118 protein-coding genes (1 of these 118 only partly in view) are annotated in these 111,183 nt (G+C 56.2%); 76 read left to right on the forward strand and 42 right to left on the reverse strand.

Annotation, left to right across the window (positions count from 1 at the left end; all coding sequences use genetic code 11):
• Positions 1-375 precede the first annotated feature (375 nt).
• From OZ410_RS06955 to gldJ, 3 genes are all read right to left on the reverse strand, one after another.
• Entirely contained in the window at positions 376-879 is a 504-nt protein-coding gene (locus tag OZ410_RS06955; RefSeq protein ID WP_277707228.1) for a hypothetical protein, read from the reverse strand.
• 103 nt (positions 880-982) lie between these two features.
• A complete protein-coding gene (locus OZ410_RS06960) occupies positions 983-2,260 on the reverse strand; it encodes a UDP-N-acetylmuramoyl-tripeptide--D-alanyl-D-alanine ligase (protein WP_277707229.1) in 1,278 nt (425 codons plus the stop codon).
• Positions 2,261-2,321: 61 nt separating this feature from the next.
• A complete protein-coding gene (gldJ, locus tag OZ410_RS06965) occupies positions 2,322-3,992 on the reverse strand; it encodes a gliding motility lipoprotein GldJ (RefSeq protein ID WP_277707230.1) in 1,671 nt (556 codons plus the stop codon).
• A 376-nt stretch (positions 3,993-4,368) separates the two neighbouring features.
• Between gldJ and porV the strand changes: the two genes are divergently transcribed.
• From porV to OZ410_RS06995, 6 genes are all read left to right on the forward strand, one after another.
• The gene (gene porV, locus OZ410_RS06970) at positions 4,369-5,514 is read left to right on the forward strand and encodes a type IX secretion system outer membrane channel protein PorV (RefSeq protein ID WP_277707231.1); all 1,146 of its coding nucleotides are present in this window, start codon (positions 4,369-4,371) and stop codon (positions 5,512-5,514) included.
• Positions 5,515-5,588: 74 nt separating this feature from the next.
• Positions 5,589-6,074: a cytidine deaminase gene (locus OZ410_RS06975; protein ID WP_277707232.1), complete on the forward strand. Its 486-nt coding sequence runs from the start codon at positions 5,589-5,591 to the stop codon at positions 6,072-6,074.
• Positions 6,075-6,211: 137 nt separating this feature from the next.
• Positions 6,212-7,210, forward strand: coding sequence for a pyruvate dehydrogenase (acetyl-transferring) E1 component subunit alpha (gene pdhA / locus OZ410_RS06980; protein WP_277707233.1), 999 nt, complete (start codon positions 6,212-6,214; stop codon positions 7,208-7,210).
• Between the two features lie 11 nt (positions 7,211-7,221).
• The gene (locus OZ410_RS06985) at positions 7,222-8,844 is read left to right on the forward strand and encodes a pyruvate dehydrogenase complex dihydrolipoamide acetyltransferase (RefSeq protein ID WP_277707234.1); all 1,623 of its coding nucleotides are present in this window, start codon (positions 7,222-7,224) and stop codon (positions 8,842-8,844) included.
• The gene (locus OZ410_RS06990; RefSeq protein ID WP_277707235.1) at positions 8,844-9,827 is read left to right on the forward strand and encodes a M28 family peptidase; all 984 of its coding nucleotides are present in this window, start codon (positions 8,844-8,846) and stop codon (positions 9,825-9,827) included. Before OZ410_RS06985 ends, OZ410_RS06990 begins: the two co-directional genes overlap by 1 nt.
• A 2-nt stretch (positions 9,828-9,829) precedes the next feature.
• Complete coding sequence (locus OZ410_RS06995; protein ID WP_277707236.1) at positions 9,830-10,510, forward strand: SDR family NAD(P)-dependent oxidoreductase; 681 nt, start codon at positions 9,830-9,832, stop codon at positions 10,508-10,510.
• On the opposite strand, the gene OZ410_RS07000 is transcribed toward OZ410_RS06995, so the two are convergent.
• The gene (locus OZ410_RS07000) at positions 10,500-10,916 is read right to left on the reverse strand and encodes a hypothetical protein (RefSeq protein ID WP_277707237.1); all 417 of its coding nucleotides are present in this window, start codon (positions 10,914-10,916) and stop codon (positions 10,500-10,502) included. The two genes, OZ410_RS06995 and OZ410_RS07000, sit on opposite strands and share 11 nt — an antisense overlap.
• Positions 10,917-11,001: 85 nt before the next feature.
• Between OZ410_RS07000 and OZ410_RS07005 the strand changes: the two genes are divergently transcribed.
• Genes OZ410_RS07005 through OZ410_RS07015 form a run of 3 tightly spaced genes read left to right on the forward strand, consistent with a single transcriptional unit; the run spans position 11,002 to position 14,162 of the window.
• A complete protein-coding gene (locus OZ410_RS07005; protein WP_277707238.1) occupies positions 11,002-11,604 on the forward strand; it encodes a SprT family zinc-dependent metalloprotease in 603 nt (200 codons plus the stop codon).
• Position 11,605: 1 nt separating this feature from the next.
• Complete coding sequence (locus OZ410_RS07010; protein ID WP_277707239.1) at positions 11,606-12,694, forward strand: mannose-1-phosphate guanylyltransferase; 1,089 nt, start codon at positions 11,606-11,608, stop codon at positions 12,692-12,694.
• 1 nt (position 12,695) lies between these two features.
• Positions 12,696-14,162, forward strand: coding sequence for a DUF389 domain-containing protein (locus OZ410_RS07015; RefSeq protein ID WP_277707240.1), 1,467 nt, complete (start codon positions 12,696-12,698; stop codon positions 14,160-14,162).
• Here the strand turns inward: OZ410_RS07015 and OZ410_RS07020 are convergent.
• Positions 14,159-14,926, reverse strand: a complete 768-nt coding sequence (locus OZ410_RS07020; protein WP_277707241.1) for an ABC transporter ATP-binding protein — start codon at positions 14,924-14,926, stop codon at positions 14,159-14,161. The genes OZ410_RS07015 and OZ410_RS07020 overlap by 4 nt on opposite strands.
• On the reverse strand, positions 14,926-15,663 hold the full coding sequence (locus OZ410_RS07025; protein ID WP_277707242.1) for an MlaE family ABC transporter permease: 738 nt from the start codon (positions 15,661-15,663) through the stop codon (positions 14,926-14,928). Before OZ410_RS07025 ends, OZ410_RS07020 begins: the two co-directional genes overlap by 1 nt.
• A 113-nt stretch (positions 15,664-15,776) precedes the next feature.
• Here OZ410_RS07025 and pafA point away from each other — a divergent pair, with 113 nt between their 5' ends.
• Positions 15,777-17,456: an alkaline phosphatase PafA gene (pafA, locus tag OZ410_RS07030; RefSeq protein WP_277707243.1), complete on the forward strand. Its 1,680-nt coding sequence runs from the start codon at positions 15,777-15,779 to the stop codon at positions 17,454-17,456.
• Here the strand turns inward: pafA and OZ410_RS07035 are convergent.
• Genes OZ410_RS07035 through gcvP form a run of 3 tightly spaced genes read right to left on the reverse strand, consistent with a single transcriptional unit; the run spans position 17,448 to position 21,699 of the window.
• The gene (locus tag OZ410_RS07035) at positions 17,448-18,311 is read right to left on the reverse strand and encodes a glycosyltransferase family 2 protein (protein WP_277707244.1); all 864 of its coding nucleotides are present in this window, start codon (positions 18,309-18,311) and stop codon (positions 17,448-17,450) included. The genes pafA and OZ410_RS07035 overlap by 9 nt on opposite strands.
• Before the next feature lie 3 nt (positions 18,312-18,314).
• Entirely contained in the window at positions 18,315-18,845 is a 531-nt protein-coding gene (locus OZ410_RS07040) for a class I SAM-dependent methyltransferase (RefSeq protein WP_277707245.1), read from the reverse strand.
• 4 nt (positions 18,846-18,849) lie between these two features.
• Entirely contained in the window at positions 18,850-21,699 is a 2,850-nt protein-coding gene (gene gcvP, locus OZ410_RS07045) for an aminomethyl-transferring glycine dehydrogenase (protein WP_277707246.1), read from the reverse strand.
• A gap of 138 nt (positions 21,700-21,837) precedes the next feature.
• On the opposite strand from gcvP, the gene OZ410_RS07050 reads away from it, so the two are divergent.
• Positions 21,838-22,662, forward strand: coding sequence for a hypothetical protein (locus OZ410_RS07050; protein ID WP_277707247.1), 825 nt, complete (start codon positions 21,838-21,840; stop codon positions 22,660-22,662).
• Here the strand turns inward: OZ410_RS07050 and OZ410_RS07055 are convergent.
• Together OZ410_RS07055 and OZ410_RS07060 are read right to left on the reverse strand one after the other, a co-directional pair.
• Positions 22,659-22,895 (reverse strand): hypothetical protein, encoded by a 237-nt coding sequence (locus OZ410_RS07055; protein WP_277707248.1) that lies wholly within the window; start codon positions 22,893-22,895, stop codon positions 22,659-22,661. The two genes, OZ410_RS07050 and OZ410_RS07055, sit on opposite strands and share 4 nt — an antisense overlap.
• A 2-nt stretch (positions 22,896-22,897) precedes the next feature.
• Positions 22,898-23,455, reverse strand: a complete 558-nt coding sequence (locus OZ410_RS07060) for a sigma-70 family RNA polymerase sigma factor (protein WP_277707249.1) — start codon at positions 23,453-23,455, stop codon at positions 22,898-22,900.
• A 74-nt stretch (positions 23,456-23,529) separates the two neighbouring features.
• On the opposite strand from OZ410_RS07060, the gene OZ410_RS07065 reads away from it, so the two are divergent.
• Positions 23,530-23,889, forward strand: a complete 360-nt coding sequence (locus tag OZ410_RS07065) for a rhodanese-like domain-containing protein (protein ID WP_277707250.1) — start codon at positions 23,530-23,532, stop codon at positions 23,887-23,889.
• Between the two features lie 12 nt (positions 23,890-23,901).
• Here the strand turns inward: OZ410_RS07065 and OZ410_RS07070 are convergent, their stop codons facing one another.
• The 3 genes from OZ410_RS07070 to OZ410_RS07080 are packed head-to-tail and all read right to left on the reverse strand — an operon-like array spanning position 23,902 to position 27,620.
• Complete coding sequence (locus OZ410_RS07070) at positions 23,902-25,932, reverse strand: M3 family metallopeptidase (RefSeq protein WP_277707251.1); 2,031 nt, start codon at positions 25,930-25,932, stop codon at positions 23,902-23,904.
• 12 nt (positions 25,933-25,944) lie between these two features.
• Positions 25,945-26,445, reverse strand: a complete 501-nt coding sequence (purE, locus tag OZ410_RS07075) for a 5-(carboxyamino)imidazole ribonucleotide mutase (protein ID WP_277707252.1) — start codon at positions 26,443-26,445, stop codon at positions 25,945-25,947.
• Positions 26,442-27,620 carry a 5-(carboxyamino)imidazole ribonucleotide synthase gene (locus OZ410_RS07080; RefSeq protein ID WP_277708347.1) on the reverse strand — a complete coding sequence of 393 codons (1,179 nt, stop codon included), beginning with the start codon at positions 27,618-27,620 and terminating at the stop codon, positions 26,442-26,444. Before OZ410_RS07080 ends, purE begins: the two co-directional genes overlap by 4 nt.
• A 110-nt stretch (positions 27,621-27,730) precedes the next feature.
• Here OZ410_RS07080 and OZ410_RS07085 point away from each other — a divergent pair, with 110 nt between their 5' ends.
• From OZ410_RS07085 to OZ410_RS07095, 3 genes are read left to right on the forward strand one after another with little or no spacing between them, the layout of a single operon-like run.
• Positions 27,731-28,846: an adenylate kinase gene (locus OZ410_RS07085; protein ID WP_277708348.1), complete on the forward strand. Its 1,116-nt coding sequence runs from the start codon at positions 27,731-27,733 to the stop codon at positions 28,844-28,846.
• Positions 28,847-28,882: 36 nt separating this feature from the next.
• Positions 28,883-29,884 (forward strand): GTPase ObgE, encoded by a 1,002-nt coding sequence (gene obgE, locus OZ410_RS07090; RefSeq protein ID WP_277707253.1) that lies wholly within the window; start codon positions 28,883-28,885, stop codon positions 29,882-29,884.
• A gap of 47 nt (positions 29,885-29,931) precedes the next feature.
• Positions 29,932-30,462, forward strand: coding sequence for a DUF4136 domain-containing protein (locus OZ410_RS07095; RefSeq protein WP_277707254.1), 531 nt, complete (start codon positions 29,932-29,934; stop codon positions 30,460-30,462).
• Between the two features lie 73 nt (positions 30,463-30,535).
• Here OZ410_RS07095 and OZ410_RS07100 read toward each other — a convergent pair whose 3' ends face one another.
• Together OZ410_RS07100 and OZ410_RS07105 are read right to left on the reverse strand one after the other, a co-directional pair.
• On the reverse strand, positions 30,536-31,321 hold the full coding sequence (locus OZ410_RS07100) for an SDR family oxidoreductase (RefSeq protein ID WP_277707255.1): 786 nt from the start codon (positions 31,319-31,321) through the stop codon (positions 30,536-30,538).
• 11 nt (positions 31,322-31,332) lie between these two features.
• The gene (locus OZ410_RS07105) at positions 31,333-31,650 is read right to left on the reverse strand and encodes a cupin domain-containing protein (RefSeq protein WP_277707256.1); all 318 of its coding nucleotides are present in this window, start codon (positions 31,648-31,650) and stop codon (positions 31,333-31,335) included.
• Between the two features lie 110 nt (positions 31,651-31,760).
• Here OZ410_RS07105 and OZ410_RS07110 point away from each other — a divergent pair, with 110 nt between their 5' ends.
• Positions 31,761-33,116: a UDP-N-acetylmuramate--L-alanine ligase gene (locus OZ410_RS07110; RefSeq protein WP_277708349.1), complete on the forward strand. Its 1,356-nt coding sequence runs from the start codon at positions 31,761-31,763 to the stop codon at positions 33,114-33,116.
• A gap of 2 nt (positions 33,117-33,118) precedes the next feature.
• Here the strand turns inward: OZ410_RS07110 and OZ410_RS07115 are convergent, their stop codons facing one another.
• A complete protein-coding gene (locus tag OZ410_RS07115; protein ID WP_277707257.1) occupies positions 33,119-33,562 on the reverse strand; it encodes a DUF1569 domain-containing protein in 444 nt (147 codons plus the stop codon).
• An 82-nt stretch (positions 33,563-33,644) separates the two neighbouring features.
• Between OZ410_RS07115 and radC the strand changes: the two genes are divergently transcribed.
• The 6 genes from radC (at position 33,645) to OZ410_RS07145 (ending at position 39,219) form a co-directional block, all read left to right on the forward strand.
• The gene (radC, locus tag OZ410_RS07120; protein ID WP_277707258.1) at positions 33,645-34,343 is read left to right on the forward strand and encodes a RadC family protein; all 699 of its coding nucleotides are present in this window, start codon (positions 33,645-33,647) and stop codon (positions 34,341-34,343) included.
• Complete coding sequence (locus OZ410_RS07125) at positions 34,295-35,647, forward strand: polysaccharide deacetylase family protein (protein WP_479561835.1); 1,353 nt, start codon at positions 34,295-34,297, stop codon at positions 35,645-35,647. Before radC ends, OZ410_RS07125 begins: the two co-directional genes overlap by 49 nt.
• Positions 35,640-36,329, forward strand: a complete 690-nt coding sequence (locus OZ410_RS07130) for a YjjG family noncanonical pyrimidine nucleotidase (RefSeq protein WP_277707260.1) — start codon at positions 35,640-35,642, stop codon at positions 36,327-36,329. Before OZ410_RS07125 ends, OZ410_RS07130 begins: the two co-directional genes overlap by 8 nt.
• Positions 36,330-36,403: 74 nt before the next feature.
• Positions 36,404-36,949, forward strand: a complete 546-nt coding sequence (locus tag OZ410_RS07135; protein ID WP_277707261.1) for a hypothetical protein — start codon at positions 36,404-36,406, stop codon at positions 36,947-36,949.
• A gap of 14 nt (positions 36,950-36,963) precedes the next feature.
• Positions 36,964-38,400, forward strand: coding sequence for a DUF5723 family protein (locus OZ410_RS07140; protein WP_277707262.1), 1,437 nt, complete (start codon positions 36,964-36,966; stop codon positions 38,398-38,400).
• A gap of 12 nt (positions 38,401-38,412) precedes the next feature.
• Positions 38,413-39,219 (forward strand): hypothetical protein, encoded by an 807-nt coding sequence (locus tag OZ410_RS07145; RefSeq protein ID WP_277707263.1) that lies wholly within the window; start codon positions 38,413-38,415, stop codon positions 39,217-39,219.
• Here the strand turns inward: OZ410_RS07145 and OZ410_RS07150 are convergent.
• Positions 39,216-40,493: a replication-associated recombination protein A gene (locus tag OZ410_RS07150; RefSeq protein WP_277707264.1), complete on the reverse strand. Its 1,278-nt coding sequence runs from the start codon at positions 40,491-40,493 to the stop codon at positions 39,216-39,218. The genes OZ410_RS07145 and OZ410_RS07150 overlap by 4 nt on opposite strands.
• Positions 40,494-40,588: 95 nt before the next feature.
• Here OZ410_RS07150 and OZ410_RS07155 point away from each other — a divergent pair, with 95 nt between their 5' ends.
• Positions 40,589-41,329: a rhomboid family intramembrane serine protease gene (locus OZ410_RS07155; RefSeq protein ID WP_277707265.1), complete on the forward strand. Its 741-nt coding sequence runs from the start codon at positions 40,589-40,591 to the stop codon at positions 41,327-41,329.
• Here OZ410_RS07155 and rlmB read toward each other — a convergent pair.
• The 7 genes from rlmB to OZ410_RS07190 form a co-directional block, all read right to left on the reverse strand.
• Positions 41,323-42,060 carry a 23S rRNA (guanosine(2251)-2'-O)-methyltransferase RlmB gene (rlmB, locus tag OZ410_RS07160; RefSeq protein WP_277707266.1) on the reverse strand — a complete coding sequence of 246 codons (738 nt, stop codon included), beginning with the start codon at positions 42,058-42,060 and terminating at the stop codon, positions 41,323-41,325. The genes OZ410_RS07155 and rlmB overlap by 7 nt on opposite strands.
• 85 nt (positions 42,061-42,145) lie before the next feature.
• Positions 42,146-43,504: an aryl-sulfate sulfotransferase gene (locus OZ410_RS07165; protein ID WP_277707267.1), complete on the reverse strand. Its 1,359-nt coding sequence runs from the start codon at positions 43,502-43,504 to the stop codon at positions 42,146-42,148.
• A 52-nt stretch (positions 43,505-43,556) separates the two neighbouring features.
• Positions 43,557-44,300, reverse strand: a complete 744-nt coding sequence (locus OZ410_RS07170; protein ID WP_277707268.1) for a hypothetical protein — start codon at positions 44,298-44,300, stop codon at positions 43,557-43,559.
• Positions 44,301-44,329: 29 nt separating this feature from the next.
• Positions 44,330-47,731 (reverse strand): VCBS repeat-containing protein, encoded by a 3,402-nt coding sequence (locus OZ410_RS07175; RefSeq protein ID WP_277707269.1) that lies wholly within the window; start codon positions 47,729-47,731, stop codon positions 44,330-44,332.
• 137 nt (positions 47,732-47,868) lie between these two features.
• Complete coding sequence (locus tag OZ410_RS07180) at positions 47,869-48,813, reverse strand: hypothetical protein (protein ID WP_277707270.1); 945 nt, start codon at positions 48,811-48,813, stop codon at positions 47,869-47,871.
• Positions 48,814-48,830: 17 nt separating this feature from the next.
• Positions 48,831-50,636 carry a SusD/RagB family nutrient-binding outer membrane lipoprotein gene (locus OZ410_RS07185; protein ID WP_277707271.1) on the reverse strand — a complete coding sequence of 602 codons (1,806 nt, stop codon included), beginning with the start codon at positions 50,634-50,636 and terminating at the stop codon, positions 48,831-48,833.
• Positions 50,637-50,663: 27 nt separating this feature from the next.
• On the reverse strand, positions 50,664-53,900 hold the full coding sequence (locus tag OZ410_RS07190) for a SusC/RagA family TonB-linked outer membrane protein (RefSeq protein ID WP_277707272.1): 3,237 nt from the start codon (positions 53,898-53,900) through the stop codon (positions 50,664-50,666).
• 601 nt (positions 53,901-54,501) lie between these two features.
• On the opposite strand from OZ410_RS07190, the gene rpsL reads away from it, so the two are divergent.
• The 38 genes from rpsL to ctlX all read left to right on the forward strand — a co-directional run bounded on the left by rpsL (position 54,502) and on the right by ctlX (position 79,468).
• Complete coding sequence (gene rpsL / locus OZ410_RS07195; RefSeq protein ID WP_013305196.1) at positions 54,502-54,876, forward strand: 30S ribosomal protein S12; 375 nt, start codon at positions 54,502-54,504, stop codon at positions 54,874-54,876.
• Positions 54,877-54,889: 13 nt separating this feature from the next.
• Complete coding sequence (gene rpsG, locus OZ410_RS07200) at positions 54,890-55,366, forward strand: 30S ribosomal protein S7 (protein WP_277707273.1); 477 nt, start codon at positions 54,890-54,892, stop codon at positions 55,364-55,366.
• A gap of 5 nt (positions 55,367-55,371) precedes the next feature.
• Entirely contained in the window at positions 55,372-57,501 is a 2,130-nt protein-coding gene (fusA, locus tag OZ410_RS07205) for an elongation factor G (protein WP_277707274.1), read from the forward strand.
• Between the two features lie 10 nt (positions 57,502-57,511).
• A complete protein-coding gene (gene rpsJ / locus OZ410_RS07210; protein ID WP_013073266.1) occupies positions 57,512-57,817 on the forward strand; it encodes a 30S ribosomal protein S10 in 306 nt (101 codons plus the stop codon).
• A 321-nt stretch (positions 57,818-58,138) separates the two neighbouring features.
• The gene (gene rplC, locus OZ410_RS07215; RefSeq protein WP_277707275.1) at positions 58,139-58,756 is read left to right on the forward strand and encodes a 50S ribosomal protein L3; all 618 of its coding nucleotides are present in this window, start codon (positions 58,139-58,141) and stop codon (positions 58,754-58,756) included.
• Positions 58,756-59,385 carry a 50S ribosomal protein L4 gene (gene rplD / locus OZ410_RS07220; protein WP_277707276.1) on the forward strand — a complete coding sequence of 210 codons (630 nt, stop codon included), beginning with the start codon at positions 58,756-58,758 and terminating at the stop codon, positions 59,383-59,385. The genes rplC and rplD overlap by 1 nt, the downstream gene beginning before the upstream one ends.
• Before the next feature lie 6 nt (positions 59,386-59,391).
• Positions 59,392-59,682, forward strand: a complete 291-nt coding sequence (rplW, locus tag OZ410_RS07225) for a 50S ribosomal protein L23 (protein WP_277707277.1) — start codon at positions 59,392-59,394, stop codon at positions 59,680-59,682.
• 9 nt (positions 59,683-59,691) lie between these two features.
• Positions 59,692-60,516 carry a 50S ribosomal protein L2 gene (gene rplB, locus OZ410_RS07230; protein ID WP_277707278.1) on the forward strand — a complete coding sequence of 275 codons (825 nt, stop codon included), beginning with the start codon at positions 59,692-59,694 and terminating at the stop codon, positions 60,514-60,516.
• 11 nt (positions 60,517-60,527) lie between these two features.
• Positions 60,528-60,806 carry a 30S ribosomal protein S19 gene (rpsS, locus tag OZ410_RS07235; protein ID WP_008613595.1) on the forward strand — a complete coding sequence of 93 codons (279 nt, stop codon included), beginning with the start codon at positions 60,528-60,530 and terminating at the stop codon, positions 60,804-60,806.
• Between the two features lie 5 nt (positions 60,807-60,811).
• On the forward strand, positions 60,812-61,219 hold the full coding sequence (gene rplV / locus OZ410_RS07240; RefSeq protein ID WP_277707279.1) for a 50S ribosomal protein L22: 408 nt from the start codon (positions 60,812-60,814) through the stop codon (positions 61,217-61,219).
• Positions 61,220-61,228: 9 nt separating this feature from the next.
• Complete coding sequence (rpsC, locus tag OZ410_RS07245; protein WP_277707280.1) at positions 61,229-61,942, forward strand: 30S ribosomal protein S3; 714 nt, start codon at positions 61,229-61,231, stop codon at positions 61,940-61,942.
• Between the two features lie 20 nt (positions 61,943-61,962).
• Positions 61,963-62,388, forward strand: a complete 426-nt coding sequence (gene rplP, locus OZ410_RS07250; RefSeq protein WP_277707281.1) for a 50S ribosomal protein L16 — start codon at positions 61,963-61,965, stop codon at positions 62,386-62,388.
• Positions 62,389-62,397: 9 nt separating this feature from the next.
• A complete protein-coding gene (gene rpmC / locus OZ410_RS07255) occupies positions 62,398-62,589 on the forward strand; it encodes a 50S ribosomal protein L29 (RefSeq protein WP_277707282.1) in 192 nt (63 codons plus the stop codon).
• A gap of 13 nt (positions 62,590-62,602) precedes the next feature.
• Positions 62,603-62,860 carry a 30S ribosomal protein S17 gene (gene rpsQ, locus OZ410_RS07260; RefSeq protein WP_088341544.1) on the forward strand — a complete coding sequence of 86 codons (258 nt, stop codon included), beginning with the start codon at positions 62,603-62,605 and terminating at the stop codon, positions 62,858-62,860.
• Positions 62,861-62,862: 2 nt separating this feature from the next.
• On the forward strand, positions 62,863-63,231 hold the full coding sequence (gene rplN / locus OZ410_RS07265; RefSeq protein ID WP_277707283.1) for a 50S ribosomal protein L14: 369 nt from the start codon (positions 62,863-62,865) through the stop codon (positions 63,229-63,231).
• A 12-nt stretch (positions 63,232-63,243) separates the two neighbouring features.
• Entirely contained in the window at positions 63,244-63,555 is a 312-nt protein-coding gene (rplX, locus tag OZ410_RS07270; protein ID WP_277707284.1) for a 50S ribosomal protein L24, read from the forward strand.
• 2 nt (positions 63,556-63,557) lie between these two features.
• Positions 63,558-64,109: a 50S ribosomal protein L5 gene (rplE, locus tag OZ410_RS07275; protein WP_277707285.1), complete on the forward strand. Its 552-nt coding sequence runs from the start codon at positions 63,558-63,560 to the stop codon at positions 64,107-64,109.
• A 1-nt stretch (position 64,110) separates the two neighbouring features.
• Entirely contained in the window at positions 64,111-64,380 is a 270-nt protein-coding gene (gene rpsN / locus OZ410_RS07280) for a 30S ribosomal protein S14 (RefSeq protein ID WP_277707286.1), read from the forward strand.
• Between the two features lie 19 nt (positions 64,381-64,399).
• The gene (rpsH, locus tag OZ410_RS07285) at positions 64,400-64,798 is read left to right on the forward strand and encodes a 30S ribosomal protein S8 (protein ID WP_277707287.1); all 399 of its coding nucleotides are present in this window, start codon (positions 64,400-64,402) and stop codon (positions 64,796-64,798) included.
• A 21-nt stretch (positions 64,799-64,819) separates the two neighbouring features.
• Positions 64,820-65,362 (forward strand): 50S ribosomal protein L6, encoded by a 543-nt coding sequence (gene rplF / locus OZ410_RS07290; protein WP_277707288.1) that lies wholly within the window; start codon positions 64,820-64,822, stop codon positions 65,360-65,362.
• An 11-nt stretch (positions 65,363-65,373) separates the two neighbouring features.
• Entirely contained in the window at positions 65,374-65,727 is a 354-nt protein-coding gene (gene rplR, locus OZ410_RS07295; protein ID WP_277707289.1) for a 50S ribosomal protein L18, read from the forward strand.
• 8 nt (positions 65,728-65,735) lie between these two features.
• Entirely contained in the window at positions 65,736-66,260 is a 525-nt protein-coding gene (rpsE, locus tag OZ410_RS07300) for a 30S ribosomal protein S5 (protein ID WP_277707290.1), read from the forward strand.
• Positions 66,261-66,272: 12 nt separating this feature from the next.
• Positions 66,273-66,452, forward strand: a complete 180-nt coding sequence (gene rpmD / locus OZ410_RS07305) for a 50S ribosomal protein L30 (RefSeq protein WP_277707291.1) — start codon at positions 66,273-66,275, stop codon at positions 66,450-66,452.
• A 12-nt stretch (positions 66,453-66,464) separates the two neighbouring features.
• Positions 66,465-66,917, forward strand: a complete 453-nt coding sequence (gene rplO / locus OZ410_RS07310) for a 50S ribosomal protein L15 (RefSeq protein WP_277707292.1) — start codon at positions 66,465-66,467, stop codon at positions 66,915-66,917.
• A gap of 12 nt (positions 66,918-66,929) precedes the next feature.
• Entirely contained in the window at positions 66,930-68,270 is a 1,341-nt protein-coding gene (secY, locus tag OZ410_RS07315; RefSeq protein WP_277707293.1) for a preprotein translocase subunit SecY, read from the forward strand.
• A 1-nt stretch (position 68,271) separates the two neighbouring features.
• Complete coding sequence (infA, locus tag OZ410_RS07320; protein ID WP_277707294.1) at positions 68,272-68,487, forward strand: translation initiation factor IF-1; 216 nt, start codon at positions 68,272-68,274, stop codon at positions 68,485-68,487.
• A 13-nt stretch (positions 68,488-68,500) separates the two neighbouring features.
• Entirely contained in the window at positions 68,501-68,617 is a 117-nt protein-coding gene (gene ykgO, locus OZ410_RS07325; RefSeq protein ID WP_013621733.1) for a type B 50S ribosomal protein L36, read from the forward strand.
• Positions 68,618-68,622: 5 nt separating this feature from the next.
• Positions 68,623-68,997: a 30S ribosomal protein S13 gene (gene rpsM, locus OZ410_RS07330; protein WP_277707297.1), complete on the forward strand. Its 375-nt coding sequence runs from the start codon at positions 68,623-68,625 to the stop codon at positions 68,995-68,997.
• Between the two features lie 83 nt (positions 68,998-69,080).
• Positions 69,081-69,488 carry a 30S ribosomal protein S11 gene (gene rpsK, locus OZ410_RS07335; RefSeq protein WP_277707298.1) on the forward strand — a complete coding sequence of 136 codons (408 nt, stop codon included), beginning with the start codon at positions 69,081-69,083 and terminating at the stop codon, positions 69,486-69,488.
• Between the two features lie 94 nt (positions 69,489-69,582).
• Entirely contained in the window at positions 69,583-70,188 is a 606-nt protein-coding gene (gene rpsD, locus OZ410_RS07340) for a 30S ribosomal protein S4 (protein ID WP_277707299.1), read from the forward strand.
• Positions 70,189-70,208: 20 nt separating this feature from the next.
• Positions 70,209-71,201 (forward strand): DNA-directed RNA polymerase subunit alpha, encoded by a 993-nt coding sequence (locus OZ410_RS07345; protein WP_277707301.1) that lies wholly within the window; start codon positions 70,209-70,211, stop codon positions 71,199-71,201.
• Between the two features lie 44 nt (positions 71,202-71,245).
• Positions 71,246-71,773 (forward strand): 50S ribosomal protein L17, encoded by a 528-nt coding sequence (rplQ, locus tag OZ410_RS07350; RefSeq protein WP_277707302.1) that lies wholly within the window; start codon positions 71,246-71,248, stop codon positions 71,771-71,773.
• A gap of 101 nt (positions 71,774-71,874) precedes the next feature.
• The gene (carA, locus tag OZ410_RS07355; RefSeq protein ID WP_277707303.1) at positions 71,875-73,002 is read left to right on the forward strand and encodes a glutamine-hydrolyzing carbamoyl-phosphate synthase small subunit; all 1,128 of its coding nucleotides are present in this window, start codon (positions 71,875-71,877) and stop codon (positions 73,000-73,002) included.
• Positions 73,003-73,103: 101 nt separating this feature from the next.
• Complete coding sequence (gene eno, locus OZ410_RS07360) at positions 73,104-74,396, forward strand: phosphopyruvate hydratase (protein ID WP_277707304.1); 1,293 nt, start codon at positions 73,104-73,106, stop codon at positions 74,394-74,396.
• A 90-nt stretch (positions 74,397-74,486) separates the two neighbouring features.
• A complete protein-coding gene (locus OZ410_RS07365) occupies positions 74,487-76,034 on the forward strand; it encodes a glycogen synthase (protein ID WP_277707305.1) in 1,548 nt (515 codons plus the stop codon).
• Between the two features lie 115 nt (positions 76,035-76,149).
• Complete coding sequence (locus OZ410_RS07370; RefSeq protein WP_277707306.1) at positions 76,150-77,433, forward strand: citrate synthase; 1,284 nt, start codon at positions 76,150-76,152, stop codon at positions 77,431-77,433.
• A gap of 73 nt (positions 77,434-77,506) precedes the next feature.
• Entirely contained in the window at positions 77,507-78,430 is a 924-nt protein-coding gene (locus tag OZ410_RS07375) for a dimethylarginine dimethylaminohydrolase family protein (protein WP_277707307.1), read from the forward strand.
• 102 nt (positions 78,431-78,532) lie between these two features.
• Positions 78,533-79,468, forward strand: a complete 936-nt coding sequence (gene ctlX, locus OZ410_RS07380; protein WP_277707308.1) for a citrulline utilization hydrolase CtlX — start codon at positions 78,533-78,535, stop codon at positions 79,466-79,468.
• On the opposite strand, the gene OZ410_RS07385 is transcribed toward ctlX, so the two are convergent.
• Together OZ410_RS07385 and OZ410_RS07390 are read right to left on the reverse strand one after the other, a co-directional pair.
• Positions 79,465-80,916 (reverse strand): SDR family oxidoreductase, encoded by a 1,452-nt coding sequence (locus OZ410_RS07385; RefSeq protein WP_277707309.1) that lies wholly within the window; start codon positions 80,914-80,916, stop codon positions 79,465-79,467. The two genes, ctlX and OZ410_RS07385, sit on opposite strands and share 4 nt — an antisense overlap.
• 34 nt (positions 80,917-80,950) lie before the next feature.
• Entirely contained in the window at positions 80,951-81,382 is a 432-nt protein-coding gene (locus OZ410_RS07390) for a hypothetical protein (RefSeq protein WP_277707310.1), read from the reverse strand.
• Between the two features lie 120 nt (positions 81,383-81,502).
• Between OZ410_RS07390 and argS the strand changes: the two genes are divergently transcribed.
• Entirely contained in the window at positions 81,503-83,284 is a 1,782-nt protein-coding gene (gene argS / locus OZ410_RS07395; protein ID WP_277707311.1) for an arginine--tRNA ligase, read from the forward strand.
• 5 nt (positions 83,285-83,289) lie between these two features.
• Here the strand turns inward: argS and OZ410_RS07400 are convergent, their stop codons facing one another.
• From OZ410_RS07400 to OZ410_RS07425, 6 genes are all read right to left on the reverse strand, one after another.
• Entirely contained in the window at positions 83,290-84,066 is a 777-nt protein-coding gene (locus tag OZ410_RS07400; protein WP_277707312.1) for a DUF6090 family protein, read from the reverse strand.
• Positions 84,067-84,114: 48 nt separating this feature from the next.
• The gene (locus tag OZ410_RS07405) at positions 84,115-86,676 is read right to left on the reverse strand and encodes a TonB-dependent receptor (RefSeq protein WP_277707313.1); all 2,562 of its coding nucleotides are present in this window, start codon (positions 86,674-86,676) and stop codon (positions 84,115-84,117) included.
• Positions 86,657-87,574 carry a FecR family protein gene (locus OZ410_RS07410; RefSeq protein ID WP_277707314.1) on the reverse strand — a complete coding sequence of 306 codons (918 nt, stop codon included), beginning with the start codon at positions 87,572-87,574 and terminating at the stop codon, positions 86,657-86,659. Before OZ410_RS07410 ends, OZ410_RS07405 begins: the two co-directional genes overlap by 20 nt.
• A gap of 122 nt (positions 87,575-87,696) precedes the next feature.
• Positions 87,697-88,188, reverse strand: a complete 492-nt coding sequence (locus OZ410_RS07415; protein ID WP_277707315.1) for a hypothetical protein — start codon at positions 88,186-88,188, stop codon at positions 87,697-87,699.
• A gap of 348 nt (positions 88,189-88,536) precedes the next feature.
• Positions 88,537-90,204, reverse strand: a complete 1,668-nt coding sequence (locus OZ410_RS07420; protein ID WP_277707316.1) for a formate--tetrahydrofolate ligase — start codon at positions 90,202-90,204, stop codon at positions 88,537-88,539.
• A 58-nt stretch (positions 90,205-90,262) separates the two neighbouring features.
• The gene (locus tag OZ410_RS07425) at positions 90,263-90,760 is read right to left on the reverse strand and encodes an RNA polymerase sigma factor (RefSeq protein ID WP_277707317.1); all 498 of its coding nucleotides are present in this window, start codon (positions 90,758-90,760) and stop codon (positions 90,263-90,265) included.
• 122 nt (positions 90,761-90,882) lie between these two features.
• On the opposite strand from OZ410_RS07425, the gene OZ410_RS07430 reads away from it, so the two are divergent.
• Together OZ410_RS07430 and OZ410_RS07435 are read left to right on the forward strand one after the other, a co-directional pair.
• Complete coding sequence (locus OZ410_RS07430; protein ID WP_277707318.1) at positions 90,883-92,646, forward strand: hypothetical protein; 1,764 nt, start codon at positions 90,883-90,885, stop codon at positions 92,644-92,646.
• Positions 92,647-92,692: 46 nt separating this feature from the next.
• Positions 92,693-93,166, forward strand: coding sequence for a hypothetical protein (locus OZ410_RS07435; protein ID WP_277707319.1), 474 nt, complete (start codon positions 92,693-92,695; stop codon positions 93,164-93,166).
• 111 nt (positions 93,167-93,277) lie between these two features.
• Here the strand turns inward: OZ410_RS07435 and OZ410_RS07440 are convergent, their stop codons facing one another.
• On the reverse strand, positions 93,278-94,486 hold the full coding sequence (locus OZ410_RS07440; RefSeq protein ID WP_277707320.1) for an MFS transporter: 1,209 nt from the start codon (positions 94,484-94,486) through the stop codon (positions 93,278-93,280).
• A 77-nt stretch (positions 94,487-94,563) separates the two neighbouring features.
• Here OZ410_RS07440 and OZ410_RS07445 point away from each other — a divergent pair, with 77 nt between their 5' ends.
• The 3 genes from OZ410_RS07445 to folD all read left to right on the forward strand — a co-directional run bounded on the left by OZ410_RS07445 (position 94,564) and on the right by folD (position 97,545).
• The gene (locus OZ410_RS07445; RefSeq protein WP_277707321.1) at positions 94,564-95,205 is read left to right on the forward strand and encodes a flavin reductase family protein; all 642 of its coding nucleotides are present in this window, start codon (positions 94,564-94,566) and stop codon (positions 95,203-95,205) included.
• Between the two features lie 91 nt (positions 95,206-95,296).
• Complete coding sequence (gene ffh / locus OZ410_RS07450) at positions 95,297-96,628, forward strand: signal recognition particle protein (RefSeq protein ID WP_277707322.1); 1,332 nt, start codon at positions 95,297-95,299, stop codon at positions 96,626-96,628.
• Positions 96,629-96,660: 32 nt separating this feature from the next.
• The gene (gene folD / locus OZ410_RS07455) at positions 96,661-97,545 is read left to right on the forward strand and encodes a bifunctional methylenetetrahydrofolate dehydrogenase/methenyltetrahydrofolate cyclohydrolase FolD (RefSeq protein ID WP_277707323.1); all 885 of its coding nucleotides are present in this window, start codon (positions 96,661-96,663) and stop codon (positions 97,543-97,545) included.
• Here folD and OZ410_RS07460 read toward each other — a convergent pair.
• Complete coding sequence (locus OZ410_RS07460; protein WP_277707324.1) at positions 97,542-97,688, reverse strand: hypothetical protein; 147 nt, start codon at positions 97,686-97,688, stop codon at positions 97,542-97,544. The genes folD and OZ410_RS07460 overlap by 4 nt on opposite strands.
• Before the next feature lie 120 nt (positions 97,689-97,808).
• Between OZ410_RS07460 and OZ410_RS07465 the strand changes: the two genes are divergently transcribed.
• From OZ410_RS07465 to OZ410_RS07490, 6 genes are read left to right on the forward strand one after another with little or no spacing between them, the layout of a single operon-like run.
• Positions 97,809-99,539, forward strand: a complete 1,731-nt coding sequence (locus tag OZ410_RS07465; RefSeq protein ID WP_277707325.1) for an alpha/beta hydrolase-fold protein — start codon at positions 97,809-97,811, stop codon at positions 99,537-99,539.
• A gap of 10 nt (positions 99,540-99,549) precedes the next feature.
• Positions 99,550-100,179, forward strand: coding sequence for a DUF2306 domain-containing protein (locus OZ410_RS07470; protein ID WP_277707326.1), 630 nt, complete (start codon positions 99,550-99,552; stop codon positions 100,177-100,179).
• Positions 100,180-100,190: 11 nt separating this feature from the next.
• Positions 100,191-100,649, forward strand: coding sequence for a GNAT family N-acetyltransferase (locus OZ410_RS07475; RefSeq protein ID WP_277707327.1), 459 nt, complete (start codon positions 100,191-100,193; stop codon positions 100,647-100,649).
• Positions 100,650-100,674: 25 nt separating this feature from the next.
• Complete coding sequence (locus OZ410_RS07480; RefSeq protein WP_277707328.1) at positions 100,675-101,691, forward strand: DUF3500 domain-containing protein; 1,017 nt, start codon at positions 100,675-100,677, stop codon at positions 101,689-101,691.
• Positions 101,692-101,709: 18 nt separating this feature from the next.
• Entirely contained in the window at positions 101,710-102,681 is a 972-nt protein-coding gene (locus OZ410_RS07485; RefSeq protein ID WP_277707329.1) for an aldo/keto reductase, read from the forward strand.
• A gap of 10 nt (positions 102,682-102,691) precedes the next feature.
• Positions 102,692-102,883: a hypothetical protein gene (locus OZ410_RS07490; RefSeq protein WP_277707330.1), complete on the forward strand. Its 192-nt coding sequence runs from the start codon at positions 102,692-102,694 to the stop codon at positions 102,881-102,883.
• Positions 102,884-102,886: 3 nt separating this feature from the next.
• On the opposite strand, the gene OZ410_RS07495 is transcribed toward OZ410_RS07490, so the two are convergent.
• From OZ410_RS07495 to OZ410_RS07515, 5 genes are all read right to left on the reverse strand, one after another.
• Positions 102,887-103,309 carry a VOC family protein gene (locus OZ410_RS07495; protein ID WP_277707331.1) on the reverse strand — a complete coding sequence of 141 codons (423 nt, stop codon included), beginning with the start codon at positions 103,307-103,309 and terminating at the stop codon, positions 102,887-102,889.
• A 57-nt stretch (positions 103,310-103,366) separates the two neighbouring features.
• Positions 103,367-104,218 (reverse strand): alpha/beta fold hydrolase, encoded by an 852-nt coding sequence (locus OZ410_RS07500; protein ID WP_277707332.1) that lies wholly within the window; start codon positions 104,216-104,218, stop codon positions 103,367-103,369.
• A 77-nt stretch (positions 104,219-104,295) separates the two neighbouring features.
• Positions 104,296-105,813 carry an SMP-30/gluconolactonase/LRE family protein gene (locus OZ410_RS07505; RefSeq protein WP_277707333.1) on the reverse strand — a complete coding sequence of 506 codons (1,518 nt, stop codon included), beginning with the start codon at positions 105,811-105,813 and terminating at the stop codon, positions 104,296-104,298.
• 72 nt (positions 105,814-105,885) lie between these two features.
• Positions 105,886-106,431, reverse strand: a complete 546-nt coding sequence (locus OZ410_RS07510) for a hypothetical protein (RefSeq protein WP_277707334.1) — start codon at positions 106,429-106,431, stop codon at positions 105,886-105,888.
• A gap of 17 nt (positions 106,432-106,448) precedes the next feature.
• On the reverse strand, positions 106,449-107,975 hold the full coding sequence (locus tag OZ410_RS07515; RefSeq protein ID WP_277707335.1) for a helicase HerA-like domain-containing protein: 1,527 nt from the start codon (positions 107,973-107,975) through the stop codon (positions 106,449-106,451).
• A 113-nt stretch (positions 107,976-108,088) separates the two neighbouring features.
• Here OZ410_RS07515 and OZ410_RS07520 point away from each other — a divergent pair, with 113 nt between their 5' ends.
• Complete coding sequence (locus OZ410_RS07520) at positions 108,089-108,703, forward strand: 7-carboxy-7-deazaguanine synthase QueE (protein ID WP_277707336.1); 615 nt, start codon at positions 108,089-108,091, stop codon at positions 108,701-108,703.
• Here the strand turns inward: OZ410_RS07520 and OZ410_RS07525 are convergent.
• Together OZ410_RS07525 and OZ410_RS07530 are read right to left on the reverse strand one after the other, a co-directional pair.
• Entirely contained in the window at positions 108,700-109,509 is an 810-nt protein-coding gene (locus OZ410_RS07525; RefSeq protein WP_277707337.1) for a hypothetical protein, read from the reverse strand. The genes OZ410_RS07520 and OZ410_RS07525 overlap by 4 nt on opposite strands.
• 15 nt (positions 109,510-109,524) lie before the next feature.
• The gene (locus tag OZ410_RS07530) at positions 109,525-110,247 is read right to left on the reverse strand and encodes a class I SAM-dependent methyltransferase (protein WP_277707338.1); all 723 of its coding nucleotides are present in this window, start codon (positions 110,245-110,247) and stop codon (positions 109,525-109,527) included.
• Positions 110,248-110,292: 45 nt separating this feature from the next.
• On the opposite strand from OZ410_RS07530, the gene OZ410_RS07535 reads away from it, so the two are divergent.
• Both OZ410_RS07535 and OZ410_RS07540 read left to right on the forward strand, forming a co-directional pair.
• Positions 110,293-110,805, forward strand: coding sequence for a YkgJ family cysteine cluster protein (locus tag OZ410_RS07535; protein ID WP_277707339.1), 513 nt, complete (start codon positions 110,293-110,295; stop codon positions 110,803-110,805).
• 36 nt (positions 110,806-110,841) lie between these two features.
• A protein-coding gene (locus OZ410_RS07540) for a sterol desaturase family protein (RefSeq protein ID WP_277707340.1) crosses the window boundary here: on the forward strand, positions 110,842-111,183 show its 5' portion. It continues 501 nt past the right edge of the window; the window shows 342 of its 843 coding nt (coding positions 1-342); its start codon is at positions 110,842-110,844; the stop codon falls past the right edge of the window.

Raw genomic sequence — 111,183 nt, forward strand, 5'->3', positions numbered from 1 at the left:
TGCAGGAGTGGGTTTGTTCTGGATCACGCGCGAAGCGCGTAATCCGGTATAAAAGGGCTACCGGGTCTCCGGGCAGATGTGCGGCCGGGATCACGCGCAAGGCGCGTAATCCGGCATGAGGGGGCTGCGGGTTTTCGCAGGAAATGAAAAAACCATCGATTCGCGAGTGCGAATCGGGGTTTTGTATTTGCAGGAGTGGGTTTGTTCTGGATCACGCGCGAAGCGCGTAATCCGGTATAAAAGGGCTACCGGGTCTCCGGGCAGACGTGCGGCCGGGATCACGCGCAAGGCGCGTAATCCGGCATGAGGGGGCTGCGGGATCTATAGCGAGGCGCTTGGCCGGGATCACGCGCAAGGCGCGTGATACAGCCGTTCCTATGGTATCCGCTTCAGGTAAGCCGTAAAGGGGCGGCAGCAGTGGCGCAGGTGTGCTGCCAGGCGCGAACCGGGGCCCTGGCGGATTTGCATGAGTACCAGGGTAAGGGCTGGCATCAGCCGTAGCATCAACCGGATTTCGGGGTACGCCCGCTGGCTTAGGGTAAAATTGCGTTTGCAGCCACCGCAGCGCAGCACCAACAGGTGCCTGTCGTGCTCCCAGAATTCGGGTTCTGCAGTACCGCAATGGGGACAGGGCTCTACCCGTTCTCTAAGTCGCCCGGCCAGGTGGGCCAGCACCATCAGGCTGCGCATGGTGGTACGGTTGGCCTTCAGCCAGCGTTTCCGCTGCCGGTTTTCCAGGAAAGGTTCCAGTACCAGGTAAAAGAGCAAAACGCCGGCCAGTGGGATCCCAGTGGTAAACAGCAGTAAGGGCCCCACCTCGGAAAGAAAGGTGAGGGGCATTGCCAGGAGGGCGGTCAGTGGTAGCGGGGGTACTGCCAAAGGGTATTCCGGGGGATTTTTAAAGCCTAAAAGGTACGCAACCAACCGGAATTGACAAGGCCTTCAGGGCAGGAAGCTTCAGCAAGCTAAGTGGGGGCGCCCGTTACAGTTGCTCCAGCAGTCGTTCCAGCGCCATGCCGCGGGAGGCTTTGATCAAAACGCTGCCTGGTCCGGAGAGTGGCTCTACCTTCAGGGCTTCCGCCAGAGACTCGAAATCGGGATATCGCCGGGCGGGCAGGCCGGTGGCGTCAAAGTGTGTCCCCACCAGGTAAACGGCATCCAGCCCCATCTCCAGGGCCTTTTTTCCTATGGCAAGGTGTTCGGCCGGGGCGTCTTCCCCCAGTTCGAACATGTCCCCAAGGATAGCTGTTTTACGCGGAGCATCCAGCCGGCCGAATTGATCAAGAGCCGCCTCCATACTGCTGGGGTTGGCGTTGTAGGCATCCAATATAATCTCAAGGGTGCCCCGCTGCAATACCTGTGATCGGTTGTTGGCCGCCCGGTATCCTTCCAGGGCCGTTCTGATCTTTTCCAGGGGGACGTTGAAATAATGCCCTATCAGGGCAGCCACGGCGCAGTTGGTAAAATTGTAGGCGCCCATCAGGTGGGTGCGGATTTCCACCCCTTCCAATTCCAGGTGCACGTGGGGGTCCGCCCCCAGGAACCGAATGGGAAAATAGGTGGTGTCTGTGGTGCTGAAGCCCACCTTTCGCGCATATCCCTGGAGTTTTTCGCGCTGAATGGGATCGTCGGCGTTCAGGAAGAGTGTTTTCTGGTCTGCCATTAAACGCCGGTACATCTCGCTCTTTCCCTTAATGACCCCTTCAACCCCCCCGAAACCTTCCAGGTGGGCTTTGCCAAAGTTGGTGATGTAACCAAAATCCGGGAGGGCAATGCGGCAGAGAAAATCAATTTCGCCCTGGTGGTTGGCGCCCATTTCCACCACGGCCAATTCCGTTTCGGGTTGCAGCCGCAGCAGGGTAAGGGGTACCCCGATATGGTTGTTGAGGTTGCCCCGGGTAGCAATAATCCGGTATTCCTGCTCCAGGACCGCGGCAATGAGTTCCTTGGTGGTAGTTTTGCCATTACTCCCGGTGAGGGCAATGATACGCGTGCCGCAATACTGGCGATGGTAGGTGGCCAGCTGTTGCAGGCTCGCCAGGGCGTCTTCCACCAGAATGGCCCTGGGGTGCCCGGAGTACCCGGGTTCATCCACGACTGCCCAGGCAGCGCCTTCTTCCAAGGCCTGCAGGGCAAAGGTGTTGCCATTAAAACGCTCGCCCTTCAGGGCAAAAAAGATACAGCCCTGGGGAATGTTGCGGCTGTCTGTACTGACCTGGCCGGATTCCAGGAACCGTTGGTGCAATGCAGCTATTTCCATGCCCGTAAAGATAAAAAGCCCCGGCGGATGCCGGGGCTTTTTTATGGGATTTACTCAGTTCTTATTTGCGAACCTTCTGGCCGCGAACCGTCTTGTTTTTCAACTTGGACTTGGAGCCAACGCGAGACATGGCGCAGCGGAAACCGATGTAGTCTGTGGCCATGTACTGAGGCAGGTAACGGCGCTGGGCCGGGTCAAGCCAGTAGGCACGATCCCTCCAGGACCCTCCTTTAAACACCCGAACTTCGTCGTTAATAAGGCTGGTACGGGAGTTGCTCTCGTCGTACTGGCGAATCAGTTGGCCCGCAGAATCGCGCTCCACTTCGTGCTTGGGTGCATTATACATGGGCGGGGTTTTTTCCTCTTCGTCGGCATAGAAGCTGGCAAAGCGGGAAGAGCTGGCGTCGCCGTCCCGGTACCCCCGGTTGTCGCTTTTGGAGAAATTGGTACGCAGGTACGTTTCCTGTTCATCCACAGGTACCATTTTCACTTCGCCCGGAAGGTTTACAGCTACGATCTTCCCGGTAGGCAGGGTATCGTACACAATGCTGTCGCGCAGCACCCGTACTTTTCCGTCTTCCCCTATGGCCGTCTTCATGTAGACGTTCCCGCGGAAGTAGTTGAAGTCGCTCATTTCGTCATCCACAATGGGGCGGTAAACATCCGCTACCCACTCGGCAACGTTCCCGGCCATGTCGTAGAGACCATGGTCGTTGGGCTTGTAAGATTTTACAGGGGCGGTGATGTCTGCTCCGTCGTCGGACCATCCGGCAATCCCGCCGTAATCACCCTTGCCTTGCTTGAAGTTGGCCAGCTGGTCGCCCCGGCCAACGCGTTGGCCATTCCGGGTGTAATCCCCTTCCCAGGGGTATTTCTTACGCCCGCGGTAGTTGTTGTACTCCCGGGACCCTACCAGGGCCTGTGCGGCGTATTCCCATTCGGTTTCAGTCGGGAGGCGGTATTCCGGCATAATGATCCCGGTGCTGCGGTCTGCAAATACAGCTACGGAATCTTTCTGGGCTTTCCCAACCAGGGAGTCGATCTGCCCGCCGTACACGGATTCGGGCCGGTTCAGGTAGGTCTCTGTACTGAAGGTTCCCCCGATTTCGCCATTCATGGCCCGGTATTTTACATCTTCGGCCAGGTAGCCTTCGCGCTCCAGCATATATTCGTTAACCCGGTCCGTACGCCATTCGGCATATTGCACGGCCTGCACCCAGTTTACGCCTACCACCGGATATTCGGCATAGGCAGGGTGGCGCAGGTAGTTATTGGTCATAGTTTCGTTAAAGCCCAGTCGGTTCCTCCATACCAGGGTATCCGGCAGGGCGCCCACATAGATATTGGTATACATGGGGTTCTCCGGCGGATATACGCTTTTGAGGTAGTCCAGGTACTCCAGGTACATCACGTTGGTCACCTCCGTTTCGTCCATATAAAAGGACTGTACGTGCTGGGTAGAGGCGGTGTTGTTCCAGTCGTGCATGACATCGTCCTGCAATTTCCCCTTGGTGAAGGTTCCCCCTTCCACGAATACCAGGCCTGGGGCTGTTTCCTGCTCTTTAAAATCGGTGTTGTACTGAAACCCGCCTTCCTTGGCATTGATCTTCCATCCTGTTCCCCGGGAGATGTTTTTGGAACCACCCGAACTGTTTTTGCTGCAGCTCTGCAGGCTCAGGGAACCGGCAATAACCGCTGCCGAAAGGAATGCACTGATACGTGTGTGTTTCATGGGTATGTAGGACTTAGGTTGACATCCGGGTATAACCCCGGGATTGCTGACTAAATTTTATGGCTTTACGGCTTATACAACGGGCAATTGCCCATTATATTTTACAGGCTTCCCAAAAAAAAGCCGCTGGTGCAGCGCATTTTGAAAATACCGCCTGTCTCCATGATAACGGGGAAAAACCCGATCTAGTATAGGTTGCCCCGGGACTTTTTGGCGGGGTACGCCCCCCAATCCGGGTTTCAAACGAATACGGGAGGGGATTTGGTCGAAATCCCACCCGGGTCGGGCAAGATTTTGGTGAAAATGACGTTTGCACACAATACACCGCGCGTATTTTTGTTTATCTTCTGTACGCAAACTAAACGACAGAGCACACATGAAGAAGTTGTGGATCCTTGCAATTCTGGCCCTGGCCGGCAAGGTTACTGCCCAGCAGGGGGAACGCGTGATCACCACGGCCGTCCCTTTCCTGACCATTGCCTCGGACGCCCGGGCCTCCTCTATGGGGGATATCGGGGTCGCTACCGGGGCGGATGCCTTTTCCCAACAATGGAACCCGGCCAAGTTTGCCTTTGCCGAACGCAAAATGGGGGTAGGGATCAGCTATACCCCCTACCTGGAAAGCATCATTACGGATATTGCCCTGCTGAATGGCAGCTACTATAATAAGATTAATGAACGCAGCGCCTTTGCGGTGTCCATCCGGTATTTTACCCTGGGGGAGATCGAATTGCGAAATACCTTTCAGGAAGATGGCACCCTGGTGAAACCCAATGAGTTGTCCCTGGACGGGTCCTACGCCCTGAAACTGAGCGATCAGTTTTCCATGGCGGTGGCCGGGCGGTTCATCAGCTCCAACCTGGAGATTCCCCAGTTGGGGAACGCCGTGCAATCCGGCAATACCTTTGCTGTGGACGTGGCCGGGTATTACCGCGGGCCTGAAAAGGCATTTGAAAAATTTGACGGCCGCTGGCGGGCCGGTTTCAACCTCTCCAACCTGGGCGGGAAGATCCGCTACGACGACGGCGGACAGGAAAACTTCCTGCCCACCAACCTGGCCCTGGGCGCCGGGTTCGACATGATTTTCGATGCGGACAACGTACTCGGGTTTACGGGGGAAATCAACAAACTGATGGTGCCTACCCCCCAGGATTACAACGGGGACGGCCAGTTGGACGACCAGGATTACCAGGAGTACCAGAGTATCGGCTTTTTCGAAGGGGTCTTTAAATCCCTGGGCGATGCCCCGGACGGGTTCTCAGAGGAGCTGAAGGAGATGACCTGGGCGCTGGGGGCGGAATACAGCTACCGGGAACAGTTTATGTTGCGGGCCGGGTATTTTAACGAATCCGAGGAAAAGGGCTTCCGGAAATTCTTCAGCCTGGGTGCCGGCTTCCGTTACAACAATGTACAGATTGACCTGTCCTACCTGTTTTCGACGGCCCAGGTGCGCAATCCCCTGGAAAACACCCTGCGTTTCTCCCTGAGTTTCAATCTGGGGGAACCTTTCTACAACGACTAATACCCAGCACCTGACTTAAGGGTCGGGTTCCCGGAGCCGCAGGCCTCCCGGGAAAGCTTTCGTATCTTGTACCTATGGAAAAGCGGCACATCGGCTTTGAATTGCTCATCTACCCCGGGGCAGACGCCCTGGAAGCTGCAGACCGGGAACTGCTGGGGGCAGCCCAGCAGGCTATGGCCGGTGCTTATGCCCCGTACAGCGGGTACCGCGTTGGGGCGGCTCTTCGCCTGGAAAACGGAACTTTGGTGCTGGGGAGCAACCAGGAGAATGCCTCCTATCCTTCAGGTCTTTGTGCCGAACGCGTAGCCGTGTTCCAGGCTGGCGCCCGTTTTCCCGGACAGGCCATACAGACCATTGCCATTTGCGTGGAGGCGCCGGAAGAAAAGCAGACCAACCCGGCTGCACCCTGCGGGAATTGCCGGCAGTCCATCCTGGAGTACGAACACCGGCAGGGCAACCCCATTCGCTTTTTATTGCAGGCAGGCAACGGGCCGGTTTATGAATGCCCTTCAACCCGGGCATTACTCCCCCTTGGGTTTACCCCGGATTTTCTGGATTAAGCCGGTTTTGGCAGCCGGTTTTACAATCCCGCCGCCTATTTTTTCCTGAATGATTTAATATGTATTTTTGCTCCTCACCCGGAGATACGCAGGGACCGTATGGCGGCGCTTCCGGGCTAACGTCTAAACACCGATTGATGAAAAAGATCACCAAGGAAACCTATCTGAAATGGTATGAGGATATGCTGTTTTGGAGAAAGTTCGAGGATAAGCTGGCTGCTGTGTATATCCAGCAGAAGGTGCGCGGGTTCCTGCACCTCTATAACGGTCAGGAGGCTGTGCTGGCCGGATCCCTTCACGCCATGGACCTGGAAAAGGACCGGATGATTACGGCCTACCGCAACCACGTACAGCCCATAGGGTTGGGGGTAGACCCCCGCAAGGTAATGGCCGAGCTCTACGGTAAGGTTACCGGGACCTCCAAAGGAATGGGTGGTTCCATGCACATCTTTTCTAAAGAACACCGCTTCTATGGCGGGCACGGGATTGTAGGCGGGCAGATTCCGTTGGGTGCCGGTCTGGCCTTCGCGGATAAATACTTCAAGCGGGATGCGGTTACCCTGACCTATATGGGAGATGGCGCTGTGCGGCAGGGAAGCCTGCATGAAGCCTTTAACCTGGCCATGCTCTGGCAGCTGCCGGTGGTCTTTATCTGTGAAAATAACGGATACGCCATGGGAACCTCTGTAGCCCGGACGGCGCACACCACCGATATCTGGAAACTGGGGCTGGGCTATGAAATGCCCTGCGGCCCGGTGGACGGGATGGATCCAGCCGCGGTGGCCGAAGAAGTATCCAAGGCTGTGGAACGCGCCCGTAGCGGTGGCGGCCCCACCTTCCTGGAAATGAAGACATACCGCTACCGCGGGCACTCCATGTCCGACGCCCAGCACTACCGGACCAAGGACGAAGTGGAGGAATACAAGAAAATTGACCCCATCACCCAGGTGCTGGACGTGATCAAGGCCAAGAAATATGCCACAGAGGCAGAAATTGCCGAGATTGACGCCCGCGTAAAGGATCTGGTCAAGGAATGTGAGAAATTCGCCGAAGAATCGGATTACCCGCCCGTGTCACAGCTTTACGATGTGGTTTACGAGCAGGAAGACTATCCTTTCCTGGCACACAAATTATAAGATACAGGCAGATGGCTGAAATCATAAAAATGCCCCGGCTAAGCGATACCATGGAAGAAGGTACCGTGGCCAAGTGGCTTAAGAAGGTCGGCGACCCGGTTTCCGAAGGGGACATCCTGGCCGAAATCGAAACCGACAAGGCAACCATGGAATTCGAGTCCTTTTACGAAGGGACACTGCTGCATATCGGCATCCCCGAAGGCGAAGGCGCCCCGGTGGATGCCCTGCTGGCCATTGTCGGAGAGAAAGGGGAGGATATTTCGGCCCTGCTTAACGGAGGTGCAGCCCCTGCAACGGATACTAAGGCTGAAGCCCCGGCGGCAGAGACTTCCGCACCGGCTTCATCTCCTGCTGCTCCGGCAGAAGTGCCGGCCGGCGTGGAGATCGTGAAAATGCCCCGCCTTTCCGACACCATGGAGGAGGGTACCGTAGCTGCCTGGATTAAAAAGGTCGGTGATAGTGTGGAGGAAGGAGACATCCTGGCCGAGATTGAGACCGACAAGGCTACCATGGAGTTTGAATCCTTCTATTCCGGCACCCTGCTGCATATTGGGATAGGGGAGGGCGAAACCGCCCCGGTTGATGCCATTCTGGCCATTATTGGCCCTGAAGGCACCGACGTACAGGCTGTTTTGAATGCCGGCAGTGCCCCTGCACCGGCCGCCCCATCCGAGGAGGCTGCCCCCGCGCCTGCGGAGCAGCAACCCGAAGCCGGTTCCCAGCCCCAGACCACACAGGCGGACGGCGGCCGTATCCTGGCTTCGCCCCTGGCGCGCCGGATGGCCGAGGACCGCGGTATTGACCTGGCACAGGTGAGCGGTTCCGGCGATAACGGACGCATTGTGAAGCGGGACATTGAAAACTTCCAGCCCGCCGCCCAGCCTGCAGCCCCTGCCGCGGCCCAAGCCGCAGCAGCTGCTTCAGCCCCGGCTCTGGCCGCTCCTGTAGGGGAGGAAAGCGTGGAAGAGGTGAAGAATTCCCAGATGCGGAAGGTCATCGCCAAGCGCCTGGCAGAATCGAAATTTACTGCTCCCCACTATTACCTGACTATCGAGGTGGATATGGACCAGGCCATGGCGTCCCGCGGGCAGATCAACAACCTGCCGGATACCAAGGTTTCTTTCAACGACATGGTGGTGAAAGCCTGTGCGATGGCCCTTAAAAAGCACCCGCAGGTCAATACGAGCTGGAATGGAGATACCACCCGCTACAACGCACATGTGCACATTGGTGTTGCCGTGGCGGTAGAAGACGGCCTGGTGGTCCCGGTATTGAAGTTTACGGACCAGATGAGTCTGACTCAGATCGGGGCAGCGGTAAAAGATCTGGCCGGTCGGGCCCGGAACAAAAAAATACAGCCCGCCGAAATGGAGGGCAGCACCTTCACGGTTTCTAACCTGGGGATGTTTGGAATTCAGGAGTTTACCTCTATCATCAACCAACCCAATTCCGCTATCCTCTCCGTAGGGGCCATTGTGGAAAAGCCCGTGGTTAAAAACGGGGAAATTGTAGTGGGCCATACCATGACCATTACCCTGGCCTGCGACCACCGTACAGTCGACGGAGCCACCGGGGCGCAATTCCTGCAGACCCTCAGGGCCTTCCTGGAGCACCCGGTAACCATGCTGGCGTAATGCGCGCCTGGGGACTCTCCCGCCTGCGTATCGGGGCCCTTGCTTTGGGCCTTACAGCCCTGCTGTATGCCTGCGGGGGCGCATCGGTAAAAACCCGGTCCCAGGCCCCGGTCTGGACGGGTTCGGACTCTCTTCGGGTAGCCGGAATCATGGAATTCCTCGCCTCCGATGCCCTGAAGGGTAGGGATACCGGATCCCCCGGCCTGGATTCGGCAGCGGCCTTCCTCGAAAACCAGCTGAGGACCTTCGGTTTCCAGCCCTACTTCAACACCTTTAAGGATACCCTGTCCAATTCCAAGGACCTGGCCTATAACATTGTGGGGTACCTGCCCGGCGCCCACCCGGTTCTCAAAAACCAGGTTGTGCTGCTTGGGGCCCATTACGACCATATCGGCATTGTGCCCCTGCAGCAGGGGGACGGGATTGCCAACGGGGCCAACGACAACGCCTCGGGCACCACCACTGTGGTGGAACTGGCGCGTTACCTGGGCAGCCGCCCAGCCCCGGCGCGTACCGTTGTGGTGGCTTTTTTCAGTGCGGAAGAACGCGGCCTGCTGGGGTCCAAGCACCTGGCAGCCCGAATGAAATCCATGGGAGTACCCCTTTATGCCGTGCTCAATTTTGAAATGACCGGGGTGCCCATGGCAGGGAAATCTTACGCAACCTACCTGACCGGGTTCGATAAATCCAACCTGGCCGAAGTGAGCAACCGGTACGCGGGGGATAACCTGGTGGGATACCTGCCCCAGGCCAGTGAGTACAATCTCTTTCAGCGCTCGGACAATTATCCTTTCTTCCGGGAATTCGGGATTCCTGCCCATACCTATTCCACCTTCGATTTTACCAACTATGCCTTTTATCACCAACCCGGTGACGAGGCAGATCAGATGGATTTCGGGCATATGGCGCGGCTGGTTAACCGCTTAACCCCTGTAGTGGAAGGGATCGTCAACGGACCCGAAGGCGAACTTAAAACCCAATAAAAATGGCATCTGTTGTAGTGACCGGCACCAGCCGGGGCATCGGACTGGAACTGGTTAAAACCCTGGCTGCCCAGGGGCATCGCGTCCTGGCCCTGTCGCGCAACCCCGGCCCGTGCCGGGACCTGGGCCTGGAAGCCGTGCACGCCATGCCATTTGACCTGGATTCGGATACCGCTTTTAATGAAGCCGCCCGCTGGGTGGAAACCTCCTGGGGGAAGGCGGATGTACTGATCCACAACGCGGGCAGCCTGGTCCTGAAACCATTTGTGGAAACCACCCCGGAAGATTTTTTGCAGGTCTACCAGGTGAATGTCTTTGGGGTCGCCCGGCTCACCCAGGCCCTGTTGCCGCTACTGCACCCCAAAGGGCATGTGGTGGCCATCAGTTCCATGGGGGGTATTCAAGGCAGCGCCAAGTTCCCGGGCCTTGCGGCGTACAGTTCCAGTAAGGGGGCGGTTATCACGCTTATGGAACTCCTGGCCGAGGAGTTCAAGGAAACGGGCCCCTCTTTCAATACCCTGGCCTTGGGGGCGGTACAAACGGAGATGCTGGAGGCGGCCTTTCCGGGGTACCAGGCCCCGGTTACTGCGGCCGAAATGGCCGAGTACATTGCCCGGTTTGCCTTAACCGGCCACCGGTACTACAATGGGAAGGTGTTGCAAGTGAGCAATTCTACTCCCTGAGTTCCGCGATTTTCCGGAATCGGTATACGCAGGGCTCGTCACAGGGATAGTACAGCAGCAAAAAGCCATTTTCCAGGCGTCCCTGGACGCTGTTCACCAGGGACCCGTCGCAGGGGATCAGCAGTTCGGATTCCCCTATCCGTGAATATTCCCCGCTCAGGAGCTTTCCTTCCTCAATCCCGCGACAGACATCGTAGTTGGCATCAAAGCGGTTTTCCGATTTCAGCAGCAGGGTATATCCGGCATCGCTGGGGCGAAATTCCCCGCTCCCGTCCCCCGGGTCAAACAGGACTTCGGTGAGCAGCCAGGTGCCTTCCAGCAGGTAGGGGTTTACGCGATCGTCCCAATCGCTTTGGCACCCCAGCAGCATCCCTGCAGCCATACATAGAATTACAAGGCTTCGCATCTGTCCAAGATACACTATTTTCACCCAATTTGATTTTCAGGCAGCAGCCTTCCCGTCCTTGGGCGAAATAGCTACTTTTGCCGGTATGGAAGCCGCCCTTGAACCCTATGTGCCTGCCCGCGCCCTGGCCCCCTGTATGGACCTGATCCGGGCCCACGGGGTGCATCTGAAAATTGTGCGCAGCCGGCAAACCCGCCACGGGGATTACCGCCGCTTGCCTGGTGGGGGGCACCAGATCACCGTCAATGCCATGGGCAACCCCTACCGGTTTTTGATGACCCTGGTCCATGAAATTGCCCATCTGGTGGCCTTTGAACGCTACGGGCACGGTATCAAACCGCATGGGCGGGAGTGGAAACACACCTTCCAGCACCTGATGCTGCCCTTTTTGCGACCCGATATTTTCCCTGACCGGCTGCTGCCGCTGTTGGCGGCCCATTTCCGAAATCCCAGGGCCAGCAGCAGTACGGACAGCGCCCTGGCCGTGGCCTTAAAGGTGTACGACCCGGGAGACCGGCCGCCCCTGGTCTATGAATTGCCTGAGGGCTGCCTCTTTCGCCTCGGGAACGGACAGGTATTCCGCAAGGGCCCGCGCCAGATAAAACGGTACCGGTGTATGGAAGTTGCCACCGGAAAATTGTATCTTTTTCAACCCCATGCAGAAGTTGAACTGCTAAGTGAAACCTAATATGAAATCATCCCAATACTACGCCGTACTCATGGCCGGGGGGGTGGGTTCCCGGTTCTGGCCGGTCAGTACCCGCAACTTCCCGAAACAATTCCACGACATGCTGGGCACCGGAGAATCCCTGCTGCAGAAAACCTTTGGCCGCCTGGCCCGTTTTATCCCGGAAGACCAGATCTATATCCTTACCAACGCCCGGTATACGGACCTGGTACTGGAACAATTGCCCGGAATCCAACCGGAGCAGGTGGTCCCGGAGCCTGCCATGCGCAATACGGCCCCCTGCATCCTCTATGCAGCCCTTAAGATTCGCAAAAAGAACCCGGACGCCCTGATGCTGGTAGCTCCCAGCGACCACTGGATTGAAGATGAGGCCGCTTTTGAGAAAGACGTCCTGGAGTGTTTTGAACGCTCCAATACTTCCGATGCCCTCTGTACCCTGGGGATACAGCCCACCTTTCCGAACACCGGGTTCGGGTATATCGAATTTGATCCGGCCCAGCGGGAGGCCGCCGGCCTGAAGAAGGTCCTGCAATTCCGGGAAAAACCGGATTACGAAACGGCCCGTGGGTTTTTGAAACAAGGGAATTTCCTTTGGAATGCCGGAATTTTCGCCTGGAGTGCCCGGGCCATCGCGGAGGCCTTTCAGCAATACCAGCCGGAGCAATACGCCCTGCTGTCTGCGGGGGAAGCTGTTCTGAATACCCCGGAAGAGGCGGATTTTATCGTTTCGGAATACCCCAAAGCCGAAAACATCTCCATCGACTACGCCATTATGGAGCGTTCGGACCAGGTTTTCGTACTGCCGGCGCGTTTTGACTGGAACGACCTGGGCACCTGGGGTTCCCTCTACGACAAGATGGACAAACGGCAAGATGCCAATGCTATAGTGCAGGGGCGGGTCCTGACCCAGGACAGCTCCGGAAACATGATCCGCCTGCCGGAAGGCAAGATAGGGGTGGTAGAAGGCCTTACGGACTATATAGTCGTGGACCAGGGCGATGTCCTGTTGATCATGCCCCGGGAGAAGGAACAGGAAATCAAGCAATGGGTGGCCCGGGTGGGCGATACCTTTGGAGACCAGCACATCTGATATGGAACAACCGATAAAAGGCAGCCAGGTGCCGCCTTCACACCCGGAACAGGAGACCGGGGAGGAAGTCAAAAAGGACTTTAAAGGCCTGCTGGGCAGTGTCCGGAAATTCCTGGGTGAACTCCTGGACATCCGCAGCAATACGGACCAGGAAGCAGCCAAGGAAGCCATCATTGCGGACATCCCCTTTAAGGGGCACACCGCCTGGATCCTGATCTGTTCGATCTTTATCGCCTCCGTGGGCCTGAACGCCAACAGTACGGCTGTGGTGATCGGCGCCATGTTGATTTCCCCCCTCATGGGTCCTATCCTGGGGATTGGGATGTCCATAGCCATTAACGACATCGATACCCTGCGCCGCTCCCTGAAGAACTTTACGGTGATGGTGGTGCTGAGCGTGCTAACGGCCTACCTCTTTTTTGAGTTGTTTCCGCTGCGGGACGAAAGTTCCGAGTTACTTGCGCGTACGGCCCCGGATATCCGGGATGTGCTGATCGCCTTTTTTGGCGGCCTGGCCCTGGTCATTGCCCGGGCCAAAAAGGGCACCATTGCCAGCGTGATTTTTGGGGTGGCCATTGCCACTGCCCTGATGCCGCCACTGTGTACTGTGGGGTTTGGGTTGGCCATCAGCAACTGGGAGTACGCCTGGGGCGCCCTGTACCTCTTTACCATCAACACTATTTTTATCGCCCTGGCAACCTTCCTGGTGCTGAAGCTGCTGCGCTTCCCCATGGTGCGCTATGTGAACTCCCGCCGCCGCCGGCTGATAGCCCGTATCGCTTCCCTGGTTGCCATCGGGGTGATGGTCCCTGCGGGGTATACCTTCTACCAGGTATTCCAGGAATCCCGTTTTCGCAGTCAGGCCCAGGAATTCATTTCCGAGACGATTGGGGTGTACCACTTCCCCGGCAACGGCCGCTTTATGCCCAACCTCTCCCAAATCCTGTATACGGACGAGGAAAACTCCTCTATTGAACTGGTGTGTATGGGGGACGACGTTATCCCGGAAAACGTAATCCAGTCCTGGAGGGCGCGCAAAGACCAGTATTCCAAACTCGGGCAGACCGACCTGAAGATTGTGCAGGGCGGGCAGGACGATTCCGAGCAGAAGTTCCGGTATGTAAACGAATTGTACGAGGCCAAGAAAGCCGAATTGCTGAACAAGGACGAGCGCATCCGCCTGCTGGAAGAGGAGCTTTCCCAGATGCAGAGCTTTTCCTCGGCCCTATTGCCCTTTAGCGATATAACGGCAGAAGCCCGGGCCAACTACGAAGACCTGGCGGGGCTGGGCTTTGCCTATACCCTGCAGACGGATTTTACCAAAACGGACACCATTCCGGTCTTTGAGGTGCGCTGGAAGGAAAATGTTCCCCCGGCACGGCAGGAGGAAAACCTCAAAAAAATGGCCGGCTGGCTGCAGGTACGGCTAAAGAACCCGAAGATACAGGTGCGGGAGGCCGGGGGTTAGTTCCGTTCCTCAATATACATCTGCCGGACCTTCTTAAAGAGCTCGGAGGAATAGACAAAGTTGGTTACCGCTTCGTTATCGGTACGGAAGATATCTTTATTGGAGCCTTCCCAGGCTTTCCATCCGTCCTTTAGAAAGACGATTTTCTCCCCGATCTCCATTACGGAATTCATGTCGTGGGTATTGATTACCGTGGTGATGTTGTATTCCCGGGTAATCTCCTGGATCAGGTTGTCGATCAGGATGGCGGTTTTGGGGTCCAGCCCGGAATTGGGCTCGTCACAGAACAGGTATTTGGGGTTCATCACAATGGCGCGCGCAATGGCGACCCGTTTCTGCATCCCCCCGGAAATTTCGGCCGGGTACTTCTTGTGGGCGTCCACCAGGTTTACGCGTTTCAGCACAAAATCCACCCGGTCCTGCATCTCCGAGCGGGACTGCTGGGTGAACATATCCAGGGGGAACATCACATTGCCCTCCACGGTCATGGAGTCGAACAGGGCGCTGCCCTGAAAGACCATCCCCATCTCCTGCCGGAGGTTGCGTTTCTCCTTCAGGGTCATCTCCGAATAGTCCTGCCCCTCGTAGCAGATATGGCCCTCGTCCGGGGTAATGAGCCCCAGCATACACTTCATGAATACGGTTTTCCCGGATCCGCTTTGCCCGATAATCAGGTTGGTCTTGCCTTTTTCAAAGGTGGTGGAAATCCCTTTGAGGACTTCCGATTTTCCGAAGGATTTATGCAAATCGCGTACTTCTATCATCAGCCGAGCAGTAATTGGGTGAGCAGGTAATTCATGACGATCAGCACCACACTGGTCCATACGAAGGAAACCGTGGCGGCCTTGCCTACCTCCAGCGCTCCTCCTTTCATATAATACCCATGGTAGGAAGGTACCGTGGCAATGATAAAGGCAAACACCACCGACTTTATAAAAGAATAGGTCACATGGAAGGGGATAAAATCCAGTTGCAGCCCCTGTACAAAGTCTGCGCTGGAGGTAAACCCGCCAAAGACCCCGGCAATCCACCCGCCCAGGATCCCGATATACATGGCGATGGCCACCACAAAGGGGTAGAGGAACATGGCCACGATCTTAGGAAAAACAAGGTAGTTCAGGGAATTCACACCCATAACCTCCAGGGCGTCGATCTGTTCGGTTACCCGCATGGTGCCAATGCTCGAAGTGATGTAGGACCCAACCTTCCCGGCCATGATGATGGAGGTAAAGGTGGGGGCGAACTCCAGGATTACGGACTGCCGCGTGGCAAACCCGATCAGGTTTTTGGGGATAAGCGGGTTGCTGATGTTCAGGGCCGTCTGAATGGCGACCACCCCGCCCATAAAGAAGGAAATAAAGATGATGATGCCCAGGGAACCATAGATCAGTTCGTCAATCTCCTTAAGGATCAGGGAGCGCATTACATGCCATTTGGTGGGTTTTCGGAACAAATCCACCACCATAATCGCATAACTCCCGATGGAGGTCATATAACTCATAGGTTCCGTATGGGGTTGAGGCCCTAAAAATAAGAAACTTCATGTTCATTTAACCCCAAGGAATGGGTGGAATTGGTCCGATTCCGTAATTTTAGGGACCAAATGATCCTTCTATGAAGACCCCCCTCTCCCGCCTTGTATGGGCTTTTATCTTTATGGCGGCCGGCTTGTCCGTGCAGGCCCAGGTCAGTATCCGCCAACGCGCTCCCGAAGCGCCTGCCGAGGTTTTCGGGGATCCGCCCAGGCTGGTGGTAGGTATTGTGGTAGACCAGATGCGGTACGATTACCTGTCCCGGTTTTGGGCCCATTTTGGGGAGGACGGATTTAAACGCATGATCGGAAGCGGTTTCCTGAGCCGAAACCACCATTTCAACTACGCCCCCACCAGTACAGGGCCCGGGCATGCCTCGGTATATACGGGGGCCCCGCCTGCGGTTCACGGGGTTATCGGGAATAACTGGTTCGATAAGGCCAGCGGGCAGGATGTATATTGTGCGGGCGACAGTACCACCACTTCCGTAGGGACTTCCTCCGACGCCGGGCAGCATTCGCCTCACCGGATGATGGTCACCACAGTAACCGACCAGTTGCGCCTGCACCACCAGATGCGCAGCAAGGTTATTGCCGTTTCCCTTAAGGATCGCGGTGCAGTATTGCCCGGGGGCCATACGGCCAATGCGGCTTACTGGTTTGAAGGGGGCGAAAAGGGACACTGGATCAGCAGCAGTTTTTATATGGAACAGCTCCCGGCCTGGGTTCAGAAATTCAACGCTTCCGATGCGGCCGAAAAATACCGTCGGAATTGGGAGCCGGCCGAAGATATCAATACCTATCTGGAAAGCGGTCCGGACAATACGCCTTACGAGGGGATCATAGATGGGGAAGTTGCCCCGGTATTCCCACACAAGCTCCCCGATCTGTGGGAAGCCAATGGTCGTTTTGGCCTGCTGCGGATTACCCCTTACGGCAACAGCCTGACTACGGATTTTGCCCTGGAGGCACTTAAGGAAGAAGCCCTTGGGAAGGATGAAATAACAGATTTCCTGGCGGTGAGCTATTCCAGCACAGACTATGTGGGACACTGGTACGGGGTCAATTCCAAGGAAGTTCAGGATACGTATATCCGGCTGGACCAGGATCTGGCCCGTTTGCTCAAAGAACTGGACCGGCGGGTGGGCAAGGACGCTTATACCGTATTTCTGACGGCAGACCACGGAGCCGGGGAAGTACCCGCTTACCTGGCAGACCAGGGTGTTCCTGCCGGCTACCTGGACGGGGCTGCCTTCCGCGAGCAACTTACGGAATACCTGCAATACGCTTTTGGCACCCCCGAATTGCTGCGGAATATCTCCAACAACCAGGTGTTCCTGGACCATGACCTGATGCGTAACCTGGAACTGGACCCCGAAATTGTGGAGCGCCGGATTGCCGAGGAAATTCTGGGCTATGACCATATTGTGGAGGTGTATACCGCCCACCAAATGCGATCCACAGATTATGTGGAAGGCCTGGCAGCCACGCTGCAGAATGGTTATAACCAAAGGCGTTCCGGAGACATCCTCTTTGTAACCGATCCCCAGTATGCCAATTATTCCCGTACAGGGTCCACCCATGGCACTCCCCACATCTATGATACCCAGGTGCCCCTGATCCTCTACGGCCAGGGCATCCGCCCGGGCAGTACTACCCGACGGACGGATATCACGGATATAGCCCCTACCATGGCTACCTTACTGGGTATTGCCTGGCCTACGGGTACCACCGGGCAACCCATTGGGGAAGCACTAAGATAAACGGGAACGCACGCCCCGCCAGCGCCACTGGCGGGCAAACCGCCCCTCCTTGCGGGAAAGCAGGCGCTCTCCCCCACGGAACATGGCTTTCAGAAAGCCGGAAAGGTGGTGGAGTATCAGCAGGGGGTTCCGACGCTGCCAGGCCATTTTGGCCGAGGCCAGCAGGGCCAGCAGCAGGTCGTACCGCAACTGGTAAAAAGCTTCGCCCTGGCGGCGTGCATGACTTTTGGAATAGGCCCCTCCCGTTGGCCTCAGGTGGTGCACCCGGAGTTCGGGTAACGTTCGGGTCCGGAACCCGTAAAACCGGGCCAGGATCACATCGGCCGTATCCCAACCCATAAAAGGACGCAGCCCCCCGATCGCTTCAAAACAAGACGCCCGGTAACATTTTACAGGCCCGCGGATGTGGTCGCGGCTGGCGATGGCCTCGTATACCCAACCCGATGCCGAGGGGATATAGAGTTGCCCGGCACACATGCCCAGCTCCGGCTCTTCGGCAAAGGCTTTAAGGACGTTCTCAAAATAGTCCGGGGGCAGTACGATGTCTGCGTCAAATTTTCCGATGAAGTCAAAGGGCTCTTTTATTTGCTGCATCCCATGCCGGAAGCTGCGTACCACCTTGGCCCCGGGTTGGTGCTCCGGGGAAGAAGTGTTCCGGGTTACCTCGGCCCAGGGATGGGTTTCTGCAAAAGCCTGCGCAATGGCCCCGGTCCGGTCACTGCTGTGGTCGTCTACCACCACCAATTGGTCGGGCTGGCGGGATTGGCGGGCGAAGGATTCCAGGCAGGCGCTAAGGGTCTCGGCCTCATTGTGTGCCGGGATAATCACTACCAACCGGGTTTCTTTTGCAGCCATGGCTTAGGTGCTAGAGGGGCTGCGCCGGGCCTTAACCAGGTAGTAGCGGGGCGTAAAACGGCGCAACAGGGGCCGCAGGCCCACTTTGCCTACCGGGTGGGCCCACTGGATGGAGTCTTCAATGGTCCAGCCGCTTTTTTCCAGCAGCCAGTCGAATTGCCAGGGTTCAAATTCGTGGAAATGCCGGTCCCAGGGGTCCGTTTTGGACCGGTAGGCCGGGGCAAACCACAACCGCAGGGGAACACTGGCCAGCAGGGTATGGGCAGGAAGCGCCTGCAGCACATTAAAGGGGGATACCAGGTGTTCCAGGATTTCGAAGGCCGTAACCACCCCGGCATCGCTGGTGCGGATGCCTTCCAGGTCCAGGTCCAGGTCTTCGCCTCCGGTATTGGTAACGCTATACCCCTCCTGCTGCATGATCTCCGAGAAGGGGTTGGGCACGCCCAGGTCCAGAATCTGCTGGTCTGTCCCCACGTGTTTCCGCAGAAACTCCAGGGTCAGGCGATAGCGTTTTTCGGGATAATGGGCGTACATAGGCTTATTCCGCAGTTTCGATGTAGGCCTCCAGGGGCGTACAGGTACAGATCAGGTTCCGGTCTCCGTAGGCATCGTCTACCCGGCGTACACTGGGCCAGAATTTGTTCTCCCGTATGTAGGGGAGGGGGAAGGCCGCATCCGAACGGGTGTAGGGGTATTCCCAGGTATCTGCGCAGACCATCTCCGCCGTGTGCGGGGCATTTTTGAGCAGCAGGTTGGGGCTTTCCTCCGAAGAGGAATCGATTTCTGCCCGGATGGCCAACAGGGCGTCGCAGAAGCGGTCCAGTTCTTCCAAAGATTCGCTTTCGGTGGGCTCGATCATCATGGTGCCTGCCACCGGGAAGGACACTGTGGGGGCGTGGAAGCCGTAATCCATCAGTCGCTTGGCGATATCGGTTACCTCTATGCCCAGTTTTTTAAAGGGCCTGCAGTCGATAATCATTTCGTGGGCCGCCCGGCCTTTCTCGCCGGTGTACAGGATGGGGTAGGCCTCCTGCAGGCGTTCCTTCAGGTAATTGGCATTCAGGATGGCGATCTCTGTGGCCTGCCGGAGCCCGCGGGCACCCAGCATCCTGATGTACCCGTAAGAGATCAGGCAAACCAGGGCGCTGCCCCAGGGCGCAGCCGAGATGGCCGGAATACCGTTGGCCCCTCCGGTTTCCCGGATTGGGTTGCCCGGCAGAAATTCCGCCAGCTGGGGGGCCACGCATACCGGCCCTACCCCGGGTCCGCCACCTCCGTGGGGAATGGCAAAGGTCTTGTGCAGGTTCAGGTGGCAGACGTCTGCCCCAATGGTGGCCGGGTTGGTAAGCCCTACCTGGGCATTCATGTTAGCTCCGTCCATGTAGACCTGCCCGCCGTGGCGGTGGATCAGTTCGGTTACCTGCCGTATGGTGGACTCAAATACCCCGTGGGTAGAAGGGTAGGTCACCATCAATGCGGCCAGGGTATCGCTGTGGGCCTCCACTTTTTCCTCCAGGTCCTCCAGGTCAATATTGCCTTTCTCGTCGGTCTTCGTAACCACCACCTGCATACCGGCCATTACGGCCGAGGCCGGGTTGGTCCCGTGGGCCGAAGCTGGGATAATACAGATATTCCGGTGGCCTTCGCCCCGGGATTCATGGTATTTGCGGATCAGCATCAGCCCTGCGTATTCACCCTGGGCCCCGGAATTGGGTTGCAGGCTGGTGGCGGCAAAACCGGTAATCTCGGACAGGGCATCTTCCAGCTTGCGCAGCATTTCCTGGTATCCTGCCGCTTGCTCCACAGGTACAAAGGGGTGCAGGTCTGCCCACTCCGGCATGCTAAGCGGGAGCATTTCGGAAGCCGCGTTCAATTTCATGGTGCAGGACCCCAGGGATATCATGGAGTGGTTCAGGGCCAGGTCTTTGCGCTCCAGCATTTTCAGGTAGCGCATCATTTCGGTTTCGCTGTGGTAGCGGTTAAAAACCTTCTGGTCCATATACCCCGAGGTGCGTTGCAGGGCCTCCGGGATACGTGAAGCGCTTTCCCCGCCTGCAGGAACCTGTGCGCCTGTGGCCTGTGCAAAAACCCCGGCAATTGCAGCTACGTCTGCCTCTGTGGTGGTTTCGTTCAGGGAGATATAGATGGCCTCGGTCCCGGCATAGTGGAAGTTCATGCCAGCCGCTTCCGCCAGGGGGCGGATGGCCGCTGCCGGTTGGGCCACGCAGAGGGTATCAAAAAATGCCTGGTGATTCAGGGAAATCCCCATCGCCTCCAGTTTACCTGCCAGGGTGGCGGCATGCCCGTGGATGCGGGCAGCTATCCTCCTGAGGCCTTCCGGCCCGTGATATACCCCGTAGGCCCCGGCCATAACAGCCAGCAGTACCTGGGCGGTACAGATGTTAGAGGTCGCTTTATCCCGCTTAATGTGTTGCTCCCGGGTTTGCAGGGCCATGCGCAGGGCGGGCTTGCCGTCCCGGTCCTGGCTAACCCCGATGATGCGGCCCGGGATACTCCGTTTGTAGTCTTCCCTGGTGGCAAAGTACGCGGCATGGGGCCCGCCATATCCCATGGGGATGCCAAACCGCTGGGTGGTCCCCACCACCACATCTGCACCTTGCTCTCCAGGGGGTGTTAACAGGCACAGGCTAAGCAGGTCTGCGGCCACGGCAACTTTCATTTCCAGGGCGTGGGCCCGCGAAATAAATGCAGCGGGGTCGTGTACGCCCCCGTCAGCTCCCGGATATTGTAGGATGGCACCAAAAAAGGAGGTGTCCAGGTCGGTCGATTCCGGATCTCCCAGGACCAATTCAATGCCCAGGGGTTCTGAACGGGTTTCCAACAGGGCCAGCGTCTGCGGTAGTACGGCCCGGGAAACGAAGAATTTCTGGCAGCCGTCTTTTTTCTGTTGCCGGCTGCGCAGGTCAAACATCATGGTCATAGCCTCTGCAGCGGCGGTGCCTTCATCCAGCAGGGAAGCATTGGCCAGTTCCATCCCGGTAAGCTCGCAGACCATGGTCTGGAAATTCAACAGGGCTTCCAGGCGCCCCTGGGCGATTTCTGCCTGGTAGGGGGTGTAGGCCGTATACCATCCCGGATTCTCCAGGATATTCCGCTTGATTACCGAGGGGGTAATACAGGGATGGTACCCCATCCCGATAAAGCTTCGCAGGGAGGTGTTCTTCCGGGCCAGCTCCTGGATGTGCTGCAGGAATTCGTGTTCGGTCATCGGGTCTTCCAGCTGCAGCTCCTGCTGCAGGCGGATGTCGTCCGGGACGGTTTCCACTATGAGTTGTTCCAGCGAGTCCACGCCCACCTTGGCGAGCATTTCGGACAAATCCCCGGGTCGGATCCCCAGGTGACGCGATGCGAATTGATCGATATTCATAGCCGTTTCGTTCAGCGTTTTAGGTGCACAAAATTAGGTATAAAAATTCGGGTTTCCCACCTGGTTTCATCCATGGGTTATGCAAAGTTTTTAACGGGTGTGAAAGATGCCTTCGGGGGTTTGGATTACCTTTGGAATATGCGCCTGTTTCCGGCCCTTTTTGCCTTCTATGTTCGGGGGAGCCTCCATGTCTCCCTGGCGCTGGTTGCCTTGCTGGCTTTTTCCGAGGCTGTGGTGGGGGCACCGGTGCCGCCTGCGTATTACTGGGCCGTATTTTTGGCCGGGGTTGCCGGGTATAACGCGATCAAGGCGGTGGCCTGGCCCGATTCCCGCCTTCCCGGGAGCCACCCCTGGCATGCTTTTATCCCCTGGCTGAGCCTGCCCAGTGCCGGGCTCTCCCTGTATTTTCTTATCCAATTACCCCTTTACTATATCGTCCTTACAGGGGTTGGTGCCTTGCTGGCCTTGCTGTATGCGTTGCCCTTGTTGCCGGGGATGCGCAACCTCCGCAGCTTTGGGCTGCTCAAGGTATTTTGGGTGGCCCTGGTCTGGACCCTGCTCACGTTGTGGATCCCGTACTGGGAATTCAGCCCCTGGAAAGGAGGCCTGGCCCTGGAAGGTTTGCAACGGTTATTGCTGGTCTGCCTGCTGATGCTCCCTTTTGAGGTCCGGGATATGGCCATAGACCCTCCTTCCCTGATCACCCTCCCGAGAAAACTGGGGATGGCAGGCACCCATGCCCTGGGATGGATTGGGGTGGGTGTATATCTGCTCTTACTCTGGTGGGAGCAGGAAGCCTTTGGGGCGGAAAAAGCCGGGGAGGTTTTTATGGCCCTGGCCACCGGCCTGGCCATCCAATGCAGCCACCCGCAACGCGGGCGTTACTTTGCCGGATTCTGGGTAGAGGCTATTCCCATAGGGGGGTATGTGGTACTGCGGGCCTGGGAGCTCCTTCTCGGTTAAGGGTTGCCATGGGTGCGCAACCGGCGTTTCATCTCCGCCTTGTCGGCCTCACTCAATTGTTGCAGGTGGGCGTGCTCGCAAAGCTGCGTCAGGCGGTCGTTGCGACGGGTAAACCCCGCACAGGCCTTGCAGATCAAAAGGTGGAAACGCAGCTTCCACCGCTGTTTGCGGCTGGCTTCTCCATACTGGCACATATGGCTGATCGCTACGGCTTCTTTACAAAAACGAGACATAACTACGAGAACCAGGTGGCATTCAGGCATCCCATCAGGGCGGTGCGCGCCCTGTGGATAATCACCCAAAGGTTAGACGGTTTTATATTCAATTCATTACAGATATCTTCCGTACTCATCCCCCGGATGGTTTTCATGGAGAATACCCGGGCCTGTTGTTCCGGTAATTTTTCCAGGCATTCCTGGATGGCCAGCCCCAGCTCCCCGGTTTCCAGGGCATCGTTTTCCCGTACGCTTTCCGGATCTGCAGCGGTCTGTTCCAGCCAGTTGCCTTCCAGGTCCGAATCCGGAGAATAGGAGATCCGAACCTCTGCCCGCCCCTTGCGGGTGTTCGATTTGCGGTAATGGTCAATGACCTTGCGTTTCAGGATGGCCACCAGCCAGGTGCGCTCTGCGGCCTGCCCTTTGAAATTCGGGGCGGATTGCAACCCGGCCATAAAGGTTTCCTGCACCAGATCCCGCGCCAGTTCCCCATCGCTTACGCGGGTAACAGCATACTGGAAAAGGTAGTCCGCATATCGGTCCACCCAGGTTTCGGGATGTAATTCAGGTGTACTCATACCATTGGCCGAAGCCCCTCAAAAATAAAGCAATTTCGCAGAATAGTACTACCTTTATTCCAAACACCAAAGCCATGAAGAAACTATGGATGGTATGGCTCGCCCTGGGTATGGCGGTAGCCTGTTCCCAACCCCCTTCCGGAAAAATGCCCATTACCGAATTCGACCCCCAGGCCATGCCGGAAAACGCGGTGCTGGTAGATGTGCGTACCCCCGAGGAGTTTGGGGAAGGGCATCTGGATGGGGCGCAAAACATCAACTGGATGTCCCCGGAATTTGCGAATCAGTGGCAGGACATCTCCAAAGACCGCACCGTATACGTATACTGCAAGGTTGGCGGTCGCAGTGCCAAGGCCGCCCATTTCCTGGATTCCCTGGGGTACAATGTAGTCGATCTCACCGGGGGGTGGGACGCGTACAAGGCCGCCCAGTAAGCGTACTGCGATTTATTCGGATGGGGTGAGCAAGCCCGCCCTTTCCAGCAGGGCCTCCAACTGGGGCTCCCGCCCGCGAAAACGGGTATAGAGTTCCATCGGGTCTTCCGTGCCGCCCCGCGAAAGGACGTTTTCCCGGAACCGGTCCGCCACGCCCCGGTTAAAGATTCCCTCTTCCTTAAAGTAGGCAAAGGCATCTGCATCCAGGACTTCCGCCCATTTATAACTATAGTATCCGGAGGCATACCCGCCCTGGAAAATGTGGGAAAAGGAAGTGCTCATGCACGTTTCCTGCTGTTCCGGAAAGAGGCGTGTGGGAGCAAAGGCTTTACTTTCATAGGCCTTTACGTCCGTTACGGCACTGGAGTCCGCCCCGTGCCAGGCCATGTCCAGGAAGCCAAAACTCAGCTGGCGTACCGTAGCCATGCCTTCCAGGAAGTTGGCGCTTTCCCGGATGCGCTCCACCCATTCCTGAGGCAGGATTTCCCCCGTCTGGTAATGCCGCGCAAACAAGGCCAGGGCCTCGGGCTGGTAGCACCAGTTTTCCATGATCTGACTGGGCAATTCCACAAAATCCCAGAATACGGAGGTGCCGGAAAGCCCGGGGTAGGTGGTGTCTGCCAGCATCCCGTGCAGGGCGTGCCCGAATTCGTGGAACAGGGTGGTAACCTCATTAAAGGTGAGCAGGGAAGGCAGGTCTCCCTGAGCCCGGGTGAAGTTGCAGACAATGCTGATATGCGGGCGCTCGTTCCGGCCATTTCTCCGGTACTGTGGCTTGTAGGAGGTCATCCAGGCCCCGCCGCGTTTACCGGGGCGCGGGTGGAAATCCGCATAGAATATGGACGTGAGATCCCCCTTGCCGTCGAGTACCCGGTAGGCCCTTACTTCCTCGTGGTATACGGGAATGTCCGCCGCGGCCTCAAAACGCAGGCCGTACAGCTTGCCGGCAATGTCAAAGGCCCCTGCCAGGACCGCATTCAGCTCAAAATAGGGTTTTAACTTTTCGTCGTCCAGGTTAAACTTCCGCTGCCGTAGTTTTTCGGAATAAAAGGCATTGTCCCACCCCTCCAGGGTGGTGATGCCGTCCCGCTCCCGGGCAAAGGCCTCCAGTTCGTCCTTCTCCCGGCGGGCAGCCGGCATGGCCTTTTCCAGCAAGGCTTCCAGAAAGTCCTTTACGGCTGCGGGGCTCTCTGCCATGCGCTCCTCCAGTACAAAATGGGCGTGGCTTTCATACCCCAGCAGTTGTGCGCGTTCATAGCGCAGGCGGGCAATCTGCAGGACGGTTTGCTGGTTGTCTAGCGCATTGCCGTGAAACCCTTTACTGCCAAAGGCCAGGGCCATGGTTTTTCGCAACTCCCGGTTTTCGGCATATTTCATAAAGGGGAGGTAGGAGGGGTAATCCAGGGTAAACACCCAGCCGTCCTTATCGCGGGTTTCCGCAACTTGCTTTGCCGCCTGGCATACCGCCTTGGGCAGGCCTTCCAGGTCTTCCTCCCGGGTCAGGTGCAATTCGTACGTATTGGTTTCCTCCAGCACGTGTTCCCCAAAGGTCAGTTTCAGGCGCGAGAGTTCCGAATCGATCTCCCGCAGGCGTTTTTGCCCCGGGGCATCCAGGTTGGCCCCGTTCCGGCTGAAGTGGCGGTATTTCCGTTCCAGCAGGGTGTGTTGTTCCGGGGTGAGTTCCAGGGTATCCCGTTGTTCGTAGACCGCTTTTACCCGCAGGAAAAGCGCCCGGTTCAGGGTGATGTCGTTGGCGAATTCCGAGAGTTTCGGGGAGATTTCCTGGGCCAGGGCTTGTATTTCCTTGTTGGTTTCGGCCGCATTCAGGTTAAAAAAGGCACTGCTGATCCGGTCCAGGCGGTATCCGGCAAAATCCAGGGCGGCAATGGTGTTTTCAAAACCGGCGGGTTCCGGGTTCCCGGCTATGGCATCGATTTCCGCCCGGGCTTCCTCCAGGGCGGCTGCAAAGGCAGGCCCGAAGTGTTCCGTTTGCAAGGCGTCGAAAGGGGTCAGGTCGAAATCCTGCAGCAAGGGGTTTTGCATTGGGGGTAGGGTTTAAGAGTTGCCGAAGGCCTTGCGGACCTCCGCTGCTCCCTGTTCTACTTTGGTTTTCAGGCCATTTTTGTAATCGAGGATACGTTTCAGTACAGCAGGGTCTGCACTCCCGACAATTTGCGCGGCCAGGATACCGGCATTCTTGGCGCCGTTCAGGGCAACGGTTGCCACGGGGACACCCCCGGGCATCTGCAGGATGCTCAGCACGGAGTCCCACCCGTCTATGGAATTGCTGCTTTTGACCGGCACGCCAATCACGGGCAGGGGGGTGTAGGAGGCTACCATCCCGGGCAGGTGGGCGGCCCCGCCGGCTCCGGCTATGATTGCGGCAATTCCCCGGGTATGGGCCGCTCTGGCAAAGGCCGCCATTTTTTCGGGGGTGCGGTGGGCCGAAACAATATCCACTTCGGTTTCGATCTGCAGTTCCTTGAGGATGTCTATGGCATCCTGCATTACGGGAAGGTCACTCGTGCTTCCCATGATCACGGCTACTTTGCTCATGCTTTTTTGGTTTTGGAACGGACCTCTATGGTCTGTTTAACTTGGGCGGCGGTTTCCCGCGCTTTTTCAAGGGAGGCATCGGCAATGGTTACGTGGCCCATTTTGCGAAAAGGGCGGGTGTCACGCTTGCCGTAGATGTGCGGGGTTACCCCCGGCATCCCCAGGATTTCCGAGATCCCCTGGTACTGCACCTGGCCCTGGTATCCTTCGGCCCCCACCAGGTTTACCATCACCGTGGCCACCTTGTTTTCGGTTTCCCCCAGCGGCAGCCCCAGGATGGCCCGCAGGTGCTGTTCAAACTGGTTGGTAAAACTGCCCTCAATGCTGAAGTGCCCGCTGTTGTGCGGCCGGGGGGCTACCTCATTCACCAGGATTTGGTCTTCCCGGGTGCGGAACATCTCTACGGCCAGCAGGCCTACATGCCCCAGGCTCCGGCTCACTTTCAGGGCCACTTCCCGCGCTTCCCGGGCCACGGCTTCGGGAATGCGCGCCGGGCAGAGCACATACTCCACCTGGTTGGCCTCCGGGTGGAATTCCATTTCCACTACGGGGTAGGTGCGCACCTCGCCCTGGGGGTTGCGTGCCACAATCACGGCCAGTTCGTTTTGGAAAGGAACCAGGGTTTCGGCAATGCACTCCACGTTGGGGAGGCCTTCCAGGTCCTTACGGTTGCGGATGATTTTTACGCCCTGCCCGTCATACCCGAAGCGCGCGCTTTTCCAAACAAAGGGAAAGGAAATACCCCCGTTGTTCAGGCTGTCTTCAATTTCGCTGGTATAGGCAAACCGGCTAAAAGGGGCCGTGGGGATGCCGTGGTCGGTGTAAAAAAGTTTTTGGGTGGCTTTGTTCTGGATGGTCCGCAGGGTTTTGGGCTGGGGATAGACCGTTACCCCGGCAGCGGCCAGGTCTTCCAGGGCCTGTACGTTTACATTTTCAATTTCGATGGTGAGCACATCTACGTCCTTACCAAAATCCATGACGGTCTGGTAGTCCATCAGGTCGCCCTGCTCAAAAGTATTGCAGGCCAGCTGGGCCGGGGCGGCTGCGGAGGGGTCTACCACCTTGGTGCGTACATCCCATTTGCGGGTTTCGTACAGCAGCATTTTACCCAGTTGCCCCCCGCCGAGGATACCCAGGGTGAAATCGGAAGAAAAGTAGTCCTGAGATGCGCCCATAATCCTGATGTCTGTACGTTGTTCACGCAAAAATACGGCGATTTCTGAGAAAGGCCCCAGGGCGCCGGAAAAAGAAAAATCAAAACACTATATTCGCGGTTGTGGCTGGAATGAAAGATACCGTAACCCTGCACGGCCGGCGCTTTGAGGCGGCCATCCCCGAGGCGGACATCCTGGCCGCCGTGCGGCGGGTGGCAGATGCGATTGCGCGCGATTACAAGGACCGGGTTCCCGTATTTGTGGGAGTGCTGAACGGCGCCTTTATGTTCGTTTCGGACTTCATGAAAAACTATCCCCACCCCTGCGAACTCACCTTTGTGAAACTGAGTTCCTACCGGGGGCTGACGTCCACGGGAATTGTGGAAACCCTGCTGGATTTGCCCGAGGAGGTAGAGGGACGGGATGTAATCATCCTGGAGGATATTGTGGATACGGGCCGCACCCTGCAGGAGCTGGTCCATATGTTTTCGAACAAAAACATCAAGGATTTCAAGATTGCCACGCTCTTTTACAAAGCCGATTTATATAACGGGGAGTATGCCATCGATTATGTGGGCATGGACATCCCCGACCAGTTTATAGTAGGCTATGGCCTGGATTACAAGGAACAGGGCCGTAACCTGCGGGATATTTACCAACTAAACCAACAACCCATGATCAATATTGTCCTGTTTGGAAAGCCGGGGGCCGGAAAGGGTACCCAGGCGGCTTTCCTCAAAGAACGATACAACCTGCAACACATTTCAACCGGAGACGTTTTCCGCCGGAACATCAAAGGCGGCACCGAGCTGGGCAACCTGGCCAAATCCTATATCGATAAGGGAGAGCTGGTGCCGGACGAAGTCACCATCAACATGCTTCGGGAAGAAGTGGAAGCACACCCGGAAGCTGCAGGGTTTATTTTTGACGGCTTTCCCCGGACCACGGCCCAGGCCGAGGCCCTGGACCACTTCCTGGAGAGCAAGGATATGGGCATCCACGCCACCATTGCCCTGGAGGCCGACGACGAGGTGTTGGTGGCCCGCCTGCTGGAGCGCGGCAAGGTAAGCGGTCGCAGCGACGACCAGGATGAAAGCAAAATCCGCAACCGTTTTGAGGAATACAACGCCAAAACGGCACCCCTGAAGGATTACTATCAGCAGCAGGGGAAATTCCACAGCGTGAACGGCATTGGTGAAATCCAGGAGATCACCCGGCGGCTGTCAGCCGTAATTGACCAGCTCTGATCGGGCGATGCCCCGAACACACCCAAACCCCATCCCATGACCGAGGGCAATTTTGTCGACTATGTAAAAATCCACCTGCGTTCCGGTAACGGCGGGCAGGGCTCTGCCCACCTGAGGCGGGAAAAGTATATCCCCAAGGGCGGCCCGGACGGCGGGGACGGCGGTCGAGGAGGCCACGTTATTGCCCGGGGCAACAAAAACCTCTGGACCCTGCTCAGCTTTAAGTTCAAACGGCATTTCCAGGCCGGGCACGGGGAGCATGGGGGCAAACAGCGCAGTACCGGGGCGGACGGGGCCGATGTAGTCCTGGAGGTGCCCCTGGGTACCGTAGCCCGGGATACCGAAACGGGGGAACTCCTCTTCGAAATCACGGAAGAAGGGCAGGAGGAAGTCCTGGCCCGCGGCGGCCTGGGGGGGCGGGGCAACTGGCATTTCAAAAGCGCCACCAACCAAACCCCGCGCTATGCCCAGCCCGGTACCCCGGGAATGGAGCGGAACGTAACCCTGGAACTCAAGGTGCTGGCCGATGTAGGCCTGGTGGGTTTTCCCAACGCCGGAAAGTCTACCCTCCTGGCCGCCCTTACCTCGGCCAAACCCAAGATTGCCGACTACGAATTCACCACCCTGAAACCCAACCTGGGGATTGTACAATACCGCGATTTCCGCAGTTTTGTGATGGCGGATATCCCCGGGATTATTGAAGGCGCTTCCGAGGGAAAAGGGCTGGGCCATTATTTCCTGAGGCATATTGAGCGCAATGCCACCCTCTTGTTCCTGGTTCCGGCGGACAGCCCGGATATATCCCGGGAGTATGAAATCCTGCTCAGCGAGTTGCAGAAATACAACCCTGAATTGCTGGACAAGCGCCGGTTGCTGGCCATTTCCAAATGCGATATGCTGGATGAGGAACTTATTGGGGAAATGCGGGCCCAGTTGGAGGAAGAACTCCCGGGGGTGGAAACCTGCTTTATTTCCTCGGTTTCCGGCCTGGGCATCGCTCCCCTTAAAGATCGGCTCTGGAAGCTGTTGAACGATTAAGTGCACCCCGGTTTCCCCAAGCCCCTCGAATTCCGTAAATTAGGGTTATGAAGCTCTTGCTGCAACGGCTCCTGGCATTGTGGCTGCTCCTGCTGGCAGCCTGTGCCCCTGTACGGGTGCATTTTGACTATGAACCCCTTCCGGACTGGAGCGGGTACCAGGCCTATGCCATGTACCCCAGCCTGCATACGGGCCTGAGCGAACTGGACGAGGGCCGGCTGCTGGACCGGCTGGACGAAGTCCTGGGCGAGCGGGGTTTCCGCCAATCCGAAGACCCCGATTTCTTGATTGACATCACCTCCGAAGCCTATGAGGCAGCCCCGGGAAGCAGCGTGGGCCTGGGTATGGGGGGTACCGGCGGGCGCGTTGGGGGAGGGATTTCTGTAGGGATCCCCGTTGCCTCCAATAAAATCCGGCGCAAAATCACATTTAACATTATAGATGCAGCTACGCAGCGACTCGTATGGCAGGCGGTGGCAACCGATACCTTTCGGGAAAACGCCACGCCCCTGGAGCGGGAACAGCGCCTGCTGCAAGTTGTATTGCGGGTTTTCTCGGGATTCCCACCTCAAAAATAAGGCCTGAAGGCCCTATGCGGTCCCGCCGCCACGGAGCCCCTTTCCGGGGCTCCTTTTTTATAGGTAACAGGGATCAGTACGATCGGAGCAGCCCCCCGTCCAGCGGGATTACCGCCCCGGTCAGGTAAGCTGCCAGGTCTGAGGCCAGAAAGGCAACCAGGTGGCCGTATTCCTCGGGCCGCCCCAACCTGCCCAGGGGCACCTGGGCCTTGAGCCGGTCTGTGACCTCTTCCGGAGTGATTCCCATAACTTCGGCCTTTTTGGTGTTCAGGGATGCCAGGCGTTCGGTATCGAAATACCCCGTAAGTACAGAATTTACGGTAATCCCATAGGGCCCGGCATCCGACGCCAGGGTCTTGCCCAGGCTAACCACCGCCGCCCGCATGGTATTGGAGAGCGCCAGGTAGCCCAGGGGTTCCCGCACCGATACGGAGGCGACATTTACAATGCGTCCCCAGCCCTTTTTCTGCATATGGGGCAGGGCTGCCTGGGTATTGGCAACCACGGATTGAAACAGCAGGTCAAATGCCTGCTGGTAGGATTCCGGGGTTTGCTCCAGGCTGGTGCCGGCTGGCGGCCCCTGGGTGTTGTTCACCAGGATGTCTGCCGGGTCTTTTTCCAGGTATTCCCGTATCTGGTTGCGGTATGCGCTGGCCTGGGTGTAGTCCACACAGAGGTAATGGTGGCCGGCCGGGAAACGGGATTCCAGGTCGTTAACTGCCGCTTTTAACAGGTCTTCGGACCGGGCGGCCAGGGTAACGCGGGCCCCGCAGGCCGCCAGTTGTTCGGCTATGGCCCGCCCGATGCCTTTGCTGCTGCCCCCCACCAGGGCGTGTTTGTTTTTAAGGGAGATTTCCATCGCTTACAGGTTTAACGGTATTCTTCCCGTGCCGGGCTAAATACGTCCATCAGGCGGCAGGCCGTCAGGGCCTTTCCGCCATGCGGGGCATTGGACGGGATCACGGCCAATTCTCCGGGTTGGTACACCCGGGTGACGCCGTTTACCGTAAACTCAAATTCCCCTTCAAGCACGTGCATGATCTGTTCGTGCGGGTGGTGGTGCTCGGGCACTTCGGCCCCGGCTTCCACATCCCAGAAGGCCAGGCTCATTTGCTCGCCGTGCACCATCCGGCCGTGGAATCCCGGGAGCAGTTCCCGGGGTGTGATGGCATCAATTCGGTAATCCATAGAGGTGTGTTATTTTCAGATAGTGGTCCCTAAAGGTACGGCTTTTGACGTTGGCGATGGGCGGGTAAACCGCGGGCCAATGTGTATCTTTGAAGCATCAATTCGTATGTATGCGCATCCATTTTATCGCCATAGGGGGCAGTACCATGCACAACCTGGCCCTGGCCCTGCACGACAAAGGATATTCCATTTCGGGCAGCGACGACGTCATTTTTGAGCCCTCCCGCAGCCGCCTGCAGGCGGCAGGCCTGCTTCCGGAGGCATTTGGCTGGTTCCCTGAGAAAATTACAGGAGACCTGGATGCCATCATCCTGGGCATGCATGCCAAACCGGATAACCCGGAACTGGCACGGGCTCAGGAACTGGGCCTGCAGGTGTATTCCTACCCCGAATTTCTGCTGGAGCAGTCCCGGGATAAAACCCGGGTAGTGATCGGGGGCAGCCATGGCAAAACCACCATCACCTCCATGGTACTGCACGTGATGCAGTACTGGGACCGGGAAACGGATTATATGGTAGGGGCGCAGCTGGAAGGTTTTGACCGCATGGTTCGCCTGACGGATACGGCCGAATTTATGGTGCTGGAAGGGGACGAATACCTGTCTTCCCCAATAGACCGGCGTCCGAAATTTCATTTGTACCAACCCAATATTGCCCTGATCAGCGGGATTGCCTGGGACCACATCAATGTTTTTCCCACCTATGAGGGATATAAGGAACAATTCCGGCTGTTTCTGGAGACCATTGTGGCCGGGGGGAGTATCACCTACAATGCAGAGGACCCGGAAGTGAAGGCCCTGGTGGAAGATTTCCAGGCACCTATCCGTAAATTTCCCTATACCACCCCGGATTTCCGGAACGAAGGCGGGCGCACTTTCCTGGAAACCCCGGAAGGGGATATGCCCCTGGAGGTGTTTGGGCGCCACAACCTGAACAACCTGGCGGGAGCCCGTTGGATTTGCCAGCAGATGGGCGTGGATGCCGAGGAGTTTTACGAGGCCATTGCCAGCTTTAAGGGCGCCTCCAAACGCCTGGAACGCCTGGCCGAAGGGCAGGGGGGCATCCTCTTCAAGGATTTTGCCCATGCGCCCAGCAAGGCCCTGGCGACCACCTCTGCCGTGCGGGAACAATACCCGGACCACATCCTGGTGGCCTGTCTGGAATTACACACCTACAGCAGCCTGAACGCGGCGTTTCTGGAGGCCTACCGGGGAAGCCTGGATGCTGCCGATACCGCTATGGTCTTTTATACCCCGGAGGCCCTCGAGATCAAAGGCCTGGACCCGATCAGCCCCGCCGACATCGAAGCGGCTTTCGGAAGAAACGGATTACAGGTCTATACGGATACGGCCAGCCTGCAGCAAGCCCTGCAGGCCTGCCCGCTGGAAGGGTCGGTTGTACTGCTAATGAGCAGCGGCAATTACGGGGGGATGGATCTCGATGCCCTTAAAGCGCGTTTCAGGTAGGTTTACACCCCAAATTGTTTCAGGTGGTGGTCCAGGTGTTTGTACTCCAATTGACCCCATTGCTGGTGCGTGAAAGCGCCGAATAGAGGGTGGGGGTTCCAGTGGCTGCGATCCGACAGGGCATGGAATTGCTGTACAAGTTCCAGGAGTTTCGGGGCTTCCGTTTCAAAATCTTTGGGCTCCACGGCCTTGGCCGCCGGTGCCGTCGGGAGGTTTTTCCTCCAGGGCCGGTCATTGTAAAGACTTTTCTTGAACAGCCATCGGATAAGCGGGTTGGAGCGCACGTCCTTGTCCCGGTTCTCTATGGCTACTTTAAGCGGGATCTGGCAATGCCAGACCATCTGCCCGGCCGTCATCCGGCCCCATAGCGGCTTACTACCGGCCTCCAGGCGGGAGAGCCGGTCGCAGATTTCGGAATAGGCTTGTGGTTCAAAAAGTGATTTCATAACCCGTGGTTTGACGTTAAGGTACAACAATCTTTTCCGCCTGCTTTGGGATTACAGTTTCAAATTGTTCTCTATTTTTGAGATGAAGCATAAGGAAACCAAGCTGGCGGAATGCCTGCCCATGGCAGCAGACCGCCCCCGGGAACGGCTGCTGGCCATGGGCCCCGGGGCCCTGACGGATGCCGAATTACTGGCGTTGATTATAGGTTCCGGAACCGTAGGGGCCACCGCCCTGGACCTGGCCCGGGCCCTTTTAAAGGACAATGGATCCCATTTTCGCGGGGTGGCGGCCCTGCAACCGGAAGGGTTGCAGCGCTATCGGGGGATCGGGACAGCCAGGGCGGTCAATATCCTGGCCGCCCTTGAAATCGGCAAGCGCTATGCCCTGGTGCCGGAGGACCGAAAGGGCCCGATACGGGAAAGCGGAGACGCCTACCGCTTGCTGAAACCGGCCCTGGCCCTGCTGGAGCATGAAGAGTTTTGGGTGATGTACCTGAACAATGCCAACCGGGTGCTGTATAGTGGCCAGCTGAGCAAGGGTGGCCTTACGGGTACTCTGGTGGATGTCCGGCTGATCCTGAAGCGGGCCCTGGAGTTGGGTGCAGTGGGCCTGATCCTGGCGCATAACCACCCTTCAGGGAAGCTCCGCCCCAGCAAGGCGGACCAAAACCTGACCCGCAAGGTGTTTAAGGCGGCGGCCACCATGGACATCCGGGTCCTGGACCACCTGATATGCAGCGACGCTGGCTATTTCAGCTTCGCAGACGAACAAATGTTATAAACTTGGCAGTACTGCTCATTTTCACCCACCAGATTACCCCAAGGGTTACCTATATAACCCGGCAGCTCTTTACGCGGATGTTGGGCATTGAACTGCAGCTCACCACTAAGGTGGAGGACTTTATCGCCCACAAGGGGCCCAAGATCACCTACACCCGCCAGCCGTTGCAAAATGAGTTTTTTATCCGCAGCCACGAATTGCTTTTCCAGCATGGGGTGGATGAGGTTGAGGTGCAGATCGGGCAATGGGACCACCTGCCCTGTTTTTTCCGGGCCGGGGAACGCTCCAATATCCCTTATGACATCCTTGCCGCGTCCTTTTACCTGATTACCCGATACGAGGAGTATTTACCCCACGTAAAGGACGTGCACGGCCGCTATCCGCCAGGGGAAAGCATTGCGGCCCAGGCAGGCTGCCTCAGGCAGCCTTTGGTAGATCAATGGGTTTATAAACTGCTGGCTGCTCTGCAAGAGCGGTTCCCGGACCTGAAGGCCCGCCCGGAACCCTACCGGTTTGTGCCTGTGGTAGACGTGACCACCTCCCATTGCTATGCCCTGAGGGGCGGGTTGCGCAGCCTGGGGGGGATGCTCTATGACCTTTCGCGTTTCCGGATGCGCCGGGTTTGGGAACGCATCCGCGTCTGGTTCCGGCCTTCCCTGGACCCATACGACAATTACGACCGTCTGATTGCCCTGCACAAGGAGGTGCCCGTAGAGGCCATGTATTTCTTTCAATTTGCGGAGTATTCCACCTACGACAAAAACGTATCCACCAACAACAACAAGTTCCGGCACCTGATCAAGTCGGTGGCGGATTATTCGGTGGTTTCCCTTTCGGTGTCCTATACGGGCGCCCGGGATACCCGGGTGATGAAAGAGGAAAAAAAGCGCCTGGCCGAGGTGCTCAACCGCCCGGTCAGTTATTCCCGCCTGCGCTACAACCGGGTGGAAATCCCCCAGACCTACAGGGACCTGGTGGAAGCCGAGTTCAAGGAAGACTACACCATGGGATACAGTTATGATCTTGGGTTCCGCGCCGGTACCTGCACCCCGTATTTCTTTTACGACCTGGCTTTGGAGTCCCAGCAGCCTATCCGCATTGTCCCCTTTGCCCTGCACGATTATGCCCTGTTGCGCCTGGAGTCTCCCCGGGCGCGTTGGGAAGCCATGGACCAGCTTTACCGCAGTGTAAAGGAAGTCAATGGTACCCTGGTCTGTATCTTCTCCAATGAACTGCTGGGCGGGCACCAAACGGAAGATTGGATGGCCCTCTATGCCGAAGTCCTGAAAAAATACCATGCTTAAGCACCCCATCACCGACATTTTCTTCGACCTGGACCATACGCTCTGGGATTTTGAGCGGAATTCCGCCCTCACCTATGCGAGCATTTTCGAGATCCATGGGGTAGGGGTTAACCTGGAGGCCTTCCTGGAAGCATATATCCCCCTGAACCTGGCATTCTGGAAACGTTACCGGGATGGCGAAATTACAGCAGAGGACTTGCGCTATCAGCGGCTGAAGACTGTTTTTGATCGCCTGGGCTACACGGCAGGGGATGAATTGATCCATCTGCTTTCCGAGGCGTATATCGACCAGCTTTCCACCCATACCCATCTGCTGCCGGATGCCCTGGATATCCTGGAATACCTTCAGGGTTCCTACAGGCTCCATATCATTACCAATGGTTTTGAACAGGTACAGTTGCGAAAATTGCGCAACAGCCAAATTGCCGGGTTTTTTCAGGAGGTCATCCATTCCGAAACGGCAGGGGTTAAAAAGCCTCATCCCAGGATTTTTGAACTGGCCCTGGACCGCTCAGGGGCACAGGCCGCGTGTTCGGTGATGATCGGGGATAACCTGGAAGCAGATATTCTGGGCGCCAGGCAAGTGGGGATGCAGGCCCTGCACCTGCACGTTCACGGGGAGGCCGGGTACGGGGTTTGCCCGGTAATCCGGGAATTGCGTGAAATAAAAAACTATTTGTAGAGTTATTAAATACAGAACACGATATACGCCTGGCCTTAGCGGGGGGAATCCCGCTCCCGGGCCAGCCCATTGCTATGAAAAGAAATGTTCTGATCCTCCTGACAGCTCTGCTGCTAACCGGCTTCCCTTCCTGTGTGGAACGCCAGGACTTTGACCAGTACGACGCCCTTGCCGTGACCCCTACCGTAGAAGCCAGCCTTCTGTATATCGAAGCGCCGGAACGCGTGATTAACCAGATCTCGGGGACTGATTTTGTCCAGCAAATCTTCAACTTCGATGCTTTTGCAGAGGATTTTGTTTCCGAAAACCTCCTGGACGGAGTGGTCCGGTATCAGGTAGAAAATACCACCAGTAAGCCCCTGGAGCTCACCTTTGAACTCCTGGATGAAGGGGGGAATACCCTGGATACGGAAGCCTTTTCCATTGATGCGGCGCCCACGCCCTTACTGGTCCGCGAAATCGCTTACGGCCCCGGAGGTCGTAGTATAGACATCATTCGCAACACCTCTTCCATTCGCGTAACCGCCCGAAACCTGGGCGACAATACCAGCACCTCCAGCCTGCCCGACCCTATGGTGGTACTCCGGTCCAGTGCACAATTCAGGATCCGATTGAAATGAGACAGGGCAGCTGTTTGATTCTTCTGGCATGCCTGTGCCTGTACCCTTTGCGGGGGCAGAATAAGGCCCTCCTCTACGATTTTACGGAAATCCCACAGTCCCTGCTGATTAACCCGGGTGCCCAGACCTCCCTGAACTGGTATGCCGGGGTACCTCTGCTTTCAGGGTTTTCCTTCCAGGCCGGCAGTAGCGGGATTACAGTAGATGACATTTTTGCCGCAGACGGCCTGGATATCAACGACAAGGTTCGCCAGCGTGCCGTATATGGGATGACCCGACGGGACGAATTAAGCGGGGCCGTGCAACTGGAAATCCTGAGCGGGGGGTTCCGCTCCGGCAGAAGGCCTTCGGATTTCTATTCCTTTGGCACCTACCTGGAAGGCGATGCCATTGGTTACTGGCCGCAGGACCTGGCCATCCTGGCCTGGGAGGGCAATGCCAACCAGTACGGCCGCAAGTTCGACCTTGGCCACCTGAAGACCCGGGGCGAGCTGACACAGGTTTTCCATTTCGGAATCAACCGGCAGGTATCATCGGGCTTTACAATAGGGGCCAGAGCCAAGATCTACTCGGGCATCCTGCATTTCAACAGCAGCCGCAACCAGGGGTATTTCCTCACACAGGAAGGGCAGAACAACCTGGTGGCCAATACCCTTTCTGCACAAATGGCCTTGAGGACTTCCGGCCTGGATGCCCTGTACGACATCGTAAGGGACGAAACCCTGGACCGCACCTCGGCTACGGTACAATACCTGCGCAAACGCGCCCTTTTTGGGGGGGACCTGGGGCTGGGTATAGACCTGGGTTTCAGCCGGCAGATAGGCGAGCAGTGGTGGCTTACGGCCAGCCTGCTGGACCTTGGGTTTATGATGCATACCAGCCCACGGAATTTTTACCTGGAGGGTACGGCTACCGTAGAGGGGGTGGAGGTGATCCTTCCTGATGCCCTGGCCGACCCCAACCGGGATTTCTGGCAGGACCTGGTAGATGAGGTAGAAGCCCTGGTCCCCTTTACGGAGGATAACAGGAATTACGTCAGTTTCCGCCCGACCAAATTTTACAGTTCGCTGCGCTATGATTTCGGGGAACCGGTTTCCGGAGGTTCCGGGGCGGCTTGCGACTGCGATATAACCCCGGGGGGACGGCAGGATGTGTTGTCTTACCGCAATGCCCTGGGCGCTCAGCTTTACGCCATAAACCGGCCCCGTGGACCCCAGGGAGCCCTTTCCGTGTTCTACCTGAGGCGTGTGGGGCGGTGGCTGGCCGTTAAGGCAGCGTATACAGCCGACAAATTCACCATGACCAACCTGGGGCTGGGGGTGCAATTCCGCGCGGGCCCTGTACAGCTCTACCTGATGGGTGACAACCTGCTGGGGTACCGGAATGTGGCAGACAGCCACTATGCATCTTTCCAGTTCGGATTAAATATTCTATCTTCGGAAGCCAACTGATTCCGAAGTTCCATGCGCCAAAGTTTCCTTTTTTTCACTTTTGCATTGCTGCTGCATACGGGCCTGCAGGCCCAGCTCAATGCCTATAAATACGTGGTGGTACCCTTGCAGTTTGAGGCTTTTAACCAAATGAACCTGCACCAGACCAGTACTACCGTCAAGTATTACCTGGAACAATACGGCCTGCCGGTGATCTACGATAATGCCAAACCCCGTGAAATTGTAGAAAACCCCTGCCACGCGGCCTATGTAAAGCTGCAGGACAATTCCGGTTTGTTTGCTACGCGGGTGATCCTCTCCATTGTGGATTGCGAGGGCAAGGTCCTGATGACCTCCTCAGAAGGCCGCAGCAAGGAAAAGGATTTTAAGGAGTCCTTCCGACAGGCTATAGAGCAGGCTTCCCTGGATTTTGCCAACGTGAATTACCGCTATACGCCTCCTGCCGAACCTGCTGTTACGGCAGTGGAAACTCAGGCAGAGGCCCCTGAGCCACAGGCTCCCCCAATGCCGGAAGTTATTGCCGAGGTTGCACGGGAACCGGAGCCGGCAGCTGAAACCGAAGCTGAAGCCCTAGCCCAGCCGGAAGCGCCGGCAGAAGCTGACCTCTGGTATGCGCAAAAAACGGCAGACGGTTACCAGTTGGTAGACCGTACGCCCCAAATCCGGATGCAGTTGGTAGCTACCGCCCAGGAAGATACCTATATGGCCCTGGTAGATGGCAATCCCATGGGGATTGTCTATAAGGCGGACGGGCAGTGGGTACACCAGTACTATCAGGATGGCAGCGCGCAGAAAAAAGTGCTGCACCTGAAGTTTTAATTCCCGTATTTCCCTTTCCAACGGGCTTTGAGAAAAGCCTTCAGTTGTTGTTCCCGGGTATTGTCCCCGCTTTCGTAAAACGAGGTGCCGGACAGGGCCTCCGGGAGGAATTCCATTTCCACAAAATTGCCCGGGGCATCGTGGGCATACTGGTATTGCTGCCCATATCCCAGGTCCTTCATGAGCTTGGTTGGGGCGTTGCGCAAGGGGAGGGGTACGGGTAAATCCCCGGTTTTTCGCACCGTGTCCTGGGCCTGTTTAATGGCGGCATAACTGCTGTTGCTCTTGGGGGAGGTGGCCAGATAGAGGGTACACTGGCTCAGGATGATCCGGGATTCCGGATAACCGATAGCCTGTACCGCCTGGAAGGTGGTGTTGGCCATCACCAGGGCGGTTGGGTTGGCCAGGCCAATATCTTCGGAAGCCAAAATCAGCAGGCGGCGGGCGATGAACTTCACATCCTCGCCCCCTTCGATCATTCGGGCCAGCCAGTATACAGCGGCGTGGGGATCGCTGCCGCGGATCGATTTAATAAAGGCCGAAATGATATCGTAATGCTGTTCCCCGGTTTTGTCGTACCGGGCCGGACTTTGTTGTACCAGTTCCTGTACCCCCTTATCCGTAATCCGCACCGGGTCGGCAGCCGAGGCCCCAACCACCAGCTCGAAGATGTTCAGGAGTTTGCGGCCATCCCCCCCGGAGAGGCGCAACAGGGCAGTGGTTTCTTCCAGGCGGATATCCCGCTGGGAGAGCTGGGTATCGGTGGTCATGGCGCGCTCCAGCAAACGCAGGAGATCTTCTTTTCCGAAAGATTCCAGGGTGTAGACCTGGCAGCGCGACAAGAGGGCGGGAATCACCTCAAAACTGGGGTTTTCGGTGGTGGCGCCTATCAGGGTCACCCAGCCTTTTTCCACGGCCCCGAGCAGGGAGTCCTGCTGGCTTTTGCTGAAACGGTGGATTTCGTCTATAAACAGGATGGGGTTTTTGGCGGTGAACAGGCCCCCGCTTTGCTTGGCTTTATCAATCACCTCCCGGACCTCCTTTACCCCGCTGTTGATAGCGGAAAGCGTATAGAAGGGGCGGCCGCTTTCCTCGGCCAGGATCTGGGCCAGGGTGGTCTTGCCCGTACCCGGCGGCCCCCAGAGGATCATGGAAGAGATGGCCCCGCCTCGCAATTGCAGGGTAAGGGCGCCCTTGGGCCCTACCAGGTGGGGCTGGCTGATATAGTCCGAAAGCGTTTTGGGCCTAACCCGTTCTGCAAGGGGTTCATTCATAAGGTAAAAATACCATAAATCCGCAGAAGAACAGAGGGCATCTCCCCGGCAATAGCCCCCCGGTATTCCGCGTTAATTATACTAAATTGCCTTTCATGAAATCCGGCCACGCCCCCTTTCGGTTTACCTATGCGGTCCTGCTGGTCCCCATGGCCTATATGTTGCTGATCTGGACGGTTTACCTGCTGGAGTTGCGGCTGGGGGTAAACCTGAACCGCTGGGGCATCTATCCCAGGACCCTGGAAGGGCTGCGGGGCATCCTTACAGGCCCTTTTATTCACGGTTCTTTGGAACACCTGTACCAGAATACCATCCCCCTGGTGGTACTTTCGGCCTCCCTCTTTTATTTCTACCGATCCATTGCCTGGAAGACGTTGCTATATGGGATGCTCCTTACCGGGGCCCTCACCTGGATTATCGGTCGCCCGGCCTTCCATATTGGCGCCAGCGGGGTGATCTACCTGCTGGCCTCCTTTATCTTTTTCAAAGGCGTATTCTCCAGGCACTACCGGCTGGTGGCCCTTTCCCTGGCCGTCGTTTTCCTGTATGGGAGCATGCTCTGGTATGTATTTCCGATTAAGGAGGGTATCTCGTGGGAAGGTCACCTTGGGGGCGCCATTACCGGGTTTCTGCTGGCGGCTGGGCTAAAGGCACCCCTGCCCAAACCCCCTAAGTACGCCTGGGAGCATCCGGATTACAAAGAGGAGGAAGACCCGTTTATGCGGCATTTTGACGCCGACGGAAATTTTATAGAACAACCGGAAGCAGAACCCGGGGAAACTTCAGGGGTGCAGATCCGGTATGAATACCGCGAAGGCCCCAAGGCGGATCAGTAACCCCGCTGCCGGACCATTTCGTAGAGGATTACCCCGCAGGCTACCGAGACGTTCAGGGAAGCGATATCGCCCCGCATGGGCAGGCGCAATTGACCGTCTGTCAGTTTCAGCAAGGCCGGGGAGACCCCTTTGCCTTCAGACCCCATAATCAGGGCAAATCCCGAAGTAAAATTCGCATCATAAACGGAATGCTCCGCTTTTTCCGAAGCGGCCCATAGAGGGATGCCCAGGGCCTGCAGGTAATATACTGCGTCCTTCAGGTGGGGGACTCGGGCAATAGGGAGGTGGAATACAGCCCCTGCGGAAGTTTTTACGGTATCTGCATTTACCGGGGCGCTGCCGCTGGCCGGCAGGATCAGGGCATCTACGCCGGTGCAGGCTGCCGTGCGGATAATGGCGCCCAGGTTGCGCACATCCGAGACCCCATCCAGCAAAAGGAAAACGGCGTCTTTTTTACTTTCGGTAACCCGGTCAATCAGCGCCTGGTAATCTTCGTAGCGGATGGGCGCTACCGCAGCAACTACGCCCTGGTGGTTTTCGGTGGGGAAACGGTTTAGCCGCTCTTTGGGTACATACTGGATCTTCAGCTTATGGGTGCGGGCCTCGTGTTCCAATTCCCGAAATAAGGTGCCCTTAAGGCCGTGTTGCATATAGATGCGTTCCAGTCCTTTCCCCGCGCGAAGGGCTTCGAGTACGGCCCGGATGCCGTAAATGTATTCCGTGTCTTGCATGGGGGCAAAGGTACGCTAATTTCACCGCCGTTGGTTAGCGTACACGGGGGGATTTGAAGCGTAAATCAGGGCAAAAGCCGAAGCTTTAGAGGTTGGGAACCTCTATGCCCAGGGCTTCAATTTCCGGGGCATCCCTGTTGTGATGGTAGCCCCGCCAGAAGAAGCCGGTAGCGTTAAATTTCCATACCACTTCCTTGTCGCGGGTCACTTCCCAGTATCCGAAATCCCCTTCGGTAATCAGGATATTGCCATTGGGGAGGGGTACTGCCCCGGAAACCTTTCCGGAATACAGGTCAGGGTCTGTAAAACTCCAGAGCACCTGGGGCTCATTGTCTGCCCCTGCCTCCAGGGCGTATGTTGCCGGCAGCTCCAGTTCGTAAACCGTAGATTGATTAATGTCATTCCCGTTGGAGAAGATCAGTAATTTGCCCTGGTCCTCCCCGCGGAGTAAGTTCGGGTAATGGTTGTTGTGGAACAGGCGGGTTCCAGCCTGGTTTCTGTACGCTTCCGGATTACCAAAGCGGTAAATCAGGTCACCTCCTTTGCCATAGGCCCCGCCCGTAGAGCCGGCAGCTTCTGCCGTGGTGGTACTGTGGTCAATAACCCATACCTCGGAAAAGAAGTTGGCACTTATAAAAATGGCGTCATTGACCGGGTCGTAGGCAATGGCGTTGGCATGCATGATATCCCCGTTGGGTTGCTCCCAGGTATCGGCCTCGGCCACATAGTTCAGGTCAATGCGCCCGGGATTTTCTGCAATACTTCCGTAATTGGCTTTTTCAGGATCGTGTTCCTGTATTAAGTGGTCCCAGGCGTGCCATTCCCAAACGATAGTATTGGTGTTCGGATCCACCTCAATAACCGCCTCGGGATAAACATCTATGTCTACTGAACTTCCTGCATCCAGGGCTTGCTGGGCCGTCCTTTTTTCCCAAACCAGGGCAATAATATTGCCGTTGGGCAGTAATTCGATGTCGTGGTGGGTTTCGGCATCCGGAGAGGAGTACAGGAAGTCCCATTCCACCGTGCCATCGGGGGCTACAAATTGCAAGCGGCCACCTTTTCCGCCAAAACGAATCTGGGGGTCATCGGACTCCAGTGAGGCCAGAAGCCGACCGTCGGGCAAAAGCACTACATCGTTGCCGATGTTGTTGGTCAGTTCCCACTCATAAAGAAGCCTGGCTTCCTTGTCCATCAGGTAGACCCGGTTGGCCCCTGCATCATTGACCAGGATAAGATTGTTGTCTACCCTGGCCGAATTCAGCATTTCCACAGTGCCCACAGGCGTGAAGTCCTGAGGGTTTTCCCCATCGGGGTCGTTCGGATTGGAAGGGTCCGGGTCCTGTTGGACTACTTCGGGCTCTTCCAGGGTATTGTCAGAACACGCGGTGGCCCATCCCCCCAGGAAGCAGAGCACCACAAAAGCTCTTATTGTGTTTTTCATAGCAGTACATAAAGGGAAGTGGTTTTGTTCCGGAATATTTCCGGTACGAGCCTTACTGGTTCAGAAACTGGATAATGCGAACCAGGTCTGCCTGATCCTTAACATCCAGATTGTTTTCTTTGAGATAGGCTTTGATGGCATCCTTGCGGGCCGGGTCCAGGCGGTATATAGCGCCTTTTCGCTGGTCCAGTTCGTCAATGCGGTTTACGCCGGCTTTCTGCACGTAGTATTCTTCAAACTGCGCAAAGCGGCTGGGCGTAGCTTTAACAAAGGAGTTTGCAGCCGGGGCGCCTTCCGTGAATTTTACCCGGATCCGTTTGTAGAGCGTAAAGTTAGGCCCTTCCGCCAGCACACTCAGGTAGCCGTTCAGGGTATTGTTGTTGCGGTCGATAAAGGTTTTGAAACTCATCGGGTTCCCGTCTACCAGGATGGCGATATTTTTATCCCGGCCCAGGGCGCGAATGCCTTCTTCCAGCAGGGATTGTTTGATTTCAATCTCTTCGTTCAGGGCATTGTAGCGGTAGAAAACGGTACCCATATCTTCCTCTTTGTACAGGAGCTGGGTAGGTTTAAAGGTATTACTGGTATAGGGAGAGCCCTGGAATTCCTCCAGGTTAAAAGAGCGTTTGGCATTCGCATCGGTTACCGGCCCGAGCAGGGTTGAGATCGCTCCGGCCGTAGCCCCCTGTGCGGCGCCACCGGAAGACATATTGGTGGCAATCTGCCCGGTAAATTGCGCCATGGCGCTACCTGTAATACATACGAAAGCGGTAAGAGTCAAGTGTTTCAAGTTCATGTGTACAATTTTTCCTAAAAATACAATAATTAATGTTTTACGAGCTTTTGCTCCTTTTTATTTGGTTGAAATTTCCATAATTCCGGTCGATTGTTGTTGCGACCGCTCAGTAAATAGGTGTTCCCACCGGATCGAATGGTTTTCAGGGACTTAACATTGCCCTGCAGGTACAGCCCGGACTGGTTTTGGGGGATGGGGCGGTAGGTACCGTCCCCCTGGCTTTCCAGCACCCATCCGGAAAGGGCATCCAGCCTTGGGGTTTCTACTTCGGTTTCATAAATATTCCCGGCCAGGATCAGGTCTTCCAGGCCATCCCCGTTCAGGTCTGCCGGCACCACGGCCATAAGCGGAATAAACTGGGCCTCGACAGGGAGGGCAGCCGTCTGGAATTTTCCGCCCCCCTGGTTTAGGAGGAGGAGGGAGGCAAAGCCGGTGGCTTCCCGTTCGTAACTCTCCTCCAGGGCACTGCCGTATACGTCTTCCAGGCTGGCACTTGCAAAGGAACTGTAGCTGGGGAATTTTTCGGCAATAAAGGGCATTTGCTGGGAAGAGCATTCCCGGCCCCTGACGGGCACATATTCTCCGTGGTATTTCTTACTTAAAACGATGTCCAGGGTGCCGTTCTGGTCAAAGTCCGTGGCGAAGACCTTAAAGGGTTTGTCCGGGCTGGCGCTGAATTTCATATTCAGCCCCACATTCCCCAGAACGTAATCCGGCAGGCCGTCTGCATTGGCATCGGTTTCGGTTACGGAAAACCACCACCCCCGGTCGGCAACCCCCATTTGGCTGGGGTCCATTTGTTCGAATCCATTGTCGGTATTCCGGAAAAAGCCCACGGGGGTCCATTCCCCGGCGGCGATCAGATCCATGCGGCCGTCCCCGTCAAAATCGGTGGGCAATAGGGTATTTATAATACCGAAGTCCCTAAGGGCCGGGGCTTGGGAATCGGTTACGTCGGTCAGGATGCCCTCCCGGTTTTCCAGCAATAGGGAAGGGGCATGCCGGGGATAATTCCGGGCCAGGATGCGGTTGCCTACCACCAGGTCGGGGTCCCCGTCGGTATCAAAGTCGATTACGGCCACGGTCTTACCGCTGTCCGTGCCCAGCTGGTGTGCCTCCCGGGTGTCGCGGGTAAAACGGCCCTGCCCATCATTTAGGTAGATCCGGTCGCGATACAGGGAAGATTCGGTGGCAAAGGCATTACCACCACTGACCACATACAGGTCCAGGTCTCCGTCCGAATCCAGGTCAAAAAAGGCGGCCTCCATATCCTCGTAAGTGCGGTCGTCCTCAAAGGCGCTGGCATCTCCCTTGCGGTACCCGGTGGCGGTTTTCAGGAGCAGGGTGCCCGGTTGCCCGGAGGCTCCTCCGTAGTAGAGGTCTTCCATGCCATCCCCGTTTACATCCCCGGAGGCGATATACGGGCCAAAGTTAGATTGTTTATAGGGCAGGAGGATTTCAGTGGCAAAATCGTCGTAGGGGTTTTCCGTGTGGGCGAGGTCAATGCCCAAGCCCGCCGGGTCTTCCTGTGTAAACATAGGTGAGGGAGCAGGGGAGGAGGGAGCCGTTTGCGCTTCCGCAGCCCGGAGTTCCAGGGTTTGGTTCGCAGCAACATCCTTTAAGAGGGTCACCCGCCCGTCCGGCCAGTCGGCCCGCAGGCTGTCCACACGGGTATCCGGGCCCAGGCCAAAGAGGGCGATGGGTTCCTGGGCAGAACGGTACCCGCGTACCCGGCGCAGTTCTACCAACTGTACTTTCCCATTGTGGTAAGCTGTTACTTTGGGAAAGGTCTCTGAATGCGGCCCTTTAGCGGCAACCTTCAGGTAGTTGCCACGCCCTTGTTCCCGACTCTGGTTGCGATACACCAGGGCGGTTTCGTCCATATTGTTTACGATCAGGTCCGGGTCTCCGTCGTTGTCCAGGTCGCCCAGGGCGGCCCCGTTGCTGAAGGTCAGGTCTCCCAGGCCCCAGCTGGCCCCGTTTTCGGGGAAGGCAAAATTTCCCCGGTTCTCAAAGAGCAGGTTGGGGAGTTTCTCGGAAGGCATGCTGTTGTAGAGTTCCTGCTTTACGGACAGGGGTACGTTATCCCCGTATTGCTGGCGGGCCGCATATACCCGTTGTTGCAAATCGTTGTCCAGGGCATAGCGGCGATAACCGTTGGTGATATAGATGTCCTTATCCGCATCCAGGTCGTAGTCCGCCATGAGTACGGACCAGCTCCAGTCCGTACTGGCGGTGCCGGTAAGCTGGGCAATGTTGCTGTAGTGGTTGTTCCCCTGGTTCAGTTGCAAGGAATTGTACATATACTGGTACTGGAACCCGGACTGGTTCACCAGGAAATCGAACCGCTGCGTATTCATGGAGGCCATAAGGGTCTTGGAGCGGTAATGGTCGCTGGAGGCCATATCCAGTACAAAGATGTCCTGCAGGGCATCGTTGTTTATGTCCGCCAAGTCGATTCCCATCCCGTAATAGGAAATTTGCTGGGTGTAGTCCTTGATGTGGTCTTTAAAGGTGCCATCACCCTGGTTGATAAAGAGGGCATCGGGCAGGTAGTAATCGCTGGCAATGTAAATATCGTCCAGGCCGTCCGAATTCATATCCGCCACCAGCAGACCAAGCCCGAAGATGGGTCTTTGGATCCCGGCCTCCCGGCTTACCTCCGTAAAGCCGTCCCCATCGTTCCGATACAGGTGGGAACTGTTAAAGTAAGGCGCTTCCGGGTTGCGTTTCAGCAATTCCTGCAATTGCACGGGGTCTACCCCGTAGTACTCGTTTTCGTTCATCACTATGGCATCCAGGTCGCCGTCCCGGTCGTAATCAAAAAAGGCCGTTTGGGTGCTTATGCCCATATCCGCCAGACCATAGGCTTCGGCCACTTCGGTGAAGGTGCCATCCTGCTGGTTCAGAAAAAGCAGGTTCTTGCGCCGTAGCCGCGGGTTGGGTCCGCCCTGGGAGACATAGATGTCCAGCCACCCGTCTCCGTTCAGGTCTGCGAAGGTTACCCCATTGGACCATTGTTTACCCTGATTGATGCCGGCAGTTTCCGAAACGTCTTCGAAGGTGAGGTTACCCTTATTAAAATACAGGCGATTGGGCACCTGGTTCCCGCAGAAAAAAACGTCCAGCAAACCGTCATTGTTCAGGTCTGCCACACCCACCCCGGCACCATTATAGAAATAGTCGTAATTAAAAAGGTTTTCCAGGGTTCCTACATTCTCCTGGATGCGGTTTTCGAAGGTAATACCACTGCTTTCCGGGGCTACTTGTGTAAATACCGGCTCAGTATTAAGTGTTTCCGCTGTGGACTCGACACGTGAGGTATCCTGCTCGGAACATCCCAGGGATGCCAATAAAAAACATAAACTCCAAAAGAAGCTAATTCGTTTCAGGGCGCTTTTCGCCATGGACGGATATGGTGATGACTGCATGTTATGCTGGGGGTTGCTTTGGGGCTCCTAATTTAAGCATAATGGCGGTATCGGGCACGGGCCAAAGCGTTAAAAACAAAAAGCCACCTCTTGGGGAGGTGGCTTTTCTTTTATTCCGGGTTATCCCGGGTTGGAAATTAATCCTTACAGAAATCGATGGTGATAGGGCCGGCAGAAACTCCGGTGTATCCACCTACTACATTTCCATTGGGAGTAATGATCTCAAATCCGATTTCACCGTAGAAATCTCCGGGGAAATACCAGTCGGCAGTCTGGGTGCCTACAGGAATAGTAATCGTTCCTGTTCCGCTGAAACCGTCGTTGGCGGTACAATCGGCGCTACCCAGGAAGGTGCCGGCAGCGCTTCCGTAAGGAGAGCACATACCTACTTCCAGTACGGTGCCGTCGTCCAGTGTAACGGTAATACCATCCCCTCCACCACCAGTGGTGGTCTGCCAACCATCTCCATAGGAGTCGGTCATGTTGATAGTCCAAACGCCGGGTGTCGGAGCTTTGGGCGGACATACCACAGTGGCAGTGTACAGGAAGGGTGAACGGAAGAAGGAACCGGTCAGGGTTCCGGAGTTGTCATCGTTAGAGAAACGACGGCCGTCGGTCATTACCAGTTCGAAACGAATGGTAAACTGGTCGGAGCCATCTACATCTGCGTTGGAAATCGGCAGGGCTGCTACCAGTTCCGGCAGGGTGATCTCATAGGTAGTACGCGGCAACCCGAATTCACCAATGGTAAAGGTAGAGGCATCCAGGGTGGCAGCCAGTACTTCTCCGGTGTCCAGATCGGGTTCTCCGTCGGCAACGGTGTTGTCGCGGAAACCTACGAATACGTCAATGGCGGATACGAGGGCGCCGTTTTCCTGATCCTGTACCTCGAGAGTTACCCCGAAGTAGGATGAGTCATTCCCAATCGGAATTTCGTCGGAAAGTACGCTGATGGTACGCAGGATGGCGCCACGCTGTTCCTGAGAAATGATATCATCAAACACCGTTTCTCCGTCTTCACAGCCTGTCTGCAAAAAGAGCAGGCCTGAAAACAATCCTATTAAAAATTTATACTTCTTCATTGATGTCTTTATTTTAATTAGTTAGCAACAGGGAACGTCGGGCTGGCAGGGTTGGTATCCCAGAATACCTGCTCGGTCAGCGTTGCCTTTTGCGAGAGATTCGGATTGGTGATTACTTCGTTCTGCGGCAGCAGGAAGGTCCGCGGGAACGGCCCCGGGTTCGGTTCCCAGTTGGGTACCAGGGTGGTCGGATATCCGCTCAAACGGTAGAAGGTCCATGCTTCAGTAGATCCACCATACATGGTGGTGAAATACTGCTCGGCCAGGATATTCCATTTGGCAGTGTTATCGCCGGCGTTGAAAGCTGCCTGTAAACCTGCAATGAAGTCATCTACGTCGGTGCTGGTCGGTACCAGGTCTCCGGCCACTTCCGGGTCGGTAACTACTCCAGTAGCGGAATCGAAGGTGCTAGAATCCAACAGGGCTCCAGCATTAAAGTTGGGATCCACAAAGGATTGCACTTTCTCGATGGACTTCCGAAGGCCTGCCTCCATAAAGGTAGCGGCATCTCCGGTGTTACCCGCATTCATGGCCATATAGGCGCGCCAGAAATCAACATAGGAGGAAAGGAAAATCGGCTCAATACCTGCGCCGCCGGCTCCCTGGCCAAGGCCTACGCCATCGTCGTTCTGATTGTATTCAAAATCGAAGGTCCCATCGGTTTGCTCCTGGATGGTACCGTTGCGGAACAGATCTGCATCGAATTTCCCACCTGCAGGGTATACACCAACTGCGGTACGCAGAAAGTTGTCGGGAGGGGTCCCTTCATCGTTTCCGTGGGTACGACCCCAGTAACCTTCCGGTACGGCACAATAGGTGTAACCACCATCCTGGAAGTGCTGCGGGGGAACCACCAGGGAACACGCCAGCGTTTCTTCGTTAGGATCGGCATCCGCACCGGGCGTTTCGCCTACCTGACGGTAGAAGTAGTAACGAATCCGGGGATCGTTGTTGTTCAGCATGGTTTCCATCATCCAGTTGGACTGGTAGATATTCGCCCCGGAAGGGGTGTAATCTGCAGCGTAATCCGGGTGGCGGTCATCCGGCTGCAATTCGCTGGTACCGTAGGTGATCTGGAAATCATCTTCGATATCGGAAATGTAGTTACCGCCGGAAATCACGGAATTGAATGCGGAAACGTTCCCGGTAGTGTAGTACACTTTCAAGCGGATGGTGTTGATTAACTTCACCCACTTGTCGGTGTCACCGTTATAGAAGATGTCTGCTGCACCCTGAGCACTGGGACCGGCAGCAAGCAAAGCCTCTGCTTCGTTTAACAGACCCATGGCGCTGTTATATACATCTTGTCCGTTGTCCAAAAGAGGGGCAGGGAAGTCGGTCGGGTTTCCGGCCTGGCTAAAGGCTGCCGCACCGAGGAAGTCTACCAATTGGATCAGGGAGTGGGCGTAAAGGGTTTTGGCTACACCCAGGTGGAAGGCGAAGCCAACTTCAGAGTTGGCATCAATGGCTTCCAGCGCCTGAAGGTTGGTCAGGATACCTACACTTACCCCATCCCCAACGCCGTTACCTCCACTGGAGTAAACGCGGGACCATACCCCGTTCAGGGTAGATCCGGGATAGTTGTTAAAGTAGTCCCGTCCGCCCATGTAGTCGATGCGCACCAGTTCGCCGGAGCGGTCGCTCAGCACCTGTTGGTTGGTTCCATAGGCCAGCTGAATGGACGTTAAAAGCAGATTGGGATCTGCCTGGTCGGGAGAGAGGTCGTTCGGACTTACGCGCAAGTCCAGCTCCGTCGTTTCGCAGGAATTAAGAAAGCCCCCTACGAGAACGAAAATCGCAATATATTTTAATACTCTTTTCATAATTACTGTAGTCATTAACAATTTTTATTAGAAGGAAGCTTTGATGCTGACACCATAGCGGCGGGAGCTCGGACCGTTGATAAAGTCAAAGCCACGTCCGTTACCGATACCAACCCCCTGTACGTTCGGGTCAAAGTTCGCTCCATCGGGCATGTTATAGGCATCATACCAGAGGTTGAAGCCCTGTGCTGTGATGGACAGTGATCCGAGCGGGGTTTTATCCAGCCACTTCTTCGGGAAGGTGTACCCGAGGGATACCTCCTGCAGACGGACTACGGAAGCATCGTAGATACGGGCTTCGGTAGGACCGAACAGCAGGTTCGAGAAGAAATAGGTAGAGTTGTTCAGCTGAATGGTATTCACTTCACCGGTGCTTTGACGCACACCCGGCAGGATGTAAGTGTTCTCACGATCCTGGGTCTCTACGATCAAGCCCCGTCCTAAAAGTACACCTACAGTACTGGAGAGCATGTCTCCACCTTTCACGTGGCTGAATTGCCAGTTCAGGTTCCAGTTCTTATAACGAATGGTGTTGATGAAGTTCATGGTGTAATCCGGAATCGCGTCCCCGATGATCGGCACGTTGCCGTCTGCATCTTGTTCTACCACAACGTAGTTACCTGCATCGTTAATGAGATAGTTGCCGTCAGCATCGCGTCCAATCGCGGTACCTACAATGGTACCCAGGGATTCCCCTTCGATGGCGGCGTTAGACCCGCGGAACAATCCACCTCCTACAGCCAGGGAACCGGCGTAAGCGATGAAGTCCTGGTCTTGCTGGGTTACGGTCTCGTTGTTGGTGAAGAAGTTCACCCGGGAGTTCCAGGAGAAGTCATCTCCCCGGAAGAGGTCGATACCCAGGTCGGCTTCAAAACCTTCGTTCTGAATTTCCCCGATGTTGGACTGCGTAAAGCTAAATCCGGTAGAGGGAGACAGGGGCTCGGTTACGATCAGGTCGTTGGTGATCCGCTGGAAGTAGGTTGCATCGAGGCTGATGCGGCTCTGCCACAGACGGGTCTCAACACCCACTTCATACTCTTCGAGCAGCTCAGGCTTCAGATCCGGGTTGGCGCGGAAGTTGTCCACCTGGTTGGTGGTCAGTACGCCGGCGCCGAAAGGATCAGTGTAACGAAGGGTGTTTTGTTCCACTACGTTAACCGTGGGGTATCCGGTCGGGAAGGTGGCAGAAGTACCGTAGCTGGCACGCAGCTTCAGGAAGTTCAGCCCATTCTCGGTGCTCAGGCCGCTGAAGGCGGCGGTGGGCAGGAAGGATACGCTAACCCCGGGGTAGGTCTTGCTGTTGTTAGCTGTAGCAAGGTTGGATACCCAGTCGGTACGGGCGGAGAGGTTTACGAACAGGTAGTTGTCGTAATCCAGGGTCGCCTGCCCGAGGATCCCCACAATGTTGCGTTTGCGGGAGAATTGGATCGGGGTTTGGTTTTCGTAGTTGAAGTGGCGTTTTACGCCAAATACGATCTGGCCGGTGCTGGCTACCCCGCTTCTGTCATAGAAATCCTGACGGGAGGTGGCACCTACGGTAAAGGTCATGCCGAGTTTCTCGGACAGGTCGTAGTTACCGTTCAGGGAAACAAAGTGTTCCCAGATGGTGTTGTTGTTGTCATAGGTGTTCAGGAACCCGAATACCGCCTGGGTGAATTCTACCCCGCCCTTGTTGGAACCGTTGATGTTCCGCTCGTTGTAGAAGTCCAGACCGGAACGCCATCCCAGGGACAGGTTCTCGCTGAGCTCGTAGTTCAACTGGGCATTCCAGTAGAAACGGTTGGTCAGCTGACGGTAGGTTACGTTTTTAGCTGTCCAGCGCGGGTTGATGATGTCGTTACCGTTACGGTAGTAAACGGAAGAACCATCGATCGGGTTTTCGAAAGGCAGCCCCATGAGGTCTACAGAACGCGGCGTAAAGAGCACGTTTCCGAAAACGGACAGACCGTCTGTACCGTTACCCCGGGAAGAGGCGATCGGAGGGGTGCGGTAATCCGTCCGCGCATAGTTCATGGTGGCGCTTACTGTGATTTTGTTGGTCAGCTGGCTACGACCCCCAACGGAGAAGTTTACCCGGTTCAGGGAGTTCCCAGGGGTAAAGCCTTCATCGTTCAGGTAACCCAGGTTGGCGTTAAAGTTGGTGCTGCCGTCCTGTGTTCCACCGGCTATGTTGATGTTGGTGTTGGTCACATAACCCGGCTTGAAGAACTCCTCAACGGAGTTGTAGGGCTGCCAGGGGTAACGGGCCCCTTGCAGTTCCGGGAATGCAGCCCGGGTGGAGGCAACAGCGGTAGTGGAGTACGGGTGCTCCAGGGTACCGTTGTCGTCAATGGCGGACTGGTTGCCCCATCCGGATACGCCGTCGCGCTCAAAGCTGGGACCCCAGTTGGAGAAGAACCATCCAAACGCCTGGTCAAAACCGTTACCATATTTATCCTGGTAATCCGGGATGGAAGCCATTTCGTTGGTAAAGAAAGACTGGGCGATGGTAACTTCGGTCTTCTTGGCGCCCCCGGTGGCGGCACCAGCCTTGGTGGTGATCAGGATCACCCCGTTTTTACCCTGAGTACCATACAGGGTAGCGGCGGCCAGACCTTTCAGTACTTCTACGCTGGCGATGTTGTTCGGGTCCAGGTCCAGGAAACGGGAAGAACCGGTGTTACCACCGATAAAGTTGCCCTGGGAGTTGGTATCGTTACTAAACGGAACCCCGTCCACGATGAACAGTGCCTGGTTGCTACCGCTAAAGGAGCTCAGACCCCGTACAGTAACGTTGGTACCAGAACCGGACATACCACCCGCAGAGGTGATTTGCACCCCGGAGGCCTTACCGGTAAGTACCCGGGCTACGTCACCTTCGGCGCGCTGCTCGAGTTCGTCGGCACCTACGGAGGATACGGCGTACCCCAGTGCTTTCTTTTCACGCTTAATACCCTGGGCAGTTACTACAACTTCTTCCAGAGCCTGGGCGTCTTCCTGCATTTGGACATTTACAGTGTTACTGGCACCTACAGTCCGGCGCTCGGCACTCATCCCCAGGTAGGTGTAAACCAGGACCTGTCCAGGGCTTGCCTGCAGGGAGTAATTTCCGTCGAAATCGGACTGGGTACCGGTAGCGGTGCCCTCAACAACGATATTCACGCCAGGAAGGGGCAGACCATCTGCGTCCGTAACTGTACCTGAAATCGTCTTTTCTTGTGCAAAGGAAATCTGCACAACAAACGCCAGTAATAGCGTCAAGATTCCATTTAATTTCGTTCTCATTTTTTAATTATTTGAATTAGCTACCTGCGAAAATCTTAATTTACTGTTAATAATCCAAACTTATTTTTATAAAACTTTAACGGCATCCCCTGTAATGACGGGTCCTGATTTTAAAGGGGGTATGATTAAAGGATGCGCATTTCAGGCGGGGGTTGCTTGGGAATCTCGCAAAAGTCAGGACGGTGGCCCGGGCGGGGGCAGGGAGGTTGTGCTAGGGTTATTTTTCAAAATTTCTCCAGGATTATAGCCGGTAGGCGGTAGGGGCTTGAACCCCAAATTTCACAACGCCGGCCCGAGGTTTGATGCGGGGATGTCAGCGGGTCGGGTGCAGGGTTCAGGTTTCTGCTTTGCTAGATAATTTCAGGGTATATATATTAAGGTATAAGTGGGTTTTTGATAAACGTCGGGAACGCTTTTTCCGGACTGGCCCAACGCGAGCTGCCGGGGGCTTCACGGCGGGGTGGCAGCGCCCCCGCCAGGGAACCGTTACACCGCCTGGCAAGTTTTGCTATAAAATAACGCCCGGGGGATTTGAATTAAAGGGAATAATTGCTACATTTGCCAGCCCTTAAATGAGGGTAGACTGAATTTTAAGAATTATATGCCAACAATTTCACAATTAGTACGAAAAGGAAGGGCCACAATTACCAAGAAGAGTAAATCGGCTGCTTTGGATTCGTGCCCCCAACGCCGGGGCGTGTGTACGCGGGTATATACCACCACCCCGAAGAAACCGAATTCCGCCATGCGGAAGGTCGCTCGGGTTCGTCTTACCAATGGTAAGGAGGTGAACGCGTACATCCCGGGAGAGGGTCACAACCTCCAGGAGCACTCGATAGTATTGGTTAGAGGCGGACGGGTGAAGGATTTGCCAGGAGTTAGATACCACATTGTGCGCGGTGCACTGGATACGGCCGGAGTGGCCGGACGCACCCAGCGCAGGTCTAAGTACGGTGCCAAACGCCCCAAAAAGTAATTAGACGTAAGCAATGAGAAAAAGACAGGCTAAAAAAAGGCCGTTGCTGCCGGACCCCCGGTATAACGATCAGTTGGTAACGCGCTTTGTGAACATGATGATGTGGGACGGTAAAAAGTCCCTGGCATTCAAGATCTTCTACGACGCCATGGATATCGTGGAGCAGAAGAAGACCGACGAGGAAAAATCCGCCGTTGAAATCTGGAAAGATGCCCTTTCCAATATTATGCCTCACGTAGAGGTGCGCAGCCGCCGTGTAGGGGGTGCCACCTTCCAGATCCCCATGCAGATCCGTCCGGATCGCAAGATCTCCACAGCTATGAAATGGCTGATCAGCTACTCCCGCAAGCGGAACGAAAAATCCATGGCCCAGAAGCTGGCCGGCGAGGTGCTGGCAGCTGCCAAGGAGGAAGGTGCCGCTGTGAAAAAACGCGTGGATACCCATAAGATGGCTGAGGCGAACCGAGCATTTTCTCACTACAGATTCTAAGCGAAATGGCGAGAGACTTAAAATATACAAGGAATATCGGGATTGCGGCGCACATCGACGCCGGAAAAACAACAACCACCGAGCGTATCCTTTTCTATACCGGTGTAAGTCACAAGATTGGCGAGGTGCACGACGGAGCTGCCACCATGGACTGGATGGAGCAGGAGCAGGAGCGCGGGATTACCATTACTTCCGCTGCTACCACCTGTACCTGGAACTTCCCGACCAAGAACGGCCAGCAGACCGAAGACACCAAAGGCTACCACTTCAACATTATCGACACCCCCGGCCACGTGGATTTTACCGTGGAGGTAAACCGCTCCCTGCGGGTTCTGGACGGGCTGGTGTTCCTGTTTAGTGCGGTAGATGGCGTTGAGCCCCAATCCGAAACCAACTGGCGTCTGGCGGACAACTACAAAGTGCCGCGTATGGGCTTTGTAAACAAAATGGACCGTCAGGGTTCCAACTTCCTGGCGGTATGCCAGCAGGTGCGCGACATGCTGAAGTCCAACGCGGTGCCGATCGTACTGCCTATCGGGGACGAAGCGGACTTCAAAGGGGTGGTTGACCTGGTGAAAAACCGCGCCATCGTATGGCATGAGCACGATATGGGAGCCACCTTCGACGTGGTTGATATCCCTGCAGAGATGGAGGCCGAGGTAAAGCAATACCGGGCCGAACTGATTGAGGCGGTTGCCGAATACGACGAGAGCCTGCTCGAGAAATTCTTCGAGGATGAAGATTCCATTACCGAAGAAGAAGTTCACGCCGCCCTGCGGGCTGCCGTGATGGATATGAGCATAATTCCCATGGTATGCGGATCTTCCTTTAAGAATAAAGGGGTGCAGTTCCTGCTGGACTGCGTGTGCCGTTACCTGCCTTCCCCCCTGGATAAGGAGGCGATTGAAGGGACCAACCCCGATACCGAGCAACCCGCTGTGCGGAAGCCGGACGCCAAAGAGCCGTTTTCTGCCTTGGCGTTTAAGATTGCCACCGACCCCTTTGTTGGGCGCCTGGCGTTCTTCCGTTGCTATTCCGGAAAACTGGATGCCGGGTCCTATGTGCTGAACACCCGTTCCGGCAACAAGGAGCGGATCTCCCGGATCTATCAGATGCACTCCAACAAGCAGAACGCCATCGAAAGTATCTCCGCCGGGGATATCGGGGCAGCTGTGGGGTTCAAGGATATTAAGACCGGAGATACCCTCTGTGACGAGAAGCACCCGATTGTACTGGAGAGCATGAAGTTTCCTGAGCCTGTAATCGGTATTGCCGTAGAGCCTAAAACCAAAGCGGATGTGGATAAACTCGGTATGGCCCTGGCCAAACTGGCAGAGGAAGACCCGACCTTCCAGGTGAAAACCGACGAAGCCAGCGGGCAGACCATCATCTCCGGAATGGGCGAGCTGCACCTGGACATCATCGTGGACCGCCTTCGTCGCGAGTTCAAGGTGGAAGTGAGCCAGGGGCAACCCCAGGTGGAATACAAGGAAGCCCTTACCGGCAGCGCCAACCACCGCGAGGTCTACAAGAAGCAGACCGGTGGTCGCGGTAAATTCGCGGACATCGTCTTCACCATGGCCCCGGCCGACAGTGAGGAAGATCAGGGTCTGACTTTTGTCAATGAGATCAAAGGGGGTAACATCCCCAAAGAATATATCCCTTCCGTAGAGAAAGGATTCAAGGAAGCCATGAAGAACGGGCCCCTGGCCGGTTTTGAAATGGACAGCCTGAAGGTTACACTGAAGGACGGTTCCTTCCACCCTGTGGATTCGGATTCCCTGTCTTTCGAACTGGCGGCTAAAATCGGATACAAAGCGGCTGCAAAGGCTTGCCGCCCGGTACTGATGGAGCCGATCATGAAGCTGGAAGTGCTTACGCCCGAGGAAAACATGGGAGACATTGTCGGGGACCTGAACCGCCGTCGCGGGCAGGTGAACAACATGTCCGACCGCGCCGGGTCCAAGGTGATCAAAGCCGATGTTCCGCTTTCGGAAATGTTCGGATACGTTACCTCCCTGCGTACCCTGTCTTCCGGTCGTGCCACCTCCACCATGGAGTTCTCGCACTACGCCGAGACCCCGGCCAACATTGCCGAGGAAGTGATCAAGGCAACCAAAGGTGTAACCGCTTAATAACGCAGAGATGAGTCAGAAAATCAGAATCAAGCTGAAATCATACGATCACAACCTGGTGGATAAATCTGCCGAGAAGATTGTCAAGACGGTCAAAACGACCGGAGCGGTGGTTACCGGGCCCATCCCGCTGCCAACGCACAAGAAGATCTTTACGGTACTGCGTTCACCCCACGTGAACAAGAAGTCACGGGAGCAGTTCGAGCTGAGCTCGTACAAGCGCCTGCTGGATATTTACAGCTCTTCCTCCAAAACCATCGATGCGCTGATGAAGCTCGAGCTTCCCAGCGGGGTTGAGGTGGAGATCAAGGTGTGATAACCCCCTGGCGTTATCAAATCCCGGACCTTCAGGCCCGGGGTCTGGCCAGGTAAGGTAAAGGCCTTTTATTGAAAAGGAGTTACGGCTCCAACGACATGTCCTTTCGCTGCGTGCTGAGGAAAAACGGTAACAAAAATACATTCGGGGTCGAATTTATTTTTGACCCCTTTTTTCTGACCGCCTGCCAGGCGGGAGGAAGTCAGAACAAGTAGAACCGAGTCCGAGGGTCCGGTTCGGGCGGAAGGCCGCAAGGCGCCGCCGGAATCCAAGGCCCGGAGGCTCACTGAGATAAAGTGTATAAATTTTAATTCATTAAGTATGTCTGGGTTAATCGGAAGAAAAATCGGCATGACCAGCATCTTTGACGAGAACGGGAAGAATATTCCCTGCACCGTGATCGAGGCCGGACCCTGTGTCGTTACCCAAGTCAGAACCGAAGAGGTAGACGGGTACAATGCCCTTCAACTCGGTTTCGATGACAAGGCAGAAAAGCGCGCCAACAAAGCCGAAATCGGCCATTTCAAGAAGGCGGGCACTGCACCCAAGAAGCGGGTTGTCGAATTCCGGGATTTTGAAGGAGAACACAAACTGGGGGACACCATTGGGGTGGACCTCTTCCGCGAAGGCGAATTCGTCGATATCAGCGGGATTTCCAAAGGAAAAGGTTTCCAGGGGGTAGTGAAACGCCACGGCTTCGGCGGGGTGGGGCAGAGCACCCACGGCCAGCACAACCGCCTGCGTGCCCCCGGTTCCATCGGGGCCGCTTCTTACCCGGCACGGGTATTCAAAGGTATCCGCATGGCCGGCCAAATGGGTAACGAGCGCGTTACAGTTCAAAACCTGCGCGTCCTGAAAGTGGTGCCGGAAAAAAACCTGATCGTAGTGAAAGGGGCTGTTCCGGGTCATAAGAACGCATTTATAACCATCTATAAGTAATGAAGGTAGCTGTTTTAGATATCAAGGGAAAAGAGACCGGACGCAAAGCGGAGCTTTCCGATGCGGTCTTCAAGATTGAGCCGAACGAGCACGCCATTTACCTGGATGTAAAGCAATACCTGGCCCACCAGCGTCAGGGAACGCATAAGGCCAAGGAGCGCAGCGAGATTGCCGGGAGTACCCGTAAGCTGAAAAAGCAAAAAGGTACCGGTACCGCACGTGCGGGTAGCATCAAGTCTCCCGTCTTCCGCGGTGGGGGTCGCATCTTCGGACCGCGCCCCAAGGATTACACCCAGAAGCTGAACAAAAACGTGAAGCGCCTGGCCCGTAAATCCGCCCTGAGTATGAAGTCCCAGGAGAACGCCATTATGGTGTTGGAGGATTTCAACCTGGAGCAACCCCGTACCAAAGACTTCGTAGCCGTGCTCAAGGCCCTGGGCCTCGAGGACAAAAAGTCCCTGATCGTGTTGGGTGATACAAATAATAACGTATATTTGTCGTCGCGCAATTTGAAAGGGTCTGAAGTTATAACTCACTCTGAATTAAGCACTTACAAGATTCTCAATGCGAACAACGTAGTGCTGCTGGAGGGGGCTCTGGAAGGAATCGAGACCAATCTTAATAAATAAGAAATCATGAGTGTGTTGATTAAACCGATCATTACCGAGAAAATGACTTCCGATAGTGAGTTGTACAACCGCTATGGTTTCATCGTGAACCCCACGGCCAACAAGCTCCAGATCAAGGAGGCTATCGAGGCCACTTACGGGGTGTCTGTAACCAAGGTGCGCACCATGAACTACGGTCCCTCCCGCCGGACCCGTTTTACCAAAACCGGGATCCAACACGGAAAGACCAATGCGTTCAAGAAGGCCATCGTAGATGTGCAGGAAGGTGACGTGATTGATTTTTACAGTAATCTATAAAGACACGGCATGTCAGTTAGAAAATTAAAACCCATTACTCCCGGGCAGCGTTTTAAAGTAGTAAACGGATTCGACGCGATTACTACTGATAAGCCGGAGAAGAGCCTGCTCGCTCCGTTAAAAAAGTCGGGAGGCCGTAACAGTCGAGGCAAAATGACCATGCGCTATAAAGGCGGGGGTCATAAACGGCGGTATCGTGTGATCGATTTCAAACGCGACAAACAGGATGTTGTTGCGGAAGTGAAGTCTATCCAGTACGATCCCAACCGCTCTGCGTTCATCGCCCTGGTGGAGTACACCGATGGCGAAAAGCGTTACATCATTGCCCAGAACGGGATGCAGGTAGGTCAGCAATTACAGGCTGGACCCGGATCTGCCCCCGAAATTGGCAATGCGTTGCCGTTGTCCGATATCCCGCTGGGGACGATCATCTCCTGTATTGAGCTGCGTCCCGGCCAGGGTGCGGTAATGGCCCGCAGTGCGGGGACCTTTGCCCAGCTGATGGCACGGGACGGAAAGTACGCCACCATTAAGTTGCCTTCAGGCGAGACCCGGATGATCCTGGTGAATTGCCTGGCCACTGTAGGTGCCGTATCCAACTCCGACCACCAGCTGATCGTGTCCGGTAAGGCAGGCCGCAGCCGTTGGCTGGGCCGTCGTCCGCGGACCCGTCCGGTAGCTATGAACCCTGTCGATCACCCCATGGGTGGTGGTGAGGGCCGTGCCTCCGGAGGTCACCCACGTAGTCGTAACGGCGTACCTGCCAAAGGTTTCCGGACCCGTTCCCGGACCAAGGACAGCAACCGTTATATTGTTGAACGCAGAAAGAAATAAAACAGTAAGAAATGGCACGTTCCCTTAAAAAAGGACCTTACGTTCACTATAGTCTGGAGAAGAAAGTTCAGCAGAACGTCGAATCCGGAAAGAAGACCGTTATCAAGACCTGGTCCCGCGCCTCTATGATCACCCCCGACTTTGTGGGGCAGACTATTGCGGTGCACAACGGGCGGCAGTTCGTACCGGTATATGTCACCGAAAACATGGTAGGGCACAAGTTGGGTGAATTCTCCCCGACCCGTTCTTTCCGGGGGCATGCCGGAGCTAAAAACAAAGGTAAAAAGTAAGCGCTATGGGTGTTCGGAAAAAACAGATGGCCGAGAGGATTAAAGAAGAGAAGCAGCAATTGGCTTTTGCCAAGTTGAACAACTGCCCGACCTCTCCCCGTAAGATGCGACTGGTAGCCGATTTGGTACGCGGACAGGAAGTAGAGAAGGCCCTGGCCATCCTCCGGTTCAATACCAAGGAAGCCTCCCGCCGCCTGGAAAAACTCCTGCTTTCCGCCATTGCCAACTGGCAGGCGAAGAACGAGGAGGCTGACATTGAGGAAGCCGACCTGTTCGTAAAGGAGATCCGGGTAGACGGAGGCCGCATGCTCAAGAGACTGCGCCCCGCCCCTCAGGGTCGCGCGCACCGAATCAGAAAGCGTTCCAACCATGTAACCCTGGTGTTGGGATCCAGAACTAACGCAGAAAGCTAGACAAAGAATATGGGACAAAAGACGAATCCGATAGGTAATCGACTGGGAATCATCCGCGGTTGGGAATCCAACTGGTACGGAGGCAACGATTACGGAGACAAGCTTGCCGAAGACGACAAGATCCGCAAGTATATCCATGCCCGTCTGGCCAAAGCCAGCGTATCCCGGGTGATTATCGAGCGCACGCTGAAACTCATCACCGTTACCATCACCACGGCCCGTCCCGGGATCATCATCGGGAAAGGAGGTCAGGAGGTGGATAAGCTCAAGGAAGAGCTCAAGAAAATCACCGATAAGGAGGTACAGATCAACATCTTCGAGATCAAGCGCCCCGAGCTGGACGCCAACCTGGTTGCTGCCAGTATCGCCCGCCAGATCGAAAGCCGGATCTCTTACCGCCGCGCCATCAAAATGGCTATTGCGGCTGCCATGCGGATGAACGCAGAGGGCATCAAGATCATGATCTCCGGACGTCTGAACGGAGCCGAAATGGCGCGTTCCGAGACCTATAAGGATGGTCGTATTCCCCTGTCCACCTTCCGCGCGGACATCGATTACGCCCTCCACGAGGCGCATACCACCTACGGTCGCCTGGGAGTGAAGGTGTGGATCATGAAAGGAGAGGTTTACGGCAAGCGCGAACTTTCCCCCCTTGTTGGCATGTCCAAAGGTAGCGGGAAGTCCGGTAAGCCCGACGGCCCCAAGAAAAGACGCAGAAAGTAATTTAAAGAAGCCAGAAGAAAATGTTACAGCCCAAAAGAACCAAGTTCCGGAAAGCGCAGAAAGGCCGTATGAAGGGTATTTCCCAGCGCGGTCACCAGCTCTCCAACGGAATGTTCGGCATCAAGTCACTGGATTCCGCCTTCATCACGTCACGCCAGATCGAGGCAGCGCGTATTGCGGCAACCCGTTACATGAAACGCCAGGGACAACTTTGGATCAAGATCTTCCCGGACAAACCCATCACCAAGAAGCCGCTTGAGGTGCGGATGGGTAAGGGTAAAGGTGCCCCCGAATACTGGGTGGCCGTGGTTAAACCCGGCCGCGTGATGTTCGAGCTCGGCGGTGTTCCCATGGACATTGCCCAGGAGGCCCTGCGCCTGGCCGCGCAAAAGCTGCCGGTTAAGACTAAGTTTATTGTAGCCCGGGATTACGATCCCACCAAATAAGTCAGGACCATGAAACAATCAGAGATCAGGGAAATGTCCGTAGAGGAGCTCAAGGAGAAGCTGGCGGAGCTGCAACAGCAGTACGGCACGCTGAAGATGGCACATGCCGTTACGCCCCTCGAAAACCCGCTGCAACTGCGCAGCGCCCGGAAGACCGTGGCCCGTCTGGCTACCGAATTAACAAAAAGGGAAAACCAATAATTGGTGTTGCTTTATGGAAAATAGAAATTTAAGAAAAGAGCGTATCGGCGTTGTGACCAGCAACAAGATGGAGAAATCCATCGTGGTTTCCGAGGTGAAGCGGGTGAAGCACCCGATGTACGGTAAGTTCGTACTCCGCACCAAGAAATATGTGGCTCACGACGAAACCAACGATTGCAACATCGGGGATACCGTGCGGATCATGGAGACCCGTCCTTTGAGCAAGACCAAGTGTTGGAGATTGGTAGAAATCCTTGAAAGAGCCAAATAATTATGTTACAGCAAGAATCCAGACTCAAAGTAGCCGACAACACCGGGGCTAAGGAAGTACTTACCATCCGGGTGTTGGGAGGAACCAAAAGAAGGTATGCCTCTCTCGGGGATAAGATTGTAGTAACCGTAAAGGAGGCAACCCCGAACGGTACCGTCAAAAAGGGTGCGGTTTCCACCGCTGTTGTGGTTCGTACCACCAAGGAAGTTCGCCGCCCCGACGGATCCTATATCCGTTTTGACGACAACGCCTGCGTTTTGCTGAACCCGGCCGGAGAAATGCGCGGAACCCGTGTGTTTGGCCCGGTAGCGCGGGAACTGCGCGAAAAACAATTTATGAAAATCGTTTCCTTGGCTCCCGAGGTACTATAAAGAAGCAAGAAGATGAAAACCAGAATCAAAACCGGAGATACGGTACGCGTCATTGCCGGCGACCATAAAGGGAGCGAAGGCAAGGTGGTTCAAGTGCTTCGCGACAAGAACAAGGCAATCGTGGAAGGGGTGAATACCGTTTCCAAGCACGAGAAGCCCAGTGCCCGGAACCCCCAGGGGGGCATTGTGGAGAAGGAAGCTCCGATCCACATTTCCAACCTGTCGCTGATCGACCCCAAAAGCGGGGATGCTACCCGGGTAGGGTACGAGGTGCGCGACGGCAAGAAAGTGCGGTTTTCCAAAAAATCCAATGAAGTAATTTAGTTATGGCCTACGTACCAAGATTAAAGAAAGAGTACAAGGAGCGCGTGATGAAGGCGCTTCAGGACGAGTTCGGGTACAAGAACGTCATGGAGGTGCCCAAGCTCCAGAAGATCGTTCTGAGCCGCGGGGTCGGGGCGGCGGTTGCCGACAAGAAACTGATCGACCACGCCGTGGACGAACTTACCCAGATCGCCGGGCAAAAGGCCGTGGCTACCATCTCCAAGAAGGACGTTTCCACCTTCAAACTGCGTAAGGGAATGCCCATCGGGGCCAAGGTTACCCTGCGCGGGGAGCGCATGTACGAATTCCTGGATCGCCTGGTGACCACCGCGTTGCCTCGTGTACGGGATTTCCAGGGCATCCGCGCTACCGGGTTTGACGGCCGTGGGAATTACAACCTCGGGGTAACCGAGCAGATCATCTTCCCGGAGATCAATATTGACCGTATCAACCGGATCAACGGTATGGATATCACCTTTGTGACCTCTGCGCAAACCGACAAGGAAGCCAAGTCACTGTTAACCGAATTGGGGTTACCCTTTAAAAAGAACTAGTATGGCTAAAGAATCGATGAAAGCCCGCGAGCGGAAAAGGGCTAAACTGGTAGCGAAATACGCAGCGAAACGCAAGGCACTGTTGGAAGCAGGGGACTATGAGGCCCTGCAGAAACTGCCGCGCAACGCTTCGCCCGTGCGCATGCACAACCGTTGCAAGTTGACCGGCCGCCCCAAAGGTTACATGCGTACCTTCGGGATTTCCCGGGTCATGTTCCGCGAGATGGCCAACCAGGGATTGATCCCCGGCGTTAAAAAAGCGAGTTGGTAACCTCTAATACAGGAAAAAGATGTTTACAGATCCGATTTCAGATTATTTGACCCGAATCCGCAACGCCTCCAAGGCAGGGCACCGGGTTGTAGAGATCCCCGCTTCCAATGTGAAGAAGGAGATCACCAAGATCCTGTTCGACCAGGGGTACATCCTCAGCTACAAGTTCGAGGAGACGTCCAACCAGGGCTCCATTAAAATCGCCCTGAAATACGATCCGGCCACCAAAGAGCCCGTAATCCGGAAAATCCAGCGGATTTCCAAACCGGGACTGCGGAAGTACACCGGGGTAGATACCCTTCCCCGCGTACTGAACGGCCTTGGGATTGCCATTGTCTCAACCTCCCACGGGGTGATGACCAGCAAGCAGGCCAAAAAGGAAAACGTAGGCGGCGAGGTGCTTTGCTACGTGTATTAATCGATATTAAAGAAAAGAAGCATGTCTAGAATTGGTAATAATCCGATTGCAATTCCCGAAGGTACCACGGTAGAAGTGGCCGACGGAATGGTAACGGTAAAGGGTAAACTGGGTGAGCTGAGCCAGGAATTCTCCGAAGTGGAGATCCAGGTGGCAGACGGCGAAGTTCAGGTAACGCGCCCCACGGATTCCAAGGAGCACAAGGCTAAGCACGGGTTGTACCGCGCACTGATCGCCAACATGATCGAAGGCGTATCCAAGGGATGGACCAAGGAACTGGAACTGGTTGGGGTAGGTTACCGCGCCAGCAACCAGGGGCAGAAACTGGACCTTGCACTCGGGTTCTCCCACAATATCGTATTGGACCTGGCCCCCGAAGTAAAAGTAGAGACCACCTCCGAAAAAGGTAAAAACCCCACCATTAAGCTCACGTCCCACGACAAGCAGCTGGTAGGGCAGGTAGCTGCCAAGATCCGCTCGTTCCGCAAGCCCGAACCGTACAAAGGCAAGGGTATCAAGTTCAAGGGCGAGCAATTGAGAAGAAAAGCAGGTAAATCAGCATAATCCTAAGAATCATGGGACTAACAAAGTCTGAGCGAAGAAACAGAATCAGAAGGCGTATCCGCAAGGTTTCCTTTGGAACCCCGCAACGCCCCCGCCTTTCGGTCTTCAGAAGCAACAAGGAGATCTATGCGCAGGTGATCGACGACACCACCGGGAAAACCCTGGCGGCCGCGTCCTCCCGCGATAAAGACCTCCAGGTAAAAGGCACCAAGAGCGAGGTGGCTGCCGCAGTAGGCAAGCAACTGGCCGAGCGGGCCATGAAGGCCGGCGTGGAAGCCGTGTCTTTCGACCGTGGAGGGTACCTCTATCACGGACGTGTGAAATCTTTGGCAGACGGTGCCAGAGAAGGCGGATTAAAATTTTAATAGAAGTTATGTACGGGAAATACAAGAATGTGGAATTCGTAAAACCGGGAGGCCTTGAACTGAAGGACCGCCTGGTAGGTGTACAACGGGTGACCAAGGTAACCAAGGGTGGCCGTGCCTTCGGATTCTCTGCCATTGTTGTGGTAGGGGACGAAAACGGTGTGGTAGGCCATGGCCTCGGAAAGTCCAAGGAAGTGGCTACCGCCATTGCCAAAGCCGTGGAAGACGCCAAGAAGAACCTGATCCGGATCCCTTTGAACAAGGGTACGCTCCCGCACGAGCAAAAGGGTAAATACGGAGGCGCTCGGGTATACCTGCAGCCCGCTTCCCACGGTACCGGGGTGATTGCCGGTGGTGCCGTACGCGCGGTACTGGAAGCCGTAGGGGTACAGGACGTACTGTCCAAGTCCCAGGGCTCTTCCAACCCGCACAACGTGGTGAAGGCCACCTTTGACGCCCTGCTGCAATTGCGCGACGCCAACACCGTGGCCCGTCAGCGCGGCATTTCCCTGGAAAAAGTATTCAACGGATAAGCAAGCAGAACGATGGCAAAAATCAAAATACGTCAGGTAAAGAGCAGCATCAAGCGTCCTCAGAACCAGAAACGCACGCTGGAAGCCCTCGGGCTGCGCGGGATCGGTCAGGAAGTGGAACACGACACCACTCCCAACATCCTGGGTATGATCGAAAAAGTAAAACACCTGGTTTCTACTACAGAAGCCTAATAAAGAAGGAAGATGGATTTAGGGAATTTAAAACCTGCAAAAGGTTCGGTACATAAGGCTGGCAAAACCGTTGGCCGTGGTCAGGGTTCTGGCAAAGGTGGCACTGCTACCCGCGGGCACAAAGGGGCCAAATCCCGTTCCGGTTATTCCAAGAAGATCGGTTTTGAAGGCGGGCAGATGCCGCTTCAGCGCCGGGTACCGAAGTTCGGTTTCACCAACATCAACCGCAAGGAGTACCGGGGGATCAACCTGGACACCCTGCAGCAGTTGGCGGATAACGGAACCATTGCCAAGGAGGTGACCGTGGAACAACTGGTTAGCCTGCGCCTGGCACACAAGAACGACCTGGTAAAGATCCTTGGACGGGGCGAATTGAAAGCCCCCCTGAAGATCACTGCACATAAATTTACGGCTACTGCCAAAGCCGCCATTGAGGCTGCAGGAGGTGAAGCCATAAGTTTATAAGCGTACCCCGATATGAAGAAGTTTTTTGAGATCATAACAAACATCTGGAAGATAGAGGAGCTGCGCAGCCGCATCCTGATGACCCTTGGGTTGCTGCTGGTATACCGTTTTGGGGCGCAGATTGTGCTGCCGGGTATCGACACCACCCAGCTGGCCGAACTTTCTTCCAATACCGAACAGGGTATCCTGGGGATCCTCAACGCCTTTACCGGAGGGGCCTTTGCCAACGCCTCCGTATTTGCGCTGGGGATTATGCCGTATATCTCCGCCTCCATTGTGGTACAGCTCATGGGGATTGCCATCCCGTACCTCCAGAAGCTGGACAAAGAAGGGGAGAGCGGCCGTAAGACCAAAAACCAGATTACCCGCTGGCTCACCATCCTGATCTGTATTGTGCAGGCCCCGGCCTACCTTTACAGCCTGGGTGCGCTTGGGGTGCCGGACAGCGCCTTTTTGCTGGGCAAGGGGTTGAACTTTATCGTTCCCTCCGTGATTATCCTGGTAACCGGGTGTGTCTTTGCCATGTGGCTGGGCGAAAAGATTACCGATAAGGGAATCGGCAACGGGATTTCCCTGCTGATTATGATCGGGATTATCGCCACCCTGCCCCAGGCCTTTATCCAGGAAGCGGCTTCCCGCCTGAACGGGAACGGAGGGCCTATGCTGATCCTGGTGGAAGTGATCCTCTGGTTTGTTGTGATCCTGGCCAGTGTACTGCTGGTAATGGCTACCCGTAAGGTGCCTGTACAGTACGCGCGCCGCACCGCCTCCGGCGGATATGAAAAGAATATAATGGGCTCCCGTCAGTTCCTGCCCCTGAAGCTTAACGCCTCCGGGGTAATGCCCATCATTTTTGCCCAGGCCATTATGTTTGCGCCAGGGCTGTTGGGAAGCACCTTTAACGAGACGGCCGTAGGCCAGTGGATGGAAGTCCAGTTCTCCGATATCTTCGGGCTGGCATACAACCTGCTGTTTGCCCTGCTGATTATCGTCTTTACGTATTTCTATACGGCCATCACCGTTCCCACCAACAAAATGGCGGACGACCTGAAACGCAGCGGTGGCTTTATCCCTGGCATCCGCCCGGGTAAGGAAACTGCTGATTTCCTGGACAAGGTGATGTCCCTGATTACCCTGCCGGGTTCCATCTTCCTGGCTGTGTTGGCTGTTTTCCCGGCCATTGTAGTGAAGCTGATGGACATCCAGGCCAACTGGGCGTTGTTTTACGGCGGCACCTCCCTGCTCATTATGGTAGGGGTAGCCATCGATACGGTACAACAGGTGAATTCGTACCTGTTGAACCGCCATTACGACGGCCTGATGAAAACCGGTAAAAACAGAAAAGTAGCATAATATGGCTAAGCAAGCTCCTATAACCCAAGACGGTTCCATTATAGAAGCGCTTTCCAACGCCATGTTCCGCGTGGAGTTGGAGAACGGTCACGTGGTAACCGCGCACATTTCCGGTAAAATGCGCATGCACTATATCAAATTGCTTCCGGGCGACCGGGTAAAGCTGGAGATGAGCCCATACGACCTGAGCAAGGCCAGAATAACGTACAGATACTAAGAAACAGGATATCATGAAAGTCAGAGCTTCCATAAAGAAAAGAAGTGCGGAATGCAAGATCGTCCGTCGCAAGGGGCGCTTGTATGTCATCAACAAGAAGAATCCGAGATTTAAACAAAGACAAGGCTAATAACTATGGCTAGAATCGCTGGGGTAGACATCCCCAAACAGAAACGAGGCGTAATTGCCCTGACCTACATCTACGGAGTAGGGAAGAGCAGAGCCCAGGAGATCCTGGAGAAGGCCCAGGTGGATGAAGACATCAAGGTTTCCGATTGGACCGACGACCAGATCGGCCGCATCCGGGATGCCGTTTCTTCTTTCACCATTGAAGGGGAGCTGCGTTCCGAGACCCAACTGAACATCAAGCGACTGATGGACATCGGGTGTTACCGCGGGATCCGGCACCGTGCCGGGCTGCCCCTGCGCGGACAACGGACCAAGAACAACTCCCGTACCCGTAAAGGAAAGCGTAAAACCGTAGCCAACAAGAAAAAGGCCACGAAATAATAAGTAGGTCCGGGATGGGGGCCTCCGGGGAAATCCGGTGGGCATCCAACCCTGCCTCACTGCTAATATCTTTATAGACGATTATGGCAAAAACAGGTTCAAAAGGAAAAGCGGCCAAGACCACCAAGAAACGGAAAGTGGTGATCGAGTCCACCGGGGAAGCGCACATCAGCGCCTCCTTCAACAACATCATCATCTCCCTGACCAACAAGAAAGGGGATGTGATCTCCTGGTCTTCGGCAGGAAAGATGGGCTTCCGCGGCTCCAAGAAAAACACACCTTACGCCGCCCAGGTGGCCGCCGAGGAATGCTCTAAAGTAGCCCACGAAGCCGGCCTGCGCAAGGTTAAGGTTTACGTTAAGGGACCGGGTAACGGCCGCGAGTCGGCCATCCGCACCATCCACAATGCCGGGATCGAGGTTACCGAGATCATCGATGTGACCCCGCTGCCGCACAACGGATGCCGCCCGCCCAAACGCAGAAGAGTTTAATCGACCCGAACAGATTTTTCACCCGGGGGTGCTGCCGTTACGGTTATCGAAGGATATGCCTTAATTCATAACCGCACCTCCTAATTCATAGAAAATGGCTAGATACACAGGACCAAAAACCAAAATCGCCCGTAAATTCGGCGAACCCATCTTCGGGGACGACAAGTCCTTTGAGAAGAAAAACTACCCTCCCGGGATGCACGGTAACAACCGTCGCCGCGGGAAGAAATCCGAATACGCCATCCAGCTGCAGGAAAAGCAGAAAGCCAAGTATACCTATGGCATCCTGGAGCGTCAGTTCCGCAACCTTTTTGCCCAGGCCAACCGCAGCAAGGGTGTTACCGGTGAGGTATTGCTCCAGCTTTGCGAGTCCCGCCTGGACAACGTTGTTTACCGCATGGGCATTGCCCCCTCGCGCCGTGCGGCCCGCCAGTTGGTTTCCCACCGCCACATTACCGTTAACGGAGACGTGGTGAACATCCCTTCCTATTCCCTGAAAGCCGGGGACGTGGTTGGAGTACGGGAAAAGTCCAAATCCCTCCAGGCCATCGAGGATTCCCTTTCCGCCCACAGCAATGTGTACGAGTGGATCACCTGGAACTCCGAGAAAAAGGAGGGCGCCTTCGTAGCTGTTCCTGAGCGGATGCAAATCCCTGAGAATATCAAGGAGCAGTTAATTGTGGAGCTTTACTCTAAATAACAACATCACAGATCCGAATTATGGCATTACTAAATTTTCAGAAGCCCGACAAAGTTATCATGATAGACTCCACCGACTTCGAGGGGAAGTTCGAATTCCGTCCCCTGGAGCCCGGTTATGGTCTTACCGTTGGGAACGCCCTTCGCCGGGTGTTGCTCGCTTCCTTGGAGGGTTTTGCGATCACTTCGGTGCGCATCGATAAGGTAGAGCACGAATTCTCCGTGATCGAAGGTGTTGTTGAAGACGTTACCGAAATCATCCTGAATCTGAAACAGGTTCGGTTTAAGCGTCAGATTGACGATGTTAACGAAGAAACCGTCTCCATCTCCGTAAGCGGGAAGCAGCAGCTGACCGCCGGGGACTTCCAGAAGTTCATCTCCGGCTTCCAGGTACTGAACCCGGACCTGGTGATCTGCAACATGGATCCCAAGGTGAGCATCAATATGGAGATCATCATTGAGAAAGGCCGTGGCTATGTGCCCGCCGAGGAGAACAAAAAGGCCAATGCCCCCCTGGGGACCATTGCCGTGGACAGTATCTTTACCCCCATCCGCAATGTGAAGTACAGCATTGAGAACTATCGGGTAGAGCAGAAGACCGACTACGAGAAGCTGGTTTTCGAAATCGCCACGGACGGTTCTATCCGCCCCAAGGACGCCCTTACTGAGGCGGCCAAGGTGCTGATCCACCACTTCATGCTTTTCTCCGACGAGCGCATTACCCTGGAGGCAGACGAGATCGCCCAGACCGAAACCTACGACGAGGAGTCCCTGCACATGCGCCAGCTGCTTAAAACCAAGCTGGTGGATATGGACCTCTCCGTACGGGCCCTGAACTGCCTGAAGGCTGCAGAGGTGGATACCCTGGGAGACCTGGTGTCCTTCAACAAAAACGACCTGATGAAATTCCGCAACTTCGGAAAGAAATCCCTGACCGAACTCGAAGAGTTGGTTATCAACAAGGGGCTGAGCTTCGGAATGGACCTGTCAAAGTATAAACTGGATAAGGATTAAGCCGGGGCTGCCAGCAGGTACCACCCCGACAAACGTAGTGAACCATGAGACACGGAAAGAAGATCAATAATCTGGGACGCAAAACCGCACACCGCCGCTCCATGATGGCGAACATGGCCTGCTCCCTGATTGAACATAAACGCATCAATACCACGGTTGCCAAAGCCAAGGCGCTGAAGCTGTTCGTAGAGCCGCTGATCACCCGGGCCAAGGCCGAGAACAACCAAAGTGTTGAGAAGGGCACCCACAACCGCCGCATCGCGTTCAGCAGCCTACGCAACAAGGCTGCCGTTACCGAGTTGTTCGGCGCGGTAGCGGAGAAAGTGGGAGACCGCCCGGGGGGATACACCCGCATCATCAAGCTGGGGAACCGGCTTGGGGATAACGCTGAAATGGCCATGATCGAGCTGGTCGATTTCAACGAAGTGTACAACGCCGGTAAGCCCAAGAAGAAATCTACCCGCCGGAGCCGCCGCTCCAAAGGGAAAGGGGCCGAGGAAGCCGCCGCTGCCGCCCCGGCAGCCGAGGAAACCGTAACCCAGGAAACCAAAGCGGATGACGCCGAAGCGTAAACCACAGGTTTTTAAAAGTTGTAAACAAGAGAAGGATAGCCTTTAAGTGGCTATCCTTTTTTTATGTTATTTTGTTTGAACCCAAAAAATCGGATGTATTTATGAAGTATCAGGCCAAGCGGAAAGCGTTGATTTTATTGGCAGACGGCACCATTTTCTACGGTAAGTCCGTAGGGGACCGGGAAGGCACCGCCTTCGGGGAGGTGTGTTTCAACACCGGGATGACCGGGTATCAGGAAATTTTCACTGACCCCTCCTATTTCGGGCAGCTTATGGTGACCACCAATGCCCACATCGGCAACTACGGGGCCAATACGGACGAGGTGGAATCCGAAGGCGTGAAGATCGCCGGGCTGATCTGCAAGAATTTTTCCTATGAGTACAGCCGCCCGGATGCGGACATGAGCCTGCTGGAGTTCCTGGACCAGAGCGAGCTGTTTGCAATCTCCGATGTGGATACCCGAGCCCTGGTGAGCTATATCCGCGACAATGGCGCCATGAATGCCGTGATCTCCACCCGTGTGGAGGAGGTAGACGCCCTGAAGGCCGAACTGGCCAAAGTGCCCAGCATGGAAGGCCTGGAACTGGCTTCCAGCGTTTCTACCCGCGAGCCGTATTTTGTGGGCGACCCCGAAGCAGAATTCCGCATAGCCGCCCTGGACATCGGGATTAAGAAAAACATCCTCCGAAACCTGGTCAAACGGGGCGCCTACATCCAGGTGTTCCCTCACGACACGGCTTTTGAAACCCTGAAAGCGTGGAACCCGGATGGATATTTTATCTCCAATGGCCCCGGAGACCCGGAGCCGCTGAAATCCGCCGTGGAGGTAGCCCGGCAGATCATTGCCGAAGGCAAACCCCTGTTTGGGATATGCCTGGGGCACCAGGTCATTGCCCTGGCCAACGGCGTGTCTACCTATAAGATGCACCACGGGCACCGGGGGATCAACCATCCGGTCAAGAACCTGCTGACCGGCAAGGGGGAAATTACCTCCCAGAACCACGGGTTTGCCATTAACCGGGAGGAGACCGAGTCCCACCCGGAACTGGAGGTGACACACCTGCACCTGAACGACCAGACCGTGGCCGGAATCCGAATGAAGGGCAAGCCGGTTTTTTCCGTACAGTACCACCCCGAGGCCAGCCCGGGGCCGCACGATGCGGAATACCTCTTTGACGATTTCTTCCGGAATATCCGGGAGCACGCCTCAAAAGACACAGTAGTTTAAGATATTGTTACAAAGCGCTGCCGCGGGCCACAGGCCCGCGGCTTTGGCGCAGAGTCTTCGTATATTTACCCACCGAAAATCAACCGAATAAACCGAATTTTATGAGTATCATCATCGATGTACATGCCAGACAAATCCTGGACTCCCGGGGCAACCCCACCGTAGAGGTGGATGTACTCACCGAAAACGGCGTACTGGGCCGGGCCGCAGTGCCTTCCGGAGCTTCTACCGGGGAACACGAAGCGGTGGAGCTGCGCGATGGCGGCAAGGCCTATATGGGCAAAGGCGTCGCCAAGGCGGTAGCCAATGTCAATACCGAGATCGCGGAAAAGGTCCGCGGCATGCTGGTATTTGACCAGAACAAAATCGACCAGGCCATGATTGAACTGGACGGAACCCCGAACAAGGGCCGTCTGGGCGCCAACGCCATCCTGGGGGTATCCCTGGCTGTGGCCAAGGCCGCGGCCAACGAACTGGGGCAATCCCTGTACCGCTACGTGGGCGGGGTAAGCGCCAATACCCTGCCGGTACCGATGATGAACATCATTAACGGGGGTTCCCACTCCGATGCGCCCATCGCCTTTCAGGAATTTATGGTGATGCCGGTAAAGGCCAAAAGCTTTACCCATGCCATGCAGATGGGTACCGAAATCTTCCACAACCTGAAGAAGGTGTTGCACGACCGCGACCTGAGTACCGCTGTTGGGGACGAAGGCGGGTTTGCGCCTACCCTGGACGGGACGGAAGACGCCCTGGATACCATTGCCAAGGCTGTTGAAAAAGCCGGGTACAAAATGGGGGATGAGGTCATGATCGCCCTGGACTGTGCCGCTGCGGAGTTCTATGTGGACGGCAAATACGACTACACCAAATTTGAAGGCGATAAAGGGGCCGTGCGCACCTCCGCCGAGCAGGCCGAATACCTGGCCGGGCTTTGTGCAAAATACCCGATTATTTCCATCGAGGACGGCATGGACGAAAACGACTGGGAAGGCTGGAAGATGCTTACTGAGAAGGTAGGCGGCAAGGTACAGCTGGTTGGGGACGACCTGTTTGTAACCAACGTAGAGCGCCTTTCCCGGGGGATTGAGGAAGGGATTGCCAATTCCATCCTGATCAAGGTGAACCAGATCGGTACCCTGACCGAGACCATCGCCGCGGTAAACATGGCCAAAAATGCCGGGTACACCTCCGTGATGTCCCACCGCAGCGGGGAGACCGAGGACAATACCATTGCCGACCTGGCCGTGGCCCTGAACACCGGGCAGATCAAGACCGGCTCCGCTTCCCGAAGCGACCGGATGGCCAAGTACAACCAGTTGTTGCGTATTGAGGAAGAACTGGGGTCGGTAGCCTACTACCCCGGGCCAGCAGCCTTCAAGGTCAACTCCTGAGATTGAAACCGAACGAAAGGCCTTGCACAGCAGGGCCTTTTTTGATTTGATCCGGGGCGCGCGGACGCCCCATGCAATACCGAGAACCACATGAACCGTTTTTTGTTTGTAGCCGCCGAAAACGATGCCCTGGAACAGTGTAAGGCCGGGGGGATGGGCGACGTGGTCCGGGACGTTCCCCGGCAGCTTGCCCAGCGGGGCGACCAGGTGCACGTGGTGGTCCCTTCCTATGGTCGGCTGCATCCGAAAGGGGACTATCGGGGTACCCTGGAGGTGCGGTTGCGCGGGCAGGGGTATACCCTGGAGCTTTACGAAATGCCCCCGAAAAAGGCCATAGACGGGATTGTGCATTATGCCCTGCACCACCCCGAAATTGAGGCCGGGGACATTGCCCATATTTACCATAACGACCCGGAAGAACCCTTCTATACCGACTTTATCAAGTTTGCCATCTTCTGTGCCGGGGTGGCCCAGGCCATTGTGCAGGGGGTATTCGGCCAACTACAGGTGGTCCACCTCCACGACTGGCACAGCAGCCTGCTGCTCTTGCTGCGGGAAGCCCATCCCGCTTTTGAGGGGCTTAAGCCCATCCGGTTTGTCTACAGCATCCATAACCTGGCCATCCAGGGCATCCGCCCTTTGGCGGATAATTACGCCTCCCTGGAAAACTGGTTCCCGGAACTGGAGTACGACTACGCCGCCGTGGCAGACCCGCGTTACCCGGATTGCATGAACCTGATGGCAGTGGGCATCCGCTTGGCCGATGCAGTGCACACGGTGTCCCCTTCCTATATGGAGGATATCATGAAGCCCAGCGCGCCCCCGGAATTTATCGGGGGAGAAGGCCTTGAAGCAGACCTGAAACGCGCCCACCGGGAAGCCCGGCTTTTCGGGATCCTGAACGGTTGCAATTACGGCAACATCCGCACGGCGGAGCCGGGCCGGTTGTATGCCAATACGGTGCGGGCCATTTTTGGGTGGCTGCAGGAAGAATCCAAGAAATACAAGGCGGATTTCCTGGCCCATACGGGAGAAAAGGTCTTTGCCCTGACCGAAAACCCGCCGGATTTTGTGTGTTCCAGCGTGGCGCGCCTCACGGAGCAGAAATTTTACTTCTTCAAGAATAACCCGGAGGTGCTGGCGCGGATGTTGAAACGCCTGGAGGCCGTGAACGGCATCTTTATGCTGCTGGGTACCGGGGCGCCCGAATACGAGCAATTGTTCCGGCAGATGAGTTTTGAACACCCCAATTTTATTTTCACCAACGGGCAGTCCGAGGATGTGATCGACTCCATGTACCTGGAGACCAACCTCTACCTCATGCCCAGCCTCTTTGAACCCTGCGGCATTAGCCAGATGCTTGCCATGCGCAACGGGAACCCGGTACTGGCCCATGCCACCGGGGGGCTGAAGGATACCATCCGGCATATGGAAACCGGTTTCCTTTTTGACGGGGATACCTACCCGGAAAAACTCCGCAGCCTGGAAGCGGTTTTCGACCAGGCCCTGGAGCTTTATTTCCAGGAACCCGATCGCTGGGAGGCTATGCGGGAAAAGGCCCGGGAAATGCGGTTTACCTGGGCGCAATCCGTAGACCGTTACTACACCGAACTCTACCGGCTCTCACCAGCTGGCTAGGCGCGGTTTTTCCCCGTCGGAATCGGGATAGAAATGCCACCCCGGAATTGTTAAGACCCGGGGTTTTTCGTATTTTTACGGGACACGATTTTGCTAACTTTTTAAGACGGAATACATGTCAGATACTGCGCAGTTATCATACAAGGGGAAGACCTTCGACTTTCCCGTTGTTGAGGGTACCGAAAATGAATTGGCCATAGACATCAAAGCCCTGAGGGCTTCCAGCGGAATGATCACCCTGGACCCGGGCTACAAGAACACCGGCTCCTGCGAGAGCGCCATCACCTTCCTGGACGGGGAGAAGGGCATCTTGCGGTACCGGGGCTATTCGATAGAGGAGCTCGCAGAAAAGGCGGATTTCCTGGAAGTGGCCTACCTGCTCATTTTCGGGGAGCTGCCCAATAAGGAGCAGTTGGAGAAATTCCACCACGATATCAAGGCGGAATCCCATGTGGATGAGGAGATGAAGAAGATCCTGGATGGGTTCCCGAAGTCTGCCCACCCCATGGGTGTGATCGCTTCCCTGACCAGTTCCCTGATTGCCTTCAACCCCTCCTCGGTGAACGTGACTTCTGAAAAGGACATGTATCACGCCATTGTACGGCTGCTGGCCAAATTCCCGGTTCTGGTAGCCTGGACGCACCGCAAGCGGATGGGCTTGCCCCTGGATTACGGGGACGACAGCCTGGGCTACGTGGAAAACATCCATAAGATGATGTTCAAGCGGCCCAATAAGGACTACCAGAAGAACCCCCTGGTTATTGAAGCCCTGGATAAACTGCTGATCCTGCACGCGGACCACGAACAGAACTGTTCTACCTCCACGGTGCGGATTGTAGGCTCTTCCCATGCCGGGCTCTTCGCTTCCATCTCGGCCGGGATCTCTGCCCTCTGGGGCCCCCTGCACGGGGGTGCCAACCAGGCGGTGCTGGAGATGCTGCAGGCCATTGCGGACGACGACGGGGATACCAAGAAATACATGGCCAAGGCCAAGGATAAGGAAGATCCTTTCCGCCTGATGGGCTTCGGTCACCGGGTATACAAGAATTTTGACCCACGGGCGCGCATCATCAAGCGCTCTGCGGATAACGTGCTGGGCGAGCTCAGCATTGAGGACCCCCTGCTGGAAATTGCTAAAGGGCTGGAGAAGGAAGCCCTGGAAGACGAGTACTTCGTAAAGCGCAAGCTTTACCCGAACGTGGATTTCTATTCCGGCATCATTTACAGGGCCCTGGGAATCCCCACGGAGATGTTTACCGTGATGTTTGCTTTGGGGCGCTTGCCCGGCTGGATCGCCCAATGGCGGGAAATGCGGCTGCGCGGCGAACCGATCGGGCGCCCGCGGCAGGTATACATTGGTGAGAACCAAAGGCCTTTCCGGGACCTCGAGAACCGTTAATACAAGAATGGTGTACAGGGAAAGGGACTCCGCAGGGAGCCCCTTTCTTTGTATCCCTTAATGGCATAAACCTATGGTGGAACTGCATATTACCGACGAAACCTCCCCCCTGAAGGCAGTGGTATTGGGTACCGCCCGCAGCAGCGGCCCGGCCCCGCTCCCGGAAGAGGCCTATGACCCCAAATCCCTGGAACATATCCTGGCGGGAACCTACCCCAGGGAGGCGGACCTGGTGCGGGAGATGGACGGTTTTGCCCAGGTCTTGCAAAAGCACGGCGTCCGGGTGTTCCGTCCGGAGGTTATTGCGGATTGCAACCAGATCTTCTCGCGGGACATTGCCTTTGTGATTGACGACAAGCTGGTGGAGGCCAACATCCTGCCGGAGCGGGAGCGGGAATTCCAGGCCATTGTACATGTGCTGGACCAGCTGGATGCGGACCAGATCCTGGTGCCGCCGGAGGCTGTACATGTAGAAGGGGGAGACGTAATGCCCTGGGGGGAATACCTCTTTGTGGGCACGTATACGGCTCCGGATTACCCGGACTTTATTACGGCACGCACCAACCAGGCTGCCGTGGATTACCTGCAGGAGCATTTTCCGCACCGCAAGGTAAAGGCCTTCGAGCTTCGCAAATCCAATACAGACCCACGCCGCAACGCCCTGCACCTGGATTGCTGTTTCCAGCCCGTAGGCAAGGGCCTGGCCATCCTGCACCGCGAGAGCTTTCTGAACCCGGAGGATTTTATCTGGCTGCGGGACTATTTCGGGCCGGAAAATGTCTTCGAGATCGACCAGGAGGAAATGTATCGCATGTTTCCCAATGTCTTTTCCATTTCCCCGGAAGTGGTGGTGTCCGAACGCAATTTTACGCGCCTGAATACCTGGCTTCGCAGCCGGGGGCTGACCGTGGAGGAAATCGCCTATGCCGAGGTGGGGAAACAGGGCGGGCTCCTGCGTTGCAGCACCCTTCCCCTTTGCCGGGCTCCACGGGGCTGAAGCGGGAATACAGCGGGCCGAAATACCCCCTTTTTTTACCGGTTTCAGGATAAAAATATCCGTGCGGAATTCCATACTTTTACGCCACGCGTAATCACTTCTATGCAGATCACCAATACCATCCTGATGATTCGCCCGGTACAGTTCCGGATGAACGAGCAGACCGCTGTAAACAACTATTTCCAGGAAGACCTGGACCTGCGCAATTCGGAGATCAACCGCCGGGCTCAGGAAGAATTCGATGCCTTTGTTTCGGTCCTACGGGAGGCCGGGGTAGAGGTTATTGTGGTGGACGATCGCCTGGAAACGGATACCCCGGATTCCATTTTTCCGAACAACTGGGTTTCCTTTCACGAAAACGGCACGGTGGTGGTCTACCCCATGTTTGCCGAAAACCGGAGGCGGGAACGCAGGGAGGATATCCTGGAACGCCTGGAGGCCGAAGGCTTCCGCATTGATCAGGTGATGGACTATACGTCAGCTGAGGCGGAAGGGCTTTTCCTGGAGGGCACGGGCAGTATCCTGAAGGACCGCGTGCACCAGAAGGCCTATTGCGCCCTGTCCGACCGGGCCCATGAGGAACTCTTCATCGAATTCTGTGAGGACTTTGAAGTGACCCCGGTTATTTTTACCGCCTACCAGTCTGTAGACGGGCAGCGCAAACCCATTTACCATACCAATGTGATGATGTGTATGGGGGAGACCTTTGCGGTGATCTGCCTGGATGCCATAGACGACAAAAAGGAACGCAAGAATGTCCTGGACCACCTTCGGGCAGACGGCAAGGAAATCGTGCCCATCAGTGAGGCACAGATGCATGCCTTTGCCGGCAATATGCTGCAGGTCCTTGGTACGGACGGGCAGCGCCTGCTGGTGATGAGCAGCACCGCCTACCAAAGCCTTGAACCGAAACAGGTGGCTATCCTGGAAAAGAGCAGCCGGTTGATCCACAGCCCGCTGGATACCATTGAGACCTGCGGGGGCGGGAGCGCCCGGTGTATGATGGCGGAGGTCTTCCTGCCGCGGGAGAAAGCCTAGTCCTGGCTATCCGCTGGTGCCCAGCCTGTGCCGGCCAGCTTGCGGATCATCCCCCCGAAAATAAAATAGTGGAAAGGCAGGACGCTGTACCAGTAGAGCCGCCCTTTGAGCCCCCTGGGGCGAAAGGTGGCATTCTGATGCAGGATGTGGTCCGGGCCAATGCGAAATTCCAGCCAGGCCTCTCCCGGCAGCCGCATTTCGGCAAAGAGCAGCAATCGGCCTTCCTCCCGGTCCGCCAGCAACACGCGCCAGAAATCCAGAGCGTCGCCGGCATAGATTTTATCCGGGTGGGTGCGCCCGCGCCTCAGGCCCACGCCCCCAGCCAGTTTGTCCATCAACCCGCGGAGTTTCCATAACCCGTCCATATAGTACCAGCCGGTGGTGCCGCCAATTTTCCAGACCCGTTCCAGCACGGCCTCCCGGTCCTGCACCTTCAGGGCTTTCTTGTCGGTAAGGACCCCGTAGCGGGGCACCTGGATATATTTCTCTAAGTTGCGGTCGAACCGGCCGCTCACCAGGCTGTCCTTCCAGCTGCTCACTACCAGGTTCTGTTCAATTTTGCGGAAAGCCATGTCAATGGCTTCCTCATAGGAGTGGGGGTGTATCCCCAGCATTTCGGCCAGGCGGTTGTCCCGGGCCACGACCTCAATCTTCATGGAGTCTACCAGATTAACCGCCAGCTTGTAGGAGGTGGAGGTCACAAAGTACAGCCAGTAGGAAGAGAGTTTCGGGGTCATCACCGGGACGGTAAAGATCCAGTTGCGAAACCCCCGTACCCGGGCATATCCCTGCAGCATTTCCTTATAGGTCAAAACGTCCGGCCCGCCAATATCGAAGGACTCCCCAAAGGTATCTTCCCGCCCCATTACCCCGGTCAGGAATCTTATTACGTCCCGTATGGCGATGGGCTGGGTCCTGGAGAGCACCCATTTGGGAGTGATCATCACCGGGAGTTTCTCACAGAGGTCCCGGATGATCTCGAAGGAAGAACTGCCGGAGCCTACAATAATTCCTGCCCGCAATACGGTAAGGTTAAAGGCGCCCTGGTAGAGCAGCTCTTCCACGTGTTTCCGCGAGCGGAGGTGTTTGGAGAGTTCCTGGTCGTTTACAATCCCGCTCAGGTAGATCACCTGCCGGGGGCGAACCTCCTCCATATAACCCAGGAAGTGTTCGGCGGCCCGGGCCTCGCGGGCATCAAAGTCCGTGGTGGACGCGCTCATGGAGTGGATCAGGTAATACACCACCTCCACATCCGCAGGCAAAAGCCCGGGCTGCGGGGGTTGCAGGAAGTCCACTTCCACCACCTCAATGCGCTTGCGGGTTTCGGCATCTACCGAAAGGCGGGTTTCGTCCCGTACGGCGCAGACTACCTCATGCCCCATCTGCAGGAGCTGGGGGAGCAGCCGCATCCCGATATACCCATTGGCCCCGGTGAGCAGGATTTTCATGCAGATGCTGGATTTTGGGGAAGGCAACGTGCCATTAGCAGTAGCCGGTTTCCGGCCCCTGCGGCAGGCGTTCGGCCTTTTCGCCCAGGAGTTTGACAAAAAATTTCTGAACGGCCCGGGTGTCTGCCTCCACCCGCACAAAATGGTGTTCCGAGTGGATGGTATAGACCCCCAGGTCTCCCTTGTAGAGGGTTAGCCGGTAGTAGGGAATCACCAGGCCATAGGTTTCCAGCAGGGAGCGGAAGCGCAGGATAACGCCCTCCGGCCGCAGCTCGATGTTGCAGGTGTCCCGGTTGTTGTCCAGCAGCAGGAGGTTGCGGATCTGGGTGCTGCTTTCCCGGATGATGAGTTTCGGGGACCCGATCCCGCCCATGGCCCACCGCTCTTTCAGGGTAAACGGTTTGCCGACCAGGGCGTCAATTTTACGGGTCAGTTCCCGGTTGTTGTAGGATACGTTCGCCAGCATAGGTCTTTTTTCATAGCAATCCCCTAAAGATAACCAAATGCCCAGACTTGCAGAAACCGGTCGCGGGTGGGGAAAAAACCCCTGAAATTCCGTAGTTTTGCCCCTTGAAATTACGTAGCTATGGCACTGGAACAGCGCTTGTCGGAAGGGGTTAAGAAGGCCGTAAAGTCAGGGTTTGACGTGGAATTGCCCGCGGTAGAACTGCAACCCACCCGCAAGGAATTTGAAGGGGACCTGACCGTGGTGGTCTTCCCCATGCTCAAATGGATCAAGGCCAACCCGGCAGCCGTGGGCGAAGCCATCGGGCAACACCTGGTGGACCACTGCCCGGAAGTAAGCGGGTACAATGTGATCAAGGGCTTTCTGAATCTGGTGATCAGCGATGCCTATTACCTGGAGTTCTTCGAAGGGATCCGCACCAATGCCGCGTATGGTTTATGCCCCCCGGATTCCAAGGGGGCGGTAATGGTGGAATATTCCTCCCCTAATACCAATAAACCCCTTCACCTGGGGCATATCCGGAACAACCTGCTGGGGTATTCCGTGGCCGAGATCCTGAAGGCGGCCGGGCATAAGGTCTACAAGACCCAGATTATCAACGACCGGGGCATCCATATCTGCAAAAGCATGCTGGCCTGGCAGAAGTTTGGCCAGGGCGAAACCCCGGATTCCAGTGGCCTTAAAGGGGATAAACTGGTGGGGAATTACTATGTGGCCTTCGACAAAGCTTATAAGGCAGAGGTAGCGCAGATGGTTGAGGCCGGTACCGATCCCAAGGTGGCAGAGCGGGAGGCGCCGCTGCTGCTGGAGGCCCAGGAGCTGTTGCGCAAATGGGAGGCCGGGGACCCCGAAGTGGTAGCGCTCTGGAAAACCATGAACGGATGGGTGTATGCAGGTTTTGAGGAAACCTACCGCCGGATGGGGGTGGATTTTGACCAGCTCTACTACGAAAGCGACACCTACCTGCTGGGGAAGGATGTGGTGGCCGAGGGCCTGGAGAAAGGGGTGTTTTTTCGGAAAGAAGACGGCAGCGTCTGGATAGACCTGACCGACGAGGGCCTGGACGAGAAAATCGTGCTAAGGGCGGACGGCACCGCCGTTTATATGACCCAGGATATCGGGACCGCTATCCAACGGGTCAAGGATTACCCGGATATCGCCGGGATGGTCTATACCGTGGGCAACGAACAGGACTACCATTTTAAGGTGCTTTTCCTGATTCTTAAAAAACTGGGCTATTCCTGGGCCGAACGCCTGTACCACCTGAGCTACGGGATGGTGGACCTGCCCAGCGGCAAGATGAAGAGCCGGGAAGGTACCGTGGTAGACGCAGACGACCTGATGCAGGAGATGGCCCAAACCGCCGCTGGTATTTCCGGGGAACTCGGGAAATTGGAAGGCTTTACGGAGGTCGAAAAACAGAACCTGTACCACCAGATCGGGATGGGCGCCCTGAAGTATTTTATCCTGCGGGTGGATCCTCGTAAGCGGATGCTGTTCAACCCGGAGGAATCCGTGGACTTCCAGGGCAATACCGGGCCGTTTATCCAGTATACCTATGCCCGTATCCAGTCCATCCTGCGCAAAGCGGATTTTGACGATAACCGGCCGGTACCGGCTACCCTGCCGGCCCTGCATGAAAAAGAGAAACAACTGCTGAAAGACCTGGAGGGGTTCCCTCAGGTGGTTTTGCAGGCCGCAGAACAGTATAGCCCCGCCCTTATTGCCAATTATACCTATGACCTGGTTAAGGATTTCAATTCCTTTTACCAGCAGGTCTCCATCCTGGGTGAACCCGATGCGGACCACCGTCTGTTTCGCGTACAACTGGCCCGGAAAGTGGGCGAGGTGGCGCGGCAGGGCTGTGCCCTGCTGGGGATTGAGACTCCGGAGCGGATGTAAGGGGGTTACCGGCGGCCTGAATGTTCGCTTTCGATCTGTTCCAGGATAGACAAGATCTTCCTGCGCAGCGGTTGGTAATGCAAGCGTTCCGTGCTTTCGGCCGTTACGAGGTACACCAGCAATTTGTTTTCGAATTCCAGGGACTGCAGCAGCGGCAGGTTGCTGTGTTCCCTGCCCGGGCGCCCCGGGTCCGTAAAACCATGAGCCATGCCGGCATCCCGCATCAGGATAAGGATGCTGCCTTGGGGGCCCAGCATCACGTCCATGGTCCGTTCCCGAATATTCCTGAGGTTTTGCTCCTGCCGGTTTACCGATTGCAGGAAGGATTCCCAGGAAGTGAGGTGCTGCCGCAGCTCCGGGTTGGAGAGAATTTCCAGCCCGCCTGAACTGATGATTTCCTTCAAAAGGGAATTATTGGGGTTATAGGCAATCTCATTGGAAAGGGCCGGGATCAGCATGCGGGAGAGGGCCGCTTCGTCTTCCCGGCTGCGAGCCTCCGGGATTTGCTGCACCAGGGCCATGCAGGTTTCGTACGATTTCCGGTTCACGGCAATCAGGGTGTCGAGTTTCACCAGGCTCAGCTGAAATTCCTCCCTGAGTCCCTGGAGGTAAAACTGCTCCCGCTGGTTTTCCTGCCGCTGCTGGTTCCACCCGTCTATCCAGAGGGCGGCCAGGATCCCCACTATGATTAACAGGATTTCACCCAGGGCGTACAGGAGGTAGGGGCCAAATTTCTTTTCCTGTAGCAGGCCGCGGCGAAGGCTTCGGAGCAGGGTGAGCATGGGCGTGGATTTGTACCTAAAGATAGCCAATTTTGAAAATGGCCTGCCCTAAAACCGGATGCGGAAGCTCAGGTTTGGGGTAAGCCCCAGGGAAATGCTTTCTATCCGTTCCACCTCATTTTGGTCACTAAGGCGGTAATACACGTTCAGGATGTTCTTCCGGTTGGTGAGGTTCAGGACAGAGGCGCCAACAGAGGCTTGCACCGTTTCGGAAAGGGCAAAGGAATAGACTGCGGAAGCATCGGCCCTGAGGTATTCCGGCAGGCGGCTGGAGTTGGGGGGTTGAAAGTTGATCCGGTTCGGGAATACCAAAGTGTTCACGGCATTGGGCTCCGGTTCGGGTTCGGTATACGGCCGTCCGCTGCGGTAATTCAGGCCTATGCCCAGTTTTAGGCCGCCCCGGGTGTAGTTGGTTCCCATACTTGCGGTATGGCGGATGTCCAGGTTATTCGGGAATTCTGAGGGGTCCAGGTCCGGAAAGCGGTAGGTGTTCCGGTTAAGCGCATAGCTGAGCCAGGTGCTCCAGGCTTCGCTTTTGTAGTTCAGCAGGGTTTCCACCCCATATACGGAATACGCCCCGATCTCCCCGTTAAACTGGGCTTCGTTCTGAAAGCCCTGGGTGTCCGTGGTAATGCCGTTTACCTCCTTGTAAAACCCCTCGGCCCCGGCCAGCCAGTTCCCCCGGTCGTAGTGCAGGCCCAGGGACGCCTGCCTGCTGGTTACCACCGGCAGGGAGTCCTGGTCTGCCAGGATCCACCGGCGCTTTTCAATCCCCAGGAAGTTCTGTTCCAGGTCTACCTTCTGCAGGCTGGTCTGGTTTTTAAATTCCCCCAGGGCCTCCAGGGCCAGGTGGGGGGTTAGCTTATAGCGCAGGCTCAGGCGGGGCTCCAGCAGCGCCTGCTGGAAATCCCCGGGGTTGGTCAGGTAATTCAGTCGCAGGCCGGCCGTGGTCAGCAGGCGTTTTTCGGGTCCCTCATATTCCCATTCGGTGAAGGCGGAATGGGCGTACAGCACATCTTTGATGCGGCTTTCGAAGGGCGGTCGGCTCACCTCCGAAATATTGGTGATGCCTGTAACCAGGAACTGGTAGCCATTGCTCCAGCGTATGCCTTCCATGGGGTGGTAATCCGCCCGGGTTTTCAGGGCCGTTTCCTTTACCTGGTTTAGTTGGAAGAGCTGCTGGTTGTTGCTTTCGGTCAGGTAATAGGAATCCAGGTCGTACTGGGTCAGGTAGCCGCTCACCTCCGTGGTCCATCGGTCATTCCAGGTGCTGGCCAGCCGCCCGCCCAGGCTGAAATTTTGCTGATCCAGGTCCGACTGGTTCTCGCTGTTGTCCGAGAGGGTTTCCCCATAAAACAGGCTGTTTCGGATGTACAGGAAATTCAGGCGCAGGCGGTGGCGGTCTTCCAGGTCTACCAGGAGTTTCCCGCTGAAGTCGTAGAAATAGAAAGACTCTTCCCGCCCGGCAATCTGGTCCGAGTCCGCTCCCCCAAGGGTACTGATCTCGGTGTTCTGGAAGGCCCGTTCGGTAAACAGGTCGTAGGTGGGGGTGTTAAGCAAGTCCGTTACCGAACGGCGGGCGCTGAACTGGAACGCAATGCGGTCCGAAAAGGGCACATGCGCATAGGCATCCCCGCTGATGAGGTTAAAACCGGTCCCCCCGAAATAGGTCCGCCGGATCTCGTCGAAGGTATCCATACGGATAATACCGCTCAGGCCTTCGCCGTAGCGGGCACTGGCACCGTTCTTAATCAGGGTAACCGTTTCCGTAAGGTATGGGTTAAAAGCGGAGATCAGCCCAAAGAAATGCCCCGACTGGTACATTTTAATCCCATCCCAGAGCAGGAGGTTCTGGTCGTTGGTGCCTCCGCGGATGTTAATATCCGAAACCGTTTCGTCTATACTTTTAATGCCGGGCAGGGCCTGGATGGACTGCAAAACATCCGGTTCGGTAAGGCCCGGGAGCAGCCCGAAATCGGCCGGGCGCATCCGAATGCTGCCATCGGGCTCCCGGGAGAGGCCGGAAGTGAGAAATTTATAGACCACAACTTCGTCCAGTTGCTGGTATTGCATGGACATCACCAGGGTGGTACAGGGCTGGGAGCGCAGGAGCTGGCTGGCTGGCAGATAACGCGTTTTGTACCCCAGGAATCTCAAGCGAAGGGTGGCATCCCGGTGGACCTCGCCCAGGGTAAAGTTGCCATCGGCATCCGTGGTCGCGGTCTGGTTGCTGCCCATCACCTCAATGGTGGCCCCGGCAAGGGCTTCAGAGGCAAAGTTATCCAGCAGGCGACCGCAGACCGAAATGCGCTGCGGTTTGGAAAGTGTGAAGTACCGGGGATCCAGCCGATTGATTTCCAGCTGGGTTTGCAACCGGATTTCTTCCAGGGCGGCATCCAGGGACAAACCTTCCTTCAGGGTAACCTGCAGGGGTTGTAAATCCTTGTCCAAAAAGGAAAATTTGATTTGGTGCTGGGATTCCAGTGCCCGAAGGACTTCTACAAGGGGCCGGGTTTGGCCGGAGCCCTCCTGTGCCACCCCGGTATGGGGGAGCATACATAGCAGCAGGCCGGTCAGGAAAAGGAAATGCCTAAGGCGCCTCTGCGGCATATAGAAGTATTTGGTTCCCATTTACGTCGGCGGATAATTGCAGTGGGGCTCGTATACTTTCTAACGCCATTTTCAGATTTGTGTTGCTGAAGGAACCGGTAAATCGCTGGCTAAGGTCCAGGCCACGTGTGTTTACTTCTACCTGGAACTGCCGCTGGAATTCTTCCAGGACAAATCCCAGTGGCATGGAGCGGAAAGCAGATTCGTTCCGGGTCCATTCCGGGGTGGTATCCGTAACAGGCGCCGCAGGTTCCACCTGTCCATTGACCATTCTAAAAGCGGTGCCCGCAGGGAGCTCCACGGTATTTTCGCCGGCCTGAACGCGTACCAGTCCTTCAAAACAGCGCACCATGAAAATCTTATCCCGTTGCAGGACGTTGAACTGCGTCCCCAGTACGGTTACTTCCCCGATGCCGGTTTCTACGGTAAAGGTTTTTCCCTTGGCTACCTTAAAAAAGGCTTCACCCTCCAGGCGAACTTTCCGGCTGGAATCCCAGTTTTCTTCGCGGTAGGTTACCTGCGAACCCGCATTGAGCAGGATTTCGGAAGCATCCGGCAGAACAACCTCGGATTGCTGGGCAATCCCGGTCTGTACCAGGGCCGGGCGGGAGGAGATATAGAAATAAGCTGCACCAAAGAGCAGGACCACAGCCGCAGCAACCCCCATCCAGCGGTTCAGGGCAGAGGGGCGCAGGCGGATCACTTTTCCTTTGGAATCGTGCCGCGCGTCGCGGCTGCGCTCCAGGGCGGCTTCCACATCGAATTCAGGCGCACGAAGCTGTTCCGAAGCCCGTGCAATACGCTCGTAAGTGGCGTATTCCGGGGTTTTCCGGAAGGCGTCCAACTCCTCGGGGGAGAGTTCGCCGTTAATCCATCTGGCTAAAAATGTGGGCTTCATGGCTTTGCCTTTATGCCTAATGAACAATTAAGTAGCAGGATACCCTACCGGTATACCCTGAAATTTTAAAAAATTTTTCAGGCTTTGGATCAAAGGTAGAAAATCTTCGGGGTATGACCGCCTTAAGAGGCAGATTGCAGGGGTTCCGACAGTCCCATCTCCCGCAACAGGTCGGTCAGTTCGTCCCGCATGCGTTTTTCCAGATGCAGGTAAACCAGGAAGTATAGCGGCATCCCCAGGAAAAAGATGATCAGCGGGCTTTCTCCTTCCTGTGCCCGGCCTACTGCATGGTAGAAGTCGGAATGGTTGTAGAATGAAATGAGCAACAAGCCCATAAAACTGATAAAACCGAGAAGGGTCAGGGAGGCAGAAAACCCGTTGGGTTCCACCAGGAAGGTAACCGCAAGCATGCTTAAAAAGCCGAAATAGGCCCAGAAGGCCAGTTCGGTATACCGGCGAAAATCCTTCAGGCTTTCTCCGGCTCGCTGCAATTGGGAATGGGAGGGCCAGAAAAGGTGGGTGCGGGTGGGCCGCTGGGGGGGGTCGAGTTGCTGCAGGATCTCCAGCAGGGCCTCGGTTTTTAAAGGTTTTTCCGTGATTTCGGTTGTTCTCATGGCGATGGTTGCCAAAGGCGGGCATCGGATGCACTTTTGCCTAAAGGCTCCCTAAAGTAGGATTTTTTTGATAGCGCTCACCGTTAGGATGCTGTTCATCGATGGCTTTTCGTTAAAGTGCGGGAAAATATCGGGCAACGGTTTTACGGGCTCAAAAACCGACTGACTGGTTTGTAAGTAAATGAAAGTCAATAAAGTATGGTTTCATTTAGCCGTTTCTTGCCTGAGCGCATCCTTCAACGGCCGGTCGGCTCCGGGAGGGGATTGCAGGGTGGATGGGTATCTTGCAGTCGGGCGGGGGTGGGGTTTGTTGTGCCAAAGCAAAATCAGAAAAAACGTATCATAGGATTAAAACAACCCCCTGATTTGCCCGTCTGCATCAATATCGATGTTTTCCGAAGCCGGTTTGCCCGGCAATCCGGGCATCCTTAAAATATTCCCGGCAATGGGAATCACAAATCCCGCCCCGGCGGCGATTTCAAACTCCCGGATGTTAATGTCAAAATGCTCCGGCCGGCCCAGTTTCTTTTCATCATCGCTCAGGCTTTTCTGTGTCTTGGCCATACAGACTGGCAAATCGGAAAATCCTAAACTTTCAAAGCGCTTTAACTGTGCGCTTGCCTTGTTGGATAGCAGAACATGTTTAGCCCCGTAAATGGTCCGGCAGATCTTTTCCATTTTGGTCCGGATGGAGTCTTCCAGGCTGTAGGTGGGGTGAAAGCGCCCCTGGCAGGACTCTGCCGCCTGCACCACCTCCCGGGCCAGGTCTGTACAGCCTTCGCCCCCTTTGGCCCAGCCATCGCTAATGGCCACCGGTACGTGTAATTTGCGGCAATGGTCTGCCAGGACTTGTAGTTCTGCCTCGGTATCGCTTTCAAAGCGGTTCAGGGATACCACGATGGGCAGGCCAAAACTTTTCAGGCTGTAAATATGACGTTCCAGGTTGGGCATCCCGGCCTTCAGGGCTTGGGTGTCTTCCGTTTTTAATTGGTCCAGCGGTTTTCCGCCGTGGTATTTGAGTGCCCGAATGGTAGCCACCAGCACAATGGCTTTCGGTGAGAGCCCGGCCTGCCGACACTTGATGTTCAGGAATTTTTCTGCTCCCAGGTCTGCCCCGAAGCCAGCCTCGGTTACTACATAATCGGCAAGGCTAAGCCCCATCTTGGTAGCCATAACTGAATTGGTCCCCTGTGCAATATTGGCAAAAGGGCCGCCATGGATCAGGGCGGGGTTGCCTTCCAGGGTCTGGACCAGGTTGGGTTTAACCGCATCTTTCAACAGCACGGCCATGGCACCCTGGGCATTCAGGTCTCGCGCAAATACGGGTTTGCCTTCCCAGGTATCACCAATATAGATGTTCCCGATGCGGGTTTTCAGGTCTTCGAAGTTTTCGCTCAGGCAGAGGATGGCCATGATCTCGGAAGCGGCCGTAATGTTGAATCCCGTCTCACGTGGTAAGCCGCCTGCTTTGCCTCCCAATCCAGAAATGATATTACGCAGCCCGCGGTCGTTCATATCCATACAACGCTTCCAGAGCACGGTGCGGGGGTCAATCCCCAGGTTACCTGCTTTACTGTGCAGGTTGTTGTCGATCAGTGCTGCCAGCAGGTTGTTGGCTTTTTCGATGGCATTGAAGTCGCCTGTGAAGTGCAGGTTGATGTCCACCATGGGGATCACCTGGCTCCATCCGCCGCCGGCTGCCCCGCCTTTAATTCCAAAGACCGGCCCCAGGCTGGGTTCCCGGATTACGGTTAAAGCCTTTTTCCCAAGGCGGTTTAGTCCGTCTCCTAACCCGATGGAGGTGGTGGTTTTTCCTTCCCCTGCCGGGGTGGGGGTGATGGCGGTCACCAGTACCAAATAGGATGCCTTTACCTTTTTAGGGTCGATTAGGGAGAGCGGAAGTTTGGCCTTGTCGGTACCGTAATATTCCAGTTGGGATTCGGGGATGTCCAGTTGGGCGGCAATGTCCCGTATGTGTTTTGGGGTAACGCTTTGGGCAATTTCCAGGTCGGTCATAAGCTTGGTTTTTAAGGTGCCCGAAGGCTATTGAGGCCCTCCCATAACACCATTGGGGTTATATACCATCAATATTTTCCCTCAGGGATTTCAGGGCCAGGTGCATGCGTTTTTCGATGGCCTTAACGCTCACCCCCTCCAATTCGGCAATCTCGTTGTATTTCTTGCCGTCAATGCGGTGCAGCAGGAATACGGTACGTTGGTTTTCCGGCAGCCGGTTGAGGGCGGCTTGCAGGCGTTCCCCGAATTCCTGTTCTTCCATCAGGTACTCCGGGCTCTGCCGGGTAACCGGGGCCTGGTCCGGGCGGTGTTTCAACCGTACCTTCTCGGCCTTAATCACGTTGAGATACAAATTGTTCGCAACCGTATAGACAAAGGCTTTTGCCTTATCGGGGGTAACCTTTGCACAGTTCTCCCAAAGTTTTACGAAGGCTTCCTGCACGGCATCGTGCGCCTTTTCCTCATTGCCAAACTTATAGAAGATGAAATTGAATACCGTGGTGGAATGGGTGCGGAATAGCTGGCTGTATACCTGTTCGTCGCAGACGTTTTCCATGCGGGGGTAACGGGTTAGGTTTGAGGTTATGTCAAAGATATTTTAAAAAAATGTAAAAAGGGGGTAGGGTAAACCCAAAGCCGGTTGTTATTAGGACGTATATCAACAAATACCAAATCGTTATGAAAAAGTTTCTGTACCTTGCCACCTACACATTGTTATTGTTCGGGGCCCTGTCCCTGACCTCCTGCCAGGAGGAATTTGAGGAAGTGAATACGTCCAATACTGCGGGCGTTTCCTTCAAAGCCAGCTCTGAAACCGCAATCCTTATCGAGAAAACGTCCTCCCGCGACGGTTCTTTCGACAACATTGTAGACCGCAGCAGCTGTTTTGCACTGAACTTTCCCTACACCGTAAATGTCAATGGGATCGATATTACCATCGACAGCAAGGAAGATCTGGAACTGATCGAAGAGATTTTCGATGAATTCGAAGACGACCTGGATGTGCTGGAAATCGTTTTCCCGATTACCATCACCCTGGCAGATCACTCTGTAATTGTGATTGAGAACCGCGCTGCCCTGGAAGAGCTTGCGCAGACCTGCGTGGAAGGCGGGGACGATGACGATATTGAATGTATCGATTTTGTATACCCGGTTACCTTTTACACCTTCGACATCAACAACACCCAAACCGGTACGGTAACCGTCGAGAATGATGAACAGATGCGCCGTTTTTTTGACGAATTGGACGAAGATGATATCGTAAGCCTGGAGTACCCGGTAACCCTGATCAAGTTCGATGGCACCGAGATCCAGGTGAACAGCAACGCCGAACTGGCTGCTGCCCTGCGTATGGCCAAGGATGCCTGCGACGAGGACGACGACGACGATTATAACGATGACGACTTTACCGTAGAGCGCCTGTCCGGATATCTGGTGGAATGCCCCTGGATTGTAACCCGGGTAGAGCGCAACGACGTAGATCAGACCGGGCAATACGAGGCCTATAAGATGACTTTTTCCGAAACCGGAATGGTAGAGGTTAAAGACCGTGAGGGCAATGTACTGATGGGTGAATGGGCCCTGCGCATGTCTGACCGTGGGGTATTGCTGACCCTGGGCTTCGAGACCCTGGTGGACTTCAACCTGGTGTGGAAGGTCTGCGAGGTTGGCGAAGGCAAGATCAAGCTGTATGAGGAAGGCGGCAACCGCATTATCATGGAGCGCATGTGCGACAATTCCGGCGGGGTTGTTTTACCCGAAACCCTGGCGCAGATCCTGCGGGAATGCAGCTGGATTATCAAGACCGTGAAGAACCAGGGCGAGGAGATCGACCGCCTGATCGGATACGAATTCCAGTTCCAGGGCGAAGGGGTTGTTACCCTGAGCAACGGGATTACCGTGAACGAAGGGACCTGGGAGATCGGTACGGCGGCCTCCGGAGAACTGGCATTGCTGATCAGTATGGGTGCAGAACCCGGAGTTAGCTTCGAGTGGCCCCTGCGCGACCTGACCAATACCCGCCTGAAGTTCCGCGTGGACGAGATTGACTACGAACTGATCCTGGAGCGTGTATGTGCCAACGCCACAGATGGCGATGTAGCCGAGATCCGCAATATTATGATGGGCGGCAACTGGACCGTAGCCAGCTATGTGGAAGGCGATATGGACACTACTGCAGACTACGCCGGATACGATTTCGCCTTTGGGGCCGAACATATCCTGTCTGTGTCTACCAATATGGACCCGGTAAAAGACGGCTTGTGGCGCGTAATCCGGGATCACGACGGCCAGCTGAAGGTATACCTGAACCTGGGTGCCGATGCCGATGTCTTTGCAGACCTGACCGACGACTGGGATTTTGTTTCCATTACCGCAAACCGTCTGGAAGTAAAGGATGTTAGCGGAGACGGAACCGTGACGGTACTGGTCTTTGAAAAATAATCCGGAACCCCGGGAACACTATATGAACCTGAAAACCCCTACTGCTATGAAACTGAAAATGAGAATCCTTGCCCTGCTTTTGCCCCTCTTCCTGATATCCTGCGATCCTTCGGAAGATGAGGTACAGGGCAACCTGACCGCTGCCGACGCAGCAGCCCTACGGGCAACAGCCGAGGAAGGACAATGGCGCATCACCTATTTCTTCGACACCGATAAGGAAGAGACGGCCGATTTTAACGGATACGTCTTCACCTTCGGGACCGATGGTACGGTGGTGGCTGCCAAGGACGGCACTGAAGTGAGCGGCACCTGGTCCGTAACCCATTCGGACAGCAGCCCGGACGACAGCTCCAGCAGCTCGAATGATGTGGATTTTAACCTGTTCTTCAGTGGGTCCCTCCTTTTCGAGGACCTGAATGACGACTGGGATATCCTGGAATACACCTCCACCCGCATCCGCCTTACCGATGTAAGCGGGGGGAATGGGGGGACCGATTTCCTGACCTTCGAAAGGCTGTAACCTTCTTTTTTGCCCCTTATTTGTCTGAGAAGGGCGGTACCTGCAAAGGTGCCGCCCTTTTCTTTTAGACCCGCCCGCCCCCAAAGCAAAACTACCCTACTCAGCTGCAACTCAGCTTTGGCCGGGAGTACGGCCCAGGGCCACCACCCCCAATGCCGGACCCATGGCGAGCAGGAGGTAGGCCAGGGGGGAATCCCAGGATTGCAGCAGGGCGGAAAGGCTTTCGATACTCACAATGGTAATGGCAAACCCGATGGAGGTAGCGATGGTCAGGGCCGTCCCTTTGCGGTCTGCGGGGGCGCTTTGGGCCACCAGGGTAGAAAGCAGGGGCGAATCCGCAATGACAACCATCCCCCAGAAAAGCAGGAATCCCAAAAAAACGGGCGGTGGGCAGGAAAAGGCAAAGGGCGCCAGCAGGCAACAGCAGCCCGAAGCCACCAGGGCGGTGCGGGCCACTGCTCTGGCCCCCCATTTCCGGGAGAGGTAGCCGCCCAGTACACAGGCGGGCCCGCCAATGCCGAGGATGTAAAAGGCCCAGAGGGAAGGGGAGTATTCCCAGCCCGCGCTCTGGGCAGCGTATTCCCGCAGTAAAACGGGAACGAAGGCCCAGAAGGCATAGAGTTCCCACATATGGCCAAAATAGCCAAAGGCCGACGCCCGGAATTGCCGGTCCCGGAAGACCTGCAGGAAGGCGCCCCACTCTGGTGCCTGCATTTTCCGGTGGAAGGGGCCGTCCGGGAGGAAGGCCATGGCCATGCCCCCCAGGGCGGCCAGGCCTGAGGTGGCCCAAAGCACCCCTTCCCAGGAGTTTCCGATCTGCGCCCAGCGCAACAGGTGGGGCAGGGCTGTGCCCAGTACCAGGGCTCCCACCAGGTACCCCAGGGAGGTCCCCAGGCCTTTCCCGAAATAGTCCGAGGCAATCTTCATTCCTACCGGGTAAATCCCGGCCAGGAAAAACCCGGTAACGAAACGCAGCAAAAGCAGGGAGGTCAGGGTGTGCTGGCCCAGCCCCAGCCCCAGGTTGGCCAAAGCGCCCAGCAGGGCACACCCGAAAAACAGGCGGGAGGGGGAATACCGGTCCGCCAGGGTGAGCAGGGCAAAGAGGAGGGTGCCGGCAATAAACCCCAGTTGCACGGCCGAAGTCAGGTAGCCCAGGGCGGCTGCGGGCAGGCCAAAGGAAGCCGTGAGCTCCCCGATAATGCCGTTGGAGGCAAACCAGAGGGAAGTCCCACAGAATTGGGAAAGGACAATTAACGGGAGGACATATCCCGGGGGGCGGTAGGGCGGGGTGTTGGCACTATGTGCGACATGACCAGGCATAAGCCCGATATTACGCAATTTCCACCGGATATTTGAACGCCCCCGGGGCCCCTGCGTATCTTTGCGGTAAAAAGGTCATGGAAAAACACTGGAATGCCCTGGAGCTGGACGCCCTGCCCGGCCGCTACCGGGCTACCCTGATCAACAAGGTGGCCGGGTATAAAACGGCCCACCTGATCGGGACGCGCAGCCCGGATGGGATCGAAAACCTGGGGGTGTTCAATTCTGTGGTACACCTGGGGGCTAACCCGCCTTATCTGGGCTTTATTCTTCGCCCGACCACCGTGCCCCGCCACACATACGAAAACCTGAAGGCCTCCGGGGTGTATACCCTGAATGGAATTACGGCCGGCATCCACCGGCAGGCCCACATGGCCTCCGGCAAGTTTCCGCCTGAAGTCTCCGAATTCGAGGCCAGCAGCCTAACGCCCTGGTACCTGGAAGGTTTTGAGGCCCCCTTTGTGGCGGAAAGCCCGATCCGGATCGGGATGCGCTTTGAGGAAGAGCACCGCATCTGCAACGACACCCGCCTGATCGTAGGCCGGGTAGAACACCTGTTACTGCCCGATGCTGCCGTTGCCGAAGATGGGGACCTGGACCTGCAAGCCCTGGATGCCGTGGCTATTGGCGGGCTGGATTCCTATTATTCAGGGACCCTGCTGGGCCGGTACGGGTATTTCCGGCCGGGGGAACCGCTGGAGGAACGCCTTTCCCCTTAGGGTAAATCCGGGAAAACTTGCCCTGTGGGGTACTTCCGCAATCCCATGCGGATCGTTATCTTTGCAGGACCTGAAAAATTGAGATTCAGAGATGTTTGACAACTTAAGCGAGAAACTGGACAAGGCCCTCCACGTCCTGAAAGGACATGGGCAGATTACGGAGATCAACGTGGCAGAGACCACCAAGGAGATCCGAAGGGCCCTGCTGGATGCGGACGTAAACTTTAAGATTGCCAAGGAATTTACCAACCGGGTAAAGGAAAAGGCCATAGGGGAGAACGTGCTGCGTACCCTGCAACCCGGGCAGCTGATGGTAAAAATCGTCAAGGACGAGCTGGCCGAGCTTATGGGCGGGGATGCCGAAGGGGTAGACCTTTCGGGCAACCCCACGGTGATCCTGATGTCCGGCCTCCAGGGTTCCGGTAAGACCACCTTTTCCGGGAAACTCGCCAATTACCTGAAGCGTAAAAAAAGCAAGAACCCCCTGCTGGTGGCCTGTGATGTATACCGTCCTGCGGCTATTGACCAGCTGCATGTAGTCGGGGAACAGATAGGCGTACCGGTCTATTCCGACAAGGAGAACCAGGACCCGGTAAAGCTGGCCCAGGCCGGCGTGGCCTTTGCCAAAGCCAATGGCCATAATGTGGTGATCGTGGATACCGCAGGTCGCCTGGCGGTAGACCAGCAGATGATGGACGAGATTGCCAACATCCGCAAGGCCATTTCGCCCCAGGAGGTCCTCTTTGTGGTGGATGCCATGACGGGGCAGGACGCGGTGAACACGGCCAAAGCCTTTAACGATGTCCTGGATTTTGACGGGGTGGTGCTCACCAAGCTGGACGGGGATACCCGCGGCGGTGCTGCCATATCCATCAAATCCGTGGTGGACAAGCCCATCAAGTTTATCGGGACGGGCGAAAAGATGGATGCCGTGGACGTGTTCCACCCGGCACGGATGGCAGATCGCATCCTGGGGATGGGAGACGTGGTATCCCTTGTGGAACGGGCCCAGGAGCAATTCGACGAAGAACAGGCCCGCAAGATTCAGAAGAAGATTGCCAAGAACCAGTTTGGCTTTGACGACTTCCTGAGCCAGATCCACCAGATTAAGAAAATGGGGAGCATGAAGGATCTGATCGGGATGATCCCCGGGGCCGGGAAGGCCCTGAAAGGCCTGGATGTGGATGACGATGCCTTCAAGCATATCGAAGCCATCATCTATTCCATGACCCCGGATGAACGCACCAACCCTTCCCTGCTGGACGCCCGCCGCAAAAAGCGGATTGCTGCGGGTAGCGGAACCAGCGTTCAGGAGGTAAACCAGCTGCTGAAGCAGTTTGACCAGATGAGCAAGATGATGAAGATGATGCAGGGCGGCCGCGGGAAGCAAATGATGCAGATGATGCAGAATATGAGACCCTAATTCCATTTTTTCAATTTTAAATACCTACCCCCATGACGCTGCTCGACGGAAAGAAAATCAGTAACGACATCAAAGATGAAATTGCGGCCGAAGTGCAGCAGATGAAGTCGCGGGGCGAACGTGTGCCCCACCTGGCGGCGGTTATTGTAGGCAGCGATGGCGCCAGCCTCACCTATGTGGGCAGCAAGGTGCGCGCCTGCGAGCGGGTGGGCTTTGAATCTACCCTGAAGCAACTGCCGGAATCTACTTCGGAGGCCGAGTTACTGGAGCTGGTAGCCGCCCTGAACGCCGACCCGGAAATAGACGGGTATATCGTACAGCTGCCCCTGCCGAAACATATCGATGAACAAAAAGTCCTGATGGCCGTACACCCTGACAAGGATGTGGACGGGTTTCACCCGGCCAACTTCGGGAAGATGGCCCTGGAACTGGAAACCTTTATTTCGGCAACCCCCTTTGGTATCATTGAATTGTTACAACGCTATGGGGTGGAGACTTCGGGGAAACATGCCGTAGTGATCGGGCGCAGCCACATTGTGGGGCGGCCCATCAGCATCCTGCTCAGCCAGAAGGGCCCGGCCGGGAATGCCACGGTAACCCTGGCCCATAGCCGCACAAGCAATCTGCCGGAACTCTGCAGGCAGGCGGACATCATAGTTTCCGCCCTGGGTGTGCCCAAATTCCTGAAGGCCGATATGGTGAAGGAAGGCGTGGTGGTTATTGATGTGGGGATTACCCGCGTCCCGGACCCATCGCGGGAACGGGGGTATTACATCTGCGGGGATGTGGATTTTGAAGGGGTATCCCCCAAGGCTTCCTACATCACCCCCGTACCCGGGGGCGTAGGGCCCATGACCATTGCCATGTTGCTCAAGAACACCCTGTTGGCACGCCAGCGCCACGGCGGCCGGGGTTAATCGGCCTGGTGTTGCGGGGCTTTTTGCTGCTGCTCCTCGGTTGGGGTAAGTACATCAAATTCGGTATCCCCTTCGTCATTGGTACAACTGCCGAGCCCCAGGCTCAATACGCCGGCAAGGGCCAGAAATGTTAATTTTTTCATGGTTTCCGGGTTTTAAGGATTAGGGTTAGAACGCCATCTGCGCCGTTTTGGTATACCTTTTTCGACCAACGGGGCGGTTGGGCCACGGCCAAAATCACTATCTTTTGGGAAACAACCGCCATGAAACGAGCCCTTTACCTGCTTTGTACGGCAGGCCTGCTGTGGAACTGCAGTCCTAATGCCCAACCCGAAACCCCTGCCGTAACGGTCCGTTTTACCGAAGCTGTGAGTGAATCTGCCCTGGACGGCCGCCTGCTGCTGATGCTTTCTGACGACCCTTCGGCCGAACCCCGCTTCCAGATCAATGCCGGGTTGAATACCCAGCTCATTTTCGGGATGAATGTGGAGGGGATGGCCCCCGGAGCAGGGGAGGTTTTTACGGTCGCGGCCCCGGGCTTTCCGTACTCTAGTCTGGCTCAAGTGCCCCCCGGGGAGTACCGGGCCCAGGCGCTGTTACACGTATATGAGACCTTTAACCTCGCCAGCGGCCACACCGTCAAACTCCCCATGGATAACGGCGAGGGACAGCAGTGGAACCGTTCCCCGGGCAACCTGTACAGCCAGCCCGTTACAGTAACGGTGGGGGAAAACGGCCTGCAGGGTTTAGAACTGGTCATGGACCAGAAAATCCCGCCCATCCCCGAGCCGGAAGACACCCCCTGGATCAAACACATTAAGATGCGTTCGCCCAGCCTGTCGGAGTTCTGGGGGCGGGACATTTACCTGGGGGCCCATGTGCTCTTGCCCAAGGGTTTTGAGGAACACCCCGAGGCGCGTTATCCCCTGATGGTGTTCCACGGGCATTTCCCCTCGGATTTTGGCGGCTTCCGCACCACCCCGCCGGACCCGGAGCTGGAGCCCGTGTATTCGGAGCGTTTTGGCGTGGATGGCTATAACATCATCCAGCAACAGGAAGCTTATGATTTTTACCGGCGGTGGACCTCGGAGGATTTCCCCCGATTTTTGATTGTGGAGATCCAGCACCCCACCCCGTATTACGATGACTCTTATGCGGTAAATTCCGCCAGCCAGGGTCCTTACGGCGATGCCATTACCTATGAACTGATCCCGTATATCGAGGAACAATTCCGGGGGCAGGGGGAAGGTTGGGCCCGCTTCCTCTACGGGGGGTCTACCGGTGGCTGGGAGGCCCTAGCCGTGCAGGTAAAATACCCGGACGAGTACAATGGTTGTTTTGCAGCCTGCCCGGATCCTATCGACTTCAGGGCCTATTGCCTGACCAACATTTACGAGGACCCCAATGCCTATTACACCAACAGCCCCCATAAACCCAATGAGGTCCCGGCCCACCGGGACTACCTGGGCCAGGTGCATACTACCGTGCGGGAGTACAACCAGCTGGAATGGGTGCTTGGCGATAAGAGCCGCTCCGGCCAGCAGTGGGACATCTGGGAGGCCACCTATTCGCCCCAGGCCGCGGATGGCTACCCCCAGCGGCTCTGGGACAAGCAAACCGGGGAAATTAACCCGGATGTGGCTGCCTACTGGCGGGAAAACTACGACCTGAGGCACATCCTGGAGCGGGATTGGGAGCAACTGGGCCCCAAACTCCGGGGTAAGATCCACCTGTATTGCGGCGATATGGACAATTACTACCTCAACAACGCCGTGTACCTGATGGAAGATTTCCTGGAAAACACTACCGACCCGTATTACGAGGGGGAGGTAGCCTATGGAGACCGGGCCGAACACTGCTGGAACGGAGACCCGGAACAGCCCAACCACATCAGTCGGCTTCGTTACAACAGCATGTATGTGGGCAAGATTATGCAGCGAATCTTCAATTCGGCACCCCCGGATGCAGACCTGAGCAGTTGGCTATACCGCTAAACCCTATCCCATGACATTGATTTCACATACCAACAAGGTAGCCTGGTTCGCCTTCGGGCTGCTGGCCGTGCTGATCGGGTTGTACCCCCTGGTGTACCTGACCATGGAATCCGATATGGGCCTGCTGGGTTCCAAGAGCGAGACCCTGTTGGCCGACCCGGTGTGGAATGCGGCTTTTTACGGGCATATTTCTTTCGGGGGGCTTTCGCTGCTCACCGGGTGGACGCAGTTCAGCCGGCGCCTGAGGCGGCAGTATTTGGGCGTGCACCGACGCCTGGGAGCCGCTTATGTGATTTCGGCCCTGCTGAGCGGGGCTTGTGGGGTATACCTGTCCTTTTTCGCCACCGGGGGCTGGGTAGCCGGGCTGGGATTTTTCCTGCTGGGGATCAGCTGGATATTTTTTACCGTTATGGCCTACAGGAGTGTACGAATCCGCGACTTCCAGGCTCATGGACTGTGGATGGTCTACAGTTTTGCCGCTTGTTTTGCGGCCGTTACCCTGCGGCTCTGGTTGCCCCTGCTGAGCCTGGCCTTGGGCGATTTTATACCCGCCTATCGATTAGTGGCCTGGTTGTGCTGGGTGCCCAACCTGATATTTGCCTACTTTTGGGTGAAACGCAAAGGGCTTACCCTGGGCTAACCCACCTGCAAATGGAACTGTTGCGAACCGATGCCGCCCATCCGGATTTCCGAAGCCTGGTTAAGCGCCTGGATGCAGACCTGGCGGTTCGGGACGGGGCGGAGCACGCCTTTTATCATCAATATAACGGTCTGGAGGGCCTGAGCCGGGCGGTGGTTTGTTACCTGGATGGCAAAGCCGTGGGCTGCGGGGCGCTGAAGCCTTTTGGAGGTTCCGCGCTAGAAATAAAACGGATGTTTACGGTGCCCGATTTACGGGGCCGGGGCATTGCCAGGTCGGTACTGGCTGCCCTGGAGGCCTGGGCCGGGGAGGATGGCTATAACCGCCTGGTACTGGAAACCGGTCTTCGGAATCCGGAAGCCGTAGCCCTGTATACCCGCCATGGTTATACCCGTATCCCGAATTTTGAACCCTACACGGGGGTGGATAACAGCCTCTGTTTTGAAAAATCCATCCGGGATGGCCGGTAATTTTATAACCGCTAATACCTGAACTATGAAACCATTCCTCAAGGCCCTGGCTGCCTTCCTTCTGCTGTGTGCCTCCCCGTCTGTGTTTGGGCAGGACCTGGATCATAAGGCCAGGGATTTCCTGGGCAGTCTCTCCGAGGAGATGCGCGAGCAGACCCTTTTTCCGCTGGCAGATCCCAGCCGCGGAAGCTTCCATTACGTACCCATGCAACGGCTGGGGCCCAACTTACACGATTTTAACCCTGCCCAGAAGGCGGCTGCCCTGGCCCTGCTGCAGGCCAGCCTGAGCGCCGAGGGGTATCGCAAGAGCCGGGAAATCATGGCCCTGGAGGAGGTGCTAATTGCTCTGGGCAACCAGTACACCTTCGCGGATGGCACGCTGGTACGCGACCCGTTGAAGTATCACTTCACCCTGTTCGGGGACCCCGAAGCCGGACCGTGGGGATGGCGTTTTGAAGGGCACCATCTATCCCTGAACTTCACGGCCAATGGGGGCGTCATTGTGGCATCGACCCCTTCCTTTATGGGTTCTAACCCTGCAGTGGTCCCCTCCGGCCCGGAGCAGGGCAAGCAGGTCCTGAAGGCTGAAACCACCCTGGCGCTGGCCCTGCTCCATTCGTTTTCGCCAGCCCAGCTGCAGGCTGCGCGTTTTTCGGAATCGGCACCCCGGGAAATCCTTACCGGGAACCAGCGGGAAGCGACGGTCCTGGAGCCCCTGGGACTTTCCTATTCAGCCATGGATGCTGCCCAACAGGCAGCATTACGGGAATTGTTGGAAGTCTATATCGGGAATTATATCTTTGAGTTTTCCGAGACCTTCAGGCAGAAGATCGTGAGTGCGGGGCTGGAGAAGCTCCACTTTGCCTGGGCAGGGGGCACCCAAAGGGGCACGCCCCATTATTATCGCATCCAGGGGCCCATGTTGCTCATCGAATACGACAATACCCAGAACAATGCCAACCATGTGCATACAGTGGTGCGGGACCTGACCAACGATTTTGCAGAAGATTTCCTAAGGGAACACTATCAAAAAGACCATTAGCAGTAAAGCAGTACAACTATGCAAAGCAGAACATTCGGCCGCACCGGCTGGGACGTAAGTGAAATTGGATATGGCATGTGGGGCATGGCCGGATGGAAAGGCTCGGACGACAGCCAGTCCGAGGCCTCCCTGGATCTGGCCGTGGAACAGGGGGTAACCTTTTTTGATACCGCCTGGGGCTATGGGGAAGGCCATAGCGAAACCCTGCTGGGCCGCCTGCTGCGGCGACACCCGGACCGTCGGTTGTACGCCGCGACCAAAATCCCCCCGATGAACTTCCGCTGGCCAGCCAAACCGGAGTACACCCTGGAGGAGTCCTACCCGGCCAGCCACATCCGGGAGTATACCGAGAAATCCCTTAAGAACATGGGGGTGGAGCGCATAGATTTGATGCAGTTCCACACCTGGGACGACGGCTGGGCAGACCGGGAGGAATGGCAGCGCGCCGTGGAAGACCTTAAGAAAGAAGGAAAGATCGCTGCCATGGGGATCAGTATGAACCGATGGGAGCCCGAAAATGGGATGAAAGCCCTGGAAACCGGGCTGCTGGATGCGGTACAGGTGATCTACAACATTTTTGACCAGGCCCCGGAAGACAAGCTATTCCCGTATTGCCGCGAACACGGTATCGGGGTCATAGCCCGGGTCCCTTTCGATGAGGGTACGCTAACCGGGAATATTACCCGGGACACCGTCTTCCCCGAAGGCGATTGGCGCGGGACCTATTTTGTGCCGGAAAACCTGGAGGCCAGTGCAGACCGGGCAGACCGGCTGCGCCCCCTGGTGCCCGAAGGGATGACCATGGCGGAGATGGCTTTGCGCTTTATTCTGGAAAACCCGGATGTGGGGACCATTATCCCCGGCATGCGCAAGGCCCGCAATGTGATGGCCAATACGGCGACCAGCGACGGGAAAGGGCTGCCGGAAGGTTTGCTGGAAGCCCTGCGGGCACACCGCTGGGACCGGGTGCCCACGGCCTGGTCGCAATAATACAAGGCCCATGGGAACACGAAGGATTGTCATTCAGGCGGGGGTAGCGGCCCTCATGTTTTTCATCATCAAGCTTATCCTGGAGCGCAGCACGGCCCCGGAGGTCATACAGCGGGAAGGCCTTACGGCCATCCTCTTTGGGGTGCTCTACGGGGGCTACCTGGTGGTGCGTGAACGCTGGCGCCGTAAAAAGGACTCCTGATCCCTATTTGGCGAAAAGCTGGTCCATGTTTCGGAACGCCTTGAATTCCAATGCATTGCCGGCTGGGTCCAGAAAAAACATGGTGGCCTGTTCGCCAACCTGCCCCTGGAAGCGGATGTAGGGTTCTATCACAAAAGAAACACCTTTTCCCTGGAGGTTTTCAGCAAAGCTGTGGAATACCTCCCAGGGCAGTACCACCCCGTAGTGGGGAACCGGTACATCCTTTCCGTCTACCGGGTTGGTGTGGAGGGCTTCTTCGCTTTTGGGTTTGTAATGGATCACCACCTGGTGGCCAAAAAGGTTGAAATCCACCCAGTGGTCGCTGCTGCGGCCTTCTTCACAATCCAGGACCTCCCGGTAAAAGGTGCGGCATTCGTCCAGGTTGTGTACCGGGATGGCTACGTGAAAAGGGGTAATGGTTGCCATGGGCTCAGGGGTTTTATGAGTTTTCCTTTCAAAAATACGAATTGGGTGCGGGTGTTTTTACTCACTCTGTAAAAAGGCTACAATTTGACGGTTTACGCCATCCTGATGCATGGAATGGCCCAGGCCTTCCGTGGGGATCAGGACGCTGTCCTTCCAGGCCTGGTGTACTTTCTTGGAGGCGTGAAAGGGGGCGATGGTATCCTTTTTATCGTGTAACAGCAATCCTTTTTTGGGGTTTTCCGCAGCAAAGCGGGAGGTGGAGAATTCATGGACATGAAAGCCGAATTCCTTAAAGATAAAGGTGTCCAGGGCCTCTAGTACCCGGTCGTTAAAGCCCAGGATACGCTGATATTCCTCCATAATTTCATGGAATTCCGAAGGAGACCCGATGGTAACGATTTTTTCTACCCGTTCGTTGGGGTGTCGGTGGGCATGGTACAGGGCTGTCATCCCACCTACGGAATGCCCGATCACGTGCCTGGGCTGGTACTGGCGTACCATTGCCTCCACGCATTCGGTATACAGGGGGACGTGCAGGAAGGCCCCGCTGGAGTAGCCGTGGGCCGGGGCATCAAAGGCGATGATATCGAACCCGGCCTCCTGCAGGTAGCCGATGAGGTTCCGCCAGCGGAAGGTGTTGCTCTCCCACCCGTGTATGAGCAGAACACGGGGGCCGCTTCCCTCCCATCGGTAGGTCTGTACCTGGTGGCCGGCCACTTCAATACTGCGGTCCTTGGCTGCTACCAGATAGGCTTCCTGTATGGGTTTAACCCGACCTTTGCGAACCTTGCAAAAAGTGAAAAACGCCTTGCGGGCCGCCCATTTCGGATGCAGGACCACCAGGATATTGAAAAGCGTCCCGTAGCTCCGGGCAATCAGGCGGCGTATGCGGGATCGGGTGTTGGCCATAGGATTACTGCACCTGCTGGTTATGGCAGGTTGCAAAGGTAGCCCAATTCGGGCATTTAGGGAACGACCGCAATGGCTTAATCCGAATTTGTGACAAAGGCGATGTACCGCCCGTCCGGCGACCAGCTGGGGACGTTAATGGTGCCCTGCCCCCCGTAAACGTAAGCCACAGTGGTAGGGGTGCCGCCTTCGGCCGGCATGATCCGAAGCATACAGTGTTTATAGAAGGGATGGTCTCCGGAGGGGACTTCCGGCGGGTAGCTGATCATCACCAGGCGGCTGCCATCCGGCGAAAGGTGGGGGAACCAGTCGTTATACACGTCTTCGGTAAGCTGCTGCTGGCCCGAACCGTCCGGCCGCATGCGCCAGATTTGCATGGTCCCGGTCCGGTTGGAGTTGAAGTAGATCCATTGGCCGTCCGGGCTGTATTCCGAGCCGTCGTCCAGGGTGGGTTGATCAGTGAGGCGGGTTTCCTCCCCACTGGCCACATCTACGGCAATGATGTCATACTGCCCGTTACGGTTGCCGGTAAAGAGCATGGTTTTCCCATCGGCAGACCACCCGTGCAGGTAGGAGGCCCCCACCCCGTCGCGGGTCACTTTCACGGGAGTGTCGCTGCCCGTAATGGGGAGGTAATAGATGGAAGAGGCGCCATCGTCCCCGTCGTTGTGGTGGCTGATGGCGATCTGTTTCCCGTCCGCAGAGAGGATATGGTCGTTGTTGTTGCGGTTGGCAAAACCGGTGTTCAGGACATCCACCGCCCCGGTGTCCAGGTCGTAGGTGTAGAGATAGCCGTTGGAATTGTAGATCAGGGTTTTTCCATCCTGGGTCCAGTTGGGGGCCTGCAGGCTGTGTTTGGAAGTCATGAGAACCCTGCGCAGCCCGGTTTCAAGGTCCAGGACCTCAAGGCGGCTACCCAGGTAATCCCGGTACGGGGTATCTCCTGTATCTTCCGGCTTGATGATGCGCACATTCCAGAAACGGGCGGTTTCCACCACCTCGGGGTTGTGGGAACAGACGTACAGCCCGGCAAAAAGCTCCGAATCCAGTTCCAGTTCCTTGCTGACCGAGACCCAGGGCCGGCCATCCCGGGCCACGGAGAGGGTAAACAGGTTACCCCTTCGTTCCAGCTGTACCACGTCCGGGGCTTCCATCCCGGAGGCGACTTCTTCCGTATCGGCCCCGGTAGCCGAACGGTATTGCAGGGAGGTCAGGCCGTCCCCATGTACGCAGGCGTTGGCATGTGCGGCATCGGTGCGCAGGCTTTCCCGTACCATCCACCCCAGTTTCCGGTGGGGGTCTGCCCCTTCCCCTTCAAAGGCCACCCGGGCGCGGAGGATAAAATCCCCCTGCACGCTGGTCCAGGCATAGTGGAATTCGTCCTGCCCGAACCACATATTGGTGCCTGCCCCGCTAATGCGGTAGGTGCCGGTTTCGGCTTCAAAAGTGAGGTTGCCGCTATGGCGTACCGCCCCAATGTCCTGGTGGCGGTCGAATACCCCGGTAACGGGATTTTGGGCATTTGCGGGAAGGGCCAGCGCAAAGAGGCTGCCCAGCACTGCGCCTGCAGCGTGGCGGGGTCGTTTGGGGGTCATGGTTTTTCGGGTTAGGATGTTGTCTTCCAAGGTACTAAAATCCCCCCAGAAAGCCCTCGTTCCCCCAGGGCTTTAATCCCAGCCCACCATCATATATTTCACCTTTGCGCCGTCCGGGATTTGCACCGCTTCAATGGGATCTGTGGTAAAGCGAAGGCTGGCCGGGAGTTCTTCCCGGGAAATGGTGAAGTAAACATCGCTGCCTTTCAGCAGGATCACCAGGTTGTTCAGGGAAGTGATAATCTTGCGGATTTCGTATTGGGCCTTGATTTCCCCGAAGGTGCTGCCCAGGCCCACGCCTTTATCGGTGTGGTAACGGGCATCGTGGATTCGGATGTTCCCGATCCGCCCCAGGGTATCTCCGGCCGGGGAGAGGGTCAGCAGGTGTTTTCCTCCTTTTTCATAGATTTCTACCTTGCCGTCCTGGCCCAGTTGCATGCGGGTGGTGTCGCGTACCAGGGAATCGGCGGCAAAGATGCTGTCCAGCTGGCGGGTGTTGTGGTCCCGCAACAACGGGCCTACGTGCCCCTGCCCCACAATAAAGGGCCCCTGGGTATCGGGATGGCAATTCAGCAGGAAACATACGGCTCCTATCAGGAACAAAATTTTTCGTGTCATCGGATTTGGGAATAGGGTTATCGGATTACTTTTTTAAGCACGCCCAGGACGCCGCGGATAAAAGTGGCACTGGTGAGGACCTTCACCAGGGGGTCCTGGCCCCGGGACCTGCGGGTGCTGGTACGGCGGGTAGCAGAGGTACGGGAACTTTTAGCTTCCCGGGCTTTTTCCCGTTCGGCCTCGGCTTCGGCCTTTTCGATTTTTTCATTCAGGATCTCATAGGCGCTTTCCCGGTCTACCGCTTCGCTGTATTTCGGGATCAGGGCAGAGCCTTGGATCAGGGTTTTGAGTTCGGCCTCGGTAAGCACATCCATCCGGCTCATGGGGGCGCGCATCAGGGTGGCCGCCAGGGGGGTGGGACGGCCCTTTTCGTCCAGGGCGGAAACCAGGGCTTCCCCTATCCCCAGGGAGGTGAGGACTTCCGCCGTATCGTAGAACTCGGATATAGGATAGTTCTGGGCCGTTAATTTGATAGCCTTGCGGTCGCGGGCGGTAAAGGCCCGCAGGGCGTGCTGCACCTTCAATCCCAGCTGGGCCAGCACCTCGTCCGGTACATCCGTGGGGTTCTGGGTAACAAAGAATAGCCCGATGCCCTTGGAGCGGATCAGCTTTACGATGCTCTCAATCTGGTCCAGCAGGGCTTTGGAGGCCTCCTTAAAAATGAGGTGGGCTTCGTCTATAAAGAGCACCAGCTCCGGCCGGTCGCTGTCTCCCTGCTCCGGGAAGGTGGCATAGATTTCGGCCAGCAGGCTCAGCATAAAGGTGGAAAACATCTTGGGGCGGTCCTGGATGTCGGTTAGCCTCAGGATGTTGATATATCCGCGCCCCTCGGGGGTAATGCGGGTCAGGTCGTTTACGTCGAAGGACTTCTCCCCGAAGAACAGCTCGGCCCCCTGTTGCTCCAGTTCAATGATCTTTCTCAGGATAGTGCCCGTAGAGCTGGTGCTGATGCGTCCATAGGCTTCCTGGAATTCTTTTTTTCCTTCCCCTGTGGCATATTGCAATACCTTTTTAAAATCCTTCAGGTCCAGCAGGGGCAGTTTGTTGTCGTCACAGTATTTAAAGACCACCGCAACAATACCCTCCTGGGTTTCGGAAAGGTCCAGGATACGCGAGAGCAGCACCGGCCCGAATTCAGAAACCGTGGCCCGGAGTTTTACCCCGTCCTGTTCGGAGAGGGAAAGGATTTCCACCGGGAAGGCTTTGGGCTCAAAATCCAGCCCGATCTGCGCCATCCGCTCGTCGATCTTCGGGTGCCCGGGGCTGGGTTGTGCCAGGCCGCTGAGATCCCCTTTAAGGTCCATCAGCAATACGGGGATGCCCCGGTCCGAGAGGTTTTCGGCAAGGACCTGCAGGGATTTGGTCTTCCCCGTACCCGTGGCCCCGGCAATGAGGCCGTGGCGGTTCAGGGTTTTCAGCGGGACTTTCACATGGGCGCCGGTAAGCGCCTGCCCGTCCAGCATGGCTGCGCCCATCGGGATAAAATCCCCTTTACACTGGTATCCGGTTTCAATGGATTCGCGAAATGCCTCGGCCTTGCTCATAGGGTGGTTCTTTGCGGTAAATTTAGGGGAATTCGCCCGATTAGTAAAACGGCGGATAAGGGGTTACCCTACTTCGGTTTTCCTATCTTTGCCCCATGGATACGGGCAATACAATGGCATTGGTGGACCAGGGGCTTATGCTGCCCCTGATGGAGGCGTTCTATACCATTCAGGGCGAGGGCTTCCACAAGGGCACCGCGGCCTACTTTATCCGCGTGGGCGGTTGTGATGTGGGGTGCCACTGGTGCGATGTGAAGGAGAGCTGGGATGCGGAACGGCATCCGCCTTCGGCAGTGGAGGCCATCGTTTCGGAGGCGGCCCGCTATTCGGATACCATTGTGGTTACGGGGGGCGAACCCCTTACCTGGAATATGGAACCCTTAACTCAGGCCTTAAAAGCCCGGGGGATGAAGACCCATATCGAAACCTCCGGCGCCTTTCCCCTGTCCGGGCACTGGGATTGGATCTGCCTATCGCCCAAAAAGAATAAGCTCCCCGTTCCGGAAATTTACCCGCTGGCCCACGAACTAAAGGTCATTGTCTACAACCGTCACGATCTGAAATTTGCCGAAGAACAGGCCGCCCAGGTAGGGCCGGACTGCATCTTATACCTGCAGCCGGAATGGAGCGTACGGGAGAAGGTAACCCCCCTGATTGTAGACTACGTGATGCAAAACCCGCGCTGGCGGGTTTCTCTGCAGACCCATAAATACCTGAATATCCCCTAACGGCCGCCTATGGCCTGCAGGTCCCGGATGCACTCGGCGTCCAGGCCAGGCACTGCGGCCCCTTTCAGGGCCCGGGCTTCCAGGAAGCTCTTGGCCGAGGCGCTGAACTCCAGTTTAGCCTGCATCAAACAGCCGTCTACATTGCAGTGGTTGGCTGCTTCCGCATCTTCGTGGGGGTTCACCTCCGGGGTGCTCAGGTCCACCAGGCCAAAGAGGTGGCCAAATTCGTGGTGGAGGGTGGCGGTTTCCACATCCGCGGTGGTAATCAGGACGGACCGGTCCGAGATATTGCGGATGGTGTTCTCGTGGATCACCATGGAGGTGTTCCGGTATACCGCGCCCAGGGTAAAGGTACCCGCGTCCATGTCATCACCGTCTGCCGGGGCATCGGTAAAATAGATATAGATCGCCAGCTCACGCCCGTCATTGTATAGGGTGCGGTTTTCATTTTCCAGCACGGCTACTTCCTCCAGGGATAGGGAGGTTTCCCCGGGGGAGGGGAGGGCCAGGAATTCAAAAGTGATATCGGTCTTGAAGGTGCGTTCGAGCAGGAAGGCGCGCAGGTTGTCCAGGGTTTCGGTGGTGGGGCGGAACCCGTTAACATAGGCGATTTGTATGCGGATGCGATCAAAATCCTGGTTGGTCAGCAGGTCTGCGGCGCTGTCTCCCGCGGCCTGCAGGTTGGCCGAGCGGTCTATGGCAACAGGGCCCGGGGTTTCCAGGTCCGTATCCCCGGAGCAGCCCGGTGCCAGCCCCAGCAGGAGCAGTAATGAGAAGTGTATTAGGCTTCGGATATGGGTTTTCATGTCTTTAATAACGCCTTATTGCGTGGTTTCGGTATACAAAGCCGTGAGCCTTGCCAGATAGTCGTAATGCGGGCCTTCTGCCAGGACCTCAGTTTGCAGGCCGGCAGCGGCTGCGGCCTTAGCCAGGCTGGCCGCGTCGGCAAAGAGCCAGGGGAACGGCTTCCCGGCCTCCCCCCGGTATTCCCAGCGGTATTCCACGTTGCCATAGTATTCCAGGTCTCCCGGAATCCAGACCCCCCCGTCCGCGTCCTCCTCGTACATGTAAATCAGGTCCGAGGAATCCACCAGGATCTGCCCTCCGGGGGCCATCAGCAACCGCAGGTGCTTCAGCAGCCCCGGCAGGCCTGAAAGGGTCCCGGCCAGGCCGGTCCCGTTCATTAATAACAGCAAGGTATCGTATTTCCCTACCTTAAAATTAAGGATTTCGGTGTAATGCACCATTTTCACGCCACGTGTACGAGCCACAGCCACAGCACCTTGGGAGGCATCGATGCCTGTGCACTTCATACCCTGTTCCTGCAGCCAGAGGCAATGGCTCCCTGCGCCACAGCCAATATCCAGCACCTTTCCTTTCGCGGCTTCCAGGGCCAGGCGTTCCAGTTCGGGCATATCCCGGAACCCCCTGAAAAAGTGGGAAACCGGCACCGGTTCGGCCTCCCCAAAGCTCGAATGGCTGGTCAGGGTGGCCCGGTGGTCCCCTTCCAAATAATCCGTCAATGCCTTTCCAAATAGATCCAAGGACTGTATTTTAGGCTCCTGAACCTCCAAAGCCAGGAAGCGCAAATGTACGAAGAAGCCGGGCCCAACCTGGAACAATTGCCCCAAAAGGCCGCCGAAAAGCGGGCCGAGAACCAGCGGTTTTTCAAAAAACTACGGCAGAAACCCCCCAGGGCCCTGGACCAGATAGCCGGGGAAGCCCACCAGGCCGTCTTTGCCGACACGGATTGCCTGGAGTGTGCCAATTGCTGTAAGACCACCGGCCCCCTCTTTACCCCTACGGATATTGGCCGGATTGCCGGTACCCTGCGAATGAAGCCCGGAGCATTTACCGAACAGTACCTGCGCCTGGACGAAGACGGGGACTACGTGCTGCAAACCCTGCCCTGTCCCTTTCTGGGGGCGGACAACTACTGCTCTATTTACGACCACCGGCCCCGTGCCTGCCGGGAGTACCCGCATACGGACCGGCGCAAACTCTACCAGATCGGAAAGCTTACCGTGAAGAACACGGCCATCTGCCCGGCCGCCTACCGCATTGTGGAGGCCATTAAGGCGCGCCTGCCGGAGTACCGGTAAGGAAATTGCCGGAAATATTTTGATATTTTTGGAACTATGGAAAGCCTGTTGAACTATTTCGAGACCATTCCCTCCCTGCACCGCAGCATCCTGCTGGTAAGCGGGATAACCTTTTTCTGGCTCCTGGAAGGGGCCGTACCCCTGTTTCGTTTCCGTTACCGCAAGTGGCGGCATGCCGTGCCCAACATCTTTTTTACCATCACCACCATCGTAGTGAATTTCACCCTCGCCTTCCTGCTACTGCAGAGCAGCGACTGGGTGCGCGATAACGGGTTCGGCATCATCAACTGGTTACCGGAAATGCCCCTTTGGCTTTACGTAGTTCTGGGGCTCTTGCTGCTGGACCTGATCGGGGCCTACCTGGCCCACCTGGTGGAA

Source organism: Robiginitalea aestuariiviva, from assembly GCF_029537735.1.
In the GTDB taxonomy this organism is placed as follows: domain Bacteria; phylum Bacteroidota; class Bacteroidia; order Flavobacteriales; family Flavobacteriaceae; genus Robiginitalea; species Robiginitalea aestuariiviva.

Excerpts from the sequence above, each read along its gene's own strand:
- OZ410_RS07445 (WP_277707321.1), top strand. The coding sequence starts at position 94,564 with ATGGAAAAACACTGGAATGCCCTGGAGCTGGACGCCCTGCCCGGCCGC.
- OZ410_RS07100 (WP_277707255.1), bottom strand. The coding sequence starts at position 31,321 with ATGGAAATCTCCCTTAAAAACAAACACGCCCTGGTGGGGGGCAGCAGC.
- rpsD (WP_277707299.1), top strand. The coding sequence starts at position 69,583 with ATGGCTAGATACACAGGACCAAAAACCAAAATCGCCCGTAAATTCGGC.
- rplX (WP_277707284.1), top strand. The coding sequence starts at position 63,244 with ATGAAAACCAGAATCAAAACCGGAGATACGGTACGCGTCATTGCCGGC.
- rplF (WP_277707288.1), top strand. The coding sequence starts at position 64,820 with ATGTCTAGAATTGGTAATAATCCGATTGCAATTCCCGAAGGTACCACG.
- rplW (WP_277707277.1), top strand. The coding sequence starts at position 59,392 with ATGAGTGTGTTGATTAAACCGATCATTACCGAGAAAATGACTTCCGAT.
- rplR (WP_277707289.1), top strand. The coding sequence starts at position 65,374 with ATGGGACTAACAAAGTCTGAGCGAAGAAACAGAATCAGAAGGCGTATC.
- OZ410_RS07485 (WP_277707329.1), top strand. The coding sequence starts at position 101,710 with ATGCAAAGCAGAACATTCGGCCGCACCGGCTGGGACGTAAGTGAAATT.
- OZ410_RS07500 (WP_277707332.1), bottom strand. The coding sequence starts at position 104,218 with ATGGCCAACACCCGATCCCGCATACGCCGCCTGATTGCCCGGAGCTAC.
- OZ410_RS07425 (WP_277707317.1), bottom strand. The coding sequence starts at position 90,760 with ATGGAAAACGTCTGCGACGAACAGGTATACAGCCAGCTATTCCGCACC.
- rplO (WP_277707292.1), top strand. The coding sequence starts at position 66,465 with ATGGATTTAGGGAATTTAAAACCTGCAAAAGGTTCGGTACATAAGGCT.
- rplP (WP_277707281.1), top strand. The coding sequence starts at position 61,963 with ATGTTACAGCCCAAAAGAACCAAGTTCCGGAAAGCGCAGAAAGGCCGT.
- OZ410_RS07490 (WP_277707330.1), top strand. The coding sequence starts at position 102,692 with ATGGGAACACGAAGGATTGTCATTCAGGCGGGGGTAGCGGCCCTCATG.
- rplQ (WP_277707302.1), top strand. The coding sequence starts at position 71,246 with ATGAGACACGGAAAGAAGATCAATAATCTGGGACGCAAAACCGCACAC.
- folD (WP_277707323.1), top strand. The coding sequence starts at position 96,661 with ATGACGCTGCTCGACGGAAAGAAAATCAGTAACGACATCAAAGATGAA.
- rpsN (WP_277707286.1), top strand. The coding sequence starts at position 64,111 with ATGGCTAAAGAATCGATGAAAGCCCGCGAGCGGAAAAGGGCTAAACTG.
- OZ410_RS07175 (WP_277707269.1), bottom strand. The coding sequence starts at position 47,731 with ATGCAGTCATCACCATATCCGTCCATGGCGAAAAGCGCCCTGAAACGA.
- pafA (WP_277707243.1), top strand. The coding sequence starts at position 15,777 with ATGAAGACCCCCCTCTCCCGCCTTGTATGGGCTTTTATCTTTATGGCG.
- rpsH (WP_277707287.1), top strand. The coding sequence starts at position 64,400 with ATGTTTACAGATCCGATTTCAGATTATTTGACCCGAATCCGCAACGCC.
- OZ410_RS06960 (WP_277707229.1), bottom strand. The coding sequence starts at position 2,260 with ATGGAAATAGCTGCATTGCACCAACGGTTCCTGGAATCCGGCCAGGTC.
- OZ410_RS07095 (WP_277707254.1), top strand. The coding sequence starts at position 29,932 with ATGAAGCTCTTGCTGCAACGGCTCCTGGCATTGTGGCTGCTCCTGCTG.
- OZ410_RS07155 (WP_277707265.1), top strand. The coding sequence starts at position 40,589 with ATGAAATCCGGCCACGCCCCCTTTCGGTTTACCTATGCGGTCCTGCTG.
- rpsL (WP_013305196.1), top strand. The coding sequence starts at position 54,502 with ATGCCAACAATTTCACAATTAGTACGAAAAGGAAGGGCCACAATTACC.
- ykgO (WP_013621733.1), top strand. The coding sequence starts at position 68,501 with ATGAAAGTCAGAGCTTCCATAAAGAAAAGAAGTGCGGAATGCAAGATC.
- rplN (WP_277707283.1), top strand. The coding sequence starts at position 62,863 with ATGTTACAGCAAGAATCCAGACTCAAAGTAGCCGACAACACCGGGGCT.
- rpmD (WP_277707291.1), top strand. The coding sequence starts at position 66,273 with ATGGCAAAAATCAAAATACGTCAGGTAAAGAGCAGCATCAAGCGTCCT.
- OZ410_RS07000 (WP_277707237.1), bottom strand. The coding sequence starts at position 10,916 with ATGCGAAGCCTTGTAATTCTATGTATGGCTGCAGGGATGCTGCTGGGG.
- OZ410_RS07525 (WP_277707337.1), bottom strand. The coding sequence starts at position 109,509 with ATGAAAACCCATATCCGAAGCCTAATACACTTCTCATTACTGCTCCTG.
- ffh (WP_277707322.1), top strand. The coding sequence starts at position 95,297 with ATGTTTGACAACTTAAGCGAGAAACTGGACAAGGCCCTCCACGTCCTG.
- OZ410_RS07055 (WP_277707248.1), bottom strand. The coding sequence starts at position 22,895 with ATGTCTCGTTTTTGTAAAGAAGCCGTAGCGATCAGCCATATGTGCCAG.
- rpsG (WP_277707273.1), top strand. The coding sequence starts at position 54,890 with ATGAGAAAAAGACAGGCTAAAAAAAGGCCGTTGCTGCCGGACCCCCGG.
- rplE (WP_277707285.1), top strand. The coding sequence starts at position 63,558 with ATGGCCTACGTACCAAGATTAAAGAAAGAGTACAAGGAGCGCGTGATG.
- ctlX (WP_277707308.1), top strand. The coding sequence starts at position 78,533 with ATGCAGATCACCAATACCATCCTGATGATTCGCCCGGTACAGTTCCGG.
- rlmB (WP_277707266.1), bottom strand. The coding sequence starts at position 42,060 with ATGCAAGACACGGAATACATTTACGGCATCCGGGCCGTACTCGAAGCC.
- OZ410_RS07400 (WP_277707312.1), bottom strand. The coding sequence starts at position 84,066 with ATGCTCACCCTGCTCCGAAGCCTTCGCCGCGGCCTGCTACAGGAAAAG.
- OZ410_RS07180 (WP_277707270.1), bottom strand. The coding sequence starts at position 48,813 with ATGAAGAAGTATAAATTTTTAATAGGATTGTTTTCAGGCCTGCTCTTT.
- infA (WP_277707294.1), top strand. The coding sequence starts at position 68,272 with ATGGCTAAGCAAGCTCCTATAACCCAAGACGGTTCCATTATAGAAGCG.
- porV (WP_277707231.1), top strand. The coding sequence starts at position 4,369 with ATGAAGAAGTTGTGGATCCTTGCAATTCTGGCCCTGGCCGGCAAGGTT.
- rpsM (WP_277707297.1), top strand. The coding sequence starts at position 68,623 with ATGGCTAGAATCGCTGGGGTAGACATCCCCAAACAGAAACGAGGCGTA.
- rplB (WP_277707278.1), top strand. The coding sequence starts at position 59,692 with ATGTCAGTTAGAAAATTAAAACCCATTACTCCCGGGCAGCGTTTTAAA.
- OZ410_RS07105 (WP_277707256.1), bottom strand. The coding sequence starts at position 31,650 with ATGGATTACCGAATTGATGCCATCACACCCCGGGAACTGCTCCCGGGA.
- OZ410_RS07170 (WP_277707268.1), bottom strand. The coding sequence starts at position 44,300 with ATGAACTTGAAACACTTGACTCTTACCGCTTTCGTATGTATTACAGGT.
- OZ410_RS07480 (WP_277707328.1), top strand. The coding sequence starts at position 100,675 with ATGAAACCATTCCTCAAGGCCCTGGCTGCCTTCCTTCTGCTGTGTGCC.
- OZ410_RS07085 (WP_277708348.1), top strand. The coding sequence starts at position 27,731 with ATGAAAGATACCGTAACCCTGCACGGCCGGCGCTTTGAGGCGGCCATC.
- obgE (WP_277707253.1), top strand. The coding sequence starts at position 28,883 with ATGACCGAGGGCAATTTTGTCGACTATGTAAAAATCCACCTGCGTTCC.
- carA (WP_277707303.1), top strand. The coding sequence starts at position 71,875 with ATGAAGTATCAGGCCAAGCGGAAAGCGTTGATTTTATTGGCAGACGGC.
- OZ410_RS07365 (WP_277707305.1), top strand. The coding sequence starts at position 74,487 with ATGAACCGTTTTTTGTTTGTAGCCGCCGAAAACGATGCCCTGGAACAG.
- OZ410_RS07535 (WP_277707339.1), top strand. The coding sequence starts at position 110,293 with ATGTACGAAGAAGCCGGGCCCAACCTGGAACAATTGCCCCAAAAGGCC.
- OZ410_RS07520 (WP_277707336.1), top strand. The coding sequence starts at position 108,089 with ATGGCATTGGTGGACCAGGGGCTTATGCTGCCCCTGATGGAGGCGTTC.
- OZ410_RS07125 (WP_479561835.1), top strand. The coding sequence starts at position 34,295 with ATGCAGCGACGCTGGCTATTTCAGCTTCGCAGACGAACAAATGTTATA.
- OZ410_RS07185 (WP_277707271.1), bottom strand. The coding sequence starts at position 50,636 with ATGAAAAGAGTATTAAAATATATTGCGATTTTCGTTCTCGTAGGGGGC.
- OZ410_RS07010 (WP_277707239.1), top strand. The coding sequence starts at position 11,606 with ATGAAATCATCCCAATACTACGCCGTACTCATGGCCGGGGGGGTGGGT.
- rpsQ (WP_088341544.1), top strand. The coding sequence starts at position 62,603 with ATGGAAAATAGAAATTTAAGAAAAGAGCGTATCGGCGTTGTGACCAGC.
- OZ410_RS07115 (WP_277707257.1), bottom strand. The coding sequence starts at position 33,562 with ATGAAATCACTTTTTGAACCACAAGCCTATTCCGAAATCTGCGACCGG.
- OZ410_RS07070 (WP_277707251.1), bottom strand. The coding sequence starts at position 25,932 with ATGCAAAACCCCTTGCTGCAGGATTTCGACCTGACCCCTTTCGACGCC.
- OZ410_RS07060 (WP_277707249.1), bottom strand. The coding sequence starts at position 23,455 with ATGAGTACACCTGAATTACATCCCGAAACCTGGGTGGACCGATATGCG.
- OZ410_RS07385 (WP_277707309.1), bottom strand. The coding sequence starts at position 80,916 with ATGAAAATCCTGCTCACCGGGGCCAATGGGTATATCGGGATGCGGCTG.
- OZ410_RS07390 (WP_277707310.1), bottom strand. The coding sequence starts at position 81,382 with ATGCTGGCGAACGTATCCTACAACAACCGGGAACTGACCCGTAAAATT.
- OZ410_RS07130 (WP_277707260.1), top strand. The coding sequence starts at position 35,640 with ATGCTTAAGCACCCCATCACCGACATTTTCTTCGACCTGGACCATACG.
- rplV (WP_277707279.1), top strand. The coding sequence starts at position 60,812 with ATGGGTGTTCGGAAAAAACAGATGGCCGAGAGGATTAAAGAAGAGAAG.
- fusA (WP_277707274.1), top strand. The coding sequence starts at position 55,372 with ATGGCGAGAGACTTAAAATATACAAGGAATATCGGGATTGCGGCGCAC.
- purE (WP_277707252.1), bottom strand. The coding sequence starts at position 26,445 with ATGAGCAAAGTAGCCGTGATCATGGGAAGCACGAGTGACCTTCCCGTA.
- pdhA (WP_277707233.1), top strand. The coding sequence starts at position 6,212 with ATGAAAAAGATCACCAAGGAAACCTATCTGAAATGGTATGAGGATATG.
- OZ410_RS07495 (WP_277707331.1), bottom strand. The coding sequence starts at position 103,309 with ATGGCAACCATTACCCCTTTTCACGTAGCCATCCCGGTACACAACCTG.
- OZ410_RS07165 (WP_277707267.1), bottom strand. The coding sequence starts at position 43,504 with ATGAAAAACACAATAAGAGCTTTTGTGGTGCTCTGCTTCCTGGGGGGA.
- OZ410_RS07505 (WP_277707333.1), bottom strand. The coding sequence starts at position 105,813 with ATGACCCCCAAACGACCCCGCCACGCTGCAGGCGCAGTGCTGGGCAGC.
- secY (WP_277707293.1), top strand. The coding sequence starts at position 66,930 with ATGAAGAAGTTTTTTGAGATCATAACAAACATCTGGAAGATAGAGGAG.
- OZ410_RS06995 (WP_277707236.1), top strand. The coding sequence starts at position 9,830 with ATGGCATCTGTTGTAGTGACCGGCACCAGCCGGGGCATCGGACTGGAA.
- rplC (WP_277707275.1), top strand. The coding sequence starts at position 58,139 with ATGTCTGGGTTAATCGGAAGAAAAATCGGCATGACCAGCATCTTTGAC.
- OZ410_RS07035 (WP_277707244.1), bottom strand. The coding sequence starts at position 18,311 with ATGGCTGCAAAAGAAACCCGGTTGGTAGTGATTATCCCGGCACACAAT.
- OZ410_RS07405 (WP_277707313.1), bottom strand. The coding sequence starts at position 86,676 with ATGCCGCAGAGGCGCCTTAGGCATTTCCTTTTCCTGACCGGCCTGCTG.
- OZ410_RS07135 (WP_277707261.1), top strand. The coding sequence starts at position 36,404 with ATGAAAAGAAATGTTCTGATCCTCCTGACAGCTCTGCTGCTAACCGGC.
- OZ410_RS07470 (WP_277707326.1), top strand. The coding sequence starts at position 99,550 with ATGACATTGATTTCACATACCAACAAGGTAGCCTGGTTCGCCTTCGGG.
- OZ410_RS06990 (WP_277707235.1), top strand. The coding sequence starts at position 8,844 with ATGCGCGCCTGGGGACTCTCCCGCCTGCGTATCGGGGCCCTTGCTTTG.
- OZ410_RS07465 (WP_277707325.1), top strand. The coding sequence starts at position 97,809 with ATGAAACGAGCCCTTTACCTGCTTTGTACGGCAGGCCTGCTGTGGAAC.
- OZ410_RS07190 (WP_277707272.1), bottom strand. The coding sequence starts at position 53,900 with ATGAGAACGAAATTAAATGGAATCTTGACGCTATTACTGGCGTTTGTT.
- OZ410_RS07430 (WP_277707318.1), top strand. The coding sequence starts at position 90,883 with ATGAAAAAGTTTCTGTACCTTGCCACCTACACATTGTTATTGTTCGGG.
- OZ410_RS07460 (WP_277707324.1), bottom strand. The coding sequence starts at position 97,688 with ATGAAAAAATTAACATTTCTGGCCCTTGCCGGCGTATTGAGCCTGGGG.
- eno (WP_277707304.1), top strand. The coding sequence starts at position 73,104 with ATGAGTATCATCATCGATGTACATGCCAGACAAATCCTGGACTCCCGG.
- rpsS (WP_008613595.1), top strand. The coding sequence starts at position 60,528 with ATGGCACGTTCCCTTAAAAAAGGACCTTACGTTCACTATAGTCTGGAG.
- OZ410_RS07475 (WP_277707327.1), top strand. The coding sequence starts at position 100,191 with ATGGAACTGTTGCGAACCGATGCCGCCCATCCGGATTTCCGAAGCCTG.
- OZ410_RS07025 (WP_277707242.1), bottom strand. The coding sequence starts at position 15,663 with ATGAGTTATATGACCTCCATCGGGAGTTATGCGATTATGGTGGTGGAT.
- gcvP (WP_277707246.1), bottom strand. The coding sequence starts at position 21,699 with ATGAATATCGATCAATTCGCATCGCGTCACCTGGGGATCCGACCCGGG.
- OZ410_RS07375 (WP_277707307.1), top strand. The coding sequence starts at position 77,507 with ATGGTGGAACTGCATATTACCGACGAAACCTCCCCCCTGAAGGCAGTG.
- OZ410_RS07150 (WP_277707264.1), bottom strand. The coding sequence starts at position 40,493 with ATGAATGAACCCCTTGCAGAACGGGTTAGGCCCAAAACGCTTTCGGAC.
- rpsE (WP_277707290.1), top strand. The coding sequence starts at position 65,736 with ATGTACGGGAAATACAAGAATGTGGAATTCGTAAAACCGGGAGGCCTT.
- rplD (WP_277707276.1), top strand. The coding sequence starts at position 58,756 with ATGAAGGTAGCTGTTTTAGATATCAAGGGAAAAGAGACCGGACGCAAA.
- gldJ (WP_277707230.1), bottom strand. The coding sequence starts at position 3,992 with ATGAAACACACACGTATCAGTGCATTCCTTTCGGCAGCGGTTATTGCC.
- rpsC (WP_277707280.1), top strand. The coding sequence starts at position 61,229 with ATGGGACAAAAGACGAATCCGATAGGTAATCGACTGGGAATCATCCGC.
- OZ410_RS07410 (WP_277707314.1), bottom strand. The coding sequence starts at position 87,574 with ATGAAGCCCACATTTTTAGCCAGATGGATTAACGGCGAACTCTCCCCC.
- OZ410_RS06975 (WP_277707232.1), top strand. The coding sequence starts at position 5,589 with ATGGAAAAGCGGCACATCGGCTTTGAATTGCTCATCTACCCCGGGGCA.
- argS (WP_277707311.1), top strand. The coding sequence starts at position 81,503 with ATGGCACTGGAACAGCGCTTGTCGGAAGGGGTTAAGAAGGCCGTAAAG.
- radC (WP_277707258.1), top strand. The coding sequence starts at position 33,645 with ATGAAGCATAAGGAAACCAAGCTGGCGGAATGCCTGCCCATGGCAGCA.
- OZ410_RS07065 (WP_277707250.1), top strand. The coding sequence starts at position 23,530 with ATGAAGAAACTATGGATGGTATGGCTCGCCCTGGGTATGGCGGTAGCC.
- OZ410_RS07110 (WP_277708349.1), top strand. The coding sequence starts at position 31,761 with ATGCGCATCCATTTTATCGCCATAGGGGGCAGTACCATGCACAACCTG.
- OZ410_RS07015 (WP_277707240.1), top strand. The coding sequence starts at position 12,696 with ATGGAACAACCGATAAAAGGCAGCCAGGTGCCGCCTTCACACCCGGAA.
- OZ410_RS07345 (WP_277707301.1), top strand. The coding sequence starts at position 70,209 with ATGGCATTACTAAATTTTCAGAAGCCCGACAAAGTTATCATGATAGAC.
- OZ410_RS07370 (WP_277707306.1), top strand. The coding sequence starts at position 76,150 with ATGTCAGATACTGCGCAGTTATCATACAAGGGGAAGACCTTCGACTTT.
- rpmC (WP_277707282.1), top strand. The coding sequence starts at position 62,398 with ATGAAACAATCAGAGATCAGGGAAATGTCCGTAGAGGAGCTCAAGGAG.
- OZ410_RS07050 (WP_277707247.1), top strand. The coding sequence starts at position 21,838 with ATGCGCCTGTTTCCGGCCCTTTTTGCCTTCTATGTTCGGGGGAGCCTC.
- OZ410_RS07005 (WP_277707238.1), top strand. The coding sequence starts at position 11,002 with ATGGAAGCCGCCCTTGAACCCTATGTGCCTGCCCGCGCCCTGGCCCCC.
- OZ410_RS07420 (WP_277707316.1), bottom strand. The coding sequence starts at position 90,204 with ATGACCGACCTGGAAATTGCCCAAAGCGTTACCCCAAAACACATACGG.
- OZ410_RS07515 (WP_277707335.1), bottom strand. The coding sequence starts at position 107,975 with ATGAGCAAGGCCGAGGCATTTCGCGAATCCATTGAAACCGGATACCAG.
- OZ410_RS07510 (WP_277707334.1), bottom strand. The coding sequence starts at position 106,431 with ATGACACGAAAAATTTTGTTCCTGATAGGAGCCGTATGTTTCCTGCTG.
- OZ410_RS07080 (WP_277708347.1), bottom strand. The coding sequence starts at position 27,620 with ATGGGCGCATCTCAGGACTACTTTTCTTCCGATTTCACCCTGGGTATC.
- rpsJ (WP_013073266.1), top strand. The coding sequence starts at position 57,512 with ATGAGTCAGAAAATCAGAATCAAGCTGAAATCATACGATCACAACCTG.
- OZ410_RS07435 (WP_277707319.1), top strand. The coding sequence starts at position 92,693 with ATGAAACTGAAAATGAGAATCCTTGCCCTGCTTTTGCCCCTCTTCCTG.
- OZ410_RS07415 (WP_277707315.1), bottom strand. The coding sequence starts at position 88,188 with ATGAGAACAACCGAAATCACGGAAAAACCTTTAAAAACCGAGGCCCTG.
- OZ410_RS07020 (WP_277707241.1), bottom strand. The coding sequence starts at position 14,926 with ATGATAGAAGTACGCGATTTGCATAAATCCTTCGGAAAATCGGAAGTC.
- OZ410_RS06985 (WP_277707234.1), top strand. The coding sequence starts at position 7,222 with ATGGCTGAAATCATAAAAATGCCCCGGCTAAGCGATACCATGGAAGAA.
- OZ410_RS07040 (WP_277707245.1), bottom strand. The coding sequence starts at position 18,845 with ATGTACGCCCATTATCCCGAAAAACGCTATCGCCTGACCCTGGAGTTT.
- rpsK (WP_277707298.1), top strand. The coding sequence starts at position 69,081 with ATGGCAAAAACAGGTTCAAAAGGAAAAGCGGCCAAGACCACCAAGAAA.
- OZ410_RS07440 (WP_277707320.1), bottom strand. The coding sequence starts at position 94,486 with ATGCCTGGTCATGTCGCACATAGTGCCAACACCCCGCCCTACCGCCCC.
- OZ410_RS07145 (WP_277707263.1), top strand. The coding sequence starts at position 38,413 with ATGCGCCAAAGTTTCCTTTTTTTCACTTTTGCATTGCTGCTGCATACG.